Origin of the sequence: Vreelandella halophila (genome assembly GCF_019903425.1) — a bacterium.
Classification (GTDB): Bacteria; Pseudomonadota; Gammaproteobacteria; order Pseudomonadales; family Oleiphilaceae; genus Halospina; species Halospina halophila.
The window spans coordinates 1,519,484-1,633,327 of the sequence record NZ_JACHUZ010000013.1 but is presented as its reverse complement, the minus strand read 5'-3'; the positions used below and the strand labels follow the sequence as shown (position 1 = coordinate 1,633,327).

At 63.1% G+C, this 113,844-nt stretch carries 104 protein-coding genes, 2 tRNA genes and 1 pseudogene (2 of these 107 only partly in view); 38 read left to right on the top strand and 69 right to left on the bottom strand.

Features of this window, described 5'->3' with window-relative positions; translation table 11 throughout:
* Together purN and H4I92_RS11840 are read left to right on the top strand one after the other, a co-directional pair.
* Positions 1-389, top strand: partial view of a phosphoribosylglycinamide formyltransferase gene (gene purN, locus H4I92_RS11845; protein ID WP_077530793.1) — the 3' portion only. It extends 271 nt beyond the left edge of the window; only the last 389 of its 660 coding nucleotides appear in the window; the start codon falls outside the window, past its left edge; the stop codon is at positions 387-389.
* A gap of 56 nt (positions 390-445) precedes the next feature.
* Entirely contained in the window at positions 446-1,177 is a 732-nt protein-coding gene (locus tag H4I92_RS11840) for a DUF3108 domain-containing protein (RefSeq protein WP_077530792.1), read from the top strand.
* Here H4I92_RS11840 and H4I92_RS11835 read toward each other — a convergent pair.
* The 5 genes from H4I92_RS11835 to apbC form a co-directional block, all read right to left on the bottom strand.
* Positions 1,168-2,430 carry a valine--pyruvate transaminase gene (locus H4I92_RS11835; RefSeq protein ID WP_077530791.1) on the bottom strand — a complete coding sequence of 421 codons (1,263 nt, stop codon included), beginning with the start codon at positions 2,428-2,430 and terminating at the stop codon, positions 1,168-1,170. The genes H4I92_RS11840 and H4I92_RS11835 overlap by 10 nt on opposite strands.
* A gap of 12 nt (positions 2,431-2,442) precedes the next feature.
* Complete coding sequence (locus H4I92_RS11830; protein WP_077530790.1) at positions 2,443-3,066, bottom strand: DUF416 family protein; 624 nt, start codon at positions 3,064-3,066, stop codon at positions 2,443-2,445.
* 16 nt (positions 3,067-3,082) lie between these two features.
* A complete protein-coding gene (gene dcd / locus H4I92_RS11825) occupies positions 3,083-3,652 on the bottom strand; it encodes a dCTP deaminase (RefSeq protein ID WP_077530789.1) in 570 nt (189 codons plus the stop codon).
* Between the two features lie 74 nt (positions 3,653-3,726).
* Positions 3,727-4,263, bottom strand: coding sequence for a DUF2062 domain-containing protein (locus H4I92_RS11820; protein WP_077530788.1), 537 nt, complete (start codon positions 4,261-4,263; stop codon positions 3,727-3,729).
* A gap of 94 nt (positions 4,264-4,357) precedes the next feature.
* Complete coding sequence (gene apbC, locus H4I92_RS11815) at positions 4,358-5,446, bottom strand: iron-sulfur cluster carrier protein ApbC (protein WP_077530787.1); 1,089 nt, start codon at positions 5,444-5,446, stop codon at positions 4,358-4,360.
* Between the two features lie 143 nt (positions 5,447-5,589).
* Between apbC and metG the strand changes: the two genes are divergently transcribed.
* The 8 genes from metG (at position 5,590) to nth (ending at position 13,891) form a co-directional block, all read left to right on the top strand.
* The gene (gene metG / locus H4I92_RS11810) at positions 5,590-7,644 is read left to right on the top strand and encodes a methionine--tRNA ligase (protein ID WP_077530786.1); all 2,055 of its coding nucleotides are present in this window, start codon (positions 5,590-5,592) and stop codon (positions 7,642-7,644) included.
* Positions 7,645-8,015: 371 nt separating this feature from the next.
* Positions 8,016-8,597, top strand: coding sequence for an electron transport complex subunit RsxA (gene rsxA / locus H4I92_RS11805; protein WP_077530785.1), 582 nt, complete (start codon positions 8,016-8,018; stop codon positions 8,595-8,597).
* Positions 8,598-8,616: 19 nt separating this feature from the next.
* On the top strand, positions 8,617-9,213 hold the full coding sequence (gene rsxB, locus H4I92_RS11800; RefSeq protein ID WP_218668281.1) for an electron transport complex subunit RsxB: 597 nt from the start codon (positions 8,617-8,619) through the stop codon (positions 9,211-9,213).
* Positions 9,213-10,913, top strand: a complete 1,701-nt coding sequence (gene rsxC / locus H4I92_RS11795) for an electron transport complex subunit RsxC (RefSeq protein ID WP_077530783.1) — start codon at positions 9,213-9,215, stop codon at positions 10,911-10,913. Before rsxB ends, rsxC begins: the two co-directional genes overlap by 1 nt.
* On the top strand, positions 10,907-11,908 hold the full coding sequence (locus H4I92_RS11790) for an RnfABCDGE type electron transport complex subunit D (RefSeq protein ID WP_245800892.1): 1,002 nt from the start codon (positions 10,907-10,909) through the stop codon (positions 11,906-11,908). The genes rsxC and H4I92_RS11790 overlap by 7 nt, the downstream gene beginning before the upstream one ends.
* Positions 11,905-12,552 carry an RnfABCDGE type electron transport complex subunit G gene (locus H4I92_RS11785; protein WP_077530782.1) on the top strand — a complete coding sequence of 216 codons (648 nt, stop codon included), beginning with the start codon at positions 11,905-11,907 and terminating at the stop codon, positions 12,550-12,552. Before H4I92_RS11790 ends, H4I92_RS11785 begins: the two co-directional genes overlap by 4 nt.
* On the top strand, positions 12,549-13,259 hold the full coding sequence (locus H4I92_RS11780) for an electron transport complex subunit E (RefSeq protein ID WP_077530781.1): 711 nt from the start codon (positions 12,549-12,551) through the stop codon (positions 13,257-13,259). The genes H4I92_RS11785 and H4I92_RS11780 overlap by 4 nt, the downstream gene beginning before the upstream one ends.
* Positions 13,256-13,891 carry an endonuclease III gene (gene nth / locus H4I92_RS11775; protein ID WP_077530780.1) on the top strand — a complete coding sequence of 212 codons (636 nt, stop codon included), beginning with the start codon at positions 13,256-13,258 and terminating at the stop codon, positions 13,889-13,891. Before H4I92_RS11780 ends, nth begins: the two co-directional genes overlap by 4 nt.
* A gap of 7 nt (positions 13,892-13,898) precedes the next feature.
* On the opposite strand, the gene H4I92_RS11770 is transcribed toward nth, so the two are convergent.
* From H4I92_RS11770 to H4I92_RS11755, 4 genes are all read right to left on the bottom strand, one after another.
* The gene (locus H4I92_RS11770) at positions 13,899-14,474 is read right to left on the bottom strand and encodes a chalcone isomerase family protein (RefSeq protein WP_077530779.1); all 576 of its coding nucleotides are present in this window, start codon (positions 14,472-14,474) and stop codon (positions 13,899-13,901) included.
* 167 nt (positions 14,475-14,641) lie between these two features.
* Positions 14,642-17,821, bottom strand: a complete 3,180-nt coding sequence (locus H4I92_RS11765) for an efflux RND transporter permease subunit (RefSeq protein WP_077530778.1) — start codon at positions 17,819-17,821, stop codon at positions 14,642-14,644.
* A gap of 29 nt (positions 17,822-17,850) precedes the next feature.
* The gene (locus H4I92_RS11760) at positions 17,851-19,095 is read right to left on the bottom strand and encodes an efflux RND transporter periplasmic adaptor subunit (protein ID WP_077530777.1); all 1,245 of its coding nucleotides are present in this window, start codon (positions 19,093-19,095) and stop codon (positions 17,851-17,853) included.
* Between the two features lie 80 nt (positions 19,096-19,175).
* Positions 19,176-19,568 (bottom strand): hypothetical protein, encoded by a 393-nt coding sequence (locus tag H4I92_RS11755; protein WP_143512671.1) that lies wholly within the window; start codon positions 19,566-19,568, stop codon positions 19,176-19,178.
* Positions 19,569-19,683: 115 nt separating this feature from the next.
* On the opposite strand from H4I92_RS11755, the gene H4I92_RS11750 reads away from it, so the two are divergent.
* Positions 19,684-20,586 (top strand): cation diffusion facilitator family transporter, encoded by a 903-nt coding sequence (locus H4I92_RS11750; RefSeq protein ID WP_077530775.1) that lies wholly within the window; start codon positions 19,684-19,686, stop codon positions 20,584-20,586.
* Here the strand turns inward: H4I92_RS11750 and rpoS are convergent, their stop codons facing one another.
* From rpoS to H4I92_RS11690, 12 genes are all read right to left on the bottom strand, one after another.
* A complete protein-coding gene (rpoS, locus tag H4I92_RS11745) occupies positions 20,587-21,597 on the bottom strand; it encodes an RNA polymerase sigma factor RpoS (RefSeq protein WP_245800890.1) in 1,011 nt (336 codons plus the stop codon).
* Positions 21,598-21,677: 80 nt separating this feature from the next.
* On the bottom strand, positions 21,678-22,448 hold the full coding sequence (locus tag H4I92_RS11740) for a peptidoglycan DD-metalloendopeptidase family protein (RefSeq protein WP_218668204.1): 771 nt from the start codon (positions 22,446-22,448) through the stop codon (positions 21,678-21,680).
* 344 nt (positions 22,449-22,792) lie between these two features.
* A complete protein-coding gene (locus H4I92_RS11735; RefSeq protein ID WP_179105697.1) occupies positions 22,793-23,683 on the bottom strand; it encodes a DUF368 domain-containing protein in 891 nt (296 codons plus the stop codon).
* Positions 23,684-23,733: 50 nt separating this feature from the next.
* A complete protein-coding gene (locus H4I92_RS11730; protein WP_077530772.1) occupies positions 23,734-24,390 on the bottom strand; it encodes a protein-L-isoaspartate(D-aspartate) O-methyltransferase in 657 nt (218 codons plus the stop codon).
* A complete protein-coding gene (gene surE / locus H4I92_RS11725; RefSeq protein WP_077530771.1) occupies positions 24,391-25,140 on the bottom strand; it encodes a 5'/3'-nucleotidase SurE in 750 nt (249 codons plus the stop codon).
* On the bottom strand, positions 25,137-26,105 hold the full coding sequence (truD, locus tag H4I92_RS11720; RefSeq protein ID WP_077530770.1) for a tRNA pseudouridine(13) synthase TruD: 969 nt from the start codon (positions 26,103-26,105) through the stop codon (positions 25,137-25,139). Before truD ends, surE begins: the two co-directional genes overlap by 4 nt.
* Positions 26,102-26,596, bottom strand: coding sequence for a 2-C-methyl-D-erythritol 2,4-cyclodiphosphate synthase (ispF, locus tag H4I92_RS11715; protein WP_179105696.1), 495 nt, complete (start codon positions 26,594-26,596; stop codon positions 26,102-26,104). The genes truD and ispF overlap by 4 nt, the downstream gene beginning before the upstream one ends.
* A complete protein-coding gene (gene ispD / locus H4I92_RS11710; RefSeq protein ID WP_077530769.1) occupies positions 26,593-27,324 on the bottom strand; it encodes a 2-C-methyl-D-erythritol 4-phosphate cytidylyltransferase in 732 nt (243 codons plus the stop codon). Before ispD ends, ispF begins: the two co-directional genes overlap by 4 nt.
* Before the next feature lie 9 nt (positions 27,325-27,333).
* On the bottom strand, positions 27,334-27,606 hold the full coding sequence (locus H4I92_RS11705) for a septum formation initiator family protein (protein WP_077530768.1): 273 nt from the start codon (positions 27,604-27,606) through the stop codon (positions 27,334-27,336).
* Positions 27,607-27,638: 32 nt separating this feature from the next.
* Positions 27,639-28,937: a phosphopyruvate hydratase gene (gene eno / locus H4I92_RS11700; protein ID WP_077530767.1), complete on the bottom strand. Its 1,299-nt coding sequence runs from the start codon at positions 28,935-28,937 to the stop codon at positions 27,639-27,641.
* A gap of 199 nt (positions 28,938-29,136) precedes the next feature.
* Positions 29,137-29,982, bottom strand: a complete 846-nt coding sequence (gene kdsA / locus H4I92_RS11695; RefSeq protein WP_077530766.1) for a 3-deoxy-8-phosphooctulonate synthase — start codon at positions 29,980-29,982, stop codon at positions 29,137-29,139.
* Between the two features lie 22 nt (positions 29,983-30,004).
* Positions 30,005-31,633, bottom strand: a complete 1,629-nt coding sequence (locus H4I92_RS11690; RefSeq protein ID WP_077530765.1) for a CTP synthase — start codon at positions 31,631-31,633, stop codon at positions 30,005-30,007.
* A gap of 149 nt (positions 31,634-31,782) precedes the next feature.
* Here H4I92_RS11690 and H4I92_RS11685 point away from each other — a divergent pair, with 149 nt between their 5' ends.
* Entirely contained in the window at positions 31,783-32,838 is a 1,056-nt protein-coding gene (locus tag H4I92_RS11685) for an SO_0444 family Cu/Zn efflux transporter (RefSeq protein ID WP_077530764.1), read from the top strand.
* Complete coding sequence (locus H4I92_RS11680; RefSeq protein WP_077530763.1) at positions 32,831-33,031, top strand: hypothetical protein; 201 nt, start codon at positions 32,831-32,833, stop codon at positions 33,029-33,031. The genes H4I92_RS11685 and H4I92_RS11680 overlap by 8 nt, the downstream gene beginning before the upstream one ends.
* On the opposite strand, the gene H4I92_RS11675 is transcribed toward H4I92_RS11680, so the two are convergent.
* Both H4I92_RS11675 and H4I92_RS11670 read right to left on the bottom strand, forming a co-directional pair.
* Positions 33,024-34,682: an FAD-binding dehydrogenase gene (locus tag H4I92_RS11675; RefSeq protein ID WP_077530762.1), complete on the bottom strand. Its 1,659-nt coding sequence runs from the start codon at positions 34,680-34,682 to the stop codon at positions 33,024-33,026. The two genes, H4I92_RS11680 and H4I92_RS11675, sit on opposite strands and share 8 nt — an antisense overlap.
* An 80-nt stretch (positions 34,683-34,762) precedes the next feature.
* Positions 34,763-36,586: a monovalent cation:proton antiporter-2 (CPA2) family protein gene (locus H4I92_RS11670; protein WP_179105695.1), complete on the bottom strand. Its 1,824-nt coding sequence runs from the start codon at positions 36,584-36,586 to the stop codon at positions 34,763-34,765.
* A 169-nt stretch (positions 36,587-36,755) separates the two neighbouring features.
* Here H4I92_RS11670 and H4I92_RS11665 point away from each other — a divergent pair, with 169 nt between their 5' ends.
* From H4I92_RS11665 to H4I92_RS17165, 4 genes and pseudogenes are all read left to right on the top strand, one after another.
* Positions 36,756-37,751 carry an LLM class flavin-dependent oxidoreductase gene (locus tag H4I92_RS11665; protein ID WP_077530760.1) on the top strand — a complete coding sequence of 332 codons (996 nt, stop codon included), beginning with the start codon at positions 36,756-36,758 and terminating at the stop codon, positions 37,749-37,751.
* Positions 37,752-37,913: 162 nt separating this feature from the next.
* The gene (locus tag H4I92_RS11660; RefSeq protein ID WP_077530759.1) at positions 37,914-38,576 is read left to right on the top strand and encodes an AbiTii domain-containing protein; all 663 of its coding nucleotides are present in this window, start codon (positions 37,914-37,916) and stop codon (positions 38,574-38,576) included.
* A gap of 281 nt (positions 38,577-38,857) precedes the next feature.
* Positions 38,858-39,622, top strand: a pseudogene (locus tag H4I92_RS17170) (PAS domain-containing protein); the annotation flags it as partial.
* Entirely contained in the window at positions 39,596-40,162 is a 567-nt protein-coding gene (locus H4I92_RS17165) for a methyl-accepting chemotaxis protein (protein WP_422821989.1), read from the top strand. The pseudogene H4I92_RS17170 and the gene H4I92_RS17165, both read left to right, overlap by 27 nt.
* Before the next feature lie 4 nt (positions 40,163-40,166).
* Here H4I92_RS17165 and H4I92_RS11650 read toward each other — a convergent pair whose 3' ends face one another.
* Positions 40,167-40,703 (bottom strand): YgjV family protein, encoded by a 537-nt coding sequence (locus tag H4I92_RS11650; RefSeq protein WP_077530757.1) that lies wholly within the window; start codon positions 40,701-40,703, stop codon positions 40,167-40,169.
* A gap of 118 nt (positions 40,704-40,821) precedes the next feature.
* On the opposite strand from H4I92_RS11650, the gene H4I92_RS11645 reads away from it, so the two are divergent.
* Both H4I92_RS11645 and H4I92_RS11640 read left to right on the top strand, forming a co-directional pair.
* Complete coding sequence (locus H4I92_RS11645) at positions 40,822-41,667, top strand: DUF72 domain-containing protein (RefSeq protein ID WP_077530756.1); 846 nt, start codon at positions 40,822-40,824, stop codon at positions 41,665-41,667.
* 86 nt (positions 41,668-41,753) lie between these two features.
* Positions 41,754-42,548 carry an SDR family NAD(P)-dependent oxidoreductase gene (locus H4I92_RS11640; RefSeq protein ID WP_077530755.1) on the top strand — a complete coding sequence of 265 codons (795 nt, stop codon included), beginning with the start codon at positions 41,754-41,756 and terminating at the stop codon, positions 42,546-42,548.
* A 150-nt stretch (positions 42,549-42,698) separates the two neighbouring features.
* Here H4I92_RS11640 and H4I92_RS11635 read toward each other — a convergent pair whose 3' ends face one another.
* On the bottom strand, positions 42,699-43,367 hold the full coding sequence (locus H4I92_RS11635) for a hypothetical protein (protein WP_077530754.1): 669 nt from the start codon (positions 43,365-43,367) through the stop codon (positions 42,699-42,701).
* Positions 43,368-43,370: 3 nt separating this feature from the next.
* Positions 43,371-44,297 carry an aldo/keto reductase gene (locus tag H4I92_RS11630; protein ID WP_077531744.1) on the bottom strand — a complete coding sequence of 309 codons (927 nt, stop codon included), beginning with the start codon at positions 44,295-44,297 and terminating at the stop codon, positions 43,371-43,373.
* Positions 44,298-44,468: 171 nt separating this feature from the next.
* Between H4I92_RS11630 and H4I92_RS11625 the strand changes: the two genes are divergently transcribed.
* Complete coding sequence (locus tag H4I92_RS11625) at positions 44,469-45,062, top strand: GNAT family N-acetyltransferase (protein WP_077530753.1); 594 nt, start codon at positions 44,469-44,471, stop codon at positions 45,060-45,062.
* A 4-nt stretch (positions 45,063-45,066) separates the two neighbouring features.
* On the opposite strand, the gene H4I92_RS11620 is transcribed toward H4I92_RS11625, so the two are convergent.
* Both H4I92_RS11620 and H4I92_RS11615 read right to left on the bottom strand, forming a co-directional pair.
* A complete protein-coding gene (locus H4I92_RS11620) occupies positions 45,067-46,239 on the bottom strand; it encodes a fatty acid desaturase family protein (RefSeq protein WP_077530752.1) in 1,173 nt (390 codons plus the stop codon).
* Positions 46,240-46,274: 35 nt separating this feature from the next.
* Positions 46,275-47,435, bottom strand: a complete 1,161-nt coding sequence (locus H4I92_RS11615; protein ID WP_218668201.1) for a ferredoxin reductase — start codon at positions 47,433-47,435, stop codon at positions 46,275-46,277.
* A 169-nt stretch (positions 47,436-47,604) separates the two neighbouring features.
* Here H4I92_RS11615 and H4I92_RS11610 point away from each other — a divergent pair, with 169 nt between their 5' ends.
* Positions 47,605-48,228 (top strand): TetR family transcriptional regulator, encoded by a 624-nt coding sequence (locus tag H4I92_RS11610; RefSeq protein ID WP_077531742.1) that lies wholly within the window; start codon positions 47,605-47,607, stop codon positions 48,226-48,228.
* Between the two features lie 19 nt (positions 48,229-48,247).
* Here H4I92_RS11610 and H4I92_RS11605 read toward each other — a convergent pair whose 3' ends face one another.
* From H4I92_RS11605 to H4I92_RS11585, 5 genes are all read right to left on the bottom strand, one after another.
* Positions 48,248-49,351 carry a histone deacetylase family protein gene (locus H4I92_RS11605; protein ID WP_077530751.1) on the bottom strand — a complete coding sequence of 368 codons (1,104 nt, stop codon included), beginning with the start codon at positions 49,349-49,351 and terminating at the stop codon, positions 48,248-48,250.
* A 102-nt stretch (positions 49,352-49,453) separates the two neighbouring features.
* On the bottom strand, positions 49,454-50,350 hold the full coding sequence (locus H4I92_RS11600; protein WP_077530750.1) for a metal ABC transporter permease: 897 nt from the start codon (positions 50,348-50,350) through the stop codon (positions 49,454-49,456).
* The gene (locus H4I92_RS11595) at positions 50,347-51,483 is read right to left on the bottom strand and encodes a metal ABC transporter permease (RefSeq protein ID WP_077530749.1); all 1,137 of its coding nucleotides are present in this window, start codon (positions 51,481-51,483) and stop codon (positions 50,347-50,349) included. Before H4I92_RS11595 ends, H4I92_RS11600 begins: the two co-directional genes overlap by 4 nt.
* Positions 51,483-52,283, bottom strand: coding sequence for a metal ABC transporter ATP-binding protein (locus tag H4I92_RS11590; protein ID WP_077530748.1), 801 nt, complete (start codon positions 52,281-52,283; stop codon positions 51,483-51,485). Before H4I92_RS11590 ends, H4I92_RS11595 begins: the two co-directional genes overlap by 1 nt.
* A 13-nt stretch (positions 52,284-52,296) precedes the next feature.
* Positions 52,297-53,280: a metal ABC transporter solute-binding protein, Zn/Mn family gene (locus H4I92_RS11585; RefSeq protein ID WP_077530747.1), complete on the bottom strand. Its 984-nt coding sequence runs from the start codon at positions 53,278-53,280 to the stop codon at positions 52,297-52,299.
* A gap of 138 nt (positions 53,281-53,418) precedes the next feature.
* On the opposite strand from H4I92_RS11585, the gene mntR reads away from it, so the two are divergent.
* Both mntR and H4I92_RS11575 read left to right on the top strand, forming a co-directional pair.
* A complete protein-coding gene (gene mntR, locus H4I92_RS11580; RefSeq protein ID WP_077530746.1) occupies positions 53,419-53,895 on the top strand; it encodes a manganese-binding transcriptional regulator MntR in 477 nt (158 codons plus the stop codon).
* A 209-nt stretch (positions 53,896-54,104) separates the two neighbouring features.
* The gene (locus H4I92_RS11575) at positions 54,105-55,331 is read left to right on the top strand and encodes a DEAD/DEAH box helicase (protein ID WP_077530745.1); all 1,227 of its coding nucleotides are present in this window, start codon (positions 54,105-54,107) and stop codon (positions 55,329-55,331) included.
* A gap of 34 nt (positions 55,332-55,365) precedes the next feature.
* On the opposite strand, the gene H4I92_RS11570 is transcribed toward H4I92_RS11575, so the two are convergent.
* Complete coding sequence (locus H4I92_RS11570; RefSeq protein ID WP_077531741.1) at positions 55,366-56,307, bottom strand: calcium/sodium antiporter; 942 nt, start codon at positions 56,305-56,307, stop codon at positions 55,366-55,368.
* A 144-nt stretch (positions 56,308-56,451) separates the two neighbouring features.
* Between H4I92_RS11570 and H4I92_RS11565 the strand changes: the two genes are divergently transcribed.
* A complete protein-coding gene (locus H4I92_RS11565) occupies positions 56,452-57,252 on the top strand; it encodes an SDR family oxidoreductase (RefSeq protein WP_077530744.1) in 801 nt (266 codons plus the stop codon).
* Between the two features lie 51 nt (positions 57,253-57,303).
* On the opposite strand, the gene H4I92_RS11560 is transcribed toward H4I92_RS11565, so the two are convergent.
* The gene (locus H4I92_RS11560; protein WP_077530743.1) at positions 57,304-58,293 is read right to left on the bottom strand and encodes a cytochrome-c peroxidase; all 990 of its coding nucleotides are present in this window, start codon (positions 58,291-58,293) and stop codon (positions 57,304-57,306) included.
* A gap of 83 nt (positions 58,294-58,376) precedes the next feature.
* Here H4I92_RS11560 and msrP point away from each other — a divergent pair, with 83 nt between their 5' ends.
* Genes msrP through H4I92_RS11545 form a run of 3 tightly spaced genes read left to right on the top strand, consistent with a single transcriptional unit; the run spans position 58,377 to position 60,420 of the window.
* A complete protein-coding gene (msrP, locus tag H4I92_RS11555; RefSeq protein WP_077530742.1) occupies positions 58,377-59,306 on the top strand; it encodes a protein-methionine-sulfoxide reductase catalytic subunit MsrP in 930 nt (309 codons plus the stop codon).
* A complete protein-coding gene (locus H4I92_RS11550; protein ID WP_077530741.1) occupies positions 59,306-59,911 on the top strand; it encodes a ferric reductase-like transmembrane domain-containing protein in 606 nt (201 codons plus the stop codon). Before msrP ends, H4I92_RS11550 begins: the two co-directional genes overlap by 1 nt.
* Positions 59,908-60,420 carry a SixA phosphatase family protein gene (locus H4I92_RS11545; RefSeq protein ID WP_077530740.1) on the top strand — a complete coding sequence of 171 codons (513 nt, stop codon included), beginning with the start codon at positions 59,908-59,910 and terminating at the stop codon, positions 60,418-60,420. The genes H4I92_RS11550 and H4I92_RS11545 overlap by 4 nt, the downstream gene beginning before the upstream one ends.
* Here H4I92_RS11545 and H4I92_RS11540 read toward each other — a convergent pair.
* The 6 genes from H4I92_RS11540 to smrA all read right to left on the bottom strand — a co-directional run bounded on the left by H4I92_RS11540 (position 60,413) and on the right by smrA (position 67,300).
* Complete coding sequence (locus H4I92_RS11540) at positions 60,413-61,912, bottom strand: DUF4397 domain-containing protein (RefSeq protein ID WP_077530739.1); 1,500 nt, start codon at positions 61,910-61,912, stop codon at positions 60,413-60,415. The genes H4I92_RS11545 and H4I92_RS11540 overlap by 8 nt on opposite strands.
* A 91-nt stretch (positions 61,913-62,003) precedes the next feature.
* Positions 62,004-63,026: a DUF3080 family protein gene (locus H4I92_RS11535; RefSeq protein WP_179105693.1), complete on the bottom strand. Its 1,023-nt coding sequence runs from the start codon at positions 63,024-63,026 to the stop codon at positions 62,004-62,006.
* The gene (locus H4I92_RS11530) at positions 63,019-64,011 is read right to left on the bottom strand and encodes an XdhC family protein (RefSeq protein WP_077530737.1); all 993 of its coding nucleotides are present in this window, start codon (positions 64,009-64,011) and stop codon (positions 63,019-63,021) included. The genes H4I92_RS11535 and H4I92_RS11530 overlap by 8 nt, the downstream gene beginning before the upstream one ends.
* Complete coding sequence (locus H4I92_RS11525; protein ID WP_077530736.1) at positions 64,004-66,229, bottom strand: xanthine dehydrogenase family protein molybdopterin-binding subunit; 2,226 nt, start codon at positions 66,227-66,229, stop codon at positions 64,004-64,006. Before H4I92_RS11525 ends, H4I92_RS11530 begins: the two co-directional genes overlap by 8 nt.
* Positions 66,226-66,696 carry a (2Fe-2S)-binding protein gene (locus H4I92_RS11520; RefSeq protein WP_077530735.1) on the bottom strand — a complete coding sequence of 157 codons (471 nt, stop codon included), beginning with the start codon at positions 66,694-66,696 and terminating at the stop codon, positions 66,226-66,228. Before H4I92_RS11520 ends, H4I92_RS11525 begins: the two co-directional genes overlap by 4 nt.
* A gap of 25 nt (positions 66,697-66,721) precedes the next feature.
* Positions 66,722-67,300, bottom strand: coding sequence for a DNA endonuclease SmrA (gene smrA / locus H4I92_RS11515; protein ID WP_077530734.1), 579 nt, complete (start codon positions 67,298-67,300; stop codon positions 66,722-66,724).
* Between the two features lie 192 nt (positions 67,301-67,492).
* Between smrA and H4I92_RS11510 the strand changes: the two genes are divergently transcribed.
* Together H4I92_RS11510 and H4I92_RS11505 are read left to right on the top strand one after the other, a co-directional pair.
* Entirely contained in the window at positions 67,493-69,142 is a 1,650-nt protein-coding gene (locus tag H4I92_RS11510; protein WP_077530733.1) for a tetratricopeptide repeat-containing response regulator, read from the top strand.
* A complete protein-coding gene (locus H4I92_RS11505) occupies positions 69,139-69,822 on the top strand; it encodes a sensor histidine kinase (RefSeq protein WP_077530732.1) in 684 nt (227 codons plus the stop codon). The genes H4I92_RS11510 and H4I92_RS11505 overlap by 4 nt, the downstream gene beginning before the upstream one ends.
* Positions 69,823-69,864: 42 nt before the next feature.
* Here the strand turns inward: H4I92_RS11505 and H4I92_RS11500 are convergent, their stop codons facing one another.
* The 11 genes from H4I92_RS11500 to H4I92_RS11450 form a co-directional block, all read right to left on the bottom strand.
* Positions 69,865-70,452, bottom strand: a complete 588-nt coding sequence (locus H4I92_RS11500; RefSeq protein ID WP_077530731.1) for a NapC/NirT family cytochrome c — start codon at positions 70,450-70,452, stop codon at positions 69,865-69,867.
* Complete coding sequence (locus H4I92_RS11495; protein WP_077530730.1) at positions 70,449-70,943, bottom strand: nitrate reductase cytochrome c-type subunit; 495 nt, start codon at positions 70,941-70,943, stop codon at positions 70,449-70,451. Before H4I92_RS11495 ends, H4I92_RS11500 begins: the two co-directional genes overlap by 4 nt.
* Before the next feature lie 24 nt (positions 70,944-70,967).
* Positions 70,968-73,472 carry a nitrate reductase catalytic subunit NapA gene (napA, locus tag H4I92_RS11490; RefSeq protein ID WP_077530729.1) on the bottom strand — a complete coding sequence of 835 codons (2,505 nt, stop codon included), beginning with the start codon at positions 73,470-73,472 and terminating at the stop codon, positions 70,968-70,970.
* Entirely contained in the window at positions 73,469-73,747 is a 279-nt protein-coding gene (locus tag H4I92_RS11485; protein ID WP_077530728.1) for a chaperone NapD, read from the bottom strand. The genes napA and H4I92_RS11485 overlap by 4 nt, the downstream gene beginning before the upstream one ends.
* A gap of 13 nt (positions 73,748-73,760) precedes the next feature.
* Positions 73,761-73,937 (bottom strand): nitrate reductase, encoded by a 177-nt coding sequence (locus H4I92_RS11480; RefSeq protein WP_077530727.1) that lies wholly within the window; start codon positions 73,935-73,937, stop codon positions 73,761-73,763.
* A gap of 91 nt (positions 73,938-74,028) precedes the next feature.
* On the bottom strand, positions 74,029-74,226 hold the full coding sequence (locus H4I92_RS11475) for a hypothetical protein (RefSeq protein ID WP_077530726.1): 198 nt from the start codon (positions 74,224-74,226) through the stop codon (positions 74,029-74,031).
* A gap of 2 nt (positions 74,227-74,228) precedes the next feature.
* Positions 74,229-77,987 carry a translocation/assembly module TamB domain-containing protein gene (locus H4I92_RS11470; RefSeq protein ID WP_077530725.1) on the bottom strand — a complete coding sequence of 1,253 codons (3,759 nt, stop codon included), beginning with the start codon at positions 77,985-77,987 and terminating at the stop codon, positions 74,229-74,231.
* Positions 77,987-79,711 carry an autotransporter assembly complex protein TamA gene (locus H4I92_RS11465; protein WP_077530724.1) on the bottom strand — a complete coding sequence of 575 codons (1,725 nt, stop codon included), beginning with the start codon at positions 79,709-79,711 and terminating at the stop codon, positions 77,987-77,989. The genes H4I92_RS11470 and H4I92_RS11465 overlap by 1 nt, the downstream gene beginning before the upstream one ends.
* 56 nt (positions 79,712-79,767) lie before the next feature.
* On the bottom strand, positions 79,768-80,418 hold the full coding sequence (trhA, locus tag H4I92_RS11460; RefSeq protein ID WP_077530723.1) for a PAQR family membrane homeostasis protein TrhA: 651 nt from the start codon (positions 80,416-80,418) through the stop codon (positions 79,768-79,770).
* Between the two features lie 58 nt (positions 80,419-80,476).
* Entirely contained in the window at positions 80,477-81,880 is a 1,404-nt protein-coding gene (locus H4I92_RS11455) for a WS/DGAT/MGAT family O-acyltransferase (RefSeq protein ID WP_077530722.1), read from the bottom strand.
* Between the two features lie 121 nt (positions 81,881-82,001).
* A complete protein-coding gene (locus H4I92_RS11450) occupies positions 82,002-82,268 on the bottom strand; it encodes a hypothetical protein (RefSeq protein ID WP_077530721.1) in 267 nt (88 codons plus the stop codon).
* Positions 82,269-82,400: 132 nt separating this feature from the next.
* On the opposite strand from H4I92_RS11450, the gene H4I92_RS11445 reads away from it, so the two are divergent.
* Entirely contained in the window at positions 82,401-83,462 is a 1,062-nt protein-coding gene (locus H4I92_RS11445) for an ion transporter (RefSeq protein ID WP_218668200.1), read from the top strand.
* Complete coding sequence (locus H4I92_RS11440) at positions 83,459-84,928, top strand: amidase family protein (RefSeq protein ID WP_077530720.1); 1,470 nt, start codon at positions 83,459-83,461, stop codon at positions 84,926-84,928. Before H4I92_RS11445 ends, H4I92_RS11440 begins: the two co-directional genes overlap by 4 nt.
* 11 nt (positions 84,929-84,939) lie before the next feature.
* On the opposite strand, the gene H4I92_RS11435 is transcribed toward H4I92_RS11440, so the two are convergent.
* A complete protein-coding gene (locus H4I92_RS11435) occupies positions 84,940-86,277 on the bottom strand; it encodes an acetyl-CoA C-acetyltransferase (RefSeq protein ID WP_077530719.1) in 1,338 nt (445 codons plus the stop codon).
* A gap of 284 nt (positions 86,278-86,561) precedes the next feature.
* On the opposite strand from H4I92_RS11435, the gene H4I92_RS11430 reads away from it, so the two are divergent.
* Positions 86,562-87,989, top strand: a complete 1,428-nt coding sequence (locus tag H4I92_RS11430) for a 3-oxoacyl-ACP reductase (protein ID WP_077530718.1) — start codon at positions 86,562-86,564, stop codon at positions 87,987-87,989.
* 180 nt (positions 87,990-88,169) lie between these two features.
* On the opposite strand, the gene H4I92_RS11425 is transcribed toward H4I92_RS11430, so the two are convergent.
* The 4 genes from H4I92_RS11425 to H4I92_RS11410 all read right to left on the bottom strand — a co-directional run bounded on the left by H4I92_RS11425 (position 88,170) and on the right by H4I92_RS11410 (position 89,505).
* Positions 88,170-88,246 (bottom strand) — tRNA-Val (locus H4I92_RS11425).
* A gap of 6 nt (positions 88,247-88,252) precedes the next feature.
* Positions 88,253-88,329: transfer RNA gene (locus H4I92_RS11420), tRNA-Asp, on the bottom strand.
* Positions 88,330-88,418: 89 nt separating this feature from the next.
* Positions 88,419-88,676, bottom strand: coding sequence for a hypothetical protein (locus H4I92_RS11415; RefSeq protein ID WP_077530717.1), 258 nt, complete (start codon positions 88,674-88,676; stop codon positions 88,419-88,421).
* Between the two features lies 1 nt (position 88,677).
* Entirely contained in the window at positions 88,678-89,505 is an 828-nt protein-coding gene (locus H4I92_RS11410) for a hypothetical protein (RefSeq protein WP_077530716.1), read from the bottom strand.
* 165 nt (positions 89,506-89,670) lie between these two features.
* Between H4I92_RS11410 and purE the strand changes: the two genes are divergently transcribed.
* The 3 genes from purE (at position 89,671) to H4I92_RS11395 (ending at position 93,459) form a co-directional block, all read left to right on the top strand.
* Complete coding sequence (purE, locus tag H4I92_RS11405; RefSeq protein ID WP_077530715.1) at positions 89,671-90,168, top strand: 5-(carboxyamino)imidazole ribonucleotide mutase; 498 nt, start codon at positions 89,671-89,673, stop codon at positions 90,166-90,168.
* A gap of 28 nt (positions 90,169-90,196) precedes the next feature.
* Positions 90,197-91,303 (top strand): 5-(carboxyamino)imidazole ribonucleotide synthase, encoded by a 1,107-nt coding sequence (locus H4I92_RS11400; RefSeq protein ID WP_077530714.1) that lies wholly within the window; start codon positions 90,197-90,199, stop codon positions 91,301-91,303.
* Positions 91,304-91,410: 107 nt separating this feature from the next.
* The gene (locus H4I92_RS11395; protein ID WP_077530713.1) at positions 91,411-93,459 is read left to right on the top strand and encodes a putative bifunctional diguanylate cyclase/phosphodiesterase; all 2,049 of its coding nucleotides are present in this window, start codon (positions 91,411-91,413) and stop codon (positions 93,457-93,459) included.
* A 153-nt stretch (positions 93,460-93,612) separates the two neighbouring features.
* Here H4I92_RS11395 and gspD read toward each other — a convergent pair whose 3' ends face one another.
* The 6 genes from gspD to H4I92_RS11365 form a co-directional block, all read right to left on the bottom strand.
* Complete coding sequence (gene gspD, locus H4I92_RS11390) at positions 93,613-95,610, bottom strand: type II secretion system secretin GspD (RefSeq protein WP_077530712.1); 1,998 nt, start codon at positions 95,608-95,610, stop codon at positions 93,613-93,615.
* A gap of 38 nt (positions 95,611-95,648) precedes the next feature.
* Positions 95,649-96,461, bottom strand: coding sequence for a type II secretion system protein N (locus H4I92_RS11385; protein ID WP_077530711.1), 813 nt, complete (start codon positions 96,459-96,461; stop codon positions 95,649-95,651).
* A complete protein-coding gene (gene gspN / locus H4I92_RS11380) occupies positions 96,458-97,282 on the bottom strand; it encodes a type II secretion system protein N (protein WP_077530710.1) in 825 nt (274 codons plus the stop codon). The genes H4I92_RS11385 and gspN overlap by 4 nt, the downstream gene beginning before the upstream one ends.
* A gap of 116 nt (positions 97,283-97,398) precedes the next feature.
* Positions 97,399-99,048 carry a chaperonin GroEL gene (gene groL, locus H4I92_RS11375; RefSeq protein WP_077530709.1) on the bottom strand — a complete coding sequence of 550 codons (1,650 nt, stop codon included), beginning with the start codon at positions 99,046-99,048 and terminating at the stop codon, positions 97,399-97,401.
* Positions 99,049-99,103: 55 nt separating this feature from the next.
* On the bottom strand, positions 99,104-99,394 hold the full coding sequence (gene groES, locus H4I92_RS11370; RefSeq protein ID WP_077530708.1) for a co-chaperone GroES: 291 nt from the start codon (positions 99,392-99,394) through the stop codon (positions 99,104-99,106).
* Positions 99,395-99,522: 128 nt separating this feature from the next.
* Positions 99,523-100,041: an FxsA family protein gene (locus H4I92_RS11365; RefSeq protein WP_077530707.1), complete on the bottom strand. Its 519-nt coding sequence runs from the start codon at positions 100,039-100,041 to the stop codon at positions 99,523-99,525.
* An 80-nt stretch (positions 100,042-100,121) separates the two neighbouring features.
* Between H4I92_RS11365 and H4I92_RS11360 the strand changes: the two genes are divergently transcribed.
* Both H4I92_RS11360 and H4I92_RS11355 read left to right on the top strand, forming a co-directional pair.
* Positions 100,122-101,477 carry an AmpG family muropeptide MFS transporter gene (locus H4I92_RS11360; protein ID WP_077530706.1) on the top strand — a complete coding sequence of 452 codons (1,356 nt, stop codon included), beginning with the start codon at positions 100,122-100,124 and terminating at the stop codon, positions 101,475-101,477.
* Between the two features lie 198 nt (positions 101,478-101,675).
* Entirely contained in the window at positions 101,676-102,656 is a 981-nt protein-coding gene (locus tag H4I92_RS11355) for a GGDEF domain-containing response regulator (protein ID WP_077530705.1), read from the top strand.
* 235 nt (positions 102,657-102,891) lie between these two features.
* Here H4I92_RS11355 and H4I92_RS11350 read toward each other — a convergent pair whose 3' ends face one another.
* From H4I92_RS11350 to H4I92_RS11330, 5 genes are all read right to left on the bottom strand, one after another.
* Complete coding sequence (locus tag H4I92_RS11350; RefSeq protein WP_077530704.1) at positions 102,892-104,451, bottom strand: FGGY-family carbohydrate kinase; 1,560 nt, start codon at positions 104,449-104,451, stop codon at positions 102,892-102,894.
* On the bottom strand, positions 104,448-106,046 hold the full coding sequence (locus tag H4I92_RS11345) for a glycerol-3-phosphate dehydrogenase/oxidase (RefSeq protein ID WP_077530703.1): 1,599 nt from the start codon (positions 106,044-106,046) through the stop codon (positions 104,448-104,450). The genes H4I92_RS11350 and H4I92_RS11345 overlap by 4 nt, the downstream gene beginning before the upstream one ends.
* Positions 106,043-107,656: an FAD-binding oxidoreductase gene (locus tag H4I92_RS11340; protein WP_077530702.1), complete on the bottom strand. Its 1,614-nt coding sequence runs from the start codon at positions 107,654-107,656 to the stop codon at positions 106,043-106,045. Before H4I92_RS11340 ends, H4I92_RS11345 begins: the two co-directional genes overlap by 4 nt.
* Before the next feature lie 101 nt (positions 107,657-107,757).
* Entirely contained in the window at positions 107,758-109,071 is a 1,314-nt protein-coding gene (locus tag H4I92_RS11335; protein ID WP_077530701.1) for a sensor domain-containing diguanylate cyclase, read from the bottom strand.
* Between the two features lie 117 nt (positions 109,072-109,188).
* Positions 109,189-111,384 carry a putative bifunctional diguanylate cyclase/phosphodiesterase gene (locus H4I92_RS11330; RefSeq protein ID WP_077530700.1) on the bottom strand — a complete coding sequence of 732 codons (2,196 nt, stop codon included), beginning with the start codon at positions 111,382-111,384 and terminating at the stop codon, positions 109,189-109,191.
* 224 nt (positions 111,385-111,608) lie between these two features.
* On the opposite strand from H4I92_RS11330, the gene H4I92_RS11325 reads away from it, so the two are divergent.
* A complete protein-coding gene (locus tag H4I92_RS11325; protein ID WP_143512669.1) occupies positions 111,609-112,358 on the top strand; it encodes a 5-oxoprolinase subunit PxpA in 750 nt (249 codons plus the stop codon).
* 74 nt (positions 112,359-112,432) lie between these two features.
* Here the strand turns inward: H4I92_RS11325 and H4I92_RS11320 are convergent, their stop codons facing one another.
* Positions 112,433-113,844, bottom strand: partial view of a methyl-accepting chemotaxis protein gene (locus H4I92_RS11320; RefSeq protein ID WP_077530698.1) — the 3' portion only. Its footprint extends 613 nt past the window's final position; the window shows 1,412 of its 2,025 coding nt (coding positions 614-2,025); its start codon lies beyond the right edge, outside the window — the gene reads right to left on this strand; it ends in the stop codon at positions 112,433-112,435.

Here is a 113,844-nt window from a genome sequence, read left to right as displayed (position 1 = left end):
CCGGTTTCATGCGCATCCTCACGGACGCTTTCGTGCAGCACTACCAGGGGCGACTGCTCAACATCCATCCCTCGCTGCTGCCTGCCTGGCCCGGCCTGCACACCCATCGCAAGGTTCTGGAAGCCGGGGAAGCGGAACACGGCGCCACGGTGCATTTCGTCACCGAGGAGCTGGACGGTGGCCCGCCCATCATTCGGGGGCGGGTCCTTGTGAACCCGGACGATGACGAGGACAGCCTGGCAGGCCGCGTGGGCACCCAGGAACGCCGGATCTACCCCGAGGCTGTGCGCTGGTTCTGCCAGGGGCGGCTGCGCCTGGCTCAGGGCCGGGCGCAGCTGGACGGCACACCCCTGGACGAACCGGTGGATATTGACGCCCAAAACGCTTGAGCCGGTAACAGGGTTCTCATAGGGTAGAAGCAAAACGTCCAACAAGGGATGCTGACATGGACCCGATCCGCCGCCTGTTCCTCACAGTCGCCGCCGCTGTGCTGCCTTCCACCGCTTTCGCACAGGACGTGGACCTCTACCCCATGACCACCACCTATGGTGCGGAGCTTGAACGCGGCATCACCATCAGCGGCGAAGCCACACGCTCACTGGAGCGTACGGACACCGGCCGCTGGGTCTACCGCTTTGATGTGGATTCCTTCGTGGCGGATATCCGCGAATCCAGCCGCTTCCGTTTTGAGGACCAGACTGTGATCTCGGAGCGGTACCGCTACAGCCTCGAAGGCTTCTTCCTCTCAAACCGCTACAAGAAGCTCGATTTCGACTGGGATAAGGACGTCATTGTGGACCGTGAGAACAACCAGCGTATCGATATGAGCGAACAGCCGGGCGTCCAGGACCAGCTCGGGGCCCAGCTGCAGCTCTGGGTGGACCTGCGCGCTGGCAAGGAAACCATGGAGTACGTGATCCCTGACGACGGCGACTTCAAGGACTACCAGTTCGAGGTGCTGAGAGAGGAAACCCTGGACACCCGCGAGTTCGGCGACGTGGAGACGGTCGTCGTGGAGCGGATCCGGGACGAGGACTCACCCCGCACCACCATGATGTGGTTCGCCCCTGAATGGGATCATCTGCTGGTGCGGCTGGAGCAGACCAATGACGAGGGCGAGAACTTCGAGATCTACCTCAAGAGCGCCACCCTCGACGGCGAACGCATTCAGCCCTGAGCCCAGGCCCGCTTCACTTCCTCGGCGATGGCATGGAGACCGCGGGCTACATCCACCTCGTTCTGGGAATAGGTCACACGCAGGCACTCATGCCGGTGACGCCAGTCCTCGTCCGGCAGCCCCGGGAAGAAGTAGTGCCCTGACACCACCAGCACCCCCCTGGCCTTGAGCCGCTTGTAGAGCTCCAGGCTGCTGATGGGCAGGTCCGGGAACCAGAGCCACAGGAACATGGCACCCTCGGGCTTATGGACCCGCCAGGGGCAGTCGTCGCCCATGGCCTCCCGGAAGGCCGCCACGGCACTCTCCATCTTGCGCTGGTAGACGGGCTGCACCAGATCCCGGCTCATGCTGATGATCTCGCCACTGCGCACCAGCGGCTCCGCCAGCATGGCCCCGAAACTCCCGGTGGCCAGGTTCATGATGGCGTTGACGCCGGACAGGGCCCGGATCACCGGCTTGTCGGCAATCACAATGCCGGTGCGCGCCGCCGGAATCCCCAGCTTGGACAGGCTCAGGCAGAGGATGTGCTGGGGCGTCCAACGCGGCGAGGCCTCGGTGTACATCAGGTCCGGGAAGGGGGTGCCGTAGGCGCCGTCCACGATCAGCGGAATGTCGTGCTGCCGTGCCAGCTCTTCCAGACCCAGCATCTCGCCGTCGGTCAGCACGTTACCCGTGGGGTTCGTGGGCCGGGAGACACAGATGGCAGCGGTGTCCTCGGTGATCTCCAGCTGGGAAAAGTCGACCCGGTACTTGAACTGGTTGTCACCCAGTTCCTCGATCTCGGGCCGCACCGCCCGGAACAACCCCGGCGTCAGACCGGCATCCCCATAACCGATGTACTCCGGCGCCAGCGGCAGCAGGATGTGCTTGTGGCTGCCGTCCGGATGTTCACCCGCCAGCATGTTGAACAGCATGAAGAACGCGGACTGGCTGCCATTGGTCAGCCCCACGTTCTCCGTGGTCAGGCCCCAGTCATACTCGCGGTTGAGCAGTTCCACCAGGCTGGCAATGAACTGCTTTTCGCCCTGGGGCGGGTCATAGACACCGGTCAGGCGCCGGAACTGTTCTGGGTTGTCCACCAGCTCCTTCATGATCGCCTGCAGCCGGTCGGTCACTTCCGGCAGGTGGCCCGGATTGCCGCCGCCCATCATCACCACGTCGCCACCCGAGGCCATGGCCTCGCCCAGATCGTCCATCAGCGAATTGATGCCGGCGTCTTCGCCCAGCTTCTGACCGAAGGATGAGAGTTTCATGCAGGCTCCCGTTCAGGATTGGTTCGCGTTCGCCCAGCGCTCGGGAACTTCCAGACCCAGGCTGCTGACGCCGTCGTTATGCGCCATTTCATGCAATTCGTTCAGGGTCTCGCCATCCGGTGCCTGGGCCCGGCGCAGGGTCTCATTAAGCGTCTTCTGGAACGATTTCTCCGCTTTCACCAGTTCATGGTCATCAAACAGCTTCACCAGCGCGTCATCGTCCAGCCCCTCGCCCTCGGTTACCTCGATGAAGGTGGTCACCGCCTCCAGGGCGCGAGCCGCGGCGTCAAAGGCGCGCTTCTTCTCCGGGTTCACATGGCACAGGAACGCCTGTTCAAGAAGGTGCCAGGCATCCATGGCCGGTGCCACACCATAGAAATCATACTCGGCGGGGTCCGGATACACCTCTTCCAGGCGGGTCAGCTGCTTCAGGGGATCCACATCGTGGTCCCTGATTGCCAGCATCCGCCAACCCCAGTCCAGCGCATCCCGGAAGCGGTCGCCCCACTCGGGCTCGGTGATTTCCGCAAAAAGCGCATAGTTGGGGAAGGCGCGCTCGGCCAGCGCCAGTATGAAAGCGTACTGGCGCCAGCCGGTCAGGCGGTTCATCTCGCGCTGCCACTGCTTCGAATTCATGGGCCGCTCCCGGCGCTCAGGTCTTGGGCAGGGTCACGCCGCGCTGGCCCATGTACTTGCCCTTGCGGTCCGCATAGCTGGTCTCACAAACCTCGTCGGACTCCAGGAACAGCATCTGGGCCACGCCCTCGTTGGCATAGATTCGCGCGGGCAGGTTGGTGGTGTTCGAGAACTCCAGGGTCACCTGGCCTTCCCACTCTGGCTCCAGCGGCGTGACATTCACGATGATACCGCAACGGGCGTAGGTGGACTTGCCCAGACAGATGGTGAGCACGTTGCGCGGGATCCGGAAGTACTCCACCGTCTGCGCCAGCGCAAAGGAATTGGGCGGAATGATGCAGGATTCCCCGGAGATGTTGACAAAACTGTCCTCGTCAAAGTTCTTGGGATCCACCGTCGCCGAATGCACGTTGGTGAAGATCTTGAACTCGGAGCTGCAACGCACGTCGTAGCCGTAACTGGAGGTGCCGTAGGAGATGACCCGGCCCTTCTCCGCAGTCTCCTTGATCTGCCCCGGCTCGAAGGGTTCGATCATGCTGTGTTCCTCCGCCATCCGGCGGATCCAGCGATCGGATTTGATGCTCATGCTGCGTCAACGCCCACGATTGGATGATTTGGGATAGTCGACAATCATACCGCAGCTGGCACTGGCACCGAAAGTCAGGGGCCGGGAGCCGCTCCGTTACGGCGCTGCTTGCGGAGGCGGCGGCGAGCAAGAAGCCATCGGGAGAGGCCATGGGTGGCCAAGTAGCCACCCACCGCAAAGGGCACGGCAACGATCAGGCTGCCTATGATCGTGAACGTCATGGTATCCCCTGCCCGCTCGAACATCCATGACGGGATGAAGTCCATGGACACCGGCAACAGCACGGTCAGGAGCTCGCCCAGCTCATGGAAGCCCCAGTAGAGCGGTGCCATGGTGATCGGGTTGCTCAGCCAGGACACGGCAAAGGCCGCCGGAAAGTTACCGCGCAGCACCACACAGCCAATGATCATGAACACGGTCTGGAAGCCCACCGTGGGTGTCAGCCCCACGAACAGACCGACGCTGACGCCACGGGCCGCCGCCTCAACGCCGCCCCTGAGACACCCGGTCACGTAGAGCATGTTCCACAGACGCGGGTGACCCACCAGCCAGTTATGGCCGCGGCGGCGGAGGACCCGGTAACGGGCCTGAAGTGTGGGGAATCGTTTCATATGCCCCTGGCTGATGGATGCTGGAGGCTGCAAGGACCCCGTTTATAACGCAAAGGCCACTGCCACGCCATTAAGACTCGTTTACGGCCTGTAATCACGAACTCATCGCGGCTATGGGAGAGCTGGTATCCCGCTCCCTCTGCGACAGCGCCGCTCCCACCCGCCGGGCGAGATCAGCGTAGATCCGCGAGACTTCCGAGTCCGGTTCCGCCACCACCGTCGGGTTGCCCCCGTCAGTCTGCTCCCGGATGGTGCGGTGCAGCGGCAACTGAGCCAGAAGCGCCACATCATAGTCCGCGGCCAGGCGTTCGCCACCGTCACTGCCGAACAGCGGATCATGATGCCCACAATGGCTGCAGATGTGCGTGCTCATGTTCTCAACCACGCCCAGCACCGGGATATCCACCTTGCGGAACATCTCGATGCCCTTCTGGCCATCCATCAGCGCCATGTCCTGGGGCGTGGTGACCACAACCGCACCGGTCACGGGCACTTTCTGCGCCAGGGTCAGCTGGATATCGCCGGTGCCTGGCGGCATGTCCACCACCAGGTAATCCAGATTATCCCACAGGGTCTGCCCAACCATCTGCTGGACAGCACCGCTGACCATGGGCCCGCGCCAGATCATGGGAGTCTTATCCGTGATCATGAAAGCCATGGACATGGCCTGGATACCGTGGGCCTCAATCGGTACGAAATATTTTTCCTGTTTCGTCTCCGGCCGGGTGCCCTCGGGAATCCCAAGCATCAGGCCCACGTTCGGGCCGTAGATGTCCGCGTCCAGGATGCCCACCCGCGCGCCCTCGCCCGCCAGCGCCAGGGCCAGGTTCACGGCGGTGGTGGACTTGCCCACACCGCCCTTGCCGGAGGCCACGGCAATGATATTGCTTACGCCGCCCATGGCATGCAGTTCACCCTGGGCCTTGTGGGGGTGGATATTGTGGCTGGTGGTAATGCGAACGTCTTCCACACCCTCCACATCTTCGATGGCATGGGTCAGCAGCGACCTGGCGCCACCGGCAATGCCGCCCCAGGCATAGCCCAGCTGGATCTCGAAAGAGACCGTGCCGTCCTCGATCGACAGGTTACGGATTGCGCCCAGCGACAGGAGATCCTGCTTGAGATAGGGGTCCGTGTACTGGCGTATGGTCTGCTCGACCGCCTTCTGGTCAATCGCCGTCATGCTGCTCCCGGAAATGATGGATTCTCATACCCTCAATGATACGCCCGGCACCGGGCAGGCGGCCAGACAGGCGGGGTGAAAAAAACGCCGTTGGACGGTATCATCGGCGGCTCCAACACCAATAACGGAGCCAGCCGAGCCCCATGAGCGAGCCGAGTGCCAATCGCCGCGACATCCTGGTCACCAGCGCCCTGCCCTACGCCAACGGGCCCATCCACCTGGGCCACCTGCTGGAGTACATCCAGACCGACATCTGGGTCCGCTACCAGAAGCTGCGGGGCGAGAACTGCCACTATGTGTGCGCGGACGACGCCCACGGCACCGCCATCATGCTGCGGGCCGAGCGCGAGGGGATCACGCCGGAGCAGCTGATCAGCCGCATCCAGGCCGAACATGAGCGCGATTTCTCCGGCTTTCTTGTCGAGTTCGACAATTACTACTCGACCCATTCCGAGGAAAACCGCGAGCTGTCCTCCTATATCTACCAGAAGCTGCGCGATCGCGGCCACATCGCCACGCGCAGCATCACCCAGGCCTACGACCCCGAAAAGGGTATGTTCCTGGCCGACCGATTCATCAAGGGCACCTGCCCGCGTTGCCGCACGCCGGACCAGTACGGCGACAACTGCGAGGCCTGTGGCGCCACCTACACGCCCATGGAACTGATTGACCCCAAGTCCGCCCTCTCCGGCGCCACCCCTGAGGAACGTGATTCCGAGCATTTCTTTTTCACACTGCCGGATTTCGCGGACTTCCTGCGGGACTGGACCAACAGCGGCGCCCTCCAGCCCGGCATGGCCAACAAACTGGCGGAATGGCTCGACTCGGGCCTGCACGATTGGGACATCAGCCGGGACGCGCCCTATTTCGGTTTCGAGATCCCGGATTCCCCCGGCAAGTACTTCTACGTCTGGGTGGACGCGCCCGTGGGTTACCTGGCCAGCTTCCAGAACCTGTGCAACCGGCGCGGCGACATCGACTTCGACCATTACTGGCGCGAGGATTCCACCGCCGAGGTCTACCACTTCATCGGCAAGGACATCATCAACTTCCACGCCCTGTTCTGGCCGGCCATGCTCAAGACCGCCGGGTTCCGCACGCCCACGGCCATCAACTGCCACGGCTTCGTAACCGTGAACGGCCAGAAGATGTCCAAGTCCCGCGGCACCTTCATCATGGCGCGCACCTACCTGGATCACCTGCATCCGGAGTACCTGCGCTACTATTTCGCCGCCAAGCTGACCGCCGGTGTGGACGACATGGACCTGAACCTGGACGACTTCGTCCAGAAGGTGAACTCGGACCTGGTGGGCAAGGTGGTCAACATCGCGAGCCGCAGCGCGGGCTTCATCACCAAGCAGTTCGACGGCCAACTGGGCTCTGAAATCACCGAACCGGCGCGGCTGAAGGAATTCACCGACGCCGCCGACGAGATCGCCGGCCACTACGAGGAACGGGAAATCGGCCGCGCCATGAAGCGCGTCATGGAACTCGCCGACCGCGCCAACCAGTACGTGGACGAGCAGAAGCCCTGGGTCCTGGCGAAGGACGAATCGACGCGCGAGCAGGTCCAGGCCATCAGCACCAACGCGCTGAATATGTTCCGCGTGCTCATGATCTACCTGGCCCCGGTTCTGCCGGAGACGGCCCGAAATGCGGAAGATTTCCTGAACACCTCGCTGGACTGGCGCCGGCTTGAGGATCATCTGCTGGATCACGGCATCAACAAGTTCAAGCCGTTGATGAAGCGCATCGACTCCAAGCAGATTGAGGCCATGCTGGAGGCCTCCAAGGAGGACGTGGCCCAGGATCAGCAGACGAACCAGCAGCCCGCACAACAACAGGAGAGCCCGAACGTGGAGCCCATTGCTGAGCAGATCGAGTTCGATGACTTTTCGAAGGTGGACCTGCGGGTGGCGAAGATCGAAAACGCCGAGCATGTCGAGGGCGCGGACAAGCTGCTGAAGCTGACACTGGATATCGGGGCGGAACAGCGCCAGGTTTTCGCGGGCATCAAGACGGCCTACGCGCCGGAGGATCTGATCGGGCGGTTGACGGTGATGGTGGCGAACCTAAAGCCGCGGAAGATGAAGTTCGGGGTGTCCGAGGGGATGGTCCTGGCTGCCGGGCCCGGTGGCGAGGACATCTGGCTTCTGGCGCCGGACTCCGGCGCGACGCCTGGCTTGCGGGTTATGTAGTCTCTGGACTGCGGCGTTGGTTGCAGGGCGGGGTTCAGGGAGGTCTTCCCGGGAATCGCTGTAAATACATCCCTGTACGCTGCTATTCCGCCATCCATGGCTCCATAGCTTCCCGGGAAGACCTCCCTGAACCCCACCTGTTGGGCGCCCCGGAGTCGCAGACAAGCAATTGACGAAAACGCCAGGGATTATCGAAACATTGGGACCCCATGACCGGAAGCCCATGACGGATCCGGATTGGAGGGGGGCGGGTGGTTCCTTCCGGGAAGCTATGGAGCCATGGATGGCGGAATAGCAGCCTACAGGGACGTACTCGTGGCGATTCCCGGAAGGAACCACCCGACCCCCTCCCCACGACAAAGCGGAAGCCGATGACTGAATACCTGCTGATACTGATCAGCACCGTCCTGGTGAACAATTTCGTGCTGGCCCAGTTCCTGGGGCTGTGCCCCTTCATGGGCGTCTCCAACAAACTGGAGACGGCCATGGGCATGTCCATGGCCACCACCTTCGTGTTGACGTTGGCCTCCGTCTGCAGCTACCTCGTCAACACTTGGATCCTCGAGCCCCTGCAGGTCGAATACCTGCGCACCATCAGCTTCATCCTCGTCATAGCCGTGGTCGTGCAGTTCACCGAAATGGCCGTTCGCCATACCAGCCCCCTGCTCCACCGGGTTCTGGGCATCTTCCTGCCGCTGATCACCACCAACTGCGCCGTGCTCGGCGTGGCGCTGCTCAACATCCAGGAGAAGAACAGCTTCCTGGAATCCGTGCTCTACGGCTTCGGCGCCGCCGCCGGTTTCTCGCTGGTGCTCGTGCTGTTCTCCGCCATGCGCGAACGCATCGCCGCCGCCGATGTACCCCAGCCGTTCCAGGGCGCCGCCATCGGCATGATCACCGCCGGCCTCATGTCGCTGGCGTTCATGGGTTTCACCGGTATGGTGCAGGTGTGAGAGGGTTGCCGACATGTGGATGAACCTGTTGCTCGCCATCGCCACCCTGCTGCTCCTGGCCGGGGCCTTCGGAGCCCTGCTGGGCTACGCCTCGGTGCGCCTGCGCCGGGACGACGACTCGCTGGTGGAGCAGATCGACGCCGTCCTTCCCCAGACCCAGTGCGGCCAGTGCGGCTACCCCGGCTGCCGCCCCTACGCGGAGGCCATCGCTGAGGGCGATGCCATCAACAAGTGCCCGCCCGGCGGCGAGGCGACCATCCAGAGCCTGGCCAACCTGCTGGACGTGGAGCCCCAGCCGCTGGATGCGGAGCATGGTGAGGAGCAGCCCAAGCGGGTGGCCTATATCCGCGAGGCCGAGTGCATCGGCTGCACCAAGTGCATCCAGGCCTGCCCGGTGGACGCCATCGTGGGCGCGCCGAAATTCATGCACACCGTGATCGAGAGCGAGTGCACCGGCTGTGACCTCTGCGTGGATCCCTGCCCGGTCGACTGCATCGATATGATCGAGGTGGCGAAGGGCATTGATGACTGGGTTCCCCCTCGCCCCGAGGACCGGCCCCTGACCCATGAGCCGGTGATCGCCACCGATCAGCGCCCGGCGGGGGCCAGCGCGTGATGGGCACGCGATACGACTTTCCCGGCGGCATCCATCCCCCGGACAACAAGCAGCAGTCACTGCAGACACCGATCCGCCAGGCCCCCCTGCCGGCACAGCTGATCGTGCCGCTGCGCCAGCATCGGGGGGATCCCGGCCATGTGCTGGTTGCGGTGGGTGACCGTGTTCTCACCGGCCAGCCACTGAGCGAGGGCGAGCCGGGCCTGTCGGTGCCCGTGCACGCGCCCACCTCCGGCACTATTACGGCCATTGGGCCCCATGAGGTGCCCCACCCGTCCGGGCTGGAGGAAACCTGCATCCACATCGAGGCCGATGGCCAGGACCAGTGGTGCGAGTTGGCCCCCTGCCCGGCCGATGCCAGCACCCTCGAACGCTACGACCACCTCCACCGTACCGGCGTCGTAGGGCTCGGTGGCGCCGGTTTTCCCACCCGAGACAAGCTGCAGAGCGCATCAGAGGCACCAAAGGTCCTGATCCTCAACGGCGCCGAATGCGAGCCCTACATCACCGCCGACCAGGCCCTGATGCGCGAGCGACCGGACTCCGTGATCGCCGGCGCCCTGGCCCTGTGGCAGCTGGTTGGAGCCGCCCAGTGCCTGATCGGCATCGAGGACAATAAGCCGGACGCCATTGAGGCACTCAGGCAAGCCGCGGAAGGCACCGGCATTGAGATCCGGGTGGTGCCCACGCGTTACCCGTCTGGCGGTGAAAAACAGCTGATCCAGCTTCTTACGGGGCAGGAAGTCCCCTCGGGTGGCCTGCCAGCGGACATCGGAGTGCTCTGCCAGAACGTGGCCACGGCGGTCGCCGTGGATCGCTCCCTGCGCCTGGGCGAACCGGTCATCCAGCGTATTACCACCTTTACGGGCGAAGCCCTGACCCGCCCCGGCAACATTGAGGCCCGCATCGGAACGCCCCTGGACCACCTGCTGTTCGAAGCCGGACTGGATCCGGACCAGCTGCACCGGCTTATCATGGGCGGTCCGCTCATGGGGTTCGACCTGACCACCACCGGCCTGCCGCTGATCAAGACCGCCAACTGCCTGATCGCCGGCACCGCCGAGGAATTCCCGGACTCGCCGATCCCCCAGCCGTGCATCCGCTGCGGCCTGTGCGAGCAGGCCTGCCCCGTGGACCTGCTGCCCCAGCAGCTCTACTGGTTCGCCAGCGCGGGGGAACACCATAAGGCCGAGCACTTCGACCTGTTCGACTGCATCGAGTGCGGCGCCTGCGACTGGGTCTGCCCCAGCCATCTGCCGCTGACGGATTACTACCGGCACAGCAAGGGCGTGCTGCGCCAGGAAAAGAAGGAGCAGGCCGAGGCGGATCACGCTCGCCAGCGGTTCGAGGAGCGCCAGGCCCGGATGGAACGGGAACAGGCGGAACGCGAGGAACGCCGCCGGGCGCGCCAGCAGGCAAGGGAGCAGCGCCGGAGCGGGGAGCCGGCGGAAGCCGGCGGCACCGAAACCGGGGCAGCTTCCGCCGCGGCGCCCCCTGGCCCGGACCGAGAAACGCTGATCCAGCGCCGGGACCAGGCCCGGCAGAAAGTCGAGGAGGCGGAAGCCCAACTGGCCGAGGCCCGGGAGCAGACCCCGGAAGCCGTGCCCAAGCTGGAACGGGCCCTGAACAAGCACCGCAAGCGCCTGGACGCCGCCGAGAAAGCACTCAGCGACGCACGGGAGGAGGCCCGATCATGCTGACCTCCCAGCGGATCATGCTCTGGGTCATGGCGGCCACCCTGCCCGGCCTTCTGGCGCTCATCCACTTCTTCGGGTGGGGCGTGCTGATCAGTGTGCTCTGGTGCATGGGCGTTGCCATGGCCACCGAGGCCCTGATCCTCTGGATTCGCGCCCGCCCTGTCCAGCGCACCCTCATGGACGGCAGTGCCGCCCTTACGGGTCTGCTTCTGGGCCTGTCACTGCCACCACTGCTGCCCTGGTGGATCGCGCTCGTTGCCACCGCCAGTGCCATCATCCTGGCCAAGCATCTCTACGGTGGGCTCGGAAGCAACCTGTTCAACCCCGCCATGGTTGGCTATGCCCTGGTGCTGGTGAGTTTCCCGGAAGCCATGACGACCCGCTGGGCGCTGCCGCTGTCACTGCAGGAAACACCCCTCGGCCTTCTGGACAGCCTGTCCGTGTTCACCGGCCTGGGATCAGCCTCCGTGGACGCCTTCACCGGCGCCACACCGCTGGATGACTACAAGCACGCCATCGATGGCGCTGTTGCCAGCCAGGTAACCGCCGCCCCCATCTACGGTGACCGGATCGCCCTGGGCTGGGAATGGGTCAACCTGGGCTTTCTGGCCGGCGGCCTGCTTCTGATCCAGCGCCGGATCATCACCTGGCACATTCCCGTCAGCCTGCTCGGGGCACTGACCTTCATGGCGCTGCTGTTCGGCTATGACCCGGACCAGTCCGTGCCCCTGGGCCTGCACCTGCTGGCCGGCGGCACCATGTTCGGCGCCTTCTTCATCGCCACGGACCCGGTCTCCGCCGCCACCTCCAACCGGGGCAAGCTCTGGTACGGCGCGGGCATCGGCGTGCTGCTCTACACCATCCGCGCCTGGGGCAGCTACCCGGACGCCGTCGCCTTCGCGGTCCTGCTGATGAACCTGGCCGTGCCCTTTCTGGACTACTACACGCGGCCACGTACACGGGGCCATCAACGTGCGGGGCGGGGGGTACCGTCATGAGCGAGGCGCTCCGGGCCATACAGCGCAATGCGCTGGGGCTGGCCCTGTTCGCGGCCCTGACGGCGGGCGCGATTGGGGTAACCCAGATCCTGACCGCCGAGCGCATCGAGCAGCAGCGTGAGCTCGCGACCGCAAGAGCCCGCGCCGCCGTACTGCCGGAGGCCATGTCACTGGACGCGGGAAACACGCAGAAGGTTCCGCTGCCGGCGAACGAGGCAACGGGTATCCGGGAAGGCGCCGAGGCCATACGGGTCACCCCCGGCACCGGTGACGCCGTCCTGATCCTGCCGGTCACCGCGCCTGACGGTTACTCGGGGCGGATCGAGCTGATCCTGGGGATCCGGGAAGACGGCACGCTCACGGGCGTACGCGCCACTGAGCACCAGGAGACGCCCGGGCTGGGGGATGCCATCGAGGTGGCGAAGAGCGACTGGATACTGGATTTCAACGGCCGTTCACTGGACAATCCACCCCCGGGGCAATGGCAGGTTGGGCAGAAAGGCGCCTTTGACGCCCTGAGCGGCGCCACCATCACCAGCCGGGCCGTGGTGGAGGCCGTCCGGCGCGGGCTGGCGTTCACGGCCGCCCATCACGACCATCTATTCAGAAGCGCGGGCGGGCAAGCGGGAGCCGGAACCCCATGAGTGCGGACGCCAACCGGATCATCATTGACGGCCTCTGGCGCAACAACCCGGCGCTGGTTCAGCTGCTGGGCCTCTGCCCGCTGCTGGCCGTCACCAATACCGTGGTCAACGCCATCGGGCTGGGCCTGGCCACCCTGATGGTGGTGACCGGCTCCAACATGGCCGTGTCGCTCATCCGTCACCGGGTAACCGACTCCATGCGCCTGCCGGCCTTCGTGATGATCATCGCCGCGCTGGTGACCTGCACCGAGCTGATCATGCAGGCCTACGCCTACCGGCTCTACCAGATCCTGGGCATCTTCATCCCGCTGATCGTCACCAACTGCGCCATCCTGGGCCGAGCCGAGGCCTTTGCCAGTCGCAATGCATTACCGAAGGCCACCCTGGATGGCCTGATGACCGGCCTCGGGTTCCTGGCCGTACTGGTGCTCCTGGGCGGCATGCGGGAACTGGTGGGCTACGGCACCCTCCTGGCGGATGCCCACCTTCTCTTCGGCGAGGGAGCCCGGGACTGGACCCTGACCGTCTTCCCGGACTACCGGCAGGCACTGATTGCCGTACTCCCGCCCGGCGCCTTCATCGGGCTGGGCCTGATCATCGCGGCCAGGAACCGTATCGATCACCACATCCAGCAACAGCAGACGACCGGCGAGCAGCCCGTGGAGAGCGGGCACAAGCGGGTCCGCGTGACAGGGACATTCTCATGAACGACGCCAAGCGTGAAGCCATCTTCGCCCGCCTGAAGGAAGCCAATCCCGCGCCCACCACGGAGCTCAACTACAGCACCCCCTTTGAGCTGCTGGTGGCGGTGACCCTATCGGCCCAGTCCACGGACGTGGGCGTCAACAAGGCAACGGCCAGACTCTTCCCGGTGGCCAACACCCCGGAGGCCATCCTGGCACTGGGTGAAGAGGGCCTGAAGGACTACATCAAGACGATCGGCCTCTACAACAGCAAGGCCACGAACATTATCAAGGCCTGCCGGAAGCTGGTGGAGGAACACGATTCGCAGGTGCCACAGACCCGCAAGGAACTGGAAGCGTTGCCCGGCGTGGGCCGCAAGACCGCCAACGTGATCCTGAACACCGCCTTTGACCAGCCCACCATGGCGGTGGACACGCACATCTACCGGGTGGCGAACCGGACCGGCATCGCGCCGGGGAAGAACGTGCGGGAGGTCGAAGACAAGCTGATGAAGCGCGTCCCGAAGGCATACCTCAAGGACGCGCATCACTGGCTGATCCTCCATGGCCGCTATACCTGCCTGGCGCGGAAACCGCGCTGCGGCAGCTGCGTCATCGAGGATCTGTGTGAGTACAGGGAGAAAACGGTCGAGTGAGACCGTTTTACTCCTTGCCCATCATGGCCGTCTTGACGCTCTCCTGGGCAGGTTCGTCACCCAGCCAGATACCGAAGACGGCCTTCTTGAAGTCCATACCGCCATCCACGGTGCCGATGCGGTCACCGTTCTTGAAACCGACAATCCCTTCCCCGGGAATATAGGTGATCTTGAACTGATCCCCTTCCTTGATCTCTTGTTCGAACAGACCCATGAACGCATCAATATCGTCCTGGATGGGCTCCATGTTGCCGCCTGTCGAACTCTCAAAGCCTTCCATGGTGGCTTCGGTCATGTTTTCGCTGTCGATCATGCCGGAAATGATGTCCAGCTGGATGGCCATGGGCTGGTCCGCCTCAACAATCGCCTGGGCGCTGTCGAATTCCTGCGGCAGATAGAGTGACCCCACATACAGGCTCATGAACCACTTGGAGCGCACACCAGCGCCATTCAGGCTGAGCTCGTTACCGGCAACATCGATGGTCCCCGGCAGTTCAACGCCCTCAACGGTCTTCTCCTGGGCCTGGGCCGTCATGGCAAAGGCGCACAGCAGCGCAAACGCGAGGGTCAGCATCTGTTTCATGAACACGTCCTCTTGTTGTATCGGTTTTCAGATGGTGCCCGGAGTCTATCATCGCAGACAGCCCCCAAATGCCCATCAGTTCTCAACGCGTTGGCATTTTTGGCCATCGGGCAACTGCCCGCAATGACCTGCACGCGTCCCCGCCCCGTCCGTGGGGCAAGGCCGACTCAATAGCCGGAGCTCTGTGCTGTCGTCTCCGCGAACCAGCGGTACAGTGCCGGAATGACCACCAGGGTCAGCAGCGTGGATGTCAGCAGCCCACCCACCACCACCGTGGCCAGCGGGCGCTGAACGCCGCTGCCAGTGCCTGTGGCCATCAACAGCGGCAGCAGACCCAGGGAAGTGGTCAGCGCCGTCATCAGAACCGGCCGCACCCTGAGGCAGGCACCCTGTATTGAGGCTTCATCCACGTTCATCCCCTCGCGCACCAGCTGATTCAGGTAAGTGACCAGAACCATACCGTTCTCCAGGGCGATGCCGAAAAGGGCAATGAACCCCACCGACGCGGGAACCGACAGGTTCTGGCCGGAAACCCAGAGCGCGGCGATACCGCCCACCAGCGCCAGCGGAATGTTGGAGAGGATCAGCAGGGTACTGCGCAACGAGCGGAAGCTGATGTAGAGCATCAGACAGATCAGCGCCAGGGTCACCGGGATCACGATGGCGAAGCGGGCGTTGGCCTTCTGCTGCAGCTCGTACTGGCCGCCCCACTCGACCAGATAGCCCGCCGGCAGCTCCACCTGGTCACGGATGGCATCACGGCCAGCCTCCACGAAGCTGCCGATATCCCGGCCCTCCACGTTGGCCTGAACCGTGATGTAGCGCTGGGCGTTCTCGCGGCTGATCTGGCGTGGACCGGTGATCTTCTCAAGCTCCGCCAGCTGGCTCAGGGGCACCTCGGCGCCGCCAGGGGCCTCGATCAGGATATTGCTCATGGCCTCCAGGTCCGTCCGATCCTCTTCCTGATACCGGACATAGACATCAAAACGCCGCACTCCCTCGAAGATCTGCCCGGCAGTGGTACCGCCCACGGCATTGCGGATGCGTTTCTGCACACGCTCCATGGTGATGCCGTAACGCGCCAGCGCCTCCCGGTCCGGGCGGATGCGCATCTGGGGCGCACCGATCACCTGGTCCGCCCGGACGTCGGCGGCGCCCGGGATCTGCCGTAATACCGCGGCAATTTCATCCGCCTTCTTCTTGAGGGTATCCAGGTCATCACCGTACAGCTTGACCGCCAGCTCGGATTTCACGCCGCCCACAAGCTCATCCACGGAGAGCTGGATGGGCTGGGTCATGTTGGTCATGATCCCCGGCATGCCTTCCAGCTTTTTCCGGATCGCCTGCTCGATCCCGGCCTGGGACTCGTATCCGAGTTCCTCCCATTTCGAGCGCGGCTCCAGCACCACCAGTGAATGCACGGTGTTGATGGGGTCCGCATGGGCACCGACCTCGCCGCGCCCCACCCGGCTCACGACCTTCTTCACGCCCGGCACGCCGAGCATCCGCTTCTCCGCCAGCATGGTGTTGCGCTTGGACTCGCTGAGCGAAATCGAAGGCGCCATGGTCAGGTTGACGATCAGGTCGCCCTCGTCCATTCGCGGCGCGAATTCCGACCCCAGCTGAGGGAACAGCGCGGCCCCGGCACCCAGAAGGCCCACCGCCAGCAGCACCGCCAGGGACCGTCGGGCAATGAAGAAACGCAGCAGCGGGCGATAGAGCACCAGGATCCACTGAACGACCAGGGATTCGCGCCGGTAGCCATGATCCTCGGACTCTCCGGCAATCGGCCTGGAGGGAATAAGGCGGTGCCACCATCGCTCTGGACCGTCCGCTGCCTCCTCTTTCGGCCGACGCATCATCAGGCTGCCCAGTACCGGCGTTATGAACAGCGCATAGGCCAGTGAACCGACCATGCCCAGCGCCACCGTATAGGCCAGGGGGCGGAAGGTCTTTCCAGCCACCCCGGTCAGCGTGAACAGGGGCAGGAAGACGATGATGATGATCGCAATGGCGAACAGGATGGGCGCGGCCACTTCGCGGCATGCCCGGGCCACCACCTGGAGCCGTGGCTCGTAGCGTTCCGCCTCATGCAGGTGCCGGTCGATGTTCTCGACCATCACAATGGTGCCATCCACCATCAACCCAATGGCGATGGCCAGGCCACCCAGACTCATCAGGTTCGCGGAGATCCCGAACCAGTACATGCCCACCACCGCGAACAGCACCGAGAACGGGATCGCGGCGGCCACCACCACGCTGGGCCGGAACCCGCCCATGAACACGAACAGGACCAGCACCACCAGCACGATCCCCTGGAAAAGTGCATCCGAGACCGTATCCACGGCGTTCTGGACCAGGGTCTTCTGCTCGTAATAGGGCACAATCCGCACGCCCTCGGGCAGGCTTTTCTGGATGGCTGCCATGCGCTGCTCCACCCGCTCAATCACCGCCGAGGTGTTGGCGCCGTAGAGCTTGACCACCATCCCCGAGACCACTTCCTTCTCGCCATTGAGGGTCTGGAGCCCCTGGCGTACCTCGCCTCCGATCTCAACGTCGGCAATGTCCGCAAGGCGCACCGGGGTTCCATCCACGGTTCTGACGGTGATCCGCTCCAGGTCACTGATCCCTTTAGCCAGTCCTTCGGAGCGGATCACGAACTGCTCGCCGCCCTCCTCGAGGAACTGGGCGCCCACGTTGAGGTTGCTGGAACGCACCCGCTCAATGACGTTCTCGAGGTCCAGGTCGTAGCGCTGGAGTGCATCCGGATCGACGTTCACCTGGTACTGCTTCTTGTAGCCGCCGATCCCGAGCACCTCGGTGACGCCACGCACCGTCTCCATCTTCGGCTTGATCAGCCAGTCCTGGATGGTGCGCAACTGGGTCAGGCTGTATTCGTCCCTGGGAGCATCCAGATAGTAGTAGAGAACCAGGCCCTGGCCGCTGGCTATGGGCCCCATTTCCGGCTCCCCGAAACCTGCAGGGATGTTCTCTCGGGCCTTCTGCAGGCGTTCGCTGACCAGCTGGCGGGCATGGTAGATGTCCGTGCCGTCCTCGAAGTAGACGCTGACTACCGAGAGCCCGAAGTTCGAGTTGCTGCGGATCTCCCGCACCTTCGGCAGGCCCGTCATGGCCTGCTCGACAGGGTAGCTCACGTAGGTCTCGACCTCTTCGGGGGCCAGACCATCAGTGACCGTGAACACCTGCACCAGCGTCGGAGACACGTCCGGCACGGCATCCACGGCCAGTTTCTGCCAGCTCCAGATCCCGCTGGCCAGAACCAGTCCCCCCAGCAATACCATCAGGAGGCGATTGCGGAGGGCCATATCCATCAGTCGTTCAATCATGATCGGTTGCCTCTGCCATCCGTGGGGGCTCAGTGGGAGTGACCGGCGTGCTTGAGTTTCGCGCGCCCGGCCTCGGCCTTGAGGGTGAAGGTGTTGGTCGCGGCGTAACGCGTACCGGCTGCCAGACCTTCACGAATCACCACACGACCACCGGCACTGGGACCGGTTTTCACCGGCTGGCGCCGGAATCCGTGATCCGTCCGGACGAAGACATGGGGTTGGCCGTCGAGCGTCTGGAGGGCACTGCTGGGTACGAGCACTTCCGCTTCGAGCTGGCGCACGGTCACCTCGCCGGTCACAAACTGGCCCGGGTACCACTGGCCGTCGCTGTTATCCAGCACCACCCGTGCGCTGGCCGAGCGACTGCCTTCGGCCATCCGGGGGGTAATGTAGCTGATGGTTCCACTGGCCTGGTGGCCGCCTTCGCTGGCGGTCACCTGCACGGTCTGGCCCGGTCGTATCTCACCCAGGCTGCGTGGGAAGACACTGAACGCCGCCCAGACCTGATCGCGTCGGGCAATGATAAATGGCGGATCATCACGGTCCGTATCAACACGCTCCCCCCGGGTCAGGTGCTGCTCAATGATGGTGCCGGAGGCCGGTGCCCGGAGCTCATAGCGGGCGAGGCTGTCGCTGCCCTCCGTATCCAGCTCCGCCACCGCCTGTGGTGCCATCCCCAGTGCTTCCAGGCGCCGCCTTGCCAGGGTCATCCGCACCCTGGCTTCCTTCAGCGCCTGCCGTGCGCGTTGGAGTTCCGCTTCGGAAACAGCGCGATCCTTCGCGAGCTGCTGTGTGCGTTCGAAATCCGCCTGCTCCAGCTCCAGCCGCGCCTGGCGGGACAGGTACTGGGAGCGTGCTTCGGCGAGTTCGGTGCTCGACAGGACTGCCAGAACCTCGCCCTCGTCCACGGTATCACCGCTGTAGCGCCGGACCTTCTCGGCACGGCCCGCCACCCTGGGAGTGACATGGGTCATCAGGGCCTCATCGAACCGGATCTCGCCGGGAAGACCGCGGGTTATGGCCAGCCGGCCCGGGGCCGCCCGGCGCACCTCAATACCGAATTCGCGGATCACTTCATCATCAAGGGCTATCCCCTCGCCCGCATCGTGATCCCGGTGTTCCCCGTTTTCACTCTCACCGTGTTTTTCATGATCGCCATGATCCCCGTGGCTTCCATGGCGGTCTTCCGCCCCGTGATCCCCGCAACCAGCAAGGATAAGGACAGGCAACAGCACCGCCGCAAGCGCGACGGCACCGGATGGTGTAATACGCATGATCAGGACTCCTGCTTTCACACGCCCGCTGCTGCGGGCGGTTGCTCGACTCTTGCACGGACGCGAGCCCGTGCGTGCTCTCAGGTCAGCAGGAAGTCGGGAGGATCGCGGGGCTGGGGCAGGCAGTAGCGTGGTGGTGACGGACCGGTACAGCGTTCCCGTGACTGCCGGATCCTTCGGGAGACCAGTGGCGCCGCAGCGATGAGGAAGGCGCCCGCTAGCGGGAGGGGCGGCGTGTCGCCAGGCGTATCCGGAATCAGACCATCCGGGACTAGGTTATGCTGATCCGCGTGCCACACATGGGCGAAATCCCCGTGAACGGCACCCTGTGCCGCCCCGTCATGATCGCCCAGCACATGGTGATGCATGGCCGCGCCCAGAAGCACCTGGGCTACGAGCAGGATGATCAGCCCGGTTACGGCCGCGGCGCGGTGGCGACACCGGGAATTCAGCCTGTGAAGGTGATCCAGCATGGATGGGAACCTGTTACGTCACTGGCGCCGATGCTAGAGGGCCCCCGCGCGGGTTGCAAGGGCTTTCCCCTTGACCGAGGATAACGGCGCCTTTCGCGCATCGGAGCCAGCCAACATGAGCCACGACCACTATCACGCACCAACAGGTGATGGCCGAGTGATCACCGCGATCATCGCCAATCTCGTCCTGACCCTGGGCCAGGTTATTGGCGGGATTCTCTCTGGCAGCCTGGTACTCATCGCCGATGCCCTGCACAACTTCTCGGACATGGCCTCCATGGTCATTGCCCTGGTAGCGCGGCGCATTGCGCGGCGACCCGCTGATCCCGCGATGACTTTCGGATACCGTCGGATCGAAACCGTCGCAGCCCTGGTCAACTACACCTCCCTGATTCTGATCGGGCTCTACCTGGTCTTCGAAGGCGGCATGCGCCTTCTGGACCCGCCAGAGGTAGCCGGCGGCACTGTGATCGCGCTGGGTGTGCTGGCCCTGGTGGTGGATACGCTCACCGCTATCCTGACAGGGTCCATCCAGCATGGCGGGGCCAACATCCGCGCTCTCTTTCTGCACAACCTCAGCGACGCCCTGACCTCGGTAGCCGTGGTCGTCAGTGGCGTGCTTATCGTGTTGTACGATTGGCGCCTGATCGACCCGCTGATCACCCTGCTCATAGCTGCTTATATCCTCTGGCTCTCAGCGACCGAGGTTGGCGGAGTAATCCGGGTCCTGATGCTGGGCAGCCCACCTGAGATTGATACCGAGGAGGTGCTGGACTGCATCCGGGGATTCGATGGTGTGGAGGCCATCCACCATGCCCACTTCTGGCTGATGGAGGAAAGCAGCGCCGCCCTGGACACCCATGTGGTGGTGGCCAACTGGGCATGGCCGGAGCAGCAGGCACTGAAGGACCGGATCAGGAAGGAACTTGGATCCCGTTTCGGGATCCATCATTCAACACTGGAACTGGAACCCTCGAGCGAACAGCACGAGGGCGCCAGTCTCTACGGCCAGGGTTGATCAGCCCTCAAAGAGCATGTCGCAGGAAAGCCCTTCCTTTTCAAGGATTTCGCGCAGGCGGCGCAGGGCCTCGACCTGGATCTGGCGTACCCGCTCGCGGGTCAGGCCGATTTCAGCGCCCACCTGCTCAAGGGTCATGGTCGCGTAGCCACGCAGCCCGAAGCGGCGGCAGAGCACCTCCTGCTGTTTCTCGCTGAGCTGCTCGACCCACTGCCCGAGGCAGCCGTTGATATTGCTTTCCTGCAGCAGTGCGGCCGGATCGGCGGAGCCTTCGTCCGGGACCGTGTCGAGCAGGGATTTGTCGCCATTGTGCCCGATGGGCGTATCCACTGAGGCGACCCGCTCGTTGAGCCCCAGCATCCGCTTCACGTCCTTCACCGGCTTCTCGCACTTCTCGGCGATCTCCTCGGCGGTGGGTTCGTGATCCAGCTTCTGACTGAGCTCGCGCGACGCCCGCAAGTACAGGTTGAGCTCCTTCACCACGTGGATGGGAAGGCGGATAGTGCGGGTCTGATTCATGATGGCCCGCTCAATGGTCTGGCGGATCCACCAGGTCGCATAGGTGGAGAACCGGAAACCGCGCTCCGGATCGAACTTCTCCACCGCCCGGATCAGGCCCAGGTTGCCTTCCTCGATCAGGTCCAGCAGCGTAAGGCCGCGGTTTACGTAACGCCGGGCGATCTTGACCACCAGGCGCAGGTTGCTTTCGATCATGCGGCGGCGACCGCTTTCGTCACCATCGCGGGCGAGCCGGGCGTAGTGCTTTTCCTCTTCCGGTGTGAGCAGCGGTGAAAACCCGATCTCGTTGAGATAGAGCTGTGTAGCATCCGCCTGCTGCTGGCGGCTGGTATAGCTGTAACGCGACGTCCTGGCACGGGCACGCTCAAGCGCCTCCGCATCCCCGTCCAGCTTTGTCGCTTCCTCGTTGGCGGCCACGGCCTCTTCCGGATCCATCACCGTCTCTTCAGCCGATGCGTCGAGCGCTGCTTCCTGAACCATCTCTTCCGACATAGCGTTCACCCTGCGTTAACTGATCTACCCCTTGAACGCTTCCGGCCTTATTCGACTTCTTATGGGCCGCAAGCCCCGGATCAGCGACGCGGAAGGTACTGCATCGGGTTCACCGGATCGCCCCGCCTCCGTATCTCGAAGTGGAGCATGGTCCTGTCGGCGCCCGAATCCCCCATCTCGGCGATGGTATCGCCCTGCCCAACGTTCTGACCCTCTTCCACCAGGATCTTCCGGTTGTGGGCATAGGCGCTGAGGAAGGTTTCACTGTGGTTCACGATGATGAGATTGCCGTAACCCAGCAATCCGTTCCCTGCGTAAACCACGCTGCCATCCGCAGCCGCCCTGACGGGGTCTCCCGCGTCACCTCCGATATCAACACCTTTGTTCACATCGGAGCCGTCGGATGAATATTTCGCAATAATCGGGCCAGAATGGGGCCATGCCCAATCGATTTCGGATGACGCTTCATCAGATGCCTGTAACGCATTGTTACTCCGGGATCCCTGGGATGAACTCCGCGACTGGCCAGTGGGCTGCTCCGTTGGCTCGGATGCCCTCCCTGCTGACGAGGAGGCGGTTCCGGACGAGGAGGGTGATCCCGAACCACCGGAGGAACGACTGAAGTTATCCGGGGCCTCAACGTCAAACCGGATCACCTGACCGGGGTGAATCTCATAGGGAGGGTCGATATCGTTGGCAGCGGCGAGTCTGCGGTAATTCCAGCCATAGCGCATGGCGATGCTGTAAAGGGTTTCACCCTCGGAGACACGGTGATGCCCCCAGTTCACCCTGGGGTTGTAACCACTGTCCAGGAGCAGATCCGTGGAGTTGCAGCCAGCGACCAGAAGCAATACCAGAACAGCCAGGAGCGGTTTTCGGATCGTTCGAATCCCGGTTCCCGCCTGGCTCCGTACAGCCCTTCTGACCGCTTTGAACCCCATCCGCAATAGAACTTTCCGTTATTGATTTTATATTCTTATTCTTAAAAATTCCGAAACATTCACGAGCCTCTGAGGAGACGCGGGTAAATCGCTCTTTTATCTGGATAATTTTCACCCAGAATTTGGTTACTCACCCACCCCGCAATGTTACCTGTGGGAACACGGCGCGTAACAGATCACACAAACGCCGTGCGCTACTTCCGGCCACTGCGTGACCCGTTTCCAGTGTATGCACGGCACAGCCATGCGGCCAGTTACCACTTGCTGCCACGACCACTGCCCAGCCATTCAACCAACAGGATCAGCCCCAGCCCCAGCCCCACCAGTGCCAGCACTGTCCCGGTCTGGGGAGCACTGCCCACCAGTTCCGCATAGTGCCAGGGCGCCAGATTTTCATACAGTATGGGTTCAGCTTCTCCGCCAGAGCCGGTACGCCACGCCACCGCGCGCTTCCAGGGCCACAGGTTGGTAAGCGAGCCGACCATGAAACCGGTCAGAACCGCCAGTGTCACACTGGGGAAACGGGCCAGGGTCGCCGCCACCAGACGCGCCATGGCGATCAGCCCCAGTCCGCAGCCGCCGGCGAAAACCGCCAGTGTCGCCAAAGCCGGCTCACGGATGGCATCGAGAATGGGTTCATAGAGTCCGAGCAGAAGCAGAATGAAACTGCCGGAAATACCGGGGAGAACCATGGCTGAAATGGCCACGAAGCCTGCCCCAAAAGCGATCAGCGGCGTCAGCGCCAGTGTTGCGGGCGTCAGTTGACCAATACCCCAGGCCACAACGGTTCCCAGACCCAGGCCCAGAGCGGCGGCCAGTGACCAGTGGGGGATCTGTCGCCCCACATGAATCACCGCACCAATGATCAGGCCGGAGAAAAAGGCCCGGACCAGCATCGGATGCTCATCCAGCAGTGTCCCGATGCCATGGGCCAGGGTCACAATACTGAACAGGATGCCGCCCAGAAGCAGCAACAGGAAGGTCGCGTCCATGGTCTGCCACGCCCGCACCAGACTGCGTTCACGTACCAGGGTCAGCGCGGCTGCGGGGATATTGCCAAGCGCCGCCAGAAGCCGCTGATAGATGCCGGTGATCAGCGCCATGGTGCCGCCGGATACCCCTGGCACGATATCCGCGGCCCCCATGAGACAGCCTCTTGCCACTATGCCGGGGGCGGACTGGGTGTGGGCGTGGCTCATCGCACAACGCCGCCGAGAACGGGCACGAAGCGCACCGGCTCAATCTCCCGCCGTTCGAATTCGTCCCCGTTACGGGTAATCAGGGTCAGCATCTGGGTCTCGCGGCCCAGCGGCGCCACAATGCTGCCACCGTCCGCCAGCTGGTCATACAGCGCCGCTGGTATGTCCCCGGGCGCTGCCGTCAGGATCATGCCGTCAAAAGGCGCTGCTTCCGGCCAGCCCTGGCTGCCATCGCCCAGGCGCAGGAAGGCATTGCGATAGCCCAGCCGCTGCAGCCGCTCCCGGGCCTGGCGGTGGAGGCCACCGATGCGCTCGATGCTGTACACTTCCTTGCCGAGATAGGCCAGGATGGCCGCCTGATAGCCGGAACCGGTGCCCAGCTCAAGGATGCGCGTGGCTCCGGCAGCCAGCAGCATCTCGGTCATACGTGCGACCACATAGGGCTGGGACAGGGTCTGCTGGTAGCCAATGGGCAGCGCCGTATCCTCGTAGGCACGGTGTGACAGCGCCTCATCCAGGAAGATGTGCCGGGGCACATTCGCAATGGCGTCCAGCACTTCCACACGCTGTATGCCTTCGTCACTGAGACGCTCCACCAGCCGCATCCGGGTGCGCTGCGAGGTCATGCCAATCCCCTGGAGTTCGGTATTCATTCAGAGTCCGTCTTTCAGCCAGTCATTCAGGTTCTGGAACGTATCATAGTGGGTCATATCCACCTTGACCGGTGTAATGGACACATAACCCTCACGGATGGCGTGGAAGTCCGTCCCCGGCCCGGCATCATCCTCATCCCCGGCGGCACCAATCCACATCCGCTCACGGCCGCGCGGGCACTGCACCCGCTGGGGCAGCTCACCCCGGCCACGATGGCCCAGGCGTGTGATCTGGAAGCCCCTGAGTTCGCTCCAGTCCACGTCCGGCACATTCACATTGAGTACCGTTCTGGGCGGCACCGCCAGCGGATCCGGGCGCAGCAGCAGGCTCCGAACCACCCGTGCCGCCGTGTCGAAGCGCCAGTTACCCCGGTTGGCCAGCGAAACCGCAATCGGTGGATGCTGCAGCAGGCGCCCTTCCACCGCGGCGGCCACTGTCCCCGAATAGAGGATGTCATCGCCCAGGTTGGAATGGGTATTGATGCCGGAGATGACCCGGTCGAATTCAATCCCGAACATGTCCCCGATGCCCAGATGGACGCAGTCCGTGGGTGTGCCGTCGATGGCCGTGAACCCACCCGGCACATCGGTGGCCGACAGCGGGCGCGTCAGGGTCAGTGCGTTGCTGGCGCCGGAGTGGTCCCGGTCAGGCGCGGCAACACGCACGTCCCCCAGGTCCTCCAGGGCGTCGTAGAGTGCCTTGAGGCCTGGGGAATAGACACCGTCGTCATTGGAAAGCAGCAGTTTCATGGCGTTCGGGAACCGTCCTCCAGATCCAGAATCTCAGTCAGTACCACCGTGGCAAAACCACCGGCGGGCAGGAAGAAATCAAAAACGGCACTGTCGCCTTCCTGCTCAAGAGCGCAGTCTAGCGGTTTCAGCGCGAGGCTGCGACGTGCCGGCCGCATGCGCGTGGTGCGCAACAGCGCCATGAACCCGGGGTACTGCCCGGCAAAGGCCAGTTCCGCCTCTGCCAGCGCCCCTTCGGCCCCGCAGCTGTCGTCACCGAACATCGGCCCTGAAGGAGAGGTTTCCGGGTCCCCCTCCCGCTGTTGCCGCCAATCGCCCGCTGCCAGTCGCCCGGCCAGCCATTCATTGAACAGCCAGCTGCGCACGGCGGACAGCAGCATGCCGGAGCGGGCCCGCTCACGCGGGCGCTTCAGCCGCTGCGGGTCCAGCTGCGCGGCCGCCTCCAGGTTGGCCCCGTCACGCCCGAAACGCTGGAGTCCAAAGTAGTTCGGGCAGCCGTTGTTGACCAGCTCCTGCCAGCGCGCGACCAACTCGGCACCATCCGCCTCAAGATCCCGTACACGGATCCGGAAGCGGTTGCCGGCGAGTTCACCGGTACGCAGCTTGCGCCCGTGACGCTCCACCGACAGAACCCGCCACTGCGCGGACACAGCTTTCAGAAAGTCATCCGTTTTCCCGGGCGGACAGGGCAGACTGAACCATTGACGGGTCAGCGCATGGCGATCCTTGCGACCCGCATAGCCCACAGCCGCGGGAGTGCAGCCACAGAGGCGCGCAAGTCCTCTGGCGACCCAGTCGGTGTTGTCACCGCACTTCTCAAGCTGGATGAGAAGGTGCTCTCCCTCACCGTCGGGGCGCCACCCCAGGTCTTCAGTCACCTCGAAATCCGTGGGTTCCACACGGATGCGGCCCGTTCCAGCAGGGTCACCCCCCGCACGCGGCCATTCCAGGCGCCAGCCCGTCACGAGCCCCCGCCACTGCGGCGGCTTTCAACCAGACAGACCGCCTGGGCCGCAATGCCCTCGGCGCGCCCGACGAACCCCAGCCGCTCGGTGGTGGTGGCTTTCACGCTGATCCGCTCCGGGTTCACCGCCAGATCCTCGGCGATATTATGGCGCATGGCATCCACGTGGGGCGCCATCTTCGGCGCCTGGGCCATGACGGTGGCATCGATGTTGACCAGCTGGTAGCCCTGCATCCGCACCTGCCGGTAGACCTCGCGCAACAGCGCGCGGCTGTCCGCATCCCGCCAGCGCTGTTCGGTATCGGGAAACCAGTGGCCGATATCGCCCAGGGCGATGGCCCCCAGCAGGGCATCGCTGACGGTGTGCAGCAGCACGTCTCCATCCGAATGCGCCCGCAGTCCCTGATCATGAGGAATGACCACGCCACCGATGCGGATATGATCGCCTTCCTCAAAGGCGTGGACGTCGAACCCCTGCCCGACTCGTATCATGTTACGGCCCCTCCGGCCTGTTGCTGTTGTTCGATCAGCCATGCCGCCATGGCCAAGTCCCCCGGATGGGTCACCTTGATATTGTCCGCCCGGCCCGGTACCACGAGCGGCTTCAGGCCCAGATATTCCACCGCCGAGGCCTCATCCGTTACCGGCGCCCCGGCTGCCGCGGCCCTGAGCAGCGCCCGTTCCAGCACCCCGGCGGGAAACAGCTGGGGGGTCTGGGCCCGCCAGAGATGGCTCCGGTCGCGGGTTGCCAGCACATGGCGAGCCCCATCCACTTCCTTGATCGTATCCGTGACTGCCTGGGCCAGAAGGCCTCCAGCCTCGCTGCTGCCAACCCCTTCCATGAGGGCGTGGATATCCCCTCCTGTGATACAGGGGCGGGCGGCATCGTGCACCAGTACGGGGTGCTCCCCAGGAAGCGCCAGCGCCTGCAGAGCGTTCAGCACGGACTCGGCACGGGTGGCGCCGCCAATACAGGTATGGACGGAGTCTGCCGCCGCGCTGCGGGTAGACGCCCACCAGCCATCCCCGCCCCCCAGAGCCACCATGAGGGCTGCGCCAGGCACTGCCCGGGCCAGCCGCTCAACGGTGACGTCGATCAGGAAGGCGTTACCGAGATACTGGTACTGCTTGGGGCGCTCGCCCCCGACACGGGCACCGACGCCCGCGGCGGGTATAACGATGGCTGGGGGGAGGCCGTCTGAGGCGGCATTGGGCGGCATGGATAGGGCTCAGGGCTCCACAACCAGGAAAAAGGTCTCATCCTCGCCGATCATGCCGAGGTCGCGACGGGCACGTTCCTCGATCGCACGGGTGCCATCGCCCAAGTTGTTCACCTCGGCGAACAGTTCCTCGTTGCGATGACGGAGCCCGGCATTGATGGTCTTCTGCTCATCGATCTGCTCCTGCAGGGCCCAGGCGTGGGGCAGGCTGTTCTCGCCCGCCCAGAGCCGGACCTGCAGCAGCAGGGTCAGCACGGCCATAATGCCCCACAACCATTTCATGCACGACGCTCCCTGGCGTGTCAGGTTCCCCTTCAGGCTCCCTGACCCTTGATTTCGGTCAGCCCACGGTATTCGGCCCGATCCCCGAGCTGTTCTTCAATCCGCAGCAGCTGATTGTATTTCGCTACCCGGTCGGAACGACAGAGGGACCCGGTCTTGATCTGCCCGGCGCTGGTCGCCACGGCCAGATCCGCGATCGTGGTGTCCTCGGTCTCGCCCGAACGATGCGAGATAACCGCAGTATAGCCCGCATCCTGCGCCATGCGAATGGCATCCAGGGTTTCACTGAGGCTGCCGATCTGGTTGAACTTCACAAGAATGGAATTCGCAACGCCCTTGTCGATGCCTTCCTTCAGGATCCGGGTGTTGGTCACGAACAGGTCGTCCCCCACCAGCTGGACCTTGCTGCCCAGGCGCTCGGTCAGGGTTTTCCAGCCGTCCCAGTCGCCCTCGTCCATGCCATCCTCGATGGAGACGATGGGGAAACGGTCGCACAGGCCGGCCAGGTAGTCACTGAACTCAGCAGCGTTGTACTGCTTGCCCTCGCCCTTCAGGTCGTAGACGCCGTCGCTGTAGAACTCGGAGGAGGCGCAGTCGAGCGCCAGTGTGACGTCCTTGCCGAGGGTATAGCCGGCGCCTTCCACGGCTTCGCGGATGGCTTCCAGCGCGGCTTCGTTGGAGGGCAGGTTGGGTGCGAAACCGCCTTCGTCGCCCACGCCGGTGTTCAGGCCCTTTCTGTTGAGCACCTTCTTGAGGCTGTGGAACACCTCGGCGCCGCAGCGCAGGGCTTCGCGGAAGGTGGGCGCCGATACCGGCTGGATCATGAATTCCTGAATGTCGACGTTGTTGTCGGCATGCTCGCCGCCGTTGAGGATGTTCATCATGGGCACGGGCATGGAGAACCGGCCGGCGGCGCCGTTGATTTCGGCCATGTGCTCGTACAGCGGCTTGCCCAGGGCGGTGGCGGCGGCCTTGGCGCTGGCCAGGGAGACGGCCAGGATGGCGTTGGCACCGAGGTTCTGTTTGTTGTCGGTGCCGTCGAGTTCGAGCATGGCGTTGTCGATGGCGCGCTGGTCGGCGGCGTCCATGCCCTCGAGGGCGCCACGGATGCGGTCGTTCACGGCGGCGACGGCTTTCTGGACGCCCTTGCCGAGGTAGCGGTTCTTGTCCTTGTCGCGCAGTTCCAGGGCTTCGCGGGAGCCGGTGGAGGCGCCGGACGGGGCGCAGGCGCTGCCGATCTGGCCGGATTCGAGGATCACGTCGGCTTCGACGGTGGGGTTGCCGCGGGAGTCGAGGACTTCGCGGGCCTTGATGTTGGCGATTGTTGTCATCCGTTCAACCTCTCTTATCTTTGAATCGATCAGTGATTCAGGAAATGTCTCTAGTCTTCAAAGTCATTGCAGGAGCCGGATCGGGCAGTCTTGTTCGGGATACGCTGTGAATACATCCCTGTACGCTTGTCTTCCGCCATCCATGGCTCCAGACAATCCCGAACAAGACTGCCCGATCCGCCTCTCCAAACCTTATTGATTACGCCGTGTCCAAAGGCTCAAATCCCTTCACGAGATCATCAAGCTGCTTGAGCTGGTTCAGGAACGGTTCAAGTTGTTCCAGCCGCAGAGCGCAAGGGCCATCGCATTTGGCCTGGTCCGGATCCGGGTGCGCTTCCAGGAAGAGGCCGGCAAGGCCCTGTGACAGGCCGGCGCGGGCCAGTTCGGTGACCTGTTCGCGGCGGCCGCCGGCGGAGTCGGCGCGGCCGCCGGGCATCTGCAGGGCGTGGGTGACGTCGAAGAACACCGGCGCGCCGAGCTTTTTCATGGTGCCGAAGCCGAGCATGTCCACCACCAGGTTGTTGTAGCCGAAGCTGGTGCCGCGTTCGCAGAGGATGACGCGGTCGTTGCCGGCTTCACCGCACTTGGTGATGATGTGGCTCATTTCCTGGGGTGCGAGGAACTGGCCTTTCTTGACGTTGATGACGGCGCCGGTGCGGGCCATGGCGACCACCAGGTCGGTCTGGCGTGACAGGAACGCGGGCAGCTGGATCACGTCGCAGACGTTGGCGGCCGGTTGGGCCTGATGCGGTTCGTGCACGTCGGTCAGCACCGGAACGCCGTAGCGGTCGCGGATCTCCTCGAGGATGGCCAGGCCTTTTTCCAGGCCGGGGCCACGGAATGAGTGCATGGAGGAGCGGTTGGCCTTGTCGAAGGAGGCCTTGAACACGTAGGGGATGCCCAGCCGGGCGGTGACCTGGCTGTAGGCGTCCGCCACTTCCAGAGCCAGCTCCCGGGATTCCAGCACGTTCATGCCGCCGAAAAGGGTGAAGGGGCGGTCGTTGGCGACGCTGAGATCCGCGATATCGATGGTGCTCTGCGCCATGGTAACGCTCCCGGCGTTGGGTTCAGGATTCGCCCCGGCGGGCCAGCGCGGCTTCCACGAAGCCCTTGAACAGCGGGTGGCCGTCACGGGGTGTGGAGGTGAATTCCGGGTGGAACTGGCAGGCTACGAACCACGGATGACCCGGGACTTCGACCATTTCCACCAGGCTGTTGTCGCCGGAGCGCCCGGCCACGCGCAGCCCCGCTTCCTCCAGCTTGGGCAGGAGCAGGTTGTTGACCTCATACCGGTGGCGGTGGCGCTCACGGATCACGTCCTTACCGTAACACCCGTGCGACGTGGTTCCGGGTTCCAGGCGACAGTCCTGGGCACCCAGGCGCATGGTGCCCCCCAGATCGGAGTCCTCGCCGCGCGTCTCCAGCTGGCCGTGTTCGTCTACCCACTCGGTGATCAGGCCCACCACGGGGTACGGGGAGTCCCTGCGGAACTCGGTACTGTGGGCGCCGGAAAGGCCAGCGATGTTGCGGGCGTATTCGATGACGGCCACCTGCATCCCCAGGCAGATTCCCAGGTAGGGAATGCCGTTCTCACGCGCGTAGCGCACGGCGCTGATCTTGCCTTCCACGCCCCGCTCACCGAAACCGCCGGGCACCACGATGCCGTCAACGTCTTGCAGCGCCGCCTCGCCCTCGCGTTCCAGGTCCTCGGAATCGACGTACTTCATCTTCACGTCGGTCCTGGTGTGCAGACCGGCGTGACTCAGGGCCTCGATCAGGGACTTGTAGGCGTCCAGCAGTTCCATGTACTTGCCGACCATGGCAATGGTCACGGTCTTGTCGGGGTTCTGCTCCCACTCGAACACCTGATCCCATTCGGACAGGTCCGCCGGCCCCACATTGAGATTGAAGCGCTCAACGATCAGCTGATCCAGATCCATCTCGTGAAGCATGCGCGGCACACGGTAGATGCTGGGCGCGTCGCACAGCGGGATGACAGCCCGCTCCTCCACGTTGGTGAAGAGGGCGATCTTGCGCTGCGAGCTGGCGTCCACCTCATGCTCGGAGCGGCACAGCAGGATGTCCGGCTGCAGGCCGATGGAGCGCATCTCCTTCACCGAGTGCTGGGTCGGCTTGGTCTTCACCTCACCGGCAGTGGAGATGTAGGGCACCAGGGTCAGGTGCATGAAGAGCGCGCGCTGGGGCCCCACCTCGACGCGCAGCTGGCGCGTGGCCTCGAGGAAGGGCTGGGATTCAATGTCGCCGACGGTGCCGCCGACCTCCACCAGGGCCACATCCACGTCACCGGCGCCTTCCACAATACGGCGCTTGATCTCGTCGGTGATGTGCGGAATCACCTGCACGGTGCCGCCCAGGTAGTCGCCCCGGCGCTCCTTGCGGATGACCTCCTCGTAGACCCGGCCACTGGTGAAGTTGTTGCGCTTGCTCATGGTGGTGCGGATGAAGCGCTCGTAGTGGCCCAGATCCAGGTCCGTCTCGGCGCCGTCCTCGGTAACGAAGACCTCGCCGTGCTGGAACGGGCTCATGGTCCCGGGATCCACATTGATGTAGGGATCGAGCTTGAGGATGGTGACCCTGAGGCCACGCGCCTCAAGGATGGCGGCCAGTGATGCTGATGCAATGCCCTTGCCGAGCGAGGACACAACCCCGCCGGTGACAAATATATAGCGCGTCATGCGAATCCCGTGTTCTGCCCGATTGCCAGTTGTGAGGAGGAGGGAGGCGTCGCCTCAAGATGGGGTGACAGACTACCAGAAAGGGGGTCCAGCCTCAATTTGCAAAAGGCGCTACACCATAACGGCAAGCCCGCCCCTATACTGGGGGTATGAAGGAACTCGTGCTCGCGATTGTTGAGATGACGCTGCTCGCTGCCCCCTGGCTGCTGCTTGGCCTGGTGGTGGCGGGCCTGGTGCGTGGCCTGGTGCCCAGGGCGCGCATCCGGCAGTGGCTCAGCGGTGACGGCATCCGGCCCATACTGCGGGGCGCCGTCCTGGGTGTCCCCCTGCCCATGTGCTCCTGCGGCGCCATCCCCACCGCGCTGGCGCTCTACCGGGGTGGTGCCGGGCGCGGGCCGACCACCTCTTTCCTCGTGGGCACACCGGGCGCGGGCGTTGATTCGCTCTCGCTCACCTTTGTTCTCATGGGCCCGTTCATGATGGTGGCCAGGGCGTTGGGTGCGGTTGTGGCAGCGATCAGTACCGGTCTGCTCACCGCCATGAGCCATGGCGGCGCCACCGCCACGGAACCAGCTGAGGCGGCCTGCGGCTCCAGCTGCTGTTCCTCCGGCTGTGATGGCGGCGATATCATGGCGGATGCCGATGAAACGGCCCCCGGGCTGCGCCACGGACTGCGCTACGCCTTCACCGAAATGCTGGACGACATCAGTATCTGGATTGCCATTGGCCTGGCCGTGGCCGGCCTGCTGATCACACTGACGCCGCCACAGGGGCTGGCGGTGCTGGGCAGTGGCATCGGCCCCATGTTGCTTATGGCCCTGATCGGCGTCCCCCTGTACCTGTGCGCCGCTGCCACCACCCCCATCGCGGCAGCCCTGATGCTGGAAGGGCTTTCCCCCGGCACCGCGCTGGTTCTGATGCTGGCCGGGCCTGTAACCAGCCTGGCCACACTCAGCATCTTCCAGCGTGAAATGGGCACCGGGGCACTGCTGCTCTACCTTACAGGCATCGTGGTGAGCACCGTCGCCGCCGGGCTGGTGACCGATGCTGTGATCGCCGGCTTTGACCTGGACATCCAGGGCTCGGTCCAGGGCGTCCAGGATTGGATTCCCGCCTGGCTGGAATGGGGCGCACTCGCCCTTCTGGTGGTCATGGCGGTGCCCCTGCTCCGGCGCAATCTCATCAGGGAGACCCATGATGACTGACCCTGAAGACACAGAAACCACGCAGGCGCACGGGAGTGATGACACCGGGCAGCGCCAGGAGCCGCGGCGCTACCAGGTGAGCGCCAACCGCGAACGTGCACGCCACCGTCTGCGTTACGTTGAGAGCGGCGGCGCGATCGAGGAACAGGATGAGGGCGAATGCGGCCTTTGTCGCGACCTGCCGGTCAGATGACGGCTTTGGCGGCGGCCCTGCCCGCATTGCGCCCCGAGAACAGGCATCCGCCCAGGAAGGTCCCTTCCAGCGCCCGGTAGCCGTGCATGCCACCGCCGCCGAAACCAGCGGCCTCACCCACGGCATAGAGCCCGGGGATACGCTCACCCTGCTCGTTCAGCACCTGGGCTTCCAGGTCTGTTTCCAGGCCACCCAGCGTCTTGCGCGTCAGGATGTTGAGACGCACCGCAATCAGCGGGCCGTGAGCCGGGTCCAGCATCCGGTGGGGCTTGGCCGTGCGCACCATCTTGTCACCGGAAAATTTCCGGGCATTGTGCATGGCCATGACCTGGAAATCCTTGGTGAAGGCATTGTCCAGCTGCCGGTCGCGGGCCTCGATCTGGCGGCGGATGTCCGCCGGGTCCAGCAGATGGTCGCCACTGAGTTCGTTCATGCCCCGGACCAGGTCCTCAATGTTGTCCCGGACCACGAAATCCACCCCGTTCTCCTTGAACGCCTCAACAGGACCGGTGCCCTTCTTCCCGAAAGGCCGCTTCAGGGTCTGTGCCCAGCTCTTGCCGGTAATGTCCGGGTTCTGCTCGGAACCTGAGAGAGCAAACTCACGTTTGATGATGCTCTGGTCCAGGATGAACCAGCTGTAGTCGTAGCCGGTGGACTGGATGTATTCCAGTTGCCCCAGTGTATCCGAGCCGGGATACAGGGGCGCAGGGAAACGGCGGCCGGTGGCATCGAACCAGAGTGAGGACGGCCCCGGGAGAATGCGGATGCCGTGATTCGGCCAGATGGAATTCCAGTTCTGGATGCCCTCAACGTAGTGCCACATCCGATCCGGGTTGATCACGCGCGCGCCGGCAGCCTCAGTGATATCGATCATGCGCCCGTCCACATGGGCCGGCACGCCACTGACCATACGCTGGGGCGGGCGGCCAAGCCGCTCCGGCCAGTTGCGGCGCACCATCTCATGATTGCCGCCGATGCCGCCTGAGGCCACAATTACGGCCTGGCCCCGGAATTCGAAGTCGTCCTTCTCCTCCCGATTGGTCTCAACGCCCCGCTCGGCCCGGTCATCCGCCAGCACCCGGCCACGCACACCGTCCACGTGATCGCCGGTGGTCAGCAGCTCGTCCACGCGATGCCGCCAGCAGAAGCGGATCAGCCCCCGTGCCTCTGCCTCCCTGGCGCGCCGCTCGAAGGGCTCGACAATCCCCGGCCCCGTTCCCCAGGTGATGTGGAAGCGGGGCACGGAATTGCCGTGACCGCAGGCGTCATAGCCCCCGCGCTCGGCCCAGCCCAGCACCGGAAAGACCCGGTGGCCCATCTCGCGCAGCCAGGCGCGCTTCTCGCCCGCGGCGAAGTTCACGTAGGCCTCGGCCACGCGGCGTGGCCAGTAGTCCTCATCCCGGTCAAAACCGGCGGTACCCAGCCAGTCCTGCCACGCCAGTTCCGGAGAATCTTTGATGCCCATGCGCCGCTGTTCCGGCGAATCCACGAACAGCAGCCCGCCCAGGGACCAGTGTGCCTGGCCGCCCAGATTCTGTTCGGACTCCTGCTCCACCATCAGAACACGCCGGCCCGCATCGGCCAGCTCCGTTGCCGCCACCAGCCCCGCAAGGCCGGCACCGACCACAATGACATCCGCATCCTGAGTCATAGCGCCCTCGTTGTTGTGCTTATTGTTGTGCAAAACTGAACGAAAGCAGCGACAGATTCAAGACACGTCAGCAGCCGGGATCAGCTGCTTGAGTGCTGCAGACTGTCCGGATCGATGGATTCCGCCTCGTCGGACTGGAACAGCCCCTCCAGCTCGTCGATGATCTCCTGGTCACTGGGGTTGCGGCTGCCCTTTTCCTGATGGATGGCGTAGTACTTGCGCAATTCCTCCTCGTCGTGATCCCGGAAGACCTGCACCGCTTCACGGGCCTCGTCCTCGTCCCAGCCGAAGATCTGCAGCAGCTGCTCACCCATGTGCATACTGCCCGAGAGCGTTTCCCGGGTAATCACCCGGCAGCCAAGATCCATCAGGCGCCAGGCGTGCTGACGGTTGCGCGCACGGGCATAGACCGGAACCGTCGGGAAGTTGCGCCGCACATGGTCGACGATGCGCATGGAGTACTCCGCATTCTCCACCGCGACAATGATGGCCTGTGCATCCCGGGCGCCTGCGGTTGTCAGCAGGTCCACGCGTGCCGGGTCGCCGTAGTAGATGCGGTGCCCGTAACGGCGGATGAAATCGACCTGCAGGGGGTTGGCATCCAGCGCGGAGAACGGGATCTCGGCGCTGTGGAGCAGCCGCCCCACCATCTGGCCAAAGCCACCGAAGCCGCAGATCAATACCTTGGGCTTCTCGTCGTCCTCTCCTACCGAATCATAGGGCCGGTCATCGATCTCCGAGGTGGCCAGCAGCGGATCCAGGATCCGGCGGTTGAACAGGAAGGTGAAAGGTGTGGCGGCCATGGTCAGGATCACCACCGCGAACAGCACATCGGTGACCGACTCGCTCATCACCCCATAGGTCATGGCCATGGAGAACAGCACGAACGCCAGCTCCCCGCCCTGCGGCATGAGCGCGGCGAGCGCCCGGCTGCCCTTGTCATCAAGGCCGCCAAGCCGCCCGACGGCATAGAGAACCGTAATCTTGAGCAGCAGCACCCCGCCAGTGACCCCGAACACCAGGCCAGGCATGTCCGCCAGCATGTGCAGATCCGCCGACATGCCCACGGACATGAAGAAGAGGCCCATCAACAGTCCCTTGAACGGCTCGATGGAGAGATGGATCTCATGCCGGTATTCGGAATCCGCCAGCAGCACACCGGCCAGGAAGGCCCCCAGTTCCATGGGCATGCCCGCCATCTTCAGGATCTGGGAAACCCCGAGCACCACCAGCAGGGCGGTGGCGGTGAAGGTCTCGCGGGCGCCGATGCGTGCCACCGTGCGGAAAACCGGCCGCAGCAGATAGTGGCCGCCCACGATCACCGCCACCAGTACCACCAGGGTGCGGGCGATGGCCTGCGCGATCTCGCGCGGGTCCATGGACGTGGTACTGCCTTCCCCCATCAATGGGATCGCCGCCAGCAGCGGCAACAACGCGATGTACTTGAACAGCAGCATGGCAAAGGCGCTGCGGCCATGGAGCGAGGAAAGCTCGTTATGCTCGGACAGCACCTGCATGGCGAAGGCGGTGGAGGAGAACGCCAGCCCCAGGGCGATGATCAGCGAGGTCTGCCAGTCCAGCCCGAATCCGGCCCATGCAACAGCACCCATGGGGATGGCACAGACCACCACACCGGCCATGCCCTGACCGAATATGTTTTTCCGCATCACCCAGAGCCGTTGCGGCGCCAGCTCGAGCCCCACAAGGAAGAGCAGCAGCACCACACCGATCTTGGAGAAGCGCAGCATGCTCTCGACGTCGTCGATAACGCTGAACAGCGAGGGGCCCATTATGACACCGGCAACCAGGTACCCAAGCACGGCACCGAACCCCAGCCACTGGAAAATGGGCACGGCGATCACCGCCGCCAGCAGGAACAGGGTCACTTCCAGCAGGAAATCCAATGCACGCACTCCTTAAAGCCGGTTCAATCGGGGGCTCACTCGGGCCACGCTGGAAACAGGGGCATACTACAGACGCTGAAGGCCATTGCGAAGCCCGCCGGCAACCCCGTATTGCCGGCAAAGGCACGGGCCCGCTAGTGTTGGGACCCAATCCATATCAGGAGCGATCATGACGCGCTACTCACTGCTTGATCTCGCCCCCGTCAATGACGGCGATACGCCACGGCAGGCGCTGCTCAACGCCGCCGACCTGGCCCGCCATGCCGAGTCCCATGGATACGATCGGTTCTGGATGGCGGAGCACCACAACATGACGGGCATCGCCAGCGCTGCGACACCGGTGGCGCTGGGTTACATTGCCGCCAACACCAGCACGATCCGCGTCGGTGCGGCCGGAATGATGCTGCCCAACCACGCGCCATTGGTAGTCGCTGAACAGTTTGGCACCCTGGAAAGCCTCTACCCCGGCCGGGTGGACCTCGGCCTGGGTCGGGCGCCCGGAACCGATCCTGAAACCCTGCGCGCCCTGCGCCGGGACCATCATTCGGCGGCCAACCACTTCCCACAGGATGTACAGGAACTGTTGCACTTTCTTGACCCGGTGCAGCCGGGGCAGCGCGTCCAGGCGGTACCCGGCGCCGGCACTCGGGTCCCGGTCTGGATCCTGGGTTCAAGCCTTTTCGGCGCCCAGCTGGCGGCGGCCCTTGGCCTGCCCTACGCCTTTGCCTCCCACTTCGCGCCGGACATGCTGGACGAGGCCATCCGGGTCTATCGCGACCAGTTCCAGCCATCGCAACGCTTGGCCGAACCCTATGTCGCGGCCGCAGCCAACGTCTTCGCGGCGGATACGGATGCGGAGGGCCGACGGCTCATGACCTCCATGGAGCAGCAGTTCATCGCCCTGCGCCGCGGCACTCCCGGCCCCCTCCAACCTCCGGTGGACGACCCGGACAGCCTGGGCAGCGCGGCGGAACTGGCTACCGCCCGCCATGCGCTGAAGGAATCCGCCGTTGGTTCGCCGGAGAGTGTCGAAAAATGGCTAAAGGCTTTCTCTGAACGCACCGGCGCGGATGAACTGATTCTCACGGGCCAGATTCATGATCACGAGGCCCGCAAACGCTCCTTCGCCATTGCCGCTGATGCGATCCAGGGGCTGTCCGCCTGATGAACGGACACGGGTGACAATGTGTTACGGATACTCAACACCCGATACGTTGATCCTTTCGCGCGGGTCGCCTAGCTTGAATGTGTGACAACCATCATGCTTGGTGAGCCTTTCCGGGACAGCCAACAACAATAACGGAATGCAACAGTAAGGAGATTCGCAATGGGAGCTCCGGTTGATGCACTTGAGCAGCGCGTCAGGGATCCTCAGGATCCGCTTGAGGAGATCCTTCCCGCCTCGATCACTCTGGCCCTGATGATCCGCAACCGGCGGATGGGAAGCTGGCTCCAGAACGAATTCGCCGGTTACAGCGAGGACGCGGAGCTGCCCTCCTACCGCCGGGACATTCCAGGCCACCTGATGACCCGTTCTCCCCAGTACGGCTGGATTCCCGCGCCTGTCAGCGAGGAGCAGGACCGGAAGGAAGCCCATATCCACCTGCGGGATGGTGTCCGCAGTCTGGAGAAGACCTGCCTTCGCTACCGCAAGGACAGCTACATCCAGCATTCCCTCTCACCGGAGGAAATGCAGGCACTACAGGCCAGGGTCAACCTGACCACCGACCTGGCAATCACCATCAACCGCGAGACCTATTCCGACCTGCTGCGCCTGATCCGTTCAACGATCTATCTTTGGACCCTCGATCTCATCGAGGCGGGATTCAGTGGCGAGCACAATTCCTTCAGCACCTCGGAACGGGAACAGGCGGCCGCCATGGACAATCCCGACCACTACTGGCGGCGTGCGATGGATGAATACGCCAACCTGCCGGTCCCGGGCCTACGCCAAGCCGGGGTTCTGGAACGCTTCTTCGGCACTGCCTGAAGCCGGGCAAGCCCGTCGCCTCACGAACCCCGAATAATCGCCCCTCCCAACCAGTTTCGGGAGGGGCCGGCCATCGGGGCACAATGGCCGGCCTGCCGCGTGCACGGCTCCAGAAACATTCGCCGAGCTATTTTTGACTATTTAACAATATAGCCCACATACCACCAATCCATACGCGCCACGTTCTCGAATAACACGGTGGCCTTAATAAAAGGGACCAAAACACTCCCTTTTTATCAAGGTCACCGTATTCATAGCCCCTACAACGAGGTCTTCAAAGCATGTTTTCCGGGCCGGGTACCAAGCAAACCATTAACAACCTCAGGTCCCGTGCCGAAAACTGCGAGGCCGCGTTGAACGCCATCCGTAACAGTATGGCAACCATTGAATTCACACCGGATGGCGTTGTGCGGGAAGTCAATGACAAGTTCCTGGATGTGGTCGGGTATGACCGCAGTGAGGTGATTGATCGGCATCACAGCCTGTTCTGCTCACCGGAACTGGCGGAATCACTGGAATATCGGCGCTTCTGGGAGTCCCTGCGGGCCGGCCAATCCTTCTCCGATACCGTCCCAAGGCTCACCCGGAATAAGCAGCGCGTGTGGCTCCAGGCAACCTATCTGCCGATTCCTGATGTCCATGGGCGTATTGAGCGCGTCATTAAACTCGCCAGTGATGTGACGCCCGAACACGACCGACTACGGGACCAGAGTGCGGTCTTTGATGCCATCAACCGTTCCATGGCGATCATCGAATTCGAGCCTGATGGCACCATCATCAAGGCGAACGACAATTTCCTCAACACGGTACGCTATTCTCAGGAGGCGCTTGAGGGCCGACACCACCGTATCCTGTGCGACGAGCATTTTTATCACGACAACCCCGATTTCTGGGAAACGCTGGCCCGCGGTCAGTATCGTTCCGGACGCTTCCACCGAATCCGGTCGGACGGCAGCTACCTCTGGTTGGAGGCCAGCTACAACCCGATCATCAATGAAGACGGTCACGTCGAAAAAGTCATCAAGTTCGCCAGTGATATCACTGAACACGTTGAAAGGGCCACCCAGACCAGCAAGGCGGCCGAAGTTGCCGCCGCTACAGCCTCGCAGACCGCCACAATCGTTGATCGCGCGGATCAGGCCCTGAAGGAATCCAAGGCCACAGCGGAGCGGATCGAAACGGGGGTTAACGAGGCCAAAAGCCTGATTGGCGCTCTCAATGAACGCTCCCAGAACATTGAGAAGATTGTTGAGACGATCTCCGGGGTTGCCGACCAGACCAACCTGCTGGCCCTGAACGCCGCGATTGAAGCCGCACGCGCCGGAGAGCACGGACGTGGCTTTGCCGTCGTGGCCGACGAGGTCCGCAAGCTGGCCGGCAACACGTCCGAGGCCACCGGTGAGATCTCGGAAGTGATTCACTCAATCCTGAAGCTTTCCGGTGATGTCGAGACACAGATCAGCGGTGTTCTGGAAACGGCGGTCAAGGGACGCGAGCAGTCGGTCGAGGTGGAGAAGGTCGCCGCGGAAATACGTGACGGCGCCAACAGCATACTGGAGGCTATCGACGCCATCGGCGGGCGCTAGTAACTCAGGGCAGCTCCACGTCCGGGTAACGGCGGCGCATGCGCTTCAGGCGCAGGATGGTCACAAAGTTGGTGGCCACCACCATGGCCTCCGCAAGCGTCGCGCCCACCGAGCCGATGGCGATGTTGTTGCCCATCCACGCCAGCCCGGCGCCGGCCAGGAGCAGCCGCATGGGAATGCCCCGCAGCATGAACATGCCCAGGGTGCCGAGCAGCATGGCGGTCATCGGGAAGAGGTCGATCCAGCTCTGCCAGGTGAGTACGGCGGCTACGGCGCTGATTGCCAGCATGCCCAGCATCACCGCCACATTGCCCTGGTAGCGGCGTGCCAGGTGAATGCGCAGGATGACCAGTACCGTGAGCACAGCCGCCGTCCAGCTCTGGAAAAGCGCGTACTGGGTAGCGAAGGCAACGTTGGCGCCGATCAGCAGCACCATCAAGCGATCATCCCGGGTGCTTGCAAAGCCGGCGATGCAGAAGCCCAGCGAGATCAACGCCACGATCTGCCCGGCGATCTCCATTGCGGTCATGTCCGCCAGCATAGGGCCTCCACATCCTTAAACTCCCAGTCTAGACCCACCGCGCGCCGGCGTCCCTCCGTGATGGCCGCTACGGCGCCGGCGCCCCACACACGAGGCATTCTGTTTTATCCTGTCGCCCATGGCTCAACACTACGCCCTTGGCTGCCCCCAGTGGCAGGATCCCTCCTGGAACACCCTGCTGCCACCCGGCCGCACGCCCCTGGCGCGCTACAGCCGGGTGTTCGGGTCCGTGGAGGGCAACACCACCTTCTACGCCACGCCCACGCGGGCGCAATGCGCCCAGTGGCGCGAACAGGTGCCGGAGGACTTCCGCTTCCTGCTCAAGTTCCCACGGGAGATCACCCATGACCGCCTGCTCGCCGGCGTGGGCGAGCCGTTACAGGACTTCCTGTCGATCCTCGAGCCCCTCGGGGATGTGCTCGGCCCTTTCCTCCTGCAACTGCCCGCGGCGTTCGGGCCCGGCTACCCGGACAACCTCTGGCGGTTCGTGGATGCCCTGCCCGCCCCACTCAACTGTGCCGTCGAAGTCCGCCACCCGGCGTTCTTTGAGAAAGGCGAGGCGGAAAAAGCCCTGAACCAAGGCCTGCGGCAACGCAAGCTCGCCCGGGTATGCTTCGACACCCGGGCCCTCTTCGCCGCCACGCCGGACGTGGAAACCACCCGCAAGGCCCAGGCCAACAAGCCCCGGCTGCCAGTGCACCTTCTCCCCGTGGAAGCACCGCCGGTGATCCGCTACATCGGCCACCCCGACCTGGAAAGCAACCGACACTTCCTGGCGCCATGGGTGGAGCGGGTGGGGTCCTGGATCGAGGAAGGCCGACATCCGTTCGTGTTCATGCACATGCCGGACAACAGCGATGCCCTTGCCCTGGCCGCCCTGTGGCATGAACTCCTGATGGAACGGGTTCCGCAGCTGGAGGAGCTGGCGCTCAATACGGAGCAGCCCCAGATCGGCCTGTTCTGATGACAGGGGTTTTGTTCAGGGGCGATAACCCCAACAGTCTGGACGACGCGGGATGATAAAAGCACTGGCAAACACGGAGACCCAGCATGAAAATCGACCTCACGGGCAAAACGGCCATTGTTTCAGGATCCACGGCCGGCATAGGGCTTGCCATCGCGAAGGGGCTGGCCAACGCCGGCGCCACCGTAACCGTCAACGGACGCACCCAGGCGCGCGTTGACGACGCCATCGCAACGCTCAAACGCGAGCTCCCGGACGCCGACGTCGATGGCGTCGCCGCCGATCTTGGCACCGCCGAAGGCTGCCAGGCCCTGATCAAACAGAAGCCCGACTGCGACATCCTGATCAACAACGTCGGCATCTTTGGTCCCAAAGACTTCTTCGAGATTCCGGATGAGGAATGGCAGCAGTTCTTCGACGTCAACGTGATGAGCGCGGTACGCCTGTCACGCCACTATGCCCAGGGCATGAAGGAGCGCAACTGGGGCCGGATCCAGTTCCTGTCCAGCGAATCCGCGCTCAACATCCCGTCGGAAATGGTGCACTACGGCATGACCAAAAGCGCCGTTCAGTCGATCTCACGTGGCCTGGCCAAGGTCCTCTCCGGCACCAACGTAACCGTCAACGCCGTACTGCCGGGCCCGACCAAGTCCGAGGGTGTGGGCCGGATGATCACCGAAGCAGCCAGAAAGCAGGGCATCAGTGAGGACGAAGTCGGTGCGAACTTCGTCAGGGAGAATCGACCGACCTCGATCATTCAGCGCCTGGCGGAGGTGGACGAGGTCGCCAACCTGAGTGTCTACCTGGCGTCCCCGCAGGCCAGCGCCACAACCGGAGCGGCGATGCGGGTCGAAGGCGGCATTGTTGATACGATGAGTTGAGCCAGGGCTGGTTACGGTTAAAGGCTGAAGGGGCGCCCCACGAAGGGGCGCCCAGAGGTTAACGTTCAACCACTGACTTTCCATGAGACGTGGTCGATCACTTCCCCGTGTTCTTTCTGGGGACCGAACATGACAAAGTCAGTCGCCGCTTCAGCGCCGTTCAGTCCTGCTATGGCTTCCTCCGGCAACACCTCCCGCCACCAGGAAGGCAACCGCGATGGGCACTACCAGCACCCCGGGCAACCACCCACTGACCCACCAGATCACGCTGCTGTAGATCAGCCACAGCGAGGGAATCAGGGCCGTCACCCAGCCCAGGGGGCGGGCCATGAGCAACATCCCCAGTGTGACCAGTGCCGTGGGCGCAGGGGCCGTGCCCGCCACCTCGATTGCCGTCCAGCTGCGCCCGGTCAACGGGCCGACCAACGGGAGCACCAACACTCCCAGAACCGCTAGTACCATCCCTAACCTTGCCCGCAAGCCGCCGCTGAATTGCCAGCCGCCCCCAAGGCCGACCAGCAGCACCAGCACCGCCTGGACCATGAAGATCCACCCCATGGCACTGGCCGCCCAGTTCAGCGGGGCATGCAGAATGAACTGGAACTGGATGCCGGACCAGCACCAGCAGGCGGCCAGTGCCAGCCCGGCCGTGCGGCTGCCGCCCTGGTACAGCCGCCAGAGCGCGAACAGCATGAAAGCGAGAAACAGAAGCTGCCACGGCCAGACCTGCTCGTTGAGGCGCTCGAACAGGCGCGCCCAGACCTCTGGCGTGACCGGCACGAAATCCCGGAATGAATAGGTATCCAGCGAGCCAAGCATGAACTAGATCGCCTCCAGCGTTTCGATCATGCGCTGGCGCTGGCTGGCGTCCGGCATGGCACCCCGCCCGGCCGCCATGTTCTCACGCATGTGTTCAACACTGGTGGTGGCGGGAATGGCGCAGGTCACCGCCGGATGGGAAACAATGAACTTGAGCAGGAAATCCGCCCAGGTGTGGCAGTCAATGGCCTCCGCCCAACCCGGCAGGGACTCACCCCGGCGCTGCAGGCCCTTGATCAGCGAGCCACCCTGGTAGGGCCGGTTGGCAATGACGGCGATGCCCTTTTCCCGGGCCAGTGGTAGGATCCGGTCCTCGGCCCAGCGGTCCCGGATGTTGTAGGTCACCTGGATGAAATCCAGCTCGTGGCGTTCCATGACCCGCTCGAATTCGGCCAGTCGGCGCCCGTGCGAGGTGGTGATCCCCACGGCACCCAGCTCCCCGTTCTGCTTCATCGCCTGAAGCGTCTCCAGGTGGGATTCCCAGGCCAGCAGGTTGTGCACCTGCATCAGGTCAAACTGTTCGATGCCCCAGTTGGCAGCGGAATCCGCCACCTGCTCGCGGGTCGCGTCGCCGTCGCGGGTCCAGACCTTGTCGGCGGTGAAGAGCGATTCCGGGTACCCCAGCTGTTCCAGGCCGTGCCCGAGCGCCGACTGGGAGGACCCATACATGGGCGAGGAGTCAATCAGGCCGCCACCCTCCTCGAAGAAGGCTTCCAGAACACGGGTCCGCGCCGCCAGCAGCTCCGGATCGCTCCCGACATTGAAGGTGCGCCAGGTGCCCATGCCGATAACCGGAATGGCGCGTTCCTTTCCGGGCAGGGAGCTGCGTTTCATACCCTGCGCAACCGCCCCGAACAGCCCCGGCCATGCGATCCCCGCCAGCCCGGCGCCGATGCCGCCAAGTACCCGACGCCTGGAATGTTCCGCCATGCTTTCCTCCACCTGCCATGAACCACCTCTGTCCACGTCACCCCATTGGGCCGTGTTTTTCAAGGGGCCGCCCTCCGGCTGATCCCGGATTGCCACCGCCTCGCCCCTGTATTGTAATGATCGCGGTGATTGAAACCCGTATCCACAACCGTCTCAGGGAGGCAGCAGCGAATGGCAGTACAGCTCGAGCGTATCAGCGGCGAAGCAATCAGGCCCTGGGCTGGCAGGGTGGCCGCGCTCAGGATCGAGGTCTTCCGTGAATGGCCCTATCTGTACGACGGAGACATGGCCTATGAAGAACAGTACCTCGAAACCTACATCCAGTCACCACGCAGTGTCTTTGTGCTGGCAAGGGACGGCGAGCACGTTGTCGGTGCGGCCACGGGGCTGCCGCTGGAAGACGAAGAGGATGCGTTTATCCAGCCCTTTGTGGACCAGGGCTATGACCCGTCAGAGGTTTTCTATTTCGGGGAATCCGTGCTGTTGCCCGACTACCGGGGCCAGGGTATCGGCGTGCGTTTCTTCGAGGAACGGGAAGCGCATGCCCGCGAGCTGGGTGGGTTCCGTTACTGCTGTTTCTGTGCGGTGGAAAGACCAGACGATCACCCGTTGCGGCCAAAAGATTACCAGCCCCTGGATGATTTCTGGAAAAAGCGGGGGTATGAGCCCGTGCCGGAGCTGCGGACCCATTACCCCTGGAAGGACATCGACCAGGCCGAAGAGACGGCCAAGCCGATGAATTTCTGGATGGGCAGGCTGGCCTGATTGATCAGGCCGCCGCGGAGAGCGTGTTGCTCACACGGCTGCGCAGGCGGCCAACCAGCGAGCGGGTGTTGTCCGGGCTTTCCGCCGGACCCCCGTCACCCCTGAATTCCGGGAACAACCGCTCGCGCATCCGGTCCGGCAGCGAGAAGGCCGCCACGCGCTTGAGCACGGTCGCGTACTGGCGCGGGAAGCTGTCGGCGTTGTAGTGCAGGCCGTACTTCTCGCAGACCGCCTGGACCTGCGGGGAGATCTCGCGGTAACGATACGCCGGGATGTCCGGGAACACGTGGTGCTCGATCTGGTGGCTCAGGTGCCCGCTCAGGGTGTAGACCCAGTTTGGCCCGGTAAAGTTACTGGACCCGGTGAGCTGACGCAGGTACCAGTGGCCACGGCTCTCGTTTTCGCACTCTTCCTCCGAGAAATTCTCCGCGCCCTCGGTGAAGTGACCGCAGAAGATCACGCTGGAAGCCCAGAGGTTGCGGATCAGGTTCGCGCCGAAGTTGCCCGCGATCACGATAGGAGCCACAGGAAGAGTCAACGCCGGATAGAACGCATAATCCTTGAACACCTGACGGCCGCCCTTACGCGCGAAATCCCTGAGGAACTCAGCCTTTTCACGCAGGGTCACTTCGCCGCTGCGCAGCTTCTCGAACTCCAGCTCATGCACGCCTACACCCCACTGGAAGAAGATGCTCAGGTTGATGAAGTTGATCATCTGAAGCAGATGCTTGGGCTCCCAGGGTGTCTCGTCTTCCAGGCGCAGCACCGCATAACCGTAGTCCCGGTCCTTGCCGATGATGTTGGTGTAGGTGTGGTGCTCGTAGTTGTGGGTCCGCTTCCACGAATCCGCGGTGCAGATGGTGTCCCACTCGTAGGTCTGGGAGTTGAGCTCCGGGTCGTTCATCCAGTCGTACTGGCCGTGCATGACGTTGTGGCCGATCTCCATGTTCTCCAGGATCTTGGCGATCCCGAGGGAGGTCATGCCAGCCAGGAAGAACGGCGGGATGAAACCCAGCGGCATCATAGCCCGGCCGCCGAACTCCAGCGTGCGGTGCAGGCGGATGATGCCGCGGATGTAGTCGGCGTCACGCTGACCCAGGTCCGCCATCTGTTCGTTGCGGATGGCGTCCAGGTCCTGTGCAAGATTTTCGAGCTGTTCTTCGCTGAGCTTCTGCATGGTGATTCTCCTTGCAGTGTCGATTCGGTGTTTGGTTACAGCTCCAGCTCGACGGCCCCCTGGGGCACGTTGATACAGAGCTGGATGGTTTCCTCGCCATGGCCCGAGGGCTGGCCGGTCTGCTGGTTGATGACAATGCCGCTTGTCTTTCGGCAGGCGCACTGGTGACAGATCCCCATGCGGCAGCCGTAGCGCGGGTTCAGACCGGCCGCTTCGGCTTCCTCGAGAAGGCGGCGGTCGCCGGCGCTCTCCACCGTGATGTCGCTGCGGCTGAAGTGAACGGTACCGCCGGCATCTTCCGTTACCACCACGCCCGGTCCGACGGCGAACAGGGTGCTGCTGATCTGCTCATCCGACACGCCGGCGTCCGCCAGCAGATTCTGGGCGTGTTTCATGAGCCCGGGCGGGCCGCACAGGAAGCATTCCCTTTCCGTGAGCCCTTCGACCGACTGCAGGTGATGCGGGCCCAGATGGTCCGGGTTCTGAGGGTCCTGTTCCGCCGCCACGATGCGCAGGTCCAGGTTCGGCAGCCGTTCCGCCAGTGCCTGCAGCTTGCGGCCCCCGATCACGTCCGCCTCGGTGCGCACGAAATACAGCAGCGTGACCGGATTGCGCAGGTGACGGTCCGCCATGGCCTCAAGCTGGCTCAGTACCGGCGTGATGCCGCTGCCACCGGTGATGAACAGCATCGGATAGCCCGGCTCCGGGGTATGGTCTTCACCGTAGGCGCGACTGATCCCGATGACATCGCCCGGCTCGAAGTTCTCGAGCAACCAGGGCGTGATCTCGCCATCCGCCACCTTCTTGATGGTGACGGTGATGGTGCCGTCCTGCTCCCAGTGCGACGGGGCGCAGGAAAGACTGAACGGGCGGCTGTACCAGCGGCCGTCCTTCTCAACCTCAAGATTCAGGTGCTGGCCGGCACGGAAGCCACCCCAGCGCCGCGCCGGGCGCAGGGTCAGGGTCTTGCTGTCATGGGTTTCGGATTCGATGGCTTCCACCCGCGCCGGGATGTAGCGTTGGGCCCAGAGCGGATTGATGCTCTCGAGCAGCGGGTCGAAGTACATTGCCGGGTTTTCCCGGTTGAACAGCTGCTGCCCCAGCCAGCGCCATGTCTCGCGCCCCGGCCCGACCTTGGCAAGAACACTCCTGTAGGAGCGATCCTGGCCACGATTCATACCGCTGTCTGTGTTCATTGATTCCTGCATTACAGGCCCCTTGTGCACATTTGTTCACAACTTGTGAACGACTGTACACAAAGCCCAATCAGGGTGTCAATGGGTGATTAGAGCTGCCCCACACGTTTCGATTCTGCCTGCAGGTCGGTACACTCGCGTGATCGACCTGCACGCACCCATAACCGATATGACGACACAGAAACGACGCCGCCCCGGCGAGACCCGCGAGATCCTCATGGAGGCGGCACTGACCCTGGTTGGGCGGGGCCGCCACTTCGCCAGCCTTGGCATACGGGAAGTCACCCGGCAGGCCGAGGTGGTCCCCACCTCCTTCTATCGCCACTTCCGCAATATGGACGACCTGGGCCTGACGCTGGTGGATGAGCTGGGTGTGGTCCTGCGGGGCATGATGCGGGAGGCGCGCGCCAATGTGCTGCACGCGGACAAGCTGATGGACGAATCCGTGGCCATCTTCGTGAACCACGTCCAGTCTAACCGGAACTTCTTCACCTTCATGGCCCAGGGGTTGGCCGGGGAAAGTCAGGCGATCCAGCAGGGCATCCGCAACGAGATGCAGTTCTTCGCCAGCGAACTGGCCAACGACCTGCGCAACCTCCGCCTGCTGCCCCACCTCAGCGACGAGGACCTGGACATGGCCTGCGAGCTGGTGGTCCGCACGGTGGCGTTCAGCCTGACGGACATACTGAGCATTTCAGCCGGGGATGAAGAGGAACTGGGCAGGATCCGGCGGCAGACCACCCGCTTCCTGCGGATGATCTTCATCGGCGCGGACCACTGGCAGAGCGGCTGACCGCGCTGGCGGCCGTGACTCAGCTCTGATCCGGATCCAGGAATGCGTCCCGGTGGAAGCGGGCCGCCGCCTCGACCTCGGCCACGCCAGCGGCGCCGGGTTCCGGGAAGCGCTCTCCCACCAGCGTCCGTAACACTGTGTGCACCCCGTGCGAGAGGGATTCCAGGTTATAGCCGCCCTCCAGCACGAACACCAGCCGGCCATCGCAATGACGTTCCGCCAGCGACTGGATGATCTCGGTCATCACCGCCATGCCCTCATAGGAGACGTTCAGTGCCAGGTCGTACCAGTGGGTATCGAAGCCGGCTGAGACCAGGATGATGTCCGGCCGGAAAGCGTCCGCAGCCGGCGTCACGATCTCGCGCATGGCCTTGATGTAGGCAACATCCCCTGAGCCTCCGGGCAGCGGCACATTCACGGTCGCGCCCTCGGCCATCCCCACACCTACCTCCTCCAGAAGACCCGAGCCAGGGTAGAAGGGTGCCGCACGGTGGATATCAATGAACATGACATCAGGATCCGCCCAGAAGATATCCTGAGTGCCGTTACCGTGGTGGGCATCCCAGTCAAGGATCAGCACCCGCTCACAGCCAAGTTCGCTGCGGGCATGGGCCGCCGCTACCGCGACGTTGTTGAACAGGCAGAACCCCCGCGCCCGCACCGGTTCGGCATGGTGCCCGGGCGGCCGTATCAGCGCAAAGGCATGACGATGGCGTTTCTCAACAACCGCCTCGACCGCCGCCAGCGCCGTCCCGGCAGCAACCTCGGCAGCCAGGACGCTGCCCTCGGAAACCGCGGTGGTATCCACGTCCAGCCACGCGTTTGTATCCCGGAGATCCTCAATGAAATCAAGATAGTGGGTGGTATGGACCCGGGCCAGCTCTTCCCGGGTGGCCGGCCGGCCAGCTTCCATACTCAGCCCCGGTATCGGGTGGGATTCCAGCAAGGCCATCACCGCGCGCAGACGGCCGGGATGCTCCGGGTACTTCCACTGGACATTGAGCCCGGCCAGGATCTCGCGGATGCGCCGGTCAAGGCGCCCCGGCAGGAAAGGTACATCCACATCCGGCTCGTGAGCCAGCATGCGGTCATCGTGAAACAGGGCGATGGTGCCTTCCGGCATGACAGCCTCCATGTGCTCGCGGCATAACCATCACCGCGTCACCTTCACTATACTATCTCTACCGGTCCATACAAGCGCCCTGAAAACAGGCGGATGGCTGCATCAGCCGGGGACTTTAACCCGACGGTTACGCCAATGACCCAGGAGCCCATAACGTGGGCTCAAGACGAAGGCCGTGAGCAGAAAGACACCTGTCATGGAAGCCATGGTGCCGCCAATGGAGACATCCAGCCTGACGGCCAGAGGGTAGCCGCAAAGCGTTGACACCACGCCCACCAGGACCGCCAAAAGCAACATCAGTGAGAGCCGGTCGGTCAGAAGGTAGGCCGTTGCCGCCGGTACAATCACGAAAGCGATGAACAGTACCGCACCCACGGCATCAAATGCCGCAACTGCCGTCACACTGGTCAGCCCCAGCAGTATGTAGAACATGAGGGCGGGCGCCAGGCCCAATGCGGCAGCCAGCTGCCAGTCAAAGGAGGCCAGCTTGAGCTCCTTGTAGCAGGCGAGCACGAAGCCCAGGTTGACCAGCGTCGCCACCGACATCCAGACCACCGCCTGGGGCACGTCAAACCCGGCCAGAGGCATGGTGTCCAGCCATACGAACCCGATCTCGCCCAGCAGCACCGTATGGCTGTCGATGTGAATGTCCCGGGCATAGAGATTAAGCAGCAGCACGCCGGCCGCAAAAAGCGCCGGAAACACGAGACCAATGGCCGCGTCACGCTTGACCCGGCGCGTCCGGGCCACCATCTCGGTGAGGAAAACCGTCAGAATACCGGTCAGTGCTGCTCCGGCGATCTGGAGGGGGCCCGACTGGGCATGCGTCAGAAGCCAGACCACGACAATGCCGAACACGATGGAGTGACTGATCGCGTCGGAAAGCATGCTCTGGCGCTGCAGAACCAGGAAAGTCCCCAGCAGGGCGCCCGAAGTCGCCACAAGGGCCCCTGTCAGCAGGATCATGGCCATGGGATCGTTCAGAAACGCCTGCATCATGCCTCCGCCTGGTTCCAGTCCATGCGCTCCAGCTCCTGCCGGGCCTCATTGTGCCCCGCGTCCGTAAGAGCCCAGTGGGGCCCCTCCTCACGCATGTGGCTGGCGGGCACAACAAACCCCCGCGCCTGGAGGCGCCTCAGAATATGACCAGTGGCGACACCGTAGAAGCTGTCGAGCATACTGCGCTCCACAGGGTAATAGGGGTCCTCGTGATGCTCCGCCAGCTTGTGCAGCGTTACCAGCATCTGGCGCTGGCCGATGGCGCGCTGTTCCCGCCAGAGTTTCAGCCAGCTCCAGAGCACGCCGCGTCCGGGGGCAAGCAGCAGCGACAGTGCCACCAACACGGACGCGACCAGCACCACCACCGGCCCAGTGGCCAGGTGGGACACACCGGCACTCAACAGCACCCCCACCACGCCGGAGATCACCCCCAAAAGCATCGCCAGGAACACCATATGCTCAAGCCGGGATACCCACTGGCGTGCAGCCACCGGCGGTGCAATAACCATGGCGGTCATAAGGACCACTCCCACCATCTGCAGACCCACCACCACCGCCAACGCGATCATGGCGGTCAGAACCGTCTCGAGCACGCCAACGGACAGCCCGATGGAGCCGGCAAACAGCGGATCAAACGTCACCAGCTTGAGCTGCTTCCACAGCAGCGCCACCAGCGAAATGGCCGCAAGGGTTACCCCACCCATGAACCACAGATCGGAAGGACGGGTAGCCGCCGCCTGCCCGAACAGGAATGAATCCAGTCCCCCCTGGGAGGCACTCGAATGACCCTGAATGTAGGTCAGAAGAACTACCCCGACCGCAAATGAGACACTCAGGGCAGCGCCCAGGCCGGCGTCCATCTTGATCCGGCTGTAGCGGGTAATCACCTGGACGAAAAGGGCCGCGATAACGGCGGTTCCGAGCGCACCGGCCATGATCCAGCCGAGATGCCGGGTGCCCGCGATCAGGAATCCGATGCAGACGCCGGGCAACGCCGCATGGGCCAGCGTATCGCCCAGAAGGCTCTGCTGGCGAAGGACCGCGAAGGAACCCAGAAGGCCGCTGACCAGCCCCAGCAACACCGCACCCATGATCACTGTCTGGACGGTATGGTTGCCGAGCAGATCCAGCATCAGTTCACAACCTCCCTCGGCACCGCGTCCGGCGTCTCACCGGCGGAGTCCGGGTCCAGGAGCGCGATCCGGCCCCCATAGGCCTTGCGCAGATTCTCGCCGGTGTATACCTCCGGGATGCGGCCCTGGGCCACAACCCGCACATTCAGAATAACCAGCCAGTCGAAGTAGTCACGCACGGTCTGAAGGTCGTGGTGCACCACGATGATGGTCTTGCCCTGATCCCGAAGCTCCTGCAGGAGCGCCACGACCGCCTTCTCGGTCGTGGCATCAACGCCGGCCATGGGCTCATCCAGGAACAGCACATCCGCGTCCTGAACCATCGCCCGCGCCAGAAAGACCCGCTGCTGCTGACCTCCGGAAAGCTGGTTGATCTGGCGCTTGGCGAACGCCTCCATGCCCACGGCCGACAGCGCATCCATGGCGCGCCGGTGCTCCCGCTTCCCGGGCCAGCGGAACCAGCCCAGATGGCCATAGCGCCCCATCATGACCACATCCACAACGGTTGTCGGAAAATCCCAGTCCACCGAGGAGCGCTGAGGCACATAGGCCACACGCTTCAGGGCCTGACGCGGCGGGTAACCATGGATACAGATATGACCGGCGGTAGGCTTAACCAACCCGAGTGCCGTCTTGATCAGCGTACTCTTCCCGGCGCCGTTCGGCCCGATGACGGCCGCCATCACGCCCGGCGGAATGTTCACATCAATGTCCCAGAGAACCGGCTTGCCCTCGTAGGCAACGGTCAGGTCCTCGATGTGCAGTGCCAGCTCCGGTTCGTGGCGTTTCTCCCGCTTCATGGCGACTCCACTGTCATTCTGCTGCGTTGGTGCGCTCACTGCCCTCGAAGGACGGCAGGCTCCCGGGCCAGGGCTCAACCGAGCCACCGAGCGCTTCAACGATGGTTCGGGTATTGTGCCGGATCATACCGATATAGGTCCCTTCCGGCGTATCACGGGCGCCCATGGCATCGGAAAAGAGCTCACCACCGATCTTCAGGTCATGCCCGCGGTCCCGGGCGCCGTCGACCACGGTTTCCACCGTCCGGCGGCTGATGGTGCTCTCGACGAAGATGGCGGGGACATCGCGACTGACAACCCTGTCGACGACCGAGCGGACGTCGGCAATCGCCGCCTCACTGTCAGTACTGATGCCCTGGATACCGACCACTTCAATATCGTAACCCAGGCCGAAATAACGGAAGGCGTCGTGCGCTGTGACGAGAATGCGCTGCTGCTCCGGGACACTGGCCGCGCTGGCGCTCACCCATTCATCCAGCGTTATGAGCTGCTGCTGGTAGTTACCGGCGCGCGCGCGGATGCCGGATTCACAGTCCGGGGCAATCCTGACCAAAACATCCGCCACCGTGGGCACAATCCGGGCCCAGAGCGACGGATCCATCCAGAGGTGGGGATCCACCGCGTACCCGCCAGCCCCCTTAATCAGGTCTTCATCCTTCATCGACTCCGGCGCCACTGCCACTGTGGGCTTACTCTGGGCCATCTTGGCGAGAACCGCCCCAAGCTGGCCTTCCAGGTTGAAACCGTTGTAGAGGATGGCGTCCGCGTTGCGCAACAGCGGAATGTCACTGGGTCGGGCCTCGTAGAGGTGGGGGTCGATGCCCGGCCCCATCAGCGGCTCCACGGTGAGACACTCGCCCGCAACGCTGGCTGCGACATCCGCGATCATACCCGTGGTGGTCACCACGTCAGCGGCGCGCACACCGGAGGCACCGGTTACGAGAACCACCGAGAGACCAAGCGTCACAAGCCATCGTCGAGCTGCCTGCGTCACCATTCCCTATGCTCCTTAGCCGGTTGCGTACTGCTTTGTAGTTTACAAAAACTTTTGACGCTACCGCAAACATTTTTAGCCTAGGCTAAACTTTGCAGCATGGATATTGTGGAGCCCCTGGCAGTTGGTTAGACTGCCCTGATGCCAACCTACTCCGACAATCGGCCCGACACGTCCGAACAGGATACGAACCTGCCACCCCCCGAGCAGCACGCACGCCAGTATGCCGCCGTGCGGGACGCCCATGAGACCGAGCTGATCGAGGATTATGTCGAGCTCATCGGGGACCTGCTGGATCATGCGGGTGAAGCAAGGGCCACGGACATCGCCGCCCGAATGGGCGTTCGCCAGGCCACTGTTGCCCGCATGATAAGGCGGCTCAACGATCAGGGGCTGGTCACCAACGAGCCCTACCGATCAATCTTCCTGACGGAGCGCGGCCGTGCCATGGCCGAGGAATCCCGCAAGCGCCACGGCGTGGTGCTCCAGTTCCTGCGAAGCCTGGGAGTGGATGACGCCACGGCCCGTATCGATGCCGAAGGCATGGAACATCACGTCAGCGAGACAACGCTGGGGATCATGCGCGAGTTCACCCTGAAACAAAAGGGTGGCGACTGACCCGCACCCATGGTAGGGTACCGCCCTGCGTTGTTCCCTCCGCCTTCCCCGGTCGTCCAGACGACCCCAGTTTCGCCGGTTGGTCTCCGCACGCTTATCGCGGACTGCATATTGCCAGGGCCATTCCCGACAAGCCGACAATCTGCCCTTCCCTGTTTACGGGGGCATCGGGCAACACCCGCTCTGGCGTATTGAACAGGAAAGACTGAATGTCCTTTGACTCCCTCGGCCTGCGGGCTGAACTGAACCGTTCCATCAAGGAACAGGGTTATGACCAGGCCACCGAAATCCAGCAGCAGTCCATCCCGGCTGCACTGGCTGGCCGCGACCTGATGGCCAGTGCCCAGACCGGCACCGGCAAGACCGCGGCTTTCACACTGCCGCTGCTGCAGAAGCTCTCCGAAGGCAAGTCCCAGGGCGGCCGCCCGCGCGCCCTGGTACTCACGCCCACCCGTGAGCTCGCCGCCCAGGTGGAAGACAGTGTGCGCGTCTACGGCCGTCACCTGCCCCTGCGCTCCGTTGCCATCTATGGCGGCGCCGGCATTGGCCCGCAGATCCGCCAGCTCAAGAGCGGCATGGACATCCTCGTGGCCACACCCGGCCGCCTTATGGATCATATGGAACGCGGCACCGTGAACCTGTCTGACATTGAAGTGCTGGTTCTCGACGAAGCGGACCGCATGCTGGACATGGGCTTCCTGCCGGCGATCGAGAAGATCGCCCGTACGCTGCCGGATGCCCGCCAGACCATGCTGTTCTCCGCCACCTTCTCCGAGCCCATCCAGAAGCTGGCACGCAAGTTCATGAACGAGCCGGAACTCATCCAGACCGGTGAGCGCAACGGCACCGCCGAGAAGGTCGACCAGAGCGCCTACATGGTGGATGGCGGTCGCAAGCGGGAACTGCTGACGCACCTGATCGGCACCCAGAACTGGCGCCAGGTGCTGGTCTTCACCCGCACCAAGCGCGGCGCCGACCAGCTCGCCAAGCAGCTTGAGACCGACGGCATCCGCTCCGCGGCTATCCACGGTGACAAGAGCCAGGGCGCGCGCAACAAGGCGCTGAAGGCGTTCAAGCACGAGAATGTGCGCGCTCTCATCGCCACGGACGTGGCAGCACGCGGGATCGACATCGACCGGCTGGAATACGTGGTCAACTACGACCTGCCGGACAACCCGGACGACTACGTGCACCGCATCGGTCGTACCGGCCGTGGTGGCGAGAGCGGCTCCGCCGTGTCCTTTGTCAGCGGTCAGGAAAAGGGCCAGTTCAACAGCATCCGCAAGGTGGTCAGCCGCGAGATCCCCGCGGGCGTGGAAGCCGGTTTCGAGCCGGTCCAGAAGAGCGGCCCGGCCCCGAAACGCGGCGGTGGCGGACGCCCCGGTGGCGGTGGCCGCCCCGGCGCAGGCCGCAACGGTCCCCCGCGCCGTCGTTAAACCCGGATTAATTCCGGTGTAGGGGGCACGCCCCCTACAGGTTGACGCCTACGGCCACGTAGGCGCCATACCCCATCAACAGCACCACCCCCTCCAGGCGACTCAATCGCCGCCCGCTGACCAGGAAGAGCGTCAGCAGTACCGCCGAACCCAGCATGACCCACTGATCAAACCAAGCCATGCGCGATGCCAGCGGCAATGGCTGGACCAGCGCGGACACCCCCAGAATGCCCAGAATGTTGAAGATGTTACTGCCCAGGATGTTGCCAATGGCCACGTCCGCGTGACGCCGGATCGCCGCCATGACCGAAACCGTCAGTTCCGGCAGGGAAGTGCCCACCGCCACCAGCGTCAGCCCGATCAGAGCCTCCGAAAGACCCAGTTCTGTTGCAATACTGGTTGCTCCTGTCAGCAGGACCCGTGAACCGCCGATAAGCAGAGCGAGGCCCACCGCGAGCATCACCAGGGTCGTGCCCGGTCCTGCCGGTAATGGCGTCACTTCGGCGGATTCGGCAGCATGCAGCTCACCCGCGGGCAGCTGGCTGTCTTTTTCGGTGGTATAGGCCCAGATCAGGTAGCCGGCCAGCCCCGCCAGCATAACGGCTCCCTGCACGGCACCCAGTGTGCCCTCGGCAGCCAGCAGCATGACCGCAACCGTGGCTACCAGCATGGCAACTGCGTCCCGCCGCAGGGCCATGGGCTGGTAGACCAGCGGCAGTATGGTGGCACTCACCCCCAGGATCAGCAGTATGTTGCCGATATTGCTGCCGATGACGTTGCCAACGGCAATATCCGGGCGGGATGACAGCGCGGCATCCAGTGACACCACCAGTTCCGGCGCCGAGGTGCCAAAACCGACCACCACCAGCCCACTCAGAAGCGGTGAGATGCCCAGCCGCTGCGCAAGCGTCAGCGCCCCACGGATCAACAGCTCCCCGCCGCTGGCGAGCAGGACTATGCCAACCCCGATCAGCATCAGATCCGTCACCAAAGCGCTTAGCCCCCCAAAATGTGCATGTCACTCAGGTATACAGGCCAGAACCTCACGTAGCAACCGGCCCGGGACTGATCCATACTCCTGCCTGCTGAACACCAAAAAACCAACCAGCAGGAGCAATGCATGTTCAAGCATCAGGTGGTCTGGATCACCGGGGCCTCATCGGGAATCGGCGAGTCACTGGCCCTGGCGTTTGCCGGCCAGCAGGCGCGGCTCGTCCTCTCCGCCAGGCGCGAGGAGGAACTGGAGCGAGTCGCACAGCGCTGTGACAGTGAAATGGGCCTGCCCCGCAGTTCCATCATGGTGTTGCCCCTGGATGTCGCCGAACTTGAAACAGCCTCCGGCAAGACCAGCCAGGTTCTGGAACACTTCGGCCAGATCGACCTGTTGATCAACAACGCCGGGGTTTCCCAGCGTTCGCTCTGCCGGGACACGGACCTCTCCGTCTACCAGCGGCTGATGGATGTGGATGTCATGGGCCAGATCGCGCTGACCAAGGCCGTCCTGCCCCACATGCTGGAGCGGGGCCGCGGCCATATCGCGGTCACCTCCAGCGTGGCCGGCAAGGTCGGCGTGCGCCTGCGCACCGGCTACTGTGCGGCCAAGCACGCGGTCATGGGCTTCTTTGACGCACTGCGGGCGGAAGTCGAGGACGAAGGCATACAGGTTTCCACCATCGTGCCCGGGTTCGTTGCAACCGCCGTTGCGGAGAACTCACTGGCGGCGGACGGCAGCGCCTTTGGTCAGGCGGATGAGGACAATGCCGGTGGCATGGATTCCGACAAGGCCGCGGCCGTCATCATCAGTGCCTTGGGCCGAGGCAAACGCGAGATCCCGGTGGGCGAAGGCCGGGAAATGATGGCACTGTGGCTCAAGCGGGTCTCACCCGAACTGGTATTCCAGATGACCAAGAACCGCAAATGAGAGTATCTCACCAAAAAGGCCGGAGCAGGAGCTGCTCCGGCGCAATGCCCCTCAAGGAAGGGCGGGGAAGCTGACTTCGGGCATCTCGCCAGTCAGCGTGTGCAGGAAAGCTTCGATCTGCTCCACTTTCTCATCCGACAGCTCACGGTTGAGCATCTGGTCCGCCATGAGTTCAATCGCCTTGTCCAGCTCCTCGACGCTGCCGTTGTTGAAGTAAGGGTAGGTCACGGCGACATTGCGCAGGGTCGGCGTCTTGAACTTGAACTTGTCCGACTCATTGCCGGTGACCACAAAGCGGCCTTCATCTGTGGAACCGGGAACCTCGAAACGGTGGTAATTGCTGTCCGTCAGCGCCGGACCACGATGGCAGGCGATGCATCCAGTATCAACAAACGCCTTCATACCCTTTTTTTCCTTTTCATTGAGCGCCTGAAGGTCGCCCCTCAGATAACGGTCAAAACGGGAGTTGGGAGTATTAAGGGTCCGCTCAAACGTGGCTATGGCCTTGGCCACATTCTCCTTGTTGATCGGTTGCTCACCGCTGAATGCCTCGCCGAAAAGCGTGCGATAGACATCAAAGCCCTCCAGCCGATCAATGGCCTCATCAAGGTCCATGGCCATCTCCACATCCGCCTCGATGGGGCCCAGCGCCTGCTCTTCCAGATCCTCGGCCCTGCCGTCCCAGAACTGGGCGTCCAGGAACCCGGAATTCAGAACTGTGGGCGTATTGCGCTTACCCACCTGCCCTTGGTGCCCTGTGGCCCTCGGAATGCGGTCCGTCCAGCCCAGGGCGGGATTATGGCAGGTGGCACAGCTGATCACGCCACTGGATGAGATCCGGGGCTCGAAGAAGAGCATCTTGCCCAGCTTTACCTTCTCCGGGGTCAGTGAGTTGTCCTCCGGGATCGGAGGCAGTGCCGGCAGCGGCTCGAAGCGGTCCCGGTAGTCGCCGTAACCGTCACCGGCCACTGCCGTTCCAGTCAGTGTCAGGCAGCCCAGCAGAGCTGCAAGAACGAGAATGCGTCCTGTTATCTTTTGCATGATCCCTCCGGATCTGTCACTTTTGAGACGATTCCATTCAAACCCTGAACCCCGAAAATTAACCATGATTTAAGTCAACAGTTATGTACCGTTATCCACGGCCACCCAGCTCCGAGATCACGCCCAGGCACGTTTTTGAGCAGCGCCGTTCACTGATGAAGGGCATGGCCGCCGGAATTGCCCTGGGCGGCATTGGCACAAGTCCGGCACTTATGGCCCGGGAGCTCAGAGACGTGACAGAGACGGATTTCGGGCAGGACCTCTCCCCTACGCCCATGGACGCCATACGCGGTTACAGCAACTTCTACGAGTTCGGCACCGCCAAGGACGACCCGCGCGAGCATGCCCATCAGCTCCAGACCGACCCCTGGTCGGTGCGCGTGGAAGGCCTGGTCGACAACCCCGGAACCTTTGCCGTGGAGGATCTGATCAACCGCTTCCAGCTGGAAGAGCGCATCTACCGCCTGCGGTGCGTGGAAGCCTGGTCCATGGTCATACCCTGGATCGGCTTTGAGCTCCGGCAACTGCTGAAGGCGGTACAGCCCACCTCCGAGGCACGCTTTGTGGTCTTCGAGACACTCCATGACCCGGAGCAGATGCCGGGGCAGAAGGAGGATCTGCTCGACTGGCCCTACCGCGAGGGGCTGCGACTGGATGAGGCCATGCACCCGCTCACTCTCATGGCGGTGGGCCTCTATGACGACCCTCTCCCGAAGGAGAACGGCGCCCCCATACGCCTGGTCGTACCCTGGAAGTATGGCTTCAAGAGCATCAAATCAGTGGTCCGGATCCGGCTCCAGAAGGAGCAGCCCACCAGCAGCTGGCAGGCGGTTCGGCCGGAGGAGTACGGCTTCTACGCCAACGTGAACCCGAACGTGAAGCATCCACGCTGGCACCAGGCCACGGAGCGCCGGGTTGGAGAGACCGGGCGGCGCAAGACACTGATGTTCAACGGTTACGAAGCGGAAGTGGCGGACCTCTACAAGGGGATGGATCTGGAGAAACACTTCTGATGCCACGGCTTACTGGCATCCTGAAGCTGACGGGACTGGTAGCGGGCACGGTGCCGCTGGCGGCACTGGCCTGGGCTTGGGAAACCGGGCAGCTGGGCTTCATGGCTTCGGAGGCGCTGATCCACTGGCTGGGCAACCTCGGCCTGGGCGCCCTTCTTTTGACCCTGACCCTGTCCCCGCTGAGCCGGCTCACGGGCAGCTACCTGCCGCTGGTCCTGCGGCGCCAGGCCGGACTCTGGGCCTTTGCCTATCTGGTGCTGCATGCGCTGGCCTGGAGCTTTCTGGACATGGGCGGCGATGCGGCATTGATCCGTTCGGAACTGGCAGAACAGCGCCACCTGCAGCTCGGCCTCCTGTGCCTGGTGCTGCTGGCCCCCCTGGCTCTGACCTCGTTCCGGCGGGCACGGGAATGGATGGGCCTGTTACACTGGCTGCGTCTGCACAGGCTGGTCTATGCCGCTGCCATCGGTGGCGTCATCCATCAGGCCATGGTGCAGAAGGTGCTTGAATGGCCCACGTTTCTCAGCGCGTCGATTCTGGCGGTTCTCCTGGCCTACAGAATCATCGGCGCACTGAGGCGCCGTCCGGGGAGTGCTGAAACATGAGCGAAGAACGGATACTGACGCTGATACGCCACGCCAAGTCCGGCTGGGACGACCCCAGCCTCAGCGACTTTGACCGCCCCCTGAATGAACGGGGCGAGCGGGACGCACCGGAGATGGCACGGCGCATGGCCGCACGCGGCGAATACCCGGACCGTTTCATTGCCAGCAGCGCGCGGCGCGCCCGGGAAACAGCACTGGTACTGGCCCAGGGCACGGGCTTTCCGGAGGCGGACATCCGCTTCGAGCGCAGCCTCTATCTGGCGGATACCCACCGACTGCTCGACACCATCCGGAACCTGCCGGATCGGGCACGGGAGGTCTGGCTGGTCGGCCACAACCCGGACCTGACGGATCTGGCCAACCTTCTGGCCGGCCCGCACACCGACAACCTCCCCACCTGCGCGGTCTTCCGGATGGCGTTTGAAGGAGGGTCCTGGGGGGACGTCAGTCCAGGTACGGGGCGCGTCCTGGTCTACGACACCCCGAAGAAGCCCTGGCAGGCTACCTGACACCTCCAACCCGGATCAGTTCCAGGGGATTGTCGCCTCCGTCCGATTCAGGTTCCTGTGCCAGAATCAGTTCATGGATCCCCCGAATTTCCGGACCCACGGACTCACACAAAAGTTCTTTATCCGGATTCCCATGCGTTGTGACGACCAGTTGGTACCCGTCTCCAGGCGCTTCAGGCACCGGAAATACTGGACTTCGATTCGGGTAGCGCAGACCGCTGACGATGGGTTCAGGGATCACCCCTTCCTCCGGCAGAGAGTTGGTTGCACCACACCCAGACTCAATCAGGTAAACATCCAGGGCTTCCTGCCGCTCAGAAGCCGCATTGGCGATGCGCATACGTGCATTCGTTGCAACCGGTCGGGCATCATTGGTCAGAAAGGAAGCAGTTGCTGATTCGGTCGAATCCGTAGGCAGCTCTCTGAGCACCAGCGTTCCCGCATTGCCCTGCTTCAGCCCAATGCCGTAGCAGTAATCGCAAGTGTCATTACCCACCTCAAAATCAACGCTGTAGTTCCTCGCTGCAATCTCAGGCACATAACCGCCGCCATCGGGTTCCTGCCCAATTGAAGCTATGTCGGTCCGGGAAAAAGTGTCGTCCTGTGCCGCAAAGTCCACGCTGTTTCCCGAGGCATTAACAAGGGCAAGTTCAGCCCGCTGCCGCTTATCCGGAATCCGCCGACTCTGCTCCCCATCCACCTCAATCAGCGACAGGTCACTGTCATCCGCCCCCCGTACACCGGTAGCAGGCGTCACGGCCAGCAGCAGATCATCCCCTGTCTCCCAGCCCAGCACAGGGTCACTGTCATAGATCACATCGCTGCCACCGGCAGGGGTGATCTGAACCCGGTAGACGCCCGACTCAACCCGGATGGCCTCGCTGGCATCACCGTAAGAGAGGGTCGCATCCGGGCTGCCAGAGGTATCGTCGCCCAGATACAGATCAACAGCCCCGGTGTCGGGGACAAGGTGGGCCGCGCGGAAGCGGACATCCCTGTCTGGTTCATCCTCGTCTGAATCCGCCTCACCGTCACCTTCCTCTTCCCCGTCCCCGTTTTCTTCTTCGTCCTCCTCGTCCTCGGGATCAAAGGGCTCGTCATCCTGCTCAAGCAGGATGGCGCGGGCGTTGTCATCGGCCAACGAACCGGCCAGAAGCAGATCATGGCGCATCCCCTCGGTAAGATTACCCTCAAGGTTGTCCAGAAGGGGCTCAGGCGCCTCCCTGCCGGTATAGCCCGACGCCTCGAAACGATAGTGATGGGCCGGCAGGGTAAAGGTAGCAACCTTCCCGTAATCCAGCGTCTCCGCCCGTACCTCGCCACCCGCTTCCAGGCGCAGGGCGGGCGCGTCCGTCACGGCATGGAGCACGCGCACGTCCACATCATCACCGAACACGGTGTCCTCAAAGGTTTCGTCTTTCTGGCTCTCAAAGCAGCCGCTGAGCCCCAGCGTCACGGCCACCAGCAGTGCGGCCCTGGCAGGCGATTCCATGGCGTTCATCCTGTTCCATGAAGGTTCAGCAGCGGTTGTAACAGGATCCGGAAAGCGGCAAAAGCGACCCGCTCACACTCCGGATATGGGATCAGTCACAGCGTGCGAGCAGGCGGTTCCAGGCACGGGCGTGGCGCTCAACCGCCCCGTCCAGGTCATGCCAGACACTGTCGGAGTGCCGGGTACGTAGATTGCGGTCGATGAAGGGGGACATGGCATCGGGAGGCGACGCGCCTGTGGCTTCGACCAGCGCTTCCAGGGCCCGGGCCATGCGGCGGCCATAGTAGCGCACCCGCTGGACACGGGATGCCAGCCCATCCAGATAGTGCTCACGGTAGAACGCGACCGCCCCGCTCTCCATGGGGCAGCCCTCCGCCGACGCCAGGGCACGCTCCAGAATGCCCGCACCATCGCCAAGACGCGTCTGCAGCGCCTCGGCACTGCGCAGCAACTGCCCGAAGCGCGGCTCGCTGCGCCACTGACGGTAGCGGTCCGTCATGGCGGCAAGCCCCTCCGGCACCCTGCCCGGCTCCACGGAGGCCAGCATCGATGAAGCCCCGGAAAGGCTCTCAATAAGCCGCTCCAGCGCCTGCTCCGGCACAGCTTCCGGCAAGCGGCCGCCGGAACGGCTCACCAGCTCGGCCATCTCATCACTGCCCCAGGTGCCATTCCACAGTGCCAGCGGCAATGAGTCCGCCCGCGCCTCACGCGCCTTCTTCAGGGCCTCGGTGCGGGAATCGCTGTCAATCTTCGGCAGACAGGCATCCACGGCGGCAAGAAAACGCAGATGGTATTCCATGCGCGTGCCCGGATGCGCCACACGCCCCAGAACACTGGTCCGTTCACCAATCACCACCTGCAGTTCACAGCCGTAGAGGGACAGGAAATCCACCAGCCCCATGTCCAGCTCCGGCAGTTCCAGCCGGCGCTCACGGGGGCGTGGCAGGGGCTCGACCGTGGGGATGCGGGAGCGCTCAGGCGACACACTGAGCGCCCGGGAAAGGGTATCAACGTAGGTCTCCGCCCGGGAGTTATTCGCCCCGCCCGGCCAACAACCCGCCAGCGCCAGGGGCAACAGAACCGGGAAGAGAACGCGGGCCAGTGGCTTACACATCGTACCGACTGACTCGGTGGAGCAGCCGATAGCGCTCCGCCAGAACCTGCGCCATGGTCGCCACGGCGATCTCCGGCGGCGCCTTGCTGCCGATGCTGAAGCCAATGGGCGCATGGATACGCCCCATGCGGGAATCCGTCACGCCCAGCTCGTACAGGCGTTGCCGCCGCTGGGCGGCCGTGCGCTGTGACCCCATGGCGCCAATATAGAAGGCATTGGTCTCCAACGCGGCCAGCAGGCCCATGTCATCAATGCGCGGGTCATGCCCGAGCGCCAGGATCGCGCAGTGCGCATCATTGAAGTCGCGCTGGATGAGGTCGTCCGGCAGGCAGGCATGGCACTCAATGCCCGGCTCCTCCCAGCCCTCCAGGAACAGCGGGCGTGGTTCGCAGAGCGCAACGCTGAAGCCATTCATCAGGGCCATCCGCCCAACGTAGCGGGCCACTTCCCCCGCCCCGATCATCAGCATGCGTGAGCGCGGACCTATGGTGTGCAGGAACTCCTGTTCATGCTCCTCGATGCGCTCCGGCACGGAGGCACCCGCAAACTGCCAGTCGCCGCTGCTCCAGTCCACGCGCCGGGTGACGGCCCGACGTTCGGCCAGGTCATCCAGCACCCGCGCAACCGGCCCGGCATGGCGATCCGGCTCCAGAACTTCCACCACCAGCCGCATGCGGCCACCACAGGGTAACCGCCAGCGCTCCTGCTCCTCTTCGGTTACACCGTGGTCCACGAGCCTCGGGGCTGTGGAAAGAGGCTCGCCCCCTTCCACCACCTCCCGGATCAGGGATTCCTCAAGACAGCCACCTGACACCGAGCCCGACCACTCACCGGCGGCGTTGACCGCCAGCATGGATCCCGGAGGCCGGGGGGAGGAGCCCCAGGTACGCAGAACCGTGCAAAGCCAGGCCCGCTCGCCACGGGCCAGCCAGCGGCTGACATGCTCTATGACCGAAGAAGCCGGATCCTGACTTGCCTCAGGCATCGGCATTCCCCGCCCGGAAGGGAGTTCGGCGCTGACGCTCACCGGTGAGCGCGAACAGGGCGTTGCCCAAGGCCGGTATCGCCGGGGGCGTGCCCGGCTCACCCACGCCCTGCGGCTCCTCTCCGCTCTCCACCAGCAGGATGTTGAGTTCCGGCGTTTCGTCGTGGCGCATCAGCGTGTAGTCGTGGAAGTTGCTCTGTTCCAGGCGACCGTTGTCATCCCAGTCCACCTCGCCGTAGAGGGCTGCCGTCAGACCGAACAGAATCCCGCCTTCCATCTGCATCCGCACAATATCCGGATTCACCATGCGGCCACAGTCTGCGGCACAGGTTACCCGGTGAACGCGGATGGCACCGTCCTCAATGCCGGCCTCCACCACCTGCGCCACGAAGGTACCGAAGCTGCGGTGTAGGGCCACGCCGCGCGCGCGCCCGTCGGGCAGGGGGGCACCCCAGTCAGCGGCTTCCGCGGCCCGCTCCAGAACGTCACGGTGCCGGGGGCTGTCTTCCAGGTGACGCAGGCGGAAGGCCACCGGATCCTCACCGGCCCGGTGGGCCAGCTCATCCATGAAGGTCTCCACCGCGAAGCCATTGTGGGAATGGCCGACGGAGCGCCAGTAGCTTACCGGCACGCCTGCATCGGAGTGGGTATGGCGTACCTGGAGGTCCGGAACGGCATAGGGCACATCCACAGCACCCTCAATGGCGGAATGGTCCTTGGGCGTGAGGAAGGTATCCTCGGTCAGGCGACCCACAGAAGCCAGGGTGTTGTAGAACATGCGTGGCGCCCAAGGGTACTGGGCGGCGGCCGCGTTGCGGGCGAACCAGTCAAAAATGAGCGGGCCCGTGATCTGGTGATCCCATGCCCTGACGCGCCCGTCAGCCAGAGCGCCGTGGAAGCGGTGCAGCATCGCCGGGCGGAAGACATCATGCCGGATGTCGTCCTCCCGGGACCATACCAGCTTGATGGGCTCCTTTCTCTGGCTGGCGATCTCCGCCACTTCCTCTACGTACTCCTGGGTCAGGCGCCGACCGAAGCCGCCGCCCAGGAAGGTGGTGTGCACCCTGATCTCACCGGGGGAATAGCCACTGGTACGTGCCGCCGCAATCCTTGCCATATCAGGCCCCTGGGTCGGAGCCCATACCTCCAACCCCCAGTCCGTCACCATGGCAGTGGCGTTCTGGGGCTCCATTGTGGCGTGCGCCAGGAAGGGCGCCTCGTATTCGGCCTCCAGAACCTGATCCGCGTTCTCAAGCGCCCGGGCGGCATCCCCCTCGTTGCGCTCGGTATCGCCGGCGCTGTCATCCGCCGCCTGACGATACTGGCGGAACACCGAGTCCTGGGTCACCTTCACCGCGTCGGATTCGTCCCATTCAATGCTCAGCTCCTCCCGTGCCTTCATGGCCTGCCAGTAGCTTTCCGCCACCACGGCAACACCGCGCTCGATGGCCAGCACATCGATCACACCGGGCAGCTGCCGGGCCCTGGAATCATCAAAGGAGACAAGCCGTGCGCCAATGGCCGGGGGCCGCGCAACCACCGCATAGCGCATCCCCTCCAGTTCCACGTCGATACCGAAGCGGGCCTCCCCAGTGACCTTGGCCAGGGCATCCAGGCGACGGTTGTGTTTACCGATGTATCGGAAGTCCTCCGGGCGGCGCAGCGTGACCTTTTCGGGCATGCCCTGGCGTGACGCCACTTCCAGAAGCTCCCTGTAGGCCAGCCGCTGGGTCCCGTCCGGGTGCAGCACATGGCCGTCCTCGGTTGTCAGTGACGCCACCGGCTCCTGCCAGACCTCCGCAGCCGAGGCCAGCAGCACGGCCCGCACCCGGGCACCGGCCTCGCGCACCCGCTGCCAGCTGGTGCGCACGCTGGCGCTGCCACCGGTTACCTGCAGACCGTACTGGGGGTTGATGTAGGCATCGCCCACGGGCGCGAAGACCACTTCAATGTTCTCGGGCGCCACAGCCAGCTCTTCCGCCACCAGGGTGGTAATGCCGGTGACCGTCCCCTGCCCCATCTCCACACGGTCAAGGGTGAACGCCACCCCACCCTGGGGGTCGATCTCAAGCCAGGCGTTGGGCGACCAGGCCCCGACACGGGTGGGTTCCCGCTCATCCGGAGCCGTGGCACAGCCGGGCAGCACCATGCCCAGTACCAGAGCCCCGGATCCGGCAGCACCAAGGCGGAACAGTTCGCGCCGGGATACCTCACTCATGAGGCCCCCCCATCCGCAACGGAGCGGATGGCGGCGTGGATGCGCGGATAGGTACCGCAGCGACAGAGATTGCCGGCCATGAACTCATTGATCCGCTCATCATCCGGAGCCGGCTCCTGGTCAAGCAGCGCGGCGGCGCTCATGATCTGCCCGGACTGGCAGTAACCACACTGGGGCACATTGTGCTCAAGCCATGCCTCCTGTACCGGGTGGAGACTGTCCTCATCGGCAAGGCCCTCAATGGTGGTAACCGACACCTCGCCACCGGCCACCCTGGCGACCGGCGTTATGCAGCTTCGTTCGGCGCTGCCATCAATGTGCACGGTGCAGGCCCCGCATTGGCCGATGCCACAACCGAACTTGGTCCCCTTCAGCCCCATCCAGTCGCGCAGTACCCACAGCAGGGGCGTATCCTCCGGGGCATCCACCGACTGCTCGGTGCCATTCACCCTGACCGTTATTGTCATTGTTCACTCCCGTTACCGTGGCCCATCAGCTACTGAACCGCTCTCGATTGCGTTCCCGCTCTTCCGGACTCTTGCGCAGCATCACGTAGACCGCCCCGGTGCCACCATGCTTTGGCTGCGCGGAGTGGAACGCCATGACGTCTTCCAGCTGAGGCAGCCACTGGTTGACGTAGCTCTTGATGGTGGCGATGCGGTCCGGATTACGCTCACCCTTGCCATGCTTGATCAGCGCCGAGCGCACGCCACGGCGCAGGCATTCGCGGATGAAGTTGAACACCTCCTGGCGTGCTTCATCCACGGTCATCCGGTGCAGGTCCAGCTGTGCTTCAATGGGGTACTGCCCCAGACGTACCTTTTTGAAAACGCCATGCTGGATGCCGTCCCGCTTGAAACTCAGCTCATCCTGGGGCCCCAACCAGGCTACATCCGTGGCGGTCAGCGGGTTACGGTCCCGGGTTTTCTCAAGCACGGCGGCCCGCTGGCGTTCCAGCTGCCCCGGGGTAACCTGACGCCCCCCATCGAGATCCGCGCGGTCCGGCTTGCGGATCGGCTCAACATCCCCCATGGCCTCGAGGAACTGAAGGCGTTCATCCTTCGTGGTCATAGCAGGCCCTCAACTGGATCAACTGGAGAAGGGTTCGTCGGTACTCTACCACCCGCCCTGAAAGCAGGGAAACGACGCCCATCGCGTTATTTTATGTCATGTGGGTACATGATCTGTTGAGGGATGAACGGGGGTCGACTAATTTGAACAGCACCCCCATGTGTTGCCACCACTGATACGGGCCCAGAGCCGATGGATGAGAACGAGCGCTATCACCTTTACCGGAAGCTGCGGTTTCTGATCACGGATGACTTCGAGAACTTCCGCAAGTCCATGCGTCAGATGCTGAGCAGCTTTGGCGCCGAGAAGATCGACATGGCGGCCAACGGCAACGAAACCATTGCCAAGTGCACCAAGGATCATTACGACGTACTGATCTGCGACTTCAATCTGGGCTCCGGCAAGACCGGCCAGCAGGTGCTGGAAGCACTGCGCCATCACAAGCTCCTGCGCCACACCTCACTGTTTGTGCTGGTGACGGCGGAGACCTCGCGGGAGATCGTGATGGGCGCTCGCGAATACCACCCCGACACCTACATCATCAAACCCATCACCCAGGCTGTACTGCAGAAACGCATGGATGCCCTGATGGCCCAGCGCCATGCCCTCTACCCCATCAACCATGCCCTCGACCAGGAGGACCTGCCGGAAGCCATCAGCCAGGCGGAACAGCTGCTGCAGACAAAAACCCGCTACCGCAACCGCGTCATGCAGATCCTCGGCGACCTCTACCTGCAGCGGGGCACCCCCGACCAGGCACGCGGCATCTATGAAGAGGTGCTGACAGGGCGAGAGCTGGCCTGGGCCCGCATGGGCATGGGCCGGGCTGCACTCGCCCGCAATGCTCTGGACGAGGCCATCAGCCACTTCGAGACGCTGATCGAGAGTAATCCCGACTACATTGAGGCCTACGATGCGCTGGCGGACGCCCTCCAACGCAAGGGCAACAGCCGCAGGGCCCAGGAGGTGGTGGAAAAGGCGGTTGAGATCTCGCCGCTGGCCATCCTGCGCCAGAAACAGCTCGCCGGCATCGCCGCCAGCAACCAGGATATGGATACGGCCGCTGACGCCTGGCGCGCCACCGTCAAGCTCAGCGACAACTCCATCCACGACAGCCCGGAAAACTACCTTGGCCTGGGCCGCACCCTGTCCGAGCTCAGCGACGGCAACACATCCAGCGAAGGCAAACAGCTCGCGGACGAGGCCCTCAAGGCGCTGCACAACATGGGGCGCCGCTTCAAGGACGATGAAACCGCAAAGACCCAGAAACAGCTGGTAGCCGCCCGGGTCTACGCCGGCCAGGGCCGGATGAACGAAAGCCGCAAGGCGCTTGAAAGCGTCAGTGATCAACTGGACCCGGAGACCATGACCCCGGAGCAGACCCTGGATTACGCCCGGGCCCTCTACACCCAGCAGGATGATGGTGCTGCCCAGCGGGTTCTCAACCGGCTCGCGGAACGCTGCCAGGATGATCCGGAGATCATCAAGGCCATTGAGGAACTGATGGATGAACCCGTCAGTTTCCACAAGAAGAACCAGGCCCGGGCACTCAACAAGGAAGGGATCAAGGCGTTTGAGAGCGGTGAGCTGGGTCAGGCCGCGGATTCATTCACTCAGGCACTGGAGCTGGTGCCCCAGCATCCGGCCCTGAACCTCAACCTGGTCCAGGTGCTGCTCAAGCACGCGGAGAAGGACGGAAAAAGTTCAGACCCAAGCATGCTCCGGCGCTGCGCGAGTTGCCTTGATCAGCTCAGCCATCTGCCGCCTCAGCACAAACAGTACAAACGCTACCAGTTCCTGAAAAAGAAAATTGCGGATCTCAAATCCGGGAGCAGTACATGAGCAATGAACTCGACTTTTCCACGGTGCTCGCCTCAACCGTCCACGACATGAAGAATTCCCTGGGGATGCTGCTGAATTCGCTGGACGAGGTGCGTGACTCGGTCGACAGTGAGGTGCGCGGCTCCCGCCCCTTCACCACCCTCGAATATGAAGCCCAGCGGGTGCACGGCGACCTGGTCCAGCTTCTGAGCCTCTATCGACTGTCCGAGGAAAAACTCTCGGCCGCCGTTGAGGAACAGATGGTTAACGAATTTCTCGATGAACAGCAGGCCCATCACTGGCGACTGCTGGAGGGGCTGGGGATCTCGCTTGAGGTTCACACCGAGGCGGACGCGGAGGAAGGCTACTTTGACCCACAACTCGTCAGTGGCGTCCTGACAAACGTCATCAATAACGCCATCCGCTACGCGCGCAGCCAGCTTCATCTGAACGCCCGTGCCGACGATGGCTGGCTGGTACTGAGCGTGGAAGACGACGGCCCGGGCTACCCGGAACACATGCTGGAGGTGGACTTCTCCGGCACCGAACGCATCGACTTCAGTACCGGCAGCACCAACCTGGGGCTCTACTTTGCGGAACGCATGGCCGGTATGCACACAGCCGGCGGCCGGCAGGGCTTCACCCGCCTGCGCAACGGCGGCGAGCTCGGCGGCAGTGTGTTCGAGCTCTGGCTGCCCTAGGCCCGCCTCCATGCGGCTTTCCTGTTCGTGATCCCTGCCTTTCTATCGGTTATGGACCCCGGACATATCCGGCAGCTCGTGGGCGATCCCTTTATGGCAGTCGATACAGGTAGCCTCATCCCCTGCCAGGGCGGTGGAGTGCGCTTCTGCCGCTCTGGGGCTCTGGCGGGTGAAGTCCATGGATTCGAACTCGTGACAATTGCGGCATTCCAGTGAGTCGTTCGCCTCCAGGCGGGCCCATTCGCGCTCCGCAAGCTCGCGGCGCTTAGCCTCGAACTTCTCGGGCGTATTGATGGTGCCGAAGAGCCAGCCCCAGACCTCCTTGGACGCTTCCATCTTGCGGGCAACCTTGTCCGTCCACTCATGAGGCACGTGGCAGTCCGAGCATGTGGCACGAACCCCTGAGCTGTTGTTGTAGTGGATGGTGCCCTTGAGTTCTTCAAAGACGTTGTCCCGCATCTCGTGGCAGGAGACGCAGAACTGCTCGGTGTTGGTGGCCTCCATGGCGGTATTGAATCCGCCCCAGAAGATGATCCCGGCAATGAATCCACCCAGCACCAATACCCCCAGGCTGATGGTCGCCGCAGGCCGCCACAGCAGGCGCCAGTAGTAGCACAACCATTGTTTCATTCCGCGCCTCCCTGGCCGTCACCTTCTTCGGCCAGCCGCCGCAGCACTTCATCCACCGTTTCAAAGCGGTTCTCCACCAGGGGGTCCACGTCCGTCTGCGGCACATGGCACTGGGTGCAAAAGTAACGGTCCGGTGAAACCGCCGCCAGCACCTGTTTGTTGCGGTCCATGAAGTGGGTAATGCTCACCATGGGGGCCCCGCTCTCAGGTGAGGCGCTGCGGCTGTGGCAGTCCAGGCACTGGTTGAAGCGTTTGTCCAGCTGGTAGCCCTCAATGCTGTGAGGGATCACCGGCGGCTGTTCCGGGTAATTGCGTTCCTCGCGCCCCTTGCGGTCGGTAACGCCGGCGATGGGCGGAGCCGCCGGCGTTGCGCTGTAGCCGGCGCCACGCAGGCCATCCGGCCTGGGCGCATCCGTCGTCTTCTCAGCCGCCACGCCCATGGCCAGAACGGTGAGCACCAGAAGGGTTACGGTCGTGATGAAGCTTTTCATGATGGGCCTCTCTGTTCCGGTGCCTTAAGCCAGGTTCACAAGTTCCAGGCGGACCGCGCATTTCTTGAAGTCGGTCTGCTTGGAGATGGGGTCCGTGGCGTCCAGCGTGACCTTGTTGATCAGCTTGCCCGCGTCAAAGAAGGGCACGAAAATCAGCCCCCTGGGCGGAGACACGCGCCCCCGCGTCTCGACCCGGGCGCGGACGGAACCCCGACGGCTGACCACACGCACCTCACTGCCACGACGCATGCCCTGTTCCCGTGCATCGTCGAAGTTCATGTACACCAGCGCATCCGGCACGGCCTGGTGCAGCTCCGGTACCCGGCGGGTCATGGAGCCGGTATGCCAGTGCTCGAGGACCCGGCCAGTACACAGCCACATGGGGTATTCCTCATCCGGGCTCTCGGCCGGCGGCTCATCAGGCACAGCGAAGATGCGGGCACGGTTGTCGTCATTGCCGTAGAATTGCCAGCCGGTGCCTTCCTCCACATAGGGGTCATAGCCCTCACGGTAGCGCCAGCGGGTCTCCTCGCCGTCAATCACCGGCCAGCGCAGGCCTCGCACCTCGTGATAGGTGTCAAAAGGCGCCAGGTCCTTACCCTTGCCCTCGCCGAAGTTCCGGTATTCCTCGAAGATGCCCTTCTGGATGTAGAACCCGAAATCCTCGGATTCATGGTTCGGGTAACCCTCGCGCATCTGGTCTGTGGGATAGGCATCCACGTTGCCGTTGGCAAACAGAATGTCGAACAGGGTTTTATCCCGCAGTTCCGGCGCCTTCTGGAGCTGTTCCTCGGACCAGACCTCGTCCACGCGGATGCGCTTTGAAAGCGCCACTGTCTGCCACAGATCCGAGCGGGCATCGCCCGGCGCCTTCACCAGCTGGTAGAAGAACTGGGTCCGGCGCTCGGAGTTGCCGAAGGCCCCCTCCTTCTCCACCCAGGAGGCGGTGGGCAGGATCAGGTCCGCGCACTGGGCTGACACCGTGGGGTACATGTCGGAGACAATGATGAAGGATTCCGGATTGCGCCATCCGGGATAGGTCTCCTGGGCCGAGTTCGGGCCCGCCTGGATATTGTTGGTGACCTGGGTCCAGTAAACCTTCAGGTTACCGTCGCGCAGCTGGCGGCTCTGCTCCACGGCATGGAAGCCGACCTTCGATGGAATGGTTCCTTCCGGCAGCTTCCAGATTTTCTCCGCCTTCTTACGGTGATCGGCGTTGGCCACCACCATGTCCGCCGGCAGCCGGTGGGCGAAGGTGCCAACCTCCCGCGCCGTGCCGCAGGCGGAGGGCTGGCCGGTCAGAGAAAAGGGGCTGTTGCCCGGTTCCGAGATCTTGCCCGTGAGAAGGTGCAGGTTGTAGATCAGGTTGTTCACCCAGACGCCCCGGGTGTGCTGGTTCACGCCCATGGTCCAAAAGGTCATGACCTTACGCTCGGGATCAGCGTAAAGCTGGGCCAGGCGCTCAAGCTGGCTTGCCCGCACCCCGGACTCACGGGCGGCGCGTTCGAGGGTGAATTCAATGACGTGCTCGCGGAACTCCTCGAAGCTCATGTCCGACCAGCTGTTGGGGTTGTCCGCGTTCTCGGCCTCCTGCTGGCGCGGATCCTCGGGCCGCAGCCCGTAACCAATATCGGTCACGTTGCGGGCGAACTTGGTGTGCTTATCCACGAAGTCCCGGTTAACGTTGCCCGACTGGATGATGTGGTTGGCGATGTAGTTGAGGATGACAATATCCGCGTTCGGATGCATGACCATGCCGTTGTCCGCCAGGTCGAAGGAGCGGTGCTCGAAGGTGGAGAGCACGGCAACCTCGGTGTCCGGGAACGACAGGCGCCGGTCCGTCACACGGGTCCAGAGCACCGGGTGCATCTCGGCCATGTTGGAACCCCAGACCACAAAGGCGTCCGCCTCCTCGATGTCGTCGTACACGCCCATGGGCTCATCGGACCCGAAGGTACGCATGAACCCACCCACGGCCGAGGCCATGCAGTGGCGGGCGTTGGGATCGATGTTGTTGGTGCGGAAGCCTGCCTTCATCAGCTTGGAGGCGGCATAGCCTTCCCAGATGGTCCACTGGCCGGAGCCGAACATGGCCACGCTGTCCGGGCCATGCTCGCGGATGGCCGTCTTGAACTTCTCGGCCATGACGTCCAGCGCTTCGTCCCAGGACACCGGCTCGAACTGGCCTTCCTTGTGGTACTGGCCATCACGCTTGCGCAGCATGGGCTGTTCCAGCCGGTCCTTCCCATAGAGGATCTTGGAGAGGAAGTAGCCCTTCACACAGTTGAGCCCCCGATTCACTTCGGACTGGTTGTCACCGTGGGTGGCCACGATCTGCCCTCCCCGGGTCCCAACCATGACGCTGCAGCCCACGCCACAGAAACGGCAGGCGGCCTTGTCCCATCGCAGGGAGGTCAGCTCCTGATTGGTGATCAGGTTACTGGCGCCGGCCGGGATGGCCATCCCGGCCGTAGCAGCGGCGGCCGCGGCGGCGTTGGCCTTGGCGAATTCCCGACGTGTCATGGTCATGGCTGGATTTCCTCCGGTTGATCCGCTTCGTGCGCGTTCAGGATTTCGTGGTAGATGAGATTGACGGTGAACACGCCGGGGCGCTCCCGGCAGGCATCCATCAGGTCAAGAATGGGCTGGCGGCCCTCGCTCTCGGTGATCAGCACCAGCTTGCCAGCCGGGTCTGTGCCGCGGACTTCCGCGTCCGGGCGGGCCTCGGCCCACTGGCTCAGAGCGTCCAGGGACTGCGGGGCCACCTGCAGGAGAAGGCTCGCGATATGGATCTCGTCTGTCATGGCAGGGCTCCCACTAGCCTGCAGGCGGGCCGGGCGGGCCCATCAGCTCCTGGAACATCCAGACGCCGAAGCCATAGCCGCCAACGACCATGAAGGTCACCAGTGGGAACAGAAAAACGATCAGGAAAAGGAAGAGCCCGATTTCGTGTTTTCTGCGGTCTTCTTCAGGCACCTGAGCCGGGTCCGTCATGAGCGCCTCTCTTATTATTGCCGCATCGTGATTCCATCTAATCACCACTGGCTATCACGGCCATTGCGAAAAATCAATATTTGGGAAGACGCTACACAAGGTTACGACGCAGCAGCAGTTTGACCAGTCGGATCTGGGGGGTATCGGTGGGGTAACTCTGCAGGTGCTGATCCCGGAAACGGATCAGGGTTTCCCGGTTGTGGATGAAATGGGGGTCAATGCCGGTCAGGCGCCGGATCACCCGACGCTCCCGGGGCGTGAGCCGGATCTGGTCGCCATGGACAAGCATGGTCAGTCTCCCGGTTTGCCGAAATCTGTTTGATAGAATAGATCGAGAGAGCTTGCAAGACCACTGGCGGCTTCCAGATAGAGGCTGCGCGACAGGTCGTAACGCAGCGCCATGCGGCTGACCGGCTGGAACAGGCCCACGCCGTAGCGCAGACTCAGCTTGTCCGTCAGATAGCCTGAGGCCACCACGCTGGCATCCTCGCCCTTCCCCTCGGTCTCAAGCTGCAGATCATCGATCCCCACACGCTCACCGATCTCGCGAGTCAACGGTGCTGTGCGGGCCAACCCGAGATTGATCGCCGCCCGCTCCATGGCATAGCTATCGCCCTCGCTTTCCAGTGGCCGACCCAGGGTCAGATAGGCCAGTGCCTGCTGCTGGCTCATTGGCGGCTCGGAGAAAATCTCGGAGCGCGCTTCGTCGGCAGGGCCTGTAATCCGTATTCCGGCCGTTACATCGTCCACGATCCGCACCGCCTCGATGTCCAGGAAGGGCCGGTCAATGGGCCCGGAGAACAGCAGTGTGGCGCGGCGGATACGCAGATCCTGCCCGTAGAGCTGATAGCGGCCGTTGCGCAGGTTGAGGTTGCCATTGGCCACCATGTCGTCGGCCAGGTTCAGGCGCCCTTCCAGGTTCCCGGTCACACCGAAACCATTGAAGTCCAAGCGTTCCTTTCCGATCCGCACGTCCAGATCCAGGGAGAGCGGGATGGGGCCGGCGTCAGGCTCCTCGCCCTCGACCACGGCGTCGCCGGACACGCCAACCGCGGATTCAGGGAGGGATTCAATCACCACGCTGCCAGAGGGAACCCGGACCTGGCCGGAGACACCAACACCCGCCTCTCCGTAACGCAACATCAGGTCCGGGAACACCGTCAGCTCCGCGTAAGGCGGCACACTCACCGGCAGCGATTCAGCCACCAGGGAAAGCTCCGCCCTCGGCCCATCGGCCCAGCTGGCCGTGCCTTCAACCCGGCCCCGGCCTTTCTCGCCACTGCGCCAGTCACCATTGATGCTGGCTTCCGTACCGCTGATGCGCGCCGTTGCCCCCAGTTCGGACAGGGGGAGCGGCAGCCGGGGGTCGCGGATCTCACCCTCTGACAGGTTGACTTCCCCTTGCATGGAAGGCGCGGCCACGGGCCCGCTGACATCCAGGCGACCCGCCAGCCGTCCTTCCACGGTGTCCAGATCCAGGAAGGGCTGGATCAGGGCCAGGTCCAACGCTTCAAGATTGAGCTGACCGTCCACTGGCATGCCCTCCTCGAGTGGCCTGAGCGCGGCATCCAGGTCAAGCTGCCCGATCTCCGGACCGGCGAGATCCGCGGTAACCCTCGTGCGTTCCGGGCCAAGATCCGCGGCAAGCCGCAACTGACTGTACTCAAACGGCAGCCACTGCCAGGCCTGACCGCCCCCCTGCTCGTCTACCTCGGCGTCCAGGTTGGCTGGATCCACTTCGCGGCGCAGCGCGACCTGACCGCTGCCGCCATCAATCCATGCCCGCCCACGCGGCCCCTGCTCATCCAGCTCCAGGGAGGCATGCGCATTAAGGGTTTCCTCCCAGCGGAACGTCGGAGGCAGGAACGGCCGGAAGGCCCGGGTTGGCAGATTGGCAATCCCCAGCCGCAGCGAAGGTGCGGGATTGAGTCGCTGGTCACCAGTGCAGAGACGGGCGCCGCCCCAGCGCCAGCAGTGGGCCTCGAGATGGGCCTCGCCATCCCGGGCAAGCGTTAACCGGGCAGGCGTCGCCATCAGCCAGTGCTGGCCAGGAAGCGCAATGCCACCGCCATTGAGCGTCGCCTGCCAGCCTTCACTGCTCCAGGCACCCGTCGCGCTCAGGCGCAGGCTCCCCTGGCGGTGTCGCAGGGAGAGACCCAATTCATGATCAGCCAGTGATCCCTCAAGGCGGAACTGGCCGGACTCCAACCGCTGTTCCCGGGCCTCCAGTTCCGAGAGATCCACACGGGCCCGGGCCGCACCGTCGTCGGCCAGATCCGCCTCGCCCTTCATCGTTCTGAGCTCAATACCATAGTCCCCGAGCTCCAGATCCTGCGCACTGAAAGACATTGTGCCCCTGGGCTCTCCGAGCAGGTAGCGGCCACTGGCGCGCCCCTTAAGCTGCCCTTCAAGGCCGGACCAGAACTGGGCCAGCACCGGCAGATTCCATTCCAGCTCCGCCTGCAGCTGATCCGTCTGGCGGACGGAGCCCCGGATTCCGTTGTCACCGAACTGCAGCTCCAATGCCGGGACTTCCCAGTGGTTCCCGTAGAGGCGAACCCCTGTGTTCAACCACAACGCCTGGCCGCGAAGGCTGCCCGCCAGTTCCAGCGATCCCCCCCCATCAGGGCCGTCATCCGTCATCCGGCCGTTACTTGTAAACCGGCCACTGAGAACGCCATCCAGTTCCGGTTGTCGCCGACCGGGGAGAAGATTCTCCAGCGCCAGGTCGGTACGCCACTCGACGCCCCCGGACCAGCCCACCTCCAGATTACCGGCGGCACGCCCCAGTGCACTGGCCAGGCCCAGCCCCTCAAGACGGGCCCGACCGAAATCGCCCTCAACCGGTGTCCGCAGCCAGAGGGGCCCTTCCCGGGTGAAGAGCTGGGCGTCCAGGTGCCCACTGTACTCACCGTCTTCCAGCGCAAAGTCCAGGTCGGCATCGCTCACAGCCACCGGCACCCCGGGCAGCTCCGGAACCAGCCGATGCCAGGGGAAATAGTGCCAGTCCAGCGCGCCACTGGCGGTGAGTCCATCAGTCCAGCTCACCCTGCCCCCATTGAGCACCAGCGAGCGCGGCCGGCCCTCGCCGTCCGAGACGGTGAGTTTCTCGATGCGTGCCTTCCCGGTGGTGGTATGCCCTTCCAGTGACACATCGAGCCCGGGCTCGGTGGCCAGTACCGCGTCCCCCTCCACCGACCAGCCTTCCTCCAGATCACCCCGGGCATCGAGCACCAGATCCGTCAGCGCGTAGCGGGATGGCAGATCCGGTGTTGCGGCGAAACGCTCGGCGGTCAGTCGGGCTTCGGCGGGAACGCCGGGCTCAAGGGGATTGACCCGGCCTTCAAGGCGCGCCTGCCAAGGGCGGCTCATACGGGCCATCACATCCAGCTTGGTGACCGTTCCGGCCAGCTTCCCCGTCAGATCCAGTTCTCCCGGGAAATCCGTGCCGGTGTCGTAAACCAGGTCCAGTGCCAGATCCACTGGCCAGTCCCCCCGCATTTCGAGGGAACCCTCCGCGCTGGCATCAAGCCCCTCCCGGATCACCCTCAGCGAATCCAGCTGGAGGGTGCCGCTGCTCAGTGTGGCACTGGACTCAATCGCCTCAATGACCAGCGTGTCGTTCCATGTAATCCGGCCCACATCCAGATCCGCGACGGATACGGACAGCGGCAGCCGAACGGCGGGCAGCTCAATGGCTTCGCCGGCGCTTTCCGACGCTTCGCCCTCGGGCAGGGATAGAGCCACCCGGCTGGCATGGAGCCGGTCCACGCAGAGTTCCAGTGTGAACAGGCACCCGGGCGACCAGGCAAATTCCGCGTTCTCCACCCGGGCCTGTGTTCCCTGGCCGTCGTCATAGACCACGCGCTCGGCACGCCAGGCACTGCCCAGCGAGCCTTCATAGCCCACCACTTCCAGGCCGGGAGCCTTCTGGAGGGCCCAGCGGCCACCGCTCTCGGTGAACAGAAGCCAGCCTGCCGCCGCCATCACGGCCAGCAGGACCACTACAGGCAACAGGATCACTGCCCAGAGAACACGGCGGCGCATCATCAGAGTTCCGGCCCCATGGAGAAGTGAAGGCGGAAGTTCTCGGGTTCATCCAGACCCCGGGCAATATCAAGACGGATTGGCCCCACTGGCGAGACCCAGCGGATGCCCACGCCCACACCGGTTTTCAGGGGTTCCCCCAGATCATCAAAGGCATTGCCCTCATCCACGAACGTCGCCAGGCGCCAGCTGTTCGACAGCGGGTACTGATACTCCACGCTGCCGGTGAGCAGGAAGCGCCCGCCGATATTGTCGCCGTCCTCGTCCGTCGGGCCCAGTGTCCGGTACCCGTAACCGCGCACGCTCTGGTCGCCACCGGCGAAGAAGCGCAGGAAAGGTGGTACCTGATCAAAGTCATTGGTTCCAATACCGCCGGCACGCACCCGGGTGAGGAAACGATGCCCGTTGCCCACAGTAATCAGGCCCCGGGCCGAGGCCACCAGGTGGATCACATCAATGTCGGAGAGCAGATCGCGCTGGCCGCCGGAACCCTCGATCTGGAAACGATACCCCCGCGAGGGATCAACCGGGGAGTCACGGTGGAGATAGCTGTAGCTCAGCCCTGGAAGGACCAGCACCGTGCGCTGTTCGCGATCATCACCCACGCGGAAGCGGGTCTCCTCGCGCCGCAGGGAAACCACCTGCTGCCACCCGGAATCCAGCTCGCTCTGCCACTGGGACCCCAGGCTGATCCGGCGGGAACGCGTGTCCTCGATGTCTTCATTCTGGTAAGAGCCGGTGAAGCGCAGTGAATCCGTCATGGGTGGATTGAGCGGCAGCTCATAGTAGACACCGGCATTCTGACGCGGCTGGGAAACCTCGAACTCCGCCCCGCGGCGATGACCCTGGGGATTCACGTAATGCTGATCCCAGGTCGCCCGCAGGCGGGGACCCACGTCGGTACTGAAACCAATACCCGTGCCCAGTGAGTGCCGTGTGCGTTCATCCACGGTCACATTCACCGGAATCGTGCCGTTCTCGGCGGCCCCCGGATCGGCGTCCACGAGCACCTCGTTGAAATAGCCCGCGCCTCTCAGGTCTTGGGTGAGCTCAATCACACGATCCGAATGATAGGGTGTTCCCGGCTCAAACCGCACAAAACGCTCAAGAAGATCCTGTTCAAAATAGCTGTCATCAGGGAACTGGGCTTCGCCCAGGCTGTACCGTTTGCCACTGTCATACAGCAGCCGGATTTCAGCTTCGTGTTCATCCGGTCGCACCCGCAATTCCCGGGTGACGAACTCGCCATCGAAGAAACCATGTGTCTGGGCACGCCCCCGCAGGAAGCGCTTAACCTGTTCATAGTGCCCATGATTCAGGACATCACCGACTTGGGGCCGCAACCGTTCCGGGACCTCGAAAGCCTCCAGATCGGCCCCCTCGCCACGAACCTCAATGCGCACACTGGTCAGGCGCACGGGCTCGCCCGGCGCAACCTCAAGACGCAGTACCGGCGGGTCCCCCTCCACCACCTGATAGCGGATATCGCCATCGTAGTACCCCAGTGCCCGGATGGCCTCTGCCGCACTGTCCCGGGCATGGGAGGCGAAACGTCGCAGCGATGCCGCGTTCCGGTTCCCGAGATCGCCCACGTGGGCACGGATGTTGGAGTGGAGGGCGTCGCTTTCCGGCTCAACAGTGATTTCAAGCTCCGCTGCACGGACGCCAGCCACGGCCAGGATCAACAGCGGGAGAAAGAGGAGCCGGAGAACTTTCGGGGTCATCATCAGCGCATGATATCAGCCCCGAAGCGCACAGCCACGGGCTCAGCGCAGTAAATTCATCAGCTCTGCCAGGCGGTCAGAAAACCGTTATAGACGGCGAAATAATGCAGGGCGCCCCCGGCCAGAACGAACAGGTGCCAGATGGCGTGATTGTAGGGAATACGGTTCAGGAGGTAGAAGACCACGCCAACCGTGTAGGAAAGCCCACCGGCAACAAGTAATGCCAGCTCGGTCACCCCCAGGATCGCAGGCAGCTCCGTGGCTGCCACGACCACCAGCCATCCCATCACCAGGAAAGTGCCCACCTCCAGCGCCTTATAGCGGTGGCCAAATACCAGCTTGAACACAATGCCAACCACGGCCAGCCCCCAGATAATAGCGAACAGGGTCCAGCCCAGGGTTCCACGCATGTTGACCAGCAGGAAGGGGGTGTAGGTACCGGCGATCAACAGGAAGATGGCGCAGTGGTCGAACATCTTGAAGGCCCGGCGCAGGGTGGGCCGGCGTGCACTGTGGTACAGGGTGGAGGCCAGAAAGAGAACGACCATGCTGACGCCGTAGACAGAAGCACTGGTGATGGACCATACGTCACCGTGAACGGCGGCCAGGACCACCAGAACAATGGTCCCGGCCAGCGCCAGCACCGCGCCCAGCCCATGGGTCAGGGCGTTCCAGACTTCTTCAACGGGATGGAAATCAACGTTGGTCATGGCCCGACAATACAGTGAACAAATGTGCACTGTAAAGGACGGGGCCACGTCTCCGGATTCAGTCGCGCGCAGTCACCCGCGCCTCAAGCTCATCCAGTGCCTCACCGGTGTACACCGCCAGCCGCTGCATACTCGGAAGGGTATCCCGGCAGCCGGTATAGCCGAAGTTGAGCGATCCGGCGTAGCTCAGGCAGGTGATGTTGAGCGCTCCGCCATGGGTTACCAGGGACACCGGATACATCGCCTCCATGCGTGCGCCCTCGTAGTAGAGGGGCTCACTCGGCCCGGGGACGTTGGATATGGTGACGTTGAACACCGGCCGCATACGCCCACCCAGCCCGGAAACCAGCTGCAGGATATAGGGCGACATCAGCATCATGGTGTACTGGTTCAGAACCTGCCGGGGCAGACTCTGGAGGTGTTCCTTGGCCTTCTGGGTGGACTGCTTGATCTGCTCCAGCCGCGCCATGGCATCCGGCTCATCGGTCGCCAGGCTGGCGATCATGAAACTGATCGCTGTCCCGGTGCCCTCGTCATCGGCAGGCCGCACATTGACCGGTATCCCCGCTGTCAACGGCTCTTCCGGAAGCGCATCCTGCTCCAGCAGGAAGCGGCGCAGGGCAGTGCCACAGATCTGCAGCACCACATCATTCAGCGACGCATCCGTCTTACGGCAGATGCTCTTGAGACGATCGAAATCATAAAGCTGGGTGGCGAAGCGGCGCTGGCCGGTAATGCGGTTATTGAGGATCGACTGCGGGCCCACGAAGGGCGCGGTCAGCTTGCTGTCCTTACGCCGCCACGCGGCACTGGCAAGACGCCCCACGGCTGCCGCCAGCTGCGGGGTCGAGCCGGCCTGGATGCGCAGTGCCTCAACCGCCTGCTCGAACGCACCCTGAACGGAGGTGACCCCCTGCCCGGCCTGGGAACGCCGTTGGCTGGGCTCAACCGCCCAGGGCGGTGGCATGTTGGTACGACCGGGATCCGTGGTCAGGATCTTCTGCATCAGGCGCACACCACTGATGCCATCGATCATGGAGTGGTGCATCTTGGTGTAGAGCGCAAACCGGTTGCCCTCAAGCCCCTCGATGATGTGGCACTCCCAGAGCGGGCGGTCGAAATCGAGCGGGTGTGAATGCAACCGCGATACCAGCACCCCCAGCTCACGCTCACTGCCGGGTTTCGGCAGGGCCGAATGGCGCACATGGTAGTCCAGGTCGAGTTGCTGGTCTTCAACCCAGGCCGGCACCAGGCTGCGCCCCAGGCGACTGCCACTGAACAGCTTGTACTTCCAGGGCGCCTGGATCTCACCGGCATTCTTCATGCGCTCAACCATGTCCCGCAGGAAGGTCTCCGGCGCTCCCTCCGGGAGCGAGAAGATCTGCATGGTGCCCACATGCATGGGGGTGTCTTCGGATTCGACCTTGAGCCAGGACGAGTCCAGCACACTCATTCGCTTCATTGGGAGCCTTCTCCTTGCATTAACACCGGGATGGTTGCATGAGCGAACGGGTATTCTACCTGAAACATTCTGTTACAGAAGGCCCCCTGTAGGACTTTGGACTGATTTAACACCCCGACAGTCAGACACCACCCTGCTTGGTAGGTGGCTCCTGATCCGGATCAGGCGAATAACCCAGCCTGTGCAGTGCGGCCAGCACCTGATCCAGAAGCGGGGTGCTGTCGCCCGGCATGTTCTCGTCATCCGCCACCGTCAGCTCACGCGCGTCGTACTCCCAGCGCTGCAGAATCCGGATACGGTCATCAGTGCTCAGTCCCCCGGTTGTTACAACCTCGTCCGGCGTATTGAACACGGCTGCAGGGTCAACCAATGCTTTTTCCAGGTCCATGACTCACCTCCTTTCTCCGTCCATCCAGCGTAGCATCAATGGGGTCAGGGTGCCGGCCCGGTCTCCGGGCCAATGCGTGACAGGCTCACCTTTGCTATAAAGAGCCCTCCAGGCATGTCATAAGGATGCAGTGTGCTCGCCATCAACCTCCGCAACCTCCGCACCAGCCACCAGACGCTCTGGTTCGCACTGGATATGCTGATGCTGGTGCTGCTGGTCATCAATCTGGTCTGGCTTCTTCTTGATTCCCTCTATGCGGTGGATGTGCTGAGAGACTTCCTTACTCAACAGGTGCCGGCCTTCACCGCTTTCTACAACCCCATACACCGGCATTTCCTGTTCTACGACCTGATGTTCATAGGGGTTTTCCTGAGCGAGTTCGCAGTGCGCTGGGTCCATGCGATCTACCGGCAGGAGTACCAGCGCTGGTATTTCTACCCCATCGCCCACTGGTACGACCTGCTGGGCTGCATCCCGGCTTCCGGAGCCCGGATCCTGCGTTTCCTGCGCGTTTTCAGCATTGTCTATCGCCTGCAGAAATACGGCGTCATCGACATTACCAATACCCGGGTTTTTGAGTTCCTGCGCTTCTACTACGACGCGTTCATGGAAGAGCTTTCCGACCGCGTGGTCATCAAGGTGCTCAGCGGCACCCAGGAGGAAGTGAAACAGGGCTCGCCCCTGGTCCGGCGCATCCAGGAGGAAGTTCTGCTGCCCCGGCGGGATCTGCTCGTGGACTTTCTCTCCGCCCGGATCACCCGCTATGCGCGCGAAGGCTATATGCCTAAACAGCAGGAGCTGCGCGCCTACCTCAATGCCCGTGTCATCTCGGCCATGAACCGTAACCGGGACCTGGGCCGTATCCGTGAGCTGCCCGTGTTCGGCAGCTGGGCCTCAGGCACCCTGGATCGTGCGGTGGGCGACATCACCGCCGAGGTGATCGAGCAGATCCTCAATGATCTGAGTTCCCCCGATAATCATGACTTCGTGGAAGACCTGGTTGATGTGCTGCTCACCCCCCACGAACGCGAGGATTCCGAAGCCAATACAGCCGTCATTCAGGGCGTGATCGAGACACTGGAGCTGGTCAAGGACCAGGTGGCCGTCAAGCGCTGGCAGGAAGCGCTGGCGGAAAAGGATGAGCAGAAAGCGGCCAACAGAGCGACCCGAGAAGAACAGAAGGCATCAACATGAGCGAATGGCTGGACCAACCCGCACGGGACCTGGCCGGTGCACTCCGTACCGGCAACATCACCAGCGAGGCCGTCACGGCTGAACTGCTGGCACGCATCGACGAACGCAACGCGCCCATCAACGCAGTCATTCACCTGGACCGTGAACGGGCTCTGGATCAGGCCCGGGAACGCGACCGGCAACGTGAACGGGGCGAACACTGCGGCGTTCTGCACGGGCTGCCCATGACGGTGAAGGATGTATGGGAGGTGGCCGGCATGCCGACCACCGCCGGCTCCTCCTCCCTGCAGGCACACCGGCCCAAGCGAAATGCGGACGTCATCCAGCGGCTCGAGGATGCCGGCGCCATCATCATCGGCAAGACCAATGTGCCGCTGTTCGCCTCGGACCTGCAGACCTACAACCGCCTGTTCGGTGTGACCAACAACCCGCGGGATCTGGGGCGGACCCCCGGAGGCTCGTCCGGCGGTGCCGCAGCCGCCCTCGCCGCCGGCATGACACCGCTGGAGGTGGGCTCGGACGTGGGTGGCTCCATCCGCACACCGGCCCACTTCAACGGCGTATTCGGGCACAAGCCCAGCCGTGACATTGTCTCCCTGCGCGGCCACATTCCCGGCCCTCCGGGCACCCTGACCCAGCCGGACCTGGCCGAAGGCGGCCCCATGGCGCGCACGGCGGACGACCTGGCCCTGCTGCTGGACGTCATTGCCGGCCCCAGGCCCCATGAGGGCCCACAGTGGCAGCTGTCACTGCCGGAGCCCGGCTTCAGCCGCCTTGATCAGGTCAGGGTTGCCACCTGCTTCCATGACCCGGCCTCCCCGGTCGCCGATGCCCTCACCCGCCATTACGAGGACCTGGCAACACGGCTGGCGGATGCCGGCGCGCGGGTGTCACGGGCTGAACATGAGTGGCTGGATCACCGCCAGCTGATGCCCCTCTACCACAACCTGCTGGGGAGCCTTCTGGGTACCGGATTCCGGGCGAAACAGCGCCGCCAGCTCAAACTGATGGGTTACCTGCTCCGGCTCTTCGGGCGCTGGATGCGCATGCCGCCCGGACTGGAGCAGTACACCCTGGGCGTGAACCAGCCGGTGCTCAACTGGCTGCAGTACTCGGAACAACGGGAGAAGGCCCGGGCGTCCCTCGTGCGGGATCTGTTCGGCGACGCCGAGATACTTCTGACACCGGTGACACCGACCACCGCGATCCCCCACAACCGCAGCCAGCCCATGTTCCGCCGCAAGATCCTCGTGGACGGCAGGGAGCGGCCCTATACGGACCAGATGCACTGGATTGCCCTGGCCACCACACTGGGGCTGCCGGCAACCTCGGCACCGGTTGGCATGGACGAAAACGGTCTCCCGTTCAATATCCAGATTATCGGCGCCCCCGGCCAGGACCGGGCGACCATCGAATTTGCTCGCCTGATGGAGGAACAGGGGCTGAGTGGGTTCCAGCCCCTGTAGAAGTGCGGCAGTCAGCCACGCTCCACAATGGCCGTGACGCCCTGGCCGCCGGCCGCGCAGATGGAGATGAGGGCGCGACCGCTGCCCTTCTGCTCCAGCAGCTTGGCCGCCGTGGCCAGGATGCGTGCACCAGTAGCGGCAAAGGGATGGCCTGCGGCAAGACTGCTGCCCTTAACGTTGAGCTTGTTGCGGTCAATGCTGCCCAGCGGCTTCGAAAGGCCCAGCTTCTCCTTGCAGAAGGTCTGATCCTCCCAGCCCCTGAGGGTGCACAGCACCTGTGAGGCAAACGCCTCGTGGATCTCGTAGAAATCAAAGTCCTGCAGCGTAAGACCGGCCTTGTCCAGCAGCCGCGGCACAGCGTATGCAGGCGCCATCAGCAGGCCTTCCTTCTTGCCGACAAAATCCACGGCGCCCGTTTCAACGTGCGTCAGATAGGCACGCACATTCAGCCCGTGCGCTTTCGCCCATTCCTCACTGCCCAGCAACACGGAAGACGCGCCATCGGTCAGTGCCGTGCTGTTGGCCGCTGTCATGGTGCCCTTTTCCTTATCGAACACGGGCTTGAGCTGGGAGAGCTTCTCGAGTGACGAGTCCGGACGCAGAATGTTGTCCCTCTCAAGCCCAGCCAGGGGTGTGACCAGGTCACTGAAGAAGCCTTCCTCATAGGCCGCCGCCAGTTTCTGGTGGCTTTCAAGCGCCAACTGGTCCTGCTCCTCACGCGGAATACCCCATTCCTGAGCCGTGATCTGCTGGTGTTCCCCCATGGACATCCCCGTACGCGGCTCGCTGTTCTCCGGGGTCAACGGTATCAGGTGCTTCGGGCGGAAGCGGGCGGCGATCTTGAGCCGTTCCGGGTTGGTTTTGGCGCGGTTGAGATCAAGAAGCAGCTCACGCAGCCCTTCGCTCACGCCAATGGGTGCGTCAGAGGTGGTATCCGTGCCACCGGCGATACCCACGTCGATCTGGCCCAGCGCAACCTTGTTGGCCACGAGGATCGCCGCCTCCAGTCCGGTACCGCAGGCCTGCTGCACGTCATAGGCCGGGGTCTCGGGAGCCAGCCCGGAACCCAGAACGGTCTCCCGGGTCAGATTGAAGTCACGGGAGTGCTTGATAACGGCACCGGCAACCACCTCACCCAGACACTCACCCTCCAGACCATAACGGTCCACCAGGCCACGGATGGCAGCTGTCAGCATGTCCTGATTGGAGAGCTTGCTGTAGGCGGTGTTGGAACGGGCGAACGGAATCCGGTTACCGCCGAGAATGGCGACCGGGCGCGGCAGCGTGGCAGCGGCGCCGTTACCCTTGCTCTGTCTGCTCTTGCTGGAGGTCGGTTTTGCTTGTGCCATTACGTTATATCCTTTTTGATTTCAAGATGCGGAGAGAATCGGGTGCATACTGTGCGGATTGCACGCAAAGCCTCATTGGCTGAGGTGACGCTGCCGGGTGACAGCCGGTTCATTGCATTCAACGGGGTAAGAGCGCCCAATACAGCCACCTGAAAACGGCTGGGGAACGCCCCGCTGTGACCCTTTTCCTGAGGATTCGTTACAATTCAGCTGTTCACAGAATGTAACATACCTCCATTATGAATCTGAAAATGTTCCATTCCGACTGACCAGGGGATACTGCTATGTCCGATCTCTACCTCAAATTCGTGAATACATCTGTTGGCAAACAGGCCGCCTCCTCGCTCGGCCTGCCCTCGCCCATTGAGCTGGAACGCTGGAAGCGCCAGGACCAGTCATTCATAGAAGGCAAGGTGCTGGTCGGCGCCGGGCCCAGGCCACGGGCACTTTCCGTACTCGGCGAGACCCTGCGTGGGAGCCCCGCCACACTCTATTCCCCGGAAGGGCCCGCCACTCTGGGCGAATCCTCCGCACTGGTGGAAAGCGGCGTGGCCAAGACGCTGACCATGGAGGACGAAGCCATCGCCGAACATCAATTCAAGGCACTGGTCTTCGACGCCACCGGCATCCGCGACACCAGCGAACTGCGCTGCCTGTACGACTTCTTCCACCCAACCATCCGCCAGATGGCCAAGTGTGGCCGCGTATTGATCGTGGGAACCGATCCCACCTCCTGCAAGAACCCCGCACGTGCAGCGGCACACAAGGCGCTGGAAGGCTTTGTGCGGTCGGTGGCCAAGGAGATCGGCAAGAAAGGGGCCACCGCCCAGCTTCTCTGGGTGGCCCCCAATGCCGAGAACCAGATCGAGTCCTCGGTGCGCTTCTTCCTCTCGCCCAAGTCCGCCTACGTGGACGGCCAGCCAGTGCGCATCGGCAAGGGCAGCGGCACCAAAGGCCGCACAGCCGTGAACACCAACGCACCACTGACCGGCAAGGTAGCCCTGGTCACCGGCGCCAGTCGCGGCATTGGCGAGGCGATTGCCAGAACGCTGGCAAGGGACGGCGCGCGCGTGGTCTGCCTGGACATTCCCGCCACCATGGAAGACCTCAACCGCGTGGCCGAAGCCATTGGCGGCTCACCACTGGCTGCGGACATCACCGAGGACAACGGCCCGCGCCTGATCGCGGATCACCTGGAAGACGAATTCGGTGGCGTGGACATCGTCGTCCACAATGCCGGCGTCACCCGGGACAAGACCCTGGCGCGCATGCCGGAACATTTCTGGGACATGACCATTGCCGTGAACCTGACCGCGGAGGAACGCATCGACGAGGAACTGACCGAGCGCGACCTGATCCGCGAGAACGGGCGCATTGTCTGCGTCTCCTCCATTGCCGGTTTCGCGGGCAACTTCGGCCAGACCAACTACGCTGCCTCGAAATCCGGTGTGATTGGCTATGTAGAGAGCATGGCCCGGCAGCTGAAGAACGGCATCACCATCAACGCCGTGGCGCCCGGCTTCATCGAGACCCAGATGACCGCCGCCATGCCGGTGACCATCCGCGAGGCAGGCCGGCGCATGAACAGCCTCTCCCAGGGCGGCCTGCCGGTGGATGTGGCGGAAACCATCGCCTGGTACTGCAACCCGCTGTCACGCGGCATCAACGGCAACGTGGTGCGTGTGTGCGGGCAAAGCCTGGTCGGCAAATAAGCCAGATCATCTACCCCATACCGTAGGAGCTTGCCTCGCAAGCGATCAGACCTATCGCGAGCGGAGCTCGCTCCTACACAGGTGCAGGACAGGCATCCGAGGGACACATAGAGTTCGGGCGCAATCGTTAGGCGCTTCAAAGAAAGTCTGGACGGAAGAAAGAAAAAAGAGGGGAATAAATGGTGGGTGGTGCTGGGATCGAACCAGCGACCCTCGGCTTGTAAGGCCGATGCTCTCCCTAACTGAGCTAACCACCCGAAAGATGGCGGAGCGGACGGGACTCGAACCCGCGACCTCCGGCGTGACAGGCCGGCATTCTAACCATCTGAACTACCGCTCCGAAACCGCTCTGCAGGGCTTTCCCTGCCGAACGAGATGCGCATTTTAAGCATTTCACTGGAGCTGTCAAACCCCTTTGCGCGATTTTTTTCAGGAATCGCCGGACTCACGGCCATCTCCGCCCTCAATCACTTCCAGCGAGGGGCCACGCCGCCGGCGTTCATCCATCAGCGCCTCCACGTGTTCCCGCCGGGATCTGGGCACGGCCCGCTTTGCGAGGGCGCGGTTGAGCGCGTCCAGGCGACGGGTCACCAGGCCGGTGATCGAATCCAGCTGCTCGCTCTGCCAGGCACCCCAGCGGTCCCGCCGGCGGCGCAGCTGTTCTCCCGAATCCTGTTTGCGTGGCATCTCAGGATCCTCCTGCACTCTGGCTCTCCGCCAGCCGATCCAAGCGCTCCTGCAGCCGCACAAAGCGCTGGGTCAGCTGGGCCCGCGAACTGTCAATCGAATCCACCACGGACTCCAGCTCGCTCAGCTGATCCTTCAGGTCACTGACCTCGCTGCTTCCGGAAACCGCCTTTTCCAGTTCCGCCAGGCTGCTCTCCAGCCCATCCAGGCGGGCCCGCATTTCCTCGAGCGCCAGCCGGCGGTCCTGCTGCAGCGACTGCACACGACTATCCAGATCATCCCGCACACCCTGAACCTGCTCTTCCACGGAAGCTTGCAGCTCTTGCGCATCCGGCAGCGCCTCAATGGAGCCTGCCAGCTGATCCAAGCGACCCGCCTGACTCTTCTGCCCGGCGTCCAGTTCTTCCACACGAGATTCCAGTGTGCCGGTCTGCTCCTCCAGCTTCTCGATCCGGGGCCGGTTGGTCTGGTGGGCCACGACCCAGAGCTTGCGCATCTCGTCATCAAGCACCTCAAGCTGCTCGGAGACGGCCTGACCGGTCTCCTCGCGCTCCTCGTCCACCACCCCGAGCTCCATCTGGTTAGTACGGACATCGCTATTCACGGTTGCCAACCGGCTCTCAAGGGTGGCGATGCGCTGTGCCTGTTCCCATACCAGCCAGCCACCAGCACCGGCACAGACCACGACAAGCACCAGCAGCATCCATAGCGGGCGCATCCCCGGATGACCGGAACCACCACCGGTCCCCCCGGGTCTTGCGCCCTTTCCGGAACCACCCGCGTTTCCGCGTTCGGCCAGCTGATCATCGTCCGGTTTCAGTGACTCCATTCTGCTCTCCCAGGGTCGCCATGTACTGCCTTTGATCGGGTTCAAGGCATGGTACCCCCGGTGCGGCACTGCGCAAAGCCCGGGAGGCTGGTTACCATTTGCACTGCCCCGTCTGCGGGCATAGAATATCGCGCTTTCCCGCTGGACAGTGATGTGGAGTCACCCATGGCGCAACAGGCTCAGGTCGGACTCATCATGGGCTCAAAATCGGACTGGCCGACCATGGAGCACGCGGCCACCGTGATGAATGAACTCGGCGTTGCCTATGAACGCCGTGTGGTTTCGGCCCATCGCACCCCGGACCTGCTCAGTGACTATGCCCGCGAAGCGCGGGACCGGGGCCTGAAGGTCATCATCGCCGGAGCCGGAGGCGCCGCACACCTACCTGGCATGGTCGCGGCCCACACCACCTTGCCGGTACTGGGTGTCCCCGTTGAGTCACGTGCGCTGAGCGGCCTGGACTCCCTGTACTCCATTGTGCAGATGCCTGGCGGCGTGCCTGTAGGCACCCTGGCCATCGGCAAGGCCGGCGCCCGCAATGCCGGGCTCATGGCCGCCCAGATCCTGTCCCTTTCCGATGCGGCCGTGGCGCAGGCACTGCAGGCTTTCCGCGAAAAACAGACGCAGGATGTGCTCAACGACTCCGACCCGGCAGCGGACTGAACAAAGACGAACACGGCAGGAGCGCACGATGAGAATCGGCATTCTCGGAGCGGGCCAGCTTGGGCGCATGCTGACACTGGATGGCATGCGCCTGGGCCACGAGTTCAGCCTCTATGACCCGGCAGGCAAAGCCTCTGCCGGCGTCGGCACCGTCTACAACGATCCCGACGGCCAATACCTCGAAACCTTCCTCAACGACGCAGACGTGGTGACTTACGAGTTCGAGCACCTGCCGCTTGAGCTGGTGAACCGCGTGGCCACGGAAAAGCCCGTCCATCCATTACCCAGAGCCCTGCAGTACTGCCAGAACCGCACTCTTGAGAAGGCCCTCTTCCGGGATCTGGGCATCAGCACAGCGCCTTTCGAGGTGGTGGCGTCGGCAGAGGCACTGCAGGCTGCAACCCAGCGCCTGGGCGGCCGTGTTGTCGCCAAGTCCGCCACCGACGGCTACGACGGCAAGGGACAGGCGGTACTCGATGCCCCGGAACAGGCTGCGGAAGCCTGGCCCCGCATCGGCTGCGACACCGCCATTGCCGAATCCTTTGTTCCCTTCAAGCGGGAGCTGTCCATTGTGGCCGCTCGTGGCCAGGACGGCGAAATGGCCTTCTATCCACTGGCCGAGAACATCCACCACCAGGGCATCCTGCGCTTTTCCATTGCACCGGCACCGCACATCACACCGGAGCTGGAGGACCAGGCCCAGCGCATGATCCGCACCCTGATGAATGAGCTTGGCTATGTGGGCGTGCTGGCGCTGGAAATGTTCGAAACGGAGGAAGGCCTGATTGCCAACGAGATGGCGCCCCGCGTGCACAACTCCGGCCACTGGAGCCAGAACGGCGCAGTGACGAGCCAGTTCGAAAACCACATCCGTGCCGTCTCGGGGCTGCCCCTCGGCGAAACGGCAGCCTTTCAGCCCACCTGCATGATCAACCTGATCGGTGAAACAGGCCCGGTGGCGGACATTCTGAGGCTGCCCTACACCCATCTGCACCTCTATGGAAAAGCTGGGCGATCCGGACGCAAGGTCGGCCACATCAACATCCTTGCGGATTCCCTGGAGGAGCTGCGCTGGCGTGCCATGAACACCGCCAGCCTGTTACCCGGCTGTCCGGATTTCGACTGGCGCCCCTGATCAATGACCCACTTCCTTCTTGGATTTTCAGCTTTTTATACAGACCTGCTACGCTTGTGCAGAGCCGGGGTTTCCCGGAGGGAGTGACAAGGAATCCGGACTGATCCATGAGGACACTCTTCCAGCCTGAACGCCGACTGGGTTACCGCATCCTGCGCTGGGTACTGATTACGGCGTTCACAGTGGGTATGGTGATCGGCAGCATCCAGATCTTCATCGATTTCCGTACTGTTTCCCGTGAACTCGACGACCGCGCCCACCAGACGCTCGCTCTGGTCCGGGAGGCGGCAACCCAGGCGGTCTACAGCATCGACGAGGATCTCGCGGAACAGGTGATCGACGGACTGTTCGAACAGCAGTCCATCCGCGGCGGCAAGATCGTCCATCCCGACGGCGTGCCCCTGGCTCAGGATGAACGGCCGCTCAAGGAAAGCCCCTACCGCTCCCTCACTGACGTGATCTTCGGGCAGCAGCGCACCTATACAGTGGACCTGATGCGCTCCCAGGGCGACGAAAGGGTCAAGTACGGAGAGCTGATCATCGAGGTGGACACCGCCCCCCAGGCCACTCTCTGGCTTGAGCGTGCCTCCCTGATCCTGATCTCCGGTATCGCCCGGGCCCTGATCCTCGGCCTGGTGCTCTACGTGGTCTACCACCTGCTGGTCACACGTCCGCTGTTCCGCATTGCCGACGACCTGTCGAATGTGGACCCAGCCGACCCCGGCCGCCACCTTCTGCAGACACCCGGAGGCCACGACCGGGACGAGCTGGACGCCTGGGTCAAGGCCACCAATGAACTCCTGACCGCGATCTCCGAGACCCAGCAGAAACACCAGGATGCCCAGGACCGTATTACCCGCCTGTCACGTTATGATGCACTGACCGGCCTTCCCAACCGGGACATGTTCCTGAGCCTACTCAACGGTGCCCTGGAGAACGCACGCCGTCAGCGTGGCATGGTGGCGATATTCTGTCTCGGGCTGGATGATTTCAAGACACTCAATGAGCAGTACGGTTTTTCGAGCGGTGATCAGCTGCTGCAGGTGATCGCCGAAAGAATCACGAACAACAGCCAGGACAACCTGGTCAATGGCGGACGGCTCGGTGCGGACCAGTTCGCCATCATTCAGGGCGGCATCCGGGAGACCTATCAGGCAGCCGCCATGGCCGAATGGCTGTTGCATGAGCTCAGCCGCCCGGTCATTGTCAGTGGCAAGGAACTCAGCATTACCGCAACCATCGGTGTGGCTGTCTATCCAGACGACGCCCTGCAGTCCGACCGCCTCCTCCAGAAAGCGGAACAGTCCATGACCCTCGCCAAATCCGAGGGCCGCAACCGCTTCCAGTTCTATGTGGCCAGCGTCGACCAGGCCATCCGTGAGCGCAAGCACCTGGAACGGGATCTGGACATGGCCCTGGCCCAGCGGCAGTTCCATCTGGTATACCAGCCCCAGGTGGACATGGACACCCACCGCGTTCTGGGCGCCGAAGCCCTGCTGCGCTGGCAGCACCCCGAGCGGGGCTTCATTCCGCCGGATGAGTTCATTCCGCTGGCGGAACTCAATCTTTCCATCATCGAGATCGGCTACTGGGTGCTGGATGAGGCGTGCCGTCAGGCCCGGGAGTGGATGGATCAGGGCCTCATCCTGCGGATGTCCGTCAACCTCTCCCCCGTACAGCTGCGCCAGAACAACATCGTGGACGTGATTCTCGGCGTTCTGCGCCAGCACGACCTGCCGCCATCCCGCCTGGAGCTGGAGGTCACGGAGACCAGCTTCATGCAGAATCTCGACGATGCCATCGGCAAGCTCTCGCGCCTGCGGGACGAAGGCATCCGCGTGGCGGTGGACGACTTCGGCACCGGCTACTCCTCGCTGACCTATCTTAAGCGGCTCCCGGTGCACCACCTGAAGATCGACAAACAGTTCATCCGGGATCTCCTAGCCAACGAAGAGGATACCCAGATCGCCAACACCATCATTGATCTTGGCCGAAGCCTGAACCTGGATGTGATCGCCGAGGGCGTGGAGACCGAAGAACAGAGTGTTTACCTGGTGAACCGCGGCTGCATCATGGCCCAGGGCTACTACTTCAGCAAACCGGTGGATGTGGAGCAGTTCCAGGCCTTCATCGATACATTCGATACAAGGTCGTAACACCACAACCGCGCCTGAAACCAGCTGCATTCAGGATTGATCCACGCTAGGTGCGTCAACCGAGACAATTTCGGTCTTCTCAAACCACTGGCTAAGATGTCGGCTTCGTGTTCTGTGGCAACCCTAGCGACAAGGACTACCATAGCCCCCTGATCATTCCACAGGCGGCAGCGGGTTACCCTGGAACATTTTCTCCATCGCGGGCCTCTCCGGCGGTTCCCCCTCCCTTTCTTCACCATTCATTCCCAGGTTCACCTCCCAGAGACGTTTGAACTGGGTACGGGCCACTTCATCCGCCTCCCCTTCCTCCCGGAGGATGGTCGGCCTAAGGAAGACAATCAGGTTGCGCTTCTGGCGGGTTGTGGTCTCACTGCGGAATAGAGCTCCCAGCAGCGGAATGTCTCCCAGCAGCGGTACCTTGCTCTGGGAAACGCGATAATCCTCATTGATAAGCCCACCCAGAACGATGGTTTCTTCATCGTCCGCCAGCACGGTGGTCTTGATCTCACGCTTTTCGGTGATCAGGTCGGCCGCGCTTTCCAGGGACTGACCAATATCCTCAGTGGTCTGCTCCACCGCCAGCTTGACCACATCATCGGCGCTGATACTGGGCTTGACGTTCAGGGTCAGGCCAATGTCCTTGCGCTCAATGGTGGTGAAGGGATTGCTGAGCCCATCGCCGGTGCTGGTGGACTGGCCCGTTCGGAAAGGCACGTTCTGCCCCACGATGATCTCGGATTCCTCATTATCCAGGGTGATGATCGAGGGTGTGGACAGCAGGTTGGCCTTGCTGGACGTGGACAGCGCCTGGATCAGCACCCCCCAGGTGATGCCATCCGAATCACGATCCCCGGCTCCGATGGAGAGCCCGGAACCAAGGCCGAGGTTGCCACCGTCCTCACCTCCAATCGAGCCACCAAGAATCTGACCCAGGACTGTGTTGAGACTCACGCCGACATTCTCGAAATTGGTCCCGGCCACAGGCGCAGTGGAATCCCCGGATTCATCCCCGGCCGCCCACTGCACGCCAAGATCCTGCCCGGCCTCATTGCTAATCTCGACAATGGCGGCCTCGATCAGCACCTGGGCACGGCGCACGTCCAGCTGCTCAACAATGAACTCGATCTCGCTCATCATCTGCGGTTCGGCGCGAACCACCAGGGCATTGAGCCCTTCATCCGCATAGACGGAGACATCGGTTTCACCGCTACTGCCCTGGTTGCCCCCTTCGCCTTCCGTGATCTCACCCATGAGCCCGCTCAGCATCTCACTGAGTTCGGCGGCGTCCGCATGGCTGAGCCGTATGACTTTGGTCGTGCCGCGGCTGGTGTTGGGCGTATCCAGCTTTTCCACCAGCTCCCGCACCTTCTCCCGGAAAGTGCTGGTGCCACGCAGGATGAGGCGGTTGCTGCGCTCGTCCGCAACCACGCTGGCGGAACGGCTGTCGTCACTGCCGGCCCGGCCACTGAGCTGGTCCGGGCCGAGCTCTTCCAGAAGCTCCACCATGTCACCGACATAGGCCTCTTCCAGCTGGACTACCTCCACCTCGGAGTCCGTGGGCTTGTCCAGATCGTCAATAAGACGCTGCATGCGCTGGATATTCGCCTGGTGGTCACTGATGATCAGTGCATTGGCGGCGGACACGCCGGCCAGATGCCCGTAACTGGCCACCATAGGCCTGAGAATAGGCACCAGCTGCATGGCGCTGACGTTCTCCACATGGATGACCCGTGTCATCAGCTGCTCGGAGGGAACATCCATGAAACGGGTGATGTCTTCGGCCGTCTGCTTGGCATCACTCTGCTGGATCACCTTGATGGCGTCCTCGCCGGGAATGGCGGTGAACCCGTGAACATGAAGCACCGACAGGAAGAGGTCGTACACCTCGCTGCTGTTCATCGGCGTCTCGGAAACCACAGTGACCTTGCCCTTCACACGTGGATCCACCACGAAGCTGTAGCCGGTGATGTCCGAGACCTGATCCACCAGGGCGCGGATATCAGCATCCTTGAGGTTGACCGTCCAGGTTTCGGAATCCTCGGCTTCGGCCACCTCCTGATCCCCGGCCTCGTTATCGTCCTGGGCCATGAGCGGCATGGAAGCCAGCAGTGCCAGCGCAAACGCGAGAAACAGTCGTTGAATGCGGATCATCAGATAACCAGTGCCCGTTTTGTCGTCTGGTTTGCCGGTTACGGAACCGGAACCGTGAATGAAAAGCGCGTGCCTCCACGCTCAATCTCAAGATCAAGCCGATCCGAGGTCATCCAGCGCTCCAGATTGGCCCTGTCGGCTTCGATGTCGCCCAGCTTCTGCCCGTTGACGGAAATGATCACATCGCCAGGTTGCAGATTCATGGCCGAAAGCTTTTCGTTTGTGCCGTCATATACATAGCCGGGACCGTCTTCATTGGGCCGGAAGCCGGCCTCGGCGATCGCCTTTTCTGGATCCTCCTCCAGCGCCTCAATGGCCCGCTCAACCCCGGCCCGGCTATCTTCCGTGCTTTCCCCGGCAGCCGCAACCCCGCCAAGTGTGAGCCCTTCGTCATCAAACCCGAGCGATTCCACCTCACCGTTACGCTGCAGCAGGATCCGGTTCGGCTCCACGGCCACCAGTTCCGCGCCACCGGGCAGATCATCGCCAACCGCATAGCGCTCGGCAGCACCATCCTGCCCTGAGAGGATAGCACTGGAGCTTTCCCCGCGGGTGGCCAGAAAAACACCGTGGAGCGTCAGTGTAAGCCCCGTCTCCGGTGCGGTTTCCCTTTCCACCCGGGAGACACTGCTTTCCCCGCCGGAAGAGGCGCGGCCGAAAAGAGCGATCTCGCGCAGCGGAATGCTGCTGCCCGACCCCCGCTGGGGCCCAGTATCCGTAAGCGCAAGCTCAACCGGGTCCGAAGGCGCCGGCCAGATCACACGCCAGGTCCACTGCCCCCCTTTCCAGCCCATCTGGACCACCAGGACAACCAGCAGCAGATGCGCGAAACGGATCGGCCAGCGGCTCATGGTGTCACCTGCCGGCTCACGCGGAAGACCACGTCGCCTGGCGCCGCATCCGGCGCGAAGTCCAGGCCCAGAAAATCGATCCAGCGCTTGTAGAGTTCAACCCGGGCACGGCCACCGGCATCCATTACCAAGCGTACCGCCGGTTCCGAAGTGCCCTGCTCCATCAGGACCAGCTCCGGTTGGCCATTATTGCTGGTAAGACGCCCCTCAAGGGCCGGGATGCGCGACTGGCGGGGCTGGTCGCCCATGGGCCATGTCACATTGCCTCCCGACCACTGGCCCCATCCCTGGAAGCCTCCGAAACCCTGCTCCGGCCTCCAAACCCCGAAGAAGCTCTCGAGCGTCATGACGCTGGGAATGCTCAAAGGCTGGATGCCGAGGTCGTGGGCCGTGACCTCCTCAAGGTCCACGCGGGCGCGGCGCAACAGCATCCGCACCCGACCATCCAGCATGGCGGTGACACTGCCTTCCGCTTGCGAGCCAGGGGAATTGAGCCGCCACTCCAGCGGCACGAATCCATGGATGAGCGAGCCCGGCTGCAGCTGCCAGCTGAGCCGCAGGGGCAGGCCCTGCACGCGCAGCCAGGCATCCCCCGACCAGACCGTCCCGCCCACCTGCTGCACCTCAACCACCTCGGGAACAGGAACCTGTCGCGCCACTTGGGCCCAGACCCAGCCCGCAGGCAGATACACCACCAGCGCCGTCAGCCAGGTCAGGGAGAGAAGAAGCACCAGAAGAAAGGCACGCAGGGGCTCGACCCGGAAGCGCGGGTGCTCGTGCTCCGTGGTCGGCTCAGCGCTTTTGGACGACGATTCTGGCATCCGTACGGCTACCACTGCATTGAAGGCGCCGACAGGATAACCATAAAAAACCCCCGAGGCGAACCGCCACGGGGGTTTTCATGGAGCCGGTCACACCGGCGATGGGGAGGGGGCGTTTACATCATGCCGCCCATGCCTCCCATGCCGCCCATATCGGGCATGCCACCGCCGGCGCCGCCGCCTTCATTGTCTTCCGGCTGGTCGGCGATCATGCACTCGGTGGTGATCATCAGGCCTGCCACGGATGCCGCCGCCTGCAGTGCGGAGCGGCTCACCTTGGCCGGGTCGATGATACCGGCTTCGAGCATGTCGACGTACTCGCCGGTAGCGGCGTTATAGCCGTAGTTGCCCTTGCCCTGGAGCACCTTGTCGACCACCACGGCCGGCTCGTCACCGGAGTTATAGGCGATCTGCTTCAGCGGTGCTTCCATGGCGCGGCGCAGGAGGTTGATGCCCATCTGGCGCTCTTCGTTGTCGCCCTTGAGGCCTTCAATCGCCTGCAGCGCACGGACCAGGGTCACGCCACCGCCGGCCACGATGCCCTCTTCAACAGCGGCACGGGTGGAGTGCAGCGCGTCCTCAACGCGGGCCTTCTTCTCCTTCATCTCAACTTCGGAGCCAGCGCCCACCTTGATCACGGCAACACCACCGGCCAGCTTCGCAAGGCGCTCCTGGAGCTTCTCCTTGTCGTAATCGGAGGTGCTTTCCTCGATCTGCTTCTTGATCTGGCCAGTGCGGGCTTCGATGTCCTGCTGCTGACCGTTGCCGTTGATGACGGTGCTGTCTTCCTTGCTGATGTTGACGCGCTTGGCGCTGCCCAGGTCATCCAGGGAGACGTTCTCGAGGGTCAGGCCGACTTCCTCGGAGATCACGGTACCGCCGGTGAGTACGGCGATGTCCTGCATCATCTCCTTGCGACGGTCGCCGAATCCGGGCGCTTTCACAGCAGCGACCTTGACGATGCCGCGCATATTGTTGACCACCAGGGTCGCCAGCGCTTCGCTTTCAACGTCCTCGGCAATGATCAGCAGCGGCTTGCCGGACTTGGAAACCGCTTCCAGCGTCGGCAGCAGGTCGCGCACGTTGGAGATCTTCTTGTCCACAAGCAGGATGTAGGGGTCATCCAGCTCGACGGTCATGCTCTCGTTGTTGTTGATGAAGTAGGGCGAGAGGTAGCCACGGTCGAACTGCATGCCTTCGACCACTTCCAGTTCGTCCTCAAGGCCACGGCCTTCCTCAACGGTGATGACGCCTTCCTGACCAACCTTGTCCATCGCATCCGCGATCAGCTGGCCGACGGTCTCGTCACTGTTGGCCGAGATGGTGCCGATCTGTGCGATGGTCTTGGAGTCGTTGCAGGGCGTGGAGAGCTTGCGGATCTCTTCAACGGCCGCCTGGCAGGCCTTGTCGATGCCGCGCTTGAGGTCCATGGGGTTCATGCCCGCGGTAACCGCCTTAACACCCTCGCGCACGATGGCCTGGGCCAGGACGGTAGCGGTGGTGGTGCCGTCGCCGGCGTTGTCATTGGTCTGGGAAGCGACTTCCTTGACCATCTGAGCGCCCATGTTCTCGAACTTGTCCTCAAGCTCGATTTCCTTGGCAACGCTCACGCCGTCCTTCGTAACGGTGGGAGCACCGAAGGACTTATCCATCACCACGTTGCGGCCCTTGGGACCGAGAGTGACCTTGACCGCGTCGGCCAGGGTATTAACCCCGTTCACCATCTGCTTACGGGCGTGATCGGAAAACTTGATCTCTTTCGCCATAGTGTTCTGTTCCTGTTTCTTGACTGTTGAAACTCGTCAGGTGACTGGCGCTTTTTCAGCCTTCCAGCACACCGAAGATGTCGTTTTCGCTCATGATCAGCAGTTCCTCGCCGTCGACCTTGACGGTATTACCGGCGAACTGCCCGAACACAACCTGGTCACCGACTTTCACCGCCGGCTTGCGTACTTCGCCGTTATCCAGGGTCTTGCCCTCGCCCACGGCCAGAACCTCACCCTGGGAGGGTTTCTCCTGGGCATTGCCCGGCAGAACGATGCCACCGGCGGTCTTCTCTTCTTCTTCCTTGCGACGCACGACTACGCGATCGTGTAACGGACGGATTTTCATTGCTGCTTATCTCCAGTTTCGGTTCGTCGGTTAAGCAATGAGTTGAGATTTCCCAAAGCACATTAGCCTTGTGGTCAGTGAAATTGGGGACACGCTGCCAGTTTTCAATCCCCTCCCGACAAAAAAATTCACCGGCGATCCAGCCGGTCAGGGTCTTCAGGCTCTCTACCCTGCTGCTCCTGTTCAAACTCACCCTCGATGATGATGTTGCCGTGGGCATCCCGGCGCGGTCCCCGATCACGGGACTGGCTGTATTGGTGGTATTCGTAATGCCCGCCCATGGACGCGCCCCCGCTGAACACCATACGATTCACCACGTAGCCGCTGAGCCAGCGCCGTGTGAACGGGATCAGGCAGGCAAAGCCCACGGCGTCGGTTACAAAGCCGGGGGTGAGCAGCAGGGCACCGCCCACGGCCAGAAGGAGCCCTTCCGCCATCTCACGGGCCGGCAGTTCACCGCTGGCCATACGCTGGTTGGCCCGCAGAAGGGTTGCCGCCCCCTGCTGGCGCAGCATGGCCGCGCCTATGACGGCCGTCAGAAGCACCAGGCCCACCGTGGGCAGGGCGCCGATCAGGCCCCCGACCTCAATGAGGATGACCATCTCGATGATGGGAATGATGATGAAGGCAATGAGAAATACGGGCATGGGGTCTCCGGGAAAAGAGGCTTGTGCTTTCCAGCATCGGGGCGACGGGGCCGGAGTTCAACCATACGGAATCGTAATCCATGAGTGAGCCGGCACCGCAGGACACCCTCTACCCCGGCTGGAAGGTCTACCTCAACCCCCGCGTCATCGGCATGCTCTTCCTCGGATTCTCGGCGGGGTTGCCGCTGCTGCTGGTCGGAGGCACCTTCACTGCCTGGCTGCGGGACCTGGGCATTGAGCTGGCCGCGATCGGTTTCCTCAGCTGGGTCGGGATGGCCCATTCCATCAAGGTGCTCTGGGCGCCACTGATCGACCGACTCCCCCTGCCGATCATCAGCCGCCTTCTGGGCCGGCGCCGCGCCTGGATGCTGGCCGCCCAGGTGGCGGTCGCGGTGAGCCTTCTGGGCATGGCGCTCACCGACCCCATGGAACAGCTCTGGCTGGTGGCCGTCTGGGCCGTGGTCGCTGCCTTTGGCTCGGCGACCCAGGACGTGGCCATTGATGCCTACCGGGTGGAAGCCGCGCCGGATACCCACCAGGCCGCGATGGCCGCCACCTACGTCACCGGCTACCGCGTGGCAATACTGGCGGCCGGGGCCGGGGCGCTGCATGTGGCCGCCATTGGCAGCTGGTCGCTCTCCTACGCCGTCATGGCCGCACTCATGGGGGTGGGGATGGTGACCACCCTGATCAGCCGTGAACCCGTGGCGGAAGGCGACCGGTTCGCACCGGAGTCCGAGGAGCGGGTTATCCAGTACCTGGCCGACACCGGGCACACGGGGCTGCGCCAGCGCATCACCGCCTGGTTCATCGGGGCCGTGGTCTGCCCCTTCACGGACTTCTTCCAGCGCTACGGGAAAGCGGCCATCGTCATCCTTCTGTTCGTGGCCACCTTCCGGATCAGCGACATCTTCATGGGGGTGATGGCCAACCCCTTCTACCTGGACCTGGGCTTCACCAAGGAGCAGATCGCCAATATCGCCGCCGCCTTCGGGCTCGCCATGACGCTGGTGGGCGCCGCCGTGGGCGGGCTCATGACCGCACGCTTTGGGATTGCGCGCATGCTGATCGGCACCGCCTTCATGGCCCCGGCCACCAACCTGACCTTCGCCTGGCTCGCTGGCCTGGGTCCCGAAACCATAGGCCTGGTCGCGGCCATCGTGGCGGACAACGTCACAGGCGGGCTCTCAATCTCGGTATTCATCGCCTACCTCTCCAGCCTCACCAACACCCGCTACACCGCCACACAGTACGCACTTTTCAGCTCACTGATGACGCTGCCCGGCCAGTTCCTGGGCGGCTTTACCGGTGTCGTGGCCGAGAACGTGGGCTGGATCGGCTTCTTCCTGATCACCGCCGGCCTCGGTATCCCCGCCATACTGCTGGCGGTTGCCCTGCTGTGGCTCGCTCATCCCGATCACAGCACCACGCCGTAGAAGCGTGTCTGTAGGAGCTTGCCTTGCAAGCGATTCTTCCCGTCGTGATCGCGAGCAAGGCTCGCTTCTACAGACAGTGCGACTCCGTTCACACCCGGGCCATTCCTGAAAAACGTTTTGCATTTTCCTCCTTACCCCTCCAACTCAGGTGTCTATAATGAACGATCATTAACTTAAACGGACAACAGCGGACGCCGAATGACACCTGACCTGCCCATCCTCGTTGTGGACGACGCCCGCTTCAGCAGTGCCGTGATCAGCCGTACGCTCCGCCAGGCCGGCTACAGCAACCTTCAAGTGGTCAACACGGCAGCGGACGCACTCGGGGTTCTGGAACGGGAACCCATCAGCCTCCTTATCGCTGACTGGCTGATGCCGGAGATGGACGGACTGGAGCTCACGGACCGCGTGCGCCAGCAGGATGAACAGACCAACCACTACACCTACATCATCCTGCTTACCGGCAAGGAAAGCATGGAAGCGCTGAGCAGCGCATTCGACCGAGGCGTGGACGATTTCATTTACAAATCGGAAATGACCCGTCAGCTCCTGCCCAGGGTCTTTGCGGCGGACAGGCTGGTGGAGCGACACAACACCCTGCTCCACGCCAACCAATTGCTGATGGCGGAAAACCGCCAGCTTGAGGCCCACAACATAGTGGATCCGGAAACCGGCCTGGGGAATGAGCGCTACGCCCGCCAGCGCCTGCAGCGGGCCCTGGATTACACCGAGTCGCGCGGCGGTGCCGTGGGGTATGTGCTCATCGGCATCCGGCACTGGGAACGCCATCGCCGGGAACAACCGGCCTCGGTTCAGGGCGAGCTTCTGGAAACCCTGGCCCGCCGCATGACCTCCCTGACCCGCCCGCTGGACGCCCTGTGCCGGGTCAGCGATGACCGCTATGCAGTCATCGCCTACTTCCCGGACGCGGACCACTGCCGCCCGGCAGCCTTCCGTCGCCTGCATGAAGGCATCAACCACAAGGCCTTCAAGACCAGCCGTGGCTTCATTTCAGCGGAAGCCGACGCAACCCTCTGCATCGCCAGCGAGAGGGAAGCAACGCCCACGGCCGATGCAGTGGAAGCCGCCGTGGAACAGGGGCTCAGCAATGCACAGCAATCGCGAACGCTAACGCGGGCGCAGGTAGCGGTCCCCAAGAACAGAACAGACACCGGTTAGGCCTGTGATCCCGTTCACACTCCGTTACGCATGCTCACCGTCATTCAACAGACCGCAGCCCACTCCAAACGCATACTGATCATGTGGATTTGAGCAGTATCCCCCGGGGCGGAAGAGACAGCAGTACTTCCGCCAGTGGCCGGGCACTGCACAGGATCCCAGGGATTATGAATTTTTCAGGCTTTTCATTCTTCCCTAAGACTTCTTCTTCAGGCGGACCCATGGTCCGCCTTTTTTATTCCGGATACCCGGTAATATCCCGGATACGGTGATAAAGCGGTGACAACCTCGAATACATCCGCTGATACACCTCCCGATAAAGCCGGTCATACAGCGCTTGGCGCTCCGGATCCGGCTCAAACCGCTCCCCCACCCGGGTCATCGCCGCCACCGCCGAATCGTAATCCCCATACCAGCCCAGCCCGACTGCCGCATTGATCGCGGCCCCTAGGCCCGAGGTCTCGAAGGTATGGGGGCGCTCTGCCGGCAGACCGAATATGTCAGCCGTCAACTGCAGGGCCTCGCTGCTCTGGGAGCCTCCTCCCGCCACGCGCAGGCATTCCACCGGCACACGGTTGCGCCGCTCAAGCCGCTCCATGCCCTCACGCAATGCATAGGCCAATCCCTCCAGGATGGCCCGGTAGATATGGGCTCGGGTATGCACATCCCCGAAGCCGATGATTGCCCCCTTGGCTTCAGGCCCCGGCTGACGCACGCCCGGTGACCAGTACGGCTGCAGCATCAGGCCCATGGAACCTGGCGGCACCTCGCGCACCAGCTCATCAAAAAGCGCCTCCGGGGCAATGCCCCGCTCCTCGGCAATCGCCTGCTCCCGGTGCCCGAACTGGCGCTTGAACCAGCTCACCATCCAGAAGCCCCGGTAGATCATCACCTCTCCGGAATAACGCCCCGGTACGGCGGAGGGGTAAGGCGGCAGAAAGCGGGTCGGCTCTACGTAACGGGTGTTGGTAGTGTTGATGGTGGCCGTGGTGCCATAGCTCATACAGGCCGTTTCCGGTGAAAGGCCACCGCAGCCCAGTATCTCGCAGGCTTTGTCGGAGGCAGCCGCCAGCACCGGAACACCGGCGGGCAGCCCAAGATGGGTTGCCGCCTCCGGTGTGAGGTCACCCATCCGTTCCCCGGGCCGGACCAGCTCCGGCAGCATGCCGCGCTTCACCGCCATCAGCTGCCACTTAAGGTCATTCGGCCGGCACCAGTCATGGCGTTTGTAGTCGAATGGCAGGTAGCCCACCTGGCTGCCCGTGGAATCCACGAAGCGCCCGGTCAGCCGCCAGTTGAGATACCCGGAGAGCAACAGGTAGTGGCGGGTCCGGGCCCAGACATCCGGCTGGTTGTGGGCGATCCAGTTGGCCTGGGTCTGTTCGCCCAGCTTCTGGATGGTTCCGGACAGGCCCAGCAGCCCGAGCACCACACGCCAGAAAGGCGGTATCCGCACGGGGCCGGGGGCACGGCGCTGGTCCAGCCAGACAATCGCCGGGCGCAGGGGAACGCCGCTGGTATCCAGGTTCACCACGGTGCCACGCTGGGTTGTCAGGGCCACGCCCGCAACGGCTTCCGGGGAGGCGGCCGTGTTTTCCCAGAGCTCCGCGCAGGCCCGGCCAATACTCTGCCAGTAATAGTCCGGATCCTGCTCCGCCCAGCCCGGCTCCGGGGAGCGGTAGGGTTCGATCTCGTCCCGCCCCTTGCCCACCAGCTCTCCCCGGGCATTGAACAGCAGCGCCCGGGTGCTCTGGGTACCATTGTCCAGGGCAAGGATGAGCGACCCAGTGCTCATGCCCCGGACTCCGGCGGCAGGTGATAGCTTGCACGCCAGAGCTCACGATAGCGCGTGCACTCCTGCTGCCAGCGGTCATCATCCCATCCCAGTGCCGCCTGGCAGTGCTCACGGATAAGCTCCAGCCATGGCTCACCCCCCTGCGGCAGCAGCAGCCCCAGGCGGGTCCGGCGCAGCAGCAGGTCATCCAGATGCCCGATCCGCTCATTCCGGCAGCTCCAGACCAGCTCCGCCAGCAGGGTATCGGTATGACCGATGGGCACCAGGGGCCCAGCATCGAGAACCTCCTCCACCCGGCTGCCGTAATGGCCACGGAGGCGCCGCCACTGCCAGGCCGTCAGCGCATGGGGACGGGCCATCGCCGGTGCCGGCTGGAAGACACGCTCATCCAGCGCCCGGCGGATGCCGTTGTCCGTGCGCACATGGTCCAGAACTTCCAGCGCGATCAGCCGGAAGGTGGTCAGCTTGCCGCCGGCAACACTGATTACCCCCTGGTCGTTCCAGATAACGTGTTCACGTTTCTCTTTCGAAGGTTTCTTCTTCCGTCCGCCGTTGTCGGACACCACCGGCCGCACACCGGACCAGGTGCTGATCAGGTCCGCCTCATCCAGGTGCGCATCCGGGAAGGCGTTGTGTACGGCTTCCAGCAGGTATTCCAGTTCGTCCCGGCTGAGCACCGCCTCCTTCTGGAGGTCTTCTTCATGGTCCAGGTCCGTGGTGCCGACCACGGTCACCCCTTCCCAAGGGTAGACGAACATGGGGCGGTGGTCCCTGGGATGGATGAGCGAGAGACTCACCGAAACCGGCAGCTTCCAGAACGGGAACACCAGATGGCTGCCGCGCAGGGGGCGGATGCGCTGTTCGCCACCAAGCTGGCTGCGCAGGCGATCCGTCCAGGCGCCGGTGGCGTGGACAATGTGCTTTGCCCGCAACTCGTAATCTCTGTCAGCCAGTTCATCATGCACGGTCACGCGCCCTTCACCGCTGTCAGCCGGCGGTGTCACGGACTCAGCCCGCACGTAGTTGACCGCCCTGCCCCCGGCGTTTGTGGCCTCCTGAAGGATGCGCAGCACCAGGCGGGCGTCATCGGTCACCGCATCCGAGAAACGCGTGCCGCCTCGCAGCCCCTCACGGCGCAGCCCCGGCACCCAGCGCAGAACGGACTCGCCCGGAAAGAAACGCCGGGTCCGGCGCTGGGCCAGGAAGTCATAGAGCCGCAGCAGCACCCCGAACAGACCCGGCCCCGGGAACTGGCGCCGGAAGTGCGGCATGATGTAGTAGAGGTTGTCCACTAAGCCCGGGGCTTCGTTCATCATGCGTTCCCGCTCATGCACCGCGTCCCGGGTCAGGCGGTAATCGCCGCTGGCCAGGTAACGCAGACCGCCATGGACCATCTTGGAGGAACGGCTGGAGGTGCCCCAGGCGAAGTCACGCTGCTCCACCAGCAGGGCACGATAGCCTTCCCGGGCGGCCTCGCGCAGGATGCCGGCGCCGGTGATGCCGCCACCGATGATGACCATATCCCAGGGGTCGTCCTGAGCCAGAATGGCCGCCACGTCACCGCGGTTTTCATGGATACTGCTCACATCCGTCATACCTGCGCCTCCGACTCATCCTGCAGCAATACACCAGGAGCCAGGCGCTGATCGGGGTCCATATGGCGGCTCATGGCATCCAGCATGCCGATCGTCACTGGCCCCTTCTCGGTGGGCAGGTAAGGCGCATGGTCCTTCCCCACCCCGTGCTGATGGCTGATGGTCCCCCGGTTGTTCACGATCACCCGGGAGGCCGCCTGCTTGAGCCGGGCCCAGCGTTCATGGGTGGCCTCGTAGCTTTCCGCGCAGCGGAAGACGTAGGTGGTGTAGATGCTGCAGCCCTGGCCGTAGACGTGGGACAGATGCGTGAACACATGCACCGGTTCGCCCTCGGGCTGAAGGCCTTCCCGCAGTGTGGTCTCGATGCGCTCCATCAGGGCATCCACGTTGTCCCAGTCCGTGGCGGTTTCCAGGGTATCCACGGCGTAGCCCTGCTCCCACAACGTCTCGCGCAGGTAGGGCATGGTGAAGCGCTTCTGCTCCCACTTCCTGCCGAGGTAGGTACCGGTATAGACGCCATTCTGGCGCCGGCTGATCCGCTTCAGCTCACGCAGCCCGGTACGGCACTGCGCTTTTGTGCCCGTTAGCCCGATGGTCATCATGCACTTGCCCTTGCCTGCCCCGCGCCAGCCCAGATAGCGCTCCAGCATCCCTATCATTCCCGGGTGGCCAGCCAGCGCCAGCTGGGTTTCCGTTTCCACCGTGTTGCTCAACCGCAGCATGGAAAGCGGCGTGCGGTTCTGCACCAGCTGGCGGGCACACAGGCGTGCCCTGTCCCAGTCCGGGAAGAACAGCACGTGGAAGGATTCATGATCCGCCACCGGCGTGACGCGGACCTTCACCTCGGTGATCACGCCGAAGCGGCCTTCCGAGCCCAGCACCATCTCGCGCGGGTCCGGGCCGGCGGCGGAGGCAGGGAAGGTCGGGATCTGCCAGGAACCCTTGAAGGTCTCCACGCGGCCACCCGCGAAGAGCTGCTCGATGCGACCATAATGCAGTGACTGCTGACCACTAGAGCGGCTGGCGACCCAGCCGCCGATGGTGGACAGTTCAAAGGACTGCGGAAAATGGCCCAGGGTATAGCCATGGGCCAGAAGCTGGGACTCCACCAGCGGCCCTGGCGTGCCGGCCCCGAAAGTGGCGATCTGGCTCTCGGCGTCCAGGTCCAGGAGGCGGTTCATGCGCTCCAGGGAGAGTGTGAGGATGGGCCTGCCGGAATCGGCGGGGTTGATATGCCCGGCCACGCTGGTGCCACCCCCGTAGGGAATCACCACAAGATCCCGTTCCCGCGCCCATTCCAGAAGCTCCGTCACCTCCTCGCTGTGCTCGGGCAGCGCCACGGCATCCGGAAATACCCCAAAATCCCCGCCGCGCATGGCCAGCCAGTCCGCCAGACTCTGACCCCGGGCGTGGCGCACGCGGGTCTCGGCATCTGTATAGACACCCTGGCATTCTGGAATGCGGGATTCAGGCACCCGGGCGCACACCTGTTCAAGTGTGGCTTCGGGCAGTGGCGAGGCAGTGCCAATACGGGCTTTCAGAAAATCCTGCCCCACCGGCGGCAGTGGCAGGTGGAAGCTGGCGTCACCCCAGCCGTTCCAGCGTCGCATGTGATGGGTCTCCATTCAGGCTTTTGCTTGCAGCCTGTGATACACCATCGTCCATCCGGTTGTCCATCAGGTTTAGAGTTTTTGCTCTAAGACATGACTGCTCAGGTGCGCGCCACAACCCTGTTACGGCCATTCGCCTTGCCCTGGTAGAGGGCCGCATCGGCTCGCTGCAAGGCCTGCTCGGGATGCTCATCCTGCTCGAGAAACACACTGATCCCGACAGTCAGCGTTATCCGTAAAGTCCCACGCTGGTCCAGAGCATACGACTGCTCCGCAATCTCACTTCGCAGGCGTTCAGCCAGCTCCCGCGCCTCAGCGATCTCGGTTCCCGGCAACAACAGACCGAACTCCTCCCCCCCGATACGACAGGGCACATCGCTCTCCCGCACGCCATCGGTCAGGGTTTGTGCTACGCGCTTGATCACGGCATCGCCCACACCATGGCCATAGGTGTCGTTGACGGCTTTGAAGTGATCAATATCCAGCATGATCACGGCCGTTGGAATGCCCCGCCGGTGAAACAGCTCATAGCTCCCCGTGAGCCTCTCCATGAATACCCGGCGGTTGTGGATATGGGTAAGTGGGTCTGTCAACGACAATTCCCGCAGGCGGGCTTCCTGTTCCTTCTGCTCGGTAATATCCCTGACGGTGCCAATGAAAAGCTGGTTATTACCATGGGGCGTGTAATCCCCACGCTCCTGGACCCATCGTACTGTGCCATCCGGTCGAATAATGCGGTGCTCCACATCAAACAGGCCGGCCTGCCTGGCCTGCGCTTCCCTGGCGTCGACAAGTGCCAGATCGTCCGGATGTACAAAGGCCCTGAACACATCCACAGAGGGCACAAATGTTTCGCTGCAAACTCCGAAAATCTCGAAGACTTTTTTCGACCAGTACAGATAGCCTGTCCCGGGGTTGGCTTTCCAGTATCCGAGATTGCCGATTTCCTGGGCTCTCTCGAGCGTCTGGACCAGCTCACGGTTGGCCTCCGACTCGGCGCGCAGGCTCTGCTCCAGATCCTTGTGTGAGGTGATGTCGAGGTGGGCCCCACTCACCCACTCGGGCAGGCCATCCGACGTCCAGCTGACCACCCGGCCGAAATCCCGGACCCAGATCAGGCGACCATCCCGATGGTACAAACGCACTTCGCAGTCATAGACAGAGGCTCGCCCTTCGAAATGCGCACTCAATGCCCGTTCCGACACAGGACGATCCTCGTCATTGAGAACATCCAGCCATGTCTCAATGGAGGTGGGCCCAAGCTCATCCAGTGTGTACCCCAGCATCCGGGCCCAATACTCATTGAACTCGGTCTCCCCGGTCTGCACATTCCAGATCCAGGTCCCAAGCTCAGCGACATCAATAATGGTTTCAAGTGCGGAAACCCGATCTCCAGAAGCCGGGGACTGCTCCATAGTTCACTCCAGTAGCCCGGATAAACCAATGCCCTTTAATGTACGCAAGCCACACAGCGATTAAAGTGTGGATAATACGTAACGTAGCATGATTACAAAATCGCAAATGCACATTTTTCAGCTGCGATCAGGAAACCGGTCGGGCAGAAAATCCATTTCAGCAAGGGGCAGAGCCCTGGAGAACAGGAATCCCTGAAGAAGATCGCATCCACGGGCGATGAGGTCGTCACGCTGTTGCTCGGTCTCAATCCCCTCTGCCACCACCTTCAGCCCCATGTGGTGGGCCATGGTGATGATGCCCTGGACGATCGCCATGTTGTCGGGATTGGTGAGGATATCGCGGATGAAGGAAATATCGAGCTTGACCTTGCTGGCAGGCAGATCCCGAAGGTAACGCAGGCTGGAGTAGCCGGTTCCGAAGTCGTCGATGGAGACACTGACGCCCAGCGCCTTGAGCTGCTTCATCAGCTCGATGGTCTCGCGGGCATCCTCCATCAATACGCCCTCGGTCACTTCCAGCTCCAGCAGATGGCCAGGCAGGCCGGTTTCCGCCAGAATACCTTCGACTTCTTCCACAAAATTGCGGCGGCGGAACTGCATGGTGGAAATGTTCACCGATGCAGGCACAACCCTGTAGCCCTCCCGCCAGCGCTTAATTCCGTCCTCGCAGGCACGCCTGAGCACCCAACGACCAACCTCGATGATCTGCCCGGTCTGCTCAGCCAACGGAATGAAGACACTGGGAGAGATCATGCCCCGTTCCGGATGATGCCACCGTACCAGTGCCTCCACCCCGTGCCATTCACCGGTTACAGCATCAACCAGTGGCTGATAGTGCAGTTCCAGTTCGTTCCGGTCCAGGGCCAGCCGTAGATCATGACGCAGCAGAATTTCATCCTGGGTAGCCGGGCGGCGCTCATCCTCGTACCAGTGCCAGGTGTTCATCCCCCGGCTCTTGGCCGCCTCCATGGCGATGTCGGCATGCTGGATCAGAATCGGCGCCTGTGCTCTCCCATCATCCAGAGCAAGCCCAGCGCTCGCACTCAGATGCAGCGCTCTTCCCTCCACCTCGAAGGGTCGGCTGAGAGCCTCAAGAATCTCGGAAGCCAGCCGCTCCACCTGCCCGGTACTGCCAGCATCCGGCAGCAGCAGAACAAATTCATCCGCCACAAGCCGCGAGAGAACAGTGTCAGTATCAATCAGCTCCTGGAGACGTTCTGCAACGCCCTGCAACAGCGTGTTGCCCATTCGGTGACCAAAGCCTTCATTGATCGGCTTGAAACCGTCCAGGTCCAGATACATCACGGCAACCAGCGCCCCGTTCTTCCGAGCCCCGCGCAGAGCGCCCAGCAGCCATTCCTCAAAGGCCACCCGGTTGAACAATCCAGTCACGACATCGTAGGTGGCATGATAGGCGATCTGGCGTTCCTGCTCCTTGCGGTCAGTGATGTCCCGACAGATACCGAACACGCCGACAATCTCACCATCCACAATCACAGGGAAGTTGGTCACTTCCAGATCATAAGGTTCACCGCTGGGGAAAATACCCCGCGTTTCATAGGTAAGCCGTCCCCCGGCCCATGCCTGCTCAAACGCTCTGAGGGTCAACTCCTGGAATTCAGGAGCCACAAACTCATTGAAATGATGCCCTTGGTACTGCTGCTGCGAGTAGCCGATAATGCGCGCAAAGGCCTCGTTACCACGCTGAAGATAGCCCTGAAGGTCAAATTCATAGACGCCATCCGGGTGATGTTCATAGAGGGACTGATAGCGCGCCGTCAGGTCCCGGTACCGGCGCAGATCCTGCTCCCTCACAATGGCCAGCGCTGCCAGGGCGGCTGCCTGCTGTAGATTGAAGAGATCCGCCTCTGAGGGGCTAGTGGGCTCGTGATAATAGGTGGCGAAAGTCCCCAGAAGCACATCGCCTTCCGAGGACTGGATGGGCACAGACCAGCAAGCTCTCAGCCCCTCGTCCAGTGCAACCGAACGGTATCCCTCCCAACGGAAATCCGTCTGGATATCGGGAGTCACTATCGTGGAACGGTGGTAGGCGGCACTACCGCAGGCCCCCACATCCGCACCCACGGGCACGTCACTCATGGCTTCGGTAAAACGGAGGGAGAAACGGTCATTGGGTACGAGACTGATGGTGCCGCGCTCACCGTCATAGCACATGAGCGACACCAGAGCGCCCGGCAGCATCTCCTCAGCAAAGCGCGTAATCTCGGTAAGGACCTCGTCCAGAGGTCTGTGCTCCGCAATCATTTCCTGGATTTTCTGCTGAGTCTGGAAAAGCGGCTGCTGCACGGTCATTGATTGGCTATCCAGGATTCTGTTCGTTGAGAATCATCGTACACGCCATAATCTGTAGCTGATAATTCTCAAGAGACAAGCTCCCAGACCACCACTCCACCATTAACGGCTTCAGCAATTGCGTTTGCCATGGCGTCGGGCCCTTACTTTTCCCGCCCCCTTCCGATTGCAGTATCCTTGAGGTGTGCCGCACTGATCTCCAACGCTGAGGTAATAAAACAACCGTGACAGGACTGCGACTGAATGCGGACATGGGCGAAAGCTTTGGTCCCTGGGCGATGGGCATGGACGAGTCCGTCATGCCCATGGTGGATCTGGCCAACGTGGCCTGCGGCTTCCATGCGTCTGACCAGGACCACATGCGGCGGACCGTTCAGCTGGCTGTTAACCATGGCGTCACCATCGGCGCCCACCCCGCTTACCCGGACCTGATGGGGTTCGGCCGGCGCTCCATGGCCTGTTCAGCGGATGAGATCGAAAACCTCGTGCTCTACCAGATCGGAGCCCTGAGTGCCTTCTGCCGTGCGGCCGGCACGGATGTGCGTTACGTCAAACCGCACGGGGCACTTTACAACGACATGATGAAAAACCACGACATCCTGGCCGCGGTCATGCGCGCGGTTAAAGCATTCGACCCGGGGCTGGCGCTCATGGTCCTGTCCACCCGTGACAACCATCCGGTCCGCTCCCTGGCCGCTGCCCATGGCATCCCCCTCTGGCTGGAAGCCTTTGCCGACCGCGTCTACGACGATGACGGCCACCTGCTCAGCCGGAGAGAACCGGGTGCCGTACACGGCAAACCTGAAGCCATCATCGAACAGGCGCGCCGGATCGCCCGGGGCGAGACACTCACCACCAGCGGCGGCGGAGCGCTGGTCCTGGAAGCCGACACCCTTTGCGTCCATGGCGACAACCCGGAGTCCATCGGCGCTATCCGCCGCATCCGCGATGCTATCCACCCGCCAGCGCCATGATGGGACCATGAACCCCGCTAACGCTTTTGATGCCACAAGTCAGCTGGAGTGGATCGAGCATCGAAAGGTCATGATCAGTGACCCTCTCCAGGCTGCTTTGGAACCCTGAACTCATTCGCCATATCCTGAAGCTCTCTAGCCAATTCGGCCTGTTCCGAGGAAACCCTGGATATCTCTTCGGAACCGTTCAGAGTCTGTATCGCTGACTCACTGATGGATTCCATACTCCCCGCAAGCTCGCGGGTCACGGTAACCTGCTCCTCGGAGGCGGTCGCGATCTGCGTGCTCATATCGTTGATGCGATTCACGTCACTGAGAATGTCCGCCAGCGTCTGCTCGAGGTCGGCAGCCTGCTCACGGGTCTGGTTGGCAAGCGCATGACTCTCCTTCACCGACCGGCTCGCATTGTCCGTTATCTCCTGGAAACCACTGATGATGCTCTCGATCTCAGTCGTGGACTCCTGCGTCTTTTTCGCAAGATTCCGCACCTCATCAGCCACCACTGCGAACCCTCGCCCATGCTCGCCCGCCCGGGCCGCCTCAATGGCCGCATTGAGCGCCAGCAGATTGGTTTGATCCGCCACCTGCCGTATCACCTCAATCATCTCGGTAATGGAGCCGCTGCGCTGCTCCAGCTCATTAATCACGGTGTTCACGTTCTCAACAGAACTGGCGAGGCTGGTAATCCGCTCGACACTGCTGCGCAATGCCTGCTCTCCACTCCGGCTCTTGTCCGTGGCATTGTTGGCAGCATCCGCCACTTGCTGAGTGTTCTGCGAAATCTCCTCCGAGGTGGAGGACATCTCCTCTGTCGAGGCCGCCACCTGTTCGATATTCTGCTGCTGATTCCTAACCTGGGTTGCATTCTGATCCGCCGTTGAACTGGTCTCTTCCGTGGCTGTCGCCAGCTGTACGCTGGCCTGGTCGATCCGGCGCAGGGCCTCCCCGAAGCGCCCGAAAAGGTCATTAATGGTGGCACTTATGGTTCCTATCTCGTCCTGCGTCTCCACCGGGATCTGGGTGCTCAGGTCCTTCTGTTCCATGGCAGAACGCAGCCCATTGACAAGACGCCCCACCTGACGGTTGATGCCCTGGGCGATCACCACAAACAGCAGGACAACCAGACCAATGGCCGCCAGTGTCACCGATGAAGTACTGATAAGCGCACCACGGGCATTGCCAAGAAGGGAGCTGGTGCGGCTGTCCACCTTCTCCAACAGGCCATCGCCAATGCCGTTGAGTGCCTCAATACGCCGCGTTGCGGTACGGAACCACTGCTCGGCACTGAGGCTCGAAATACCCGCTTCCCCCTTAAGGAGCTGGTTCCGAAGCCCGTCCATAGCAGCTTCTTCAGGGTTGTTCAGCTTCTCGGAAAGCGCACTGCGTTCGTCACTGCCAAGCCTCTCTCCTGCCTGCCGGAAAAGCGCCTCCTGTTTCCCGTGGAGACCCGCAATACGTGCGAACCCCGTTTGTTTGAAATCCCCTG

Bases quoted from the DNA above. Each gene is read 5' to 3' on its own strand.
- H4I92_RS11840 (WP_077530792.1), top strand. From the start codon at position 446: ATGGACCCGATCCGCCGCCTGTTCCTCACAGTCGCCGCCGCTGTGCTG.
- H4I92_RS11835 (WP_077530791.1), bottom strand. From the start codon at position 2,430: ATGAAACTCTCATCCTTCGGTCAGAAGCTGGGCGAAGACGCCGGCATC.
- H4I92_RS11830 (WP_077530790.1), bottom strand. From the start codon at position 3,066: ATGAATTCGAAGCAGTGGCAGCGCGAGATGAACCGCCTGACCGGCTGG.
- dcd (WP_077530789.1), bottom strand. From the start codon at position 3,652: ATGAGCATCAAATCCGATCGCTGGATCCGCCGGATGGCGGAGGAACAC.
- H4I92_RS11820 (WP_077530788.1), bottom strand. From the start codon at position 4,263: ATGAAACGATTCCCCACACTTCAGGCCCGTTACCGGGTCCTCCGCCGC.
- apbC (WP_077530787.1), bottom strand. From the start codon at position 5,446: ATGACGGCGATTGACCAGAAGGCGGTCGAGCAGACCATACGCCAGTAC.
- metG (WP_077530786.1), top strand. From the start codon at position 5,590: ATGAGCGAGCCGAGTGCCAATCGCCGCGACATCCTGGTCACCAGCGCC.
- rsxA (WP_077530785.1), top strand. From the start codon at position 8,016: ATGACTGAATACCTGCTGATACTGATCAGCACCGTCCTGGTGAACAAT.
- rsxB (WP_218668281.1), top strand. From the start codon at position 8,617: ATGAACCTGTTGCTCGCCATCGCCACCCTGCTGCTCCTGGCCGGGGCC.
- rsxC (WP_077530783.1), top strand. From the start codon at position 9,213: ATGGGCACGCGATACGACTTTCCCGGCGGCATCCATCCCCCGGACAAC.
- H4I92_RS11790 (WP_245800892.1), top strand. From the start codon at position 10,907: ATGCTGACCTCCCAGCGGATCATGCTCTGGGTCATGGCGGCCACCCTG.
- H4I92_RS11785 (WP_077530782.1), top strand. From the start codon at position 11,905: ATGAGCGAGGCGCTCCGGGCCATACAGCGCAATGCGCTGGGGCTGGCC.
- H4I92_RS11780 (WP_077530781.1), top strand. From the start codon at position 12,549: ATGAGTGCGGACGCCAACCGGATCATCATTGACGGCCTCTGGCGCAAC.
- nth (WP_077530780.1), top strand. From the start codon at position 13,256: ATGAACGACGCCAAGCGTGAAGCCATCTTCGCCCGCCTGAAGGAAGCC.
- H4I92_RS11770 (WP_077530779.1), bottom strand. From the start codon at position 14,474: ATGAAACAGATGCTGACCCTCGCGTTTGCGCTGCTGTGCGCCTTTGCC.
- H4I92_RS11765 (WP_077530778.1), bottom strand. From the start codon at position 17,821: ATGATTGAACGACTGATGGATATGGCCCTCCGCAATCGCCTCCTGATG.
- H4I92_RS11760 (WP_077530777.1), bottom strand. From the start codon at position 19,095: ATGCGTATTACACCATCCGGTGCCGTCGCGCTTGCGGCGGTGCTGTTG.
- H4I92_RS11755 (WP_143512671.1), bottom strand. From the start codon at position 19,568: ATGCTGGATCACCTTCACAGGCTGAATTCCCGGTGTCGCCACCGCGCC.
- H4I92_RS11750 (WP_077530775.1), top strand. From the start codon at position 19,684: ATGAGCCACGACCACTATCACGCACCAACAGGTGATGGCCGAGTGATC.
- rpoS (WP_245800890.1), bottom strand. From the start codon at position 21,597: ATGTCGGAAGAGATGGTTCAGGAAGCAGCGCTCGACGCATCGGCTGAA.
- H4I92_RS11735 (WP_179105697.1), bottom strand. From the start codon at position 23,683: ATGGGGGCCGCGGATATCGTGCCAGGGGTATCCGGCGGCACCATGGCG.
- H4I92_RS11730 (WP_077530772.1), bottom strand. From the start codon at position 24,390: ATGAATACCGAACTCCAGGGGATTGGCATGACCTCGCAGCGCACCCGG.
- surE (WP_077530771.1), bottom strand. From the start codon at position 25,140: ATGAAACTGCTGCTTTCCAATGACGACGGTGTCTATTCCCCAGGCCTC.
- ispF (WP_179105696.1), bottom strand. From the start codon at position 26,596: ATGATACGAGTCGGGCAGGGGTTCGACGTCCACGCCTTTGAGGAAGGC.
- ispD (WP_077530769.1), bottom strand. From the start codon at position 27,324: ATGCCGCCCAATGCCGCCTCAGACGGCCTCCCCCCAGCCATCGTTATA.
- H4I92_RS11705 (WP_077530768.1), bottom strand. From the start codon at position 27,606: ATGAAATGGTTGTGGGGCATTATGGCCGTGCTGACCCTGCTGCTGCAG.
- eno (WP_077530767.1), bottom strand. From the start codon at position 28,937: ATGACAACAATCGCCAACATCAAGGCCCGCGAAGTCCTCGACTCCCGC.
- kdsA (WP_077530766.1), bottom strand. From the start codon at position 29,982: ATGGCGCAGAGCACCATCGATATCGCGGATCTCAGCGTCGCCAACGAC.
- H4I92_RS11690 (WP_077530765.1), bottom strand. From the start codon at position 31,633: ATGACGCGCTATATATTTGTCACCGGCGGGGTTGTGTCCTCGCTCGGC.
- H4I92_RS11685 (WP_077530764.1), top strand. From the start codon at position 31,783: ATGAAGGAACTCGTGCTCGCGATTGTTGAGATGACGCTGCTCGCTGCC.
- H4I92_RS11680 (WP_077530763.1), top strand. From the start codon at position 32,831: ATGACTGACCCTGAAGACACAGAAACCACGCAGGCGCACGGGAGTGAT.
- H4I92_RS11675 (WP_077530762.1), bottom strand. From the start codon at position 34,682: ATGACTCAGGATGCGGATGTCATTGTGGTCGGTGCCGGCCTTGCGGGG.
- H4I92_RS11665 (WP_077530760.1), top strand. From the start codon at position 36,756: ATGACGCGCTACTCACTGCTTGATCTCGCCCCCGTCAATGACGGCGAT.
- H4I92_RS11660 (WP_077530759.1), top strand. From the start codon at position 37,914: ATGGGAGCTCCGGTTGATGCACTTGAGCAGCGCGTCAGGGATCCTCAG.
- H4I92_RS11650 (WP_077530757.1), bottom strand. From the start codon at position 40,703: ATGCTGGCGGACATGACCGCAATGGAGATCGCCGGGCAGATCGTGGCG.
- H4I92_RS11645 (WP_077530756.1), top strand. From the start codon at position 40,822: ATGGCTCAACACTACGCCCTTGGCTGCCCCCAGTGGCAGGATCCCTCC.
- H4I92_RS11640 (WP_077530755.1), top strand. From the start codon at position 41,754: ATGAAAATCGACCTCACGGGCAAAACGGCCATTGTTTCAGGATCCACG.
- H4I92_RS11635 (WP_077530754.1), bottom strand. From the start codon at position 43,367: ATGCTTGGCTCGCTGGATACCTATTCATTCCGGGATTTCGTGCCGGTC.
- H4I92_RS11630 (WP_077531744.1), bottom strand. From the start codon at position 44,297: ATGGCGGAACATTCCAGGCGTCGGGTACTTGGCGGCATCGGCGCCGGG.
- H4I92_RS11625 (WP_077530753.1), top strand. From the start codon at position 44,469: ATGGCAGTACAGCTCGAGCGTATCAGCGGCGAAGCAATCAGGCCCTGG.
- H4I92_RS11620 (WP_077530752.1), bottom strand. From the start codon at position 46,239: ATGCAGAAGCTCAGCGAAGAACAGCTCGAAAATCTTGCACAGGACCTG.
- H4I92_RS11615 (WP_218668201.1), bottom strand. From the start codon at position 47,435: ATGAACACAGACAGCGGTATGAATCGTGGCCAGGATCGCTCCTACAGG.
- H4I92_RS11610 (WP_077531742.1), top strand. From the start codon at position 47,605: ATGACGACACAGAAACGACGCCGCCCCGGCGAGACCCGCGAGATCCTC.
- H4I92_RS11605 (WP_077530751.1), bottom strand. From the start codon at position 49,351: ATGCCGGAAGGCACCATCGCCCTGTTTCACGATGACCGCATGCTGGCT.
- H4I92_RS11600 (WP_077530750.1), bottom strand. From the start codon at position 50,350: ATGATGCAGGCGTTTCTGAACGATCCCATGGCCATGATCCTGCTGACA.
- H4I92_RS11595 (WP_077530749.1), bottom strand. From the start codon at position 51,483: ATGCTGGATCTGCTCGGCAACCATACCGTCCAGACAGTGATCATGGGT.
- H4I92_RS11590 (WP_077530748.1), bottom strand. From the start codon at position 52,283: ATGAAGCGGGAGAAACGCCACGAACCGGAGCTGGCACTGCACATCGAG.
- H4I92_RS11585 (WP_077530747.1), bottom strand. From the start codon at position 53,280: ATGGTGACGCAGGCAGCTCGACGATGGCTTGTGACGCTTGGTCTCTCG.
- mntR (WP_077530746.1), top strand. From the start codon at position 53,419: ATGCCAACCTACTCCGACAATCGGCCCGACACGTCCGAACAGGATACG.
- H4I92_RS11575 (WP_077530745.1), top strand. From the start codon at position 54,105: ATGTCCTTTGACTCCCTCGGCCTGCGGGCTGAACTGAACCGTTCCATC.
- H4I92_RS11570 (WP_077531741.1), bottom strand. From the start codon at position 56,307: ATGCTGATCGGGGTTGGCATAGTCCTGCTCGCCAGCGGCGGGGAGCTG.
- H4I92_RS11565 (WP_077530744.1), top strand. From the start codon at position 56,452: ATGTTCAAGCATCAGGTGGTCTGGATCACCGGGGCCTCATCGGGAATC.
- H4I92_RS11560 (WP_077530743.1), bottom strand. From the start codon at position 58,293: ATGCAAAAGATAACAGGACGCATTCTCGTTCTTGCAGCTCTGCTGGGC.
- msrP (WP_077530742.1), top strand. From the start codon at position 58,377: ATGTACCGTTATCCACGGCCACCCAGCTCCGAGATCACGCCCAGGCAC.
- H4I92_RS11550 (WP_077530741.1), top strand. From the start codon at position 59,306: ATGCCACGGCTTACTGGCATCCTGAAGCTGACGGGACTGGTAGCGGGC.
- H4I92_RS11545 (WP_077530740.1), top strand. From the start codon at position 59,908: ATGAGCGAAGAACGGATACTGACGCTGATACGCCACGCCAAGTCCGGC.
- H4I92_RS11540 (WP_077530739.1), bottom strand. From the start codon at position 61,912: ATGGAATCGCCTGCCAGGGCCGCACTGCTGGTGGCCGTGACGCTGGGG.
- H4I92_RS11535 (WP_179105693.1), bottom strand. From the start codon at position 63,026: ATGTGTAAGCCACTGGCCCGCGTTCTCTTCCCGGTTCTGTTGCCCCTG.
- H4I92_RS11530 (WP_077530737.1), bottom strand. From the start codon at position 64,011: ATGCCTGAGGCAAGTCAGGATCCGGCTTCTTCGGTCATAGAGCATGTC.
- H4I92_RS11525 (WP_077530736.1), bottom strand. From the start codon at position 66,229: ATGAGTGAGGTATCCCGGCGCGAACTGTTCCGCCTTGGTGCTGCCGGA.
- H4I92_RS11520 (WP_077530735.1), bottom strand. From the start codon at position 66,696: ATGACAATAACGGTCAGGGTGAATGGCACCGAGCAGTCGGTGGATGCC.
- smrA (WP_077530734.1), bottom strand. From the start codon at position 67,300: ATGACCACGAAGGATGAACGCCTTCAGTTCCTCGAGGCCATGGGGGAT.
- H4I92_RS11510 (WP_077530733.1), top strand. From the start codon at position 67,493: ATGGATGAGAACGAGCGCTATCACCTTTACCGGAAGCTGCGGTTTCTG.
- H4I92_RS11505 (WP_077530732.1), top strand. From the start codon at position 69,139: ATGAGCAATGAACTCGACTTTTCCACGGTGCTCGCCTCAACCGTCCAC.
- H4I92_RS11500 (WP_077530731.1), bottom strand. From the start codon at position 70,452: ATGAAACAATGGTTGTGCTACTACTGGCGCCTGCTGTGGCGGCCTGCG.
- H4I92_RS11495 (WP_077530730.1), bottom strand. From the start codon at position 70,943: ATGAAAAGCTTCATCACGACCGTAACCCTTCTGGTGCTCACCGTTCTG.
- napA (WP_077530729.1), bottom strand. From the start codon at position 73,472: ATGACCATGACACGTCGGGAATTCGCCAAGGCCAACGCCGCCGCGGCC.
- H4I92_RS11485 (WP_077530728.1), bottom strand. From the start codon at position 73,747: ATGACAGACGAGATCCATATCGCGAGCCTTCTCCTGCAGGTGGCCCCG.
- H4I92_RS11480 (WP_077530727.1), bottom strand. From the start codon at position 73,937: ATGACGGACCCGGCTCAGGTGCCTGAAGAAGACCGCAGAAAACACGAA.
- H4I92_RS11475 (WP_077530726.1), bottom strand. From the start codon at position 74,226: ATGCTTGTCCATGGCGACCAGATCCGGCTCACGCCCCGGGAGCGTCGG.
- H4I92_RS11470 (WP_077530725.1), bottom strand. From the start codon at position 77,987: ATGATGCGCCGCCGTGTTCTCTGGGCAGTGATCCTGTTGCCTGTAGTG.
- H4I92_RS11465 (WP_077530724.1), bottom strand. From the start codon at position 79,711: ATGATGACCCCGAAAGTTCTCCGGCTCCTCTTTCTCCCGCTGTTGATC.
- trhA (WP_077530723.1), bottom strand. From the start codon at position 80,418: ATGACCAACGTTGATTTCCATCCCGTTGAAGAAGTCTGGAACGCCCTG.
- H4I92_RS11455 (WP_077530722.1), bottom strand. From the start codon at position 81,880: ATGAAGCGAATGAGTGTGCTGGACTCGTCCTGGCTCAAGGTCGAATCC.
- H4I92_RS11450 (WP_077530721.1), bottom strand. From the start codon at position 82,268: ATGGACCTGGAAAAAGCATTGGTTGACCCTGCAGCCGTGTTCAATACG.
- H4I92_RS11440 (WP_077530720.1), top strand. From the start codon at position 83,459: ATGAGCGAATGGCTGGACCAACCCGCACGGGACCTGGCCGGTGCACTC.
- H4I92_RS11435 (WP_077530719.1), bottom strand. From the start codon at position 86,277: ATGGCACAAGCAAAACCGACCTCCAGCAAGAGCAGACAGAGCAAGGGT.
- H4I92_RS11430 (WP_077530718.1), top strand. From the start codon at position 86,562: ATGTCCGATCTCTACCTCAAATTCGTGAATACATCTGTTGGCAAACAG.
- H4I92_RS11415 (WP_077530717.1), bottom strand. From the start codon at position 88,676: ATGCCACGCAAACAGGATTCGGGAGAACAGCTGCGCCGCCGGCGGGAC.
- H4I92_RS11410 (WP_077530716.1), bottom strand. From the start codon at position 89,505: ATGGAGTCACTGAAACCGGACGATGATCAGCTGGCCGAACGCGGAAAC.
- purE (WP_077530715.1), top strand. From the start codon at position 89,671: ATGGCGCAACAGGCTCAGGTCGGACTCATCATGGGCTCAAAATCGGAC.
- H4I92_RS11400 (WP_077530714.1), top strand. From the start codon at position 90,197: ATGAGAATCGGCATTCTCGGAGCGGGCCAGCTTGGGCGCATGCTGACA.
- H4I92_RS11395 (WP_077530713.1), top strand. From the start codon at position 91,411: ATGAGGACACTCTTCCAGCCTGAACGCCGACTGGGTTACCGCATCCTG.
- gspD (WP_077530712.1), bottom strand. From the start codon at position 95,610: ATGATCCGCATTCAACGACTGTTTCTCGCGTTTGCGCTGGCACTGCTG.
- H4I92_RS11385 (WP_077530711.1), bottom strand. From the start codon at position 96,461: ATGAGCCGCTGGCCGATCCGTTTCGCGCATCTGCTGCTGGTTGTCCTG.
- gspN (WP_077530710.1), bottom strand. From the start codon at position 97,282: ATGCCAGAATCGTCGTCCAAAAGCGCTGAGCCGACCACGGAGCACGAG.
- groL (WP_077530709.1), bottom strand. From the start codon at position 99,048: ATGGCGAAAGAGATCAAGTTTTCCGATCACGCCCGTAAGCAGATGGTG.
- groES (WP_077530708.1), bottom strand. From the start codon at position 99,394: ATGAAAATCCGTCCGTTACACGATCGCGTAGTCGTGCGTCGCAAGGAA.
- H4I92_RS11365 (WP_077530707.1), bottom strand. From the start codon at position 100,041: ATGCCCGTATTTCTCATTGCCTTCATCATCATTCCCATCATCGAGATG.
- H4I92_RS11360 (WP_077530706.1), top strand. From the start codon at position 100,122: ATGAGTGAGCCGGCACCGCAGGACACCCTCTACCCCGGCTGGAAGGTC.
- H4I92_RS11355 (WP_077530705.1), top strand. From the start codon at position 101,676: ATGACACCTGACCTGCCCATCCTCGTTGTGGACGACGCCCGCTTCAGC.
- H4I92_RS11350 (WP_077530704.1), bottom strand. From the start codon at position 104,451: ATGAGCACTGGGTCGCTCATCCTTGCCCTGGACAATGGTACCCAGAGC.
- H4I92_RS11345 (WP_077530703.1), bottom strand. From the start codon at position 106,046: ATGACGGATGTGAGCAGTATCCATGAAAACCGCGGTGACGTGGCGGCC.
- H4I92_RS11340 (WP_077530702.1), bottom strand. From the start codon at position 107,656: ATGCGACGCTGGAACGGCTGGGGTGACGCCAGCTTCCACCTGCCACTG.
- H4I92_RS11335 (WP_077530701.1), bottom strand. From the start codon at position 109,071: ATGGAGCAGTCCCCGGCTTCTGGAGATCGGGTTTCCGCACTTGAAACC.
- H4I92_RS11330 (WP_077530700.1), bottom strand. From the start codon at position 111,384: ATGACCGTGCAGCAGCCGCTTTTCCAGACTCAGCAGAAAATCCAGGAA.